Source organism: Embleya sp. NPDC008237, assembly GCF_042956465.1.
Taxonomy (GTDB): Bacteria; Actinomycetota; Actinomycetes; order Streptomycetales; family Streptomycetaceae; genus Embleya.
Map to the genome: position 1 here is coordinate 57,672 of NZ_JBIBGL010000019.1, position 115,343 is coordinate 173,014.

88 protein-coding genes, 1 pseudogene and 1 CRISPR repeat array (2 of these 90 cut by a window edge) are annotated in these 115,343 nt (G+C 71.3%); of the genes and pseudogenes, 53 read left to right on the forward strand and 36 right to left on the reverse strand.

Translation table 11 applies throughout. The annotated features are described in order from the left end of the window. The 4 genes in view from ACFZBU_RS38040 to ACFZBU_RS38055 are tightly spaced (at most 46 nt apart) and all read right to left on the reverse strand, a layout consistent with a single transcriptional unit that may run on beyond the window. On the reverse strand, positions 1-707 hold the 5' portion of the coding sequence (locus tag ACFZBU_RS38040; RefSeq protein ID WP_391588328.1) for a thioesterase II family protein. It extends 85 nt beyond the left edge of the window; only the first 707 of its 792 coding nucleotides appear in the window; it begins with the start codon at positions 705-707; its stop codon lies off the left edge, out of view. After that, complete coding sequence (locus ACFZBU_RS38045; protein WP_391588329.1) at positions 704-2,332, reverse strand: long-chain-fatty-acid--CoA ligase; 1,629 nt, start codon at positions 2,330-2,332, stop codon at positions 704-706. Before ACFZBU_RS38045 ends, ACFZBU_RS38040 begins: the two co-directional genes overlap by 4 nt. A 46-nt stretch (positions 2,333-2,378) precedes the next feature. Beyond that, complete coding sequence (locus ACFZBU_RS38050) at positions 2,379-8,825, reverse strand: SDR family NAD(P)-dependent oxidoreductase (protein WP_391588330.1); 6,447 nt, start codon at positions 8,823-8,825, stop codon at positions 2,379-2,381. After that, positions 8,815-9,177 carry an acyl carrier protein gene (locus ACFZBU_RS38055; RefSeq protein ID WP_391588331.1) on the reverse strand — a complete coding sequence of 121 codons (363 nt, stop codon included), beginning with the start codon at positions 9,175-9,177 and terminating at the stop codon, positions 8,815-8,817. The genes ACFZBU_RS38050 and ACFZBU_RS38055 overlap by 11 nt, the downstream gene beginning before the upstream one ends. A gap of 402 nt (positions 9,178-9,579) precedes the next feature. Here ACFZBU_RS38055 and ACFZBU_RS38060 point away from each other — a divergent pair, with 402 nt between their 5' ends. The 4 genes from ACFZBU_RS38060 (at position 9,580) to ACFZBU_RS38075 (ending at position 14,072) form a co-directional block, all read left to right on the forward strand. Then, the gene (locus tag ACFZBU_RS38060; protein ID WP_391588332.1) at positions 9,580-9,960 is read left to right on the forward strand and encodes a nuclear transport factor 2 family protein; all 381 of its coding nucleotides are present in this window, start codon (positions 9,580-9,582) and stop codon (positions 9,958-9,960) included. Between the two features lie 185 nt (positions 9,961-10,145). After that, positions 10,146-11,609 carry an MFS transporter gene (locus tag ACFZBU_RS38065; RefSeq protein WP_391588333.1) on the forward strand — a complete coding sequence of 488 codons (1,464 nt, stop codon included), beginning with the start codon at positions 10,146-10,148 and terminating at the stop codon, positions 11,607-11,609. 124 nt (positions 11,610-11,733) lie between these two features. After that, positions 11,734-12,936 carry a cytochrome P450 gene (locus tag ACFZBU_RS38070; protein ID WP_391588334.1) on the forward strand — a complete coding sequence of 401 codons (1,203 nt, stop codon included), beginning with the start codon at positions 11,734-11,736 and terminating at the stop codon, positions 12,934-12,936. Positions 12,937-13,271: 335 nt separating this feature from the next. Continuing rightward, positions 13,272-14,072, forward strand: a complete 801-nt coding sequence (locus ACFZBU_RS38075) for a helix-turn-helix domain-containing protein (protein WP_391588335.1) — start codon at positions 13,272-13,274, stop codon at positions 14,070-14,072. A 22-nt stretch (positions 14,073-14,094) separates the two neighbouring features. Here ACFZBU_RS38075 and ACFZBU_RS38080 read toward each other — a convergent pair whose 3' ends face one another. Then, positions 14,095-15,237 carry a glycosyltransferase family 4 protein gene (locus tag ACFZBU_RS38080; RefSeq protein ID WP_391588336.1) on the reverse strand — a complete coding sequence of 381 codons (1,143 nt, stop codon included), beginning with the start codon at positions 15,235-15,237 and terminating at the stop codon, positions 14,095-14,097. Positions 15,238-16,161: 924 nt separating this feature from the next. Here ACFZBU_RS38080 and ACFZBU_RS38085 point away from each other — a divergent pair. The 5 genes from ACFZBU_RS38085 to ACFZBU_RS38105 all read left to right on the forward strand — a co-directional run bounded on the left by ACFZBU_RS38085 (position 16,162) and on the right by ACFZBU_RS38105 (position 20,973). Beyond that, a complete protein-coding gene (locus tag ACFZBU_RS38085; RefSeq protein ID WP_391588337.1) occupies positions 16,162-17,139 on the forward strand; it encodes an aKG-HExxH-type peptide beta-hydroxylase in 978 nt (325 codons plus the stop codon). Further along, positions 17,139-18,371 carry a YcaO-like family protein gene (locus ACFZBU_RS38090; protein WP_391588338.1) on the forward strand — a complete coding sequence of 411 codons (1,233 nt, stop codon included), beginning with the start codon at positions 17,139-17,141 and terminating at the stop codon, positions 18,369-18,371. The genes ACFZBU_RS38085 and ACFZBU_RS38090 overlap by 1 nt, the downstream gene beginning before the upstream one ends. Positions 18,372-18,440: 69 nt before the next feature. Further along, positions 18,441-19,280: a class I SAM-dependent DNA methyltransferase gene (locus ACFZBU_RS38095; protein WP_391588339.1), complete on the forward strand. Its 840-nt coding sequence runs from the start codon at positions 18,441-18,443 to the stop codon at positions 19,278-19,280. 152 nt (positions 19,281-19,432) lie between these two features. Then, on the forward strand, positions 19,433-20,680 hold the full coding sequence (locus tag ACFZBU_RS38100) for a cytochrome P450 (protein WP_391588340.1): 1,248 nt from the start codon (positions 19,433-19,435) through the stop codon (positions 20,678-20,680). Positions 20,681-20,685: 5 nt separating this feature from the next. Beyond that, entirely contained in the window at positions 20,686-20,973 is a 288-nt protein-coding gene (locus ACFZBU_RS38105; protein ID WP_391588341.1) for a ferredoxin, read from the forward strand. A gap of 152 nt (positions 20,974-21,125) precedes the next feature. Here the strand turns inward: ACFZBU_RS38105 and ACFZBU_RS38110 are convergent, their stop codons facing one another. Next, entirely contained in the window at positions 21,126-22,070 is a 945-nt protein-coding gene (locus ACFZBU_RS38110) for a hypothetical protein (protein ID WP_391588342.1), read from the reverse strand. Between the two features lie 281 nt (positions 22,071-22,351). On the opposite strand from ACFZBU_RS38110, the gene ACFZBU_RS38115 reads away from it, so the two are divergent. Both ACFZBU_RS38115 and ACFZBU_RS38120 read left to right on the forward strand, forming a co-directional pair. Beyond that, positions 22,352-23,248: a hypothetical protein gene (locus tag ACFZBU_RS38115; protein ID WP_391588343.1), complete on the forward strand. Its 897-nt coding sequence runs from the start codon at positions 22,352-22,354 to the stop codon at positions 23,246-23,248. A 243-nt stretch (positions 23,249-23,491) separates the two neighbouring features. After that, positions 23,492-25,225 carry a DUF885 domain-containing protein gene (locus tag ACFZBU_RS38120; RefSeq protein WP_391588344.1) on the forward strand — a complete coding sequence of 578 codons (1,734 nt, stop codon included), beginning with the start codon at positions 23,492-23,494 and terminating at the stop codon, positions 25,223-25,225. 132 nt (positions 25,226-25,357) lie between these two features. On the opposite strand, the gene ACFZBU_RS38125 is transcribed toward ACFZBU_RS38120, so the two are convergent. The 5 genes from ACFZBU_RS38125 to ACFZBU_RS38145 form a co-directional block, all read right to left on the reverse strand. Beyond that, a complete protein-coding gene (locus ACFZBU_RS38125; RefSeq protein WP_391588345.1) occupies positions 25,358-26,191 on the reverse strand; it encodes an arylamine N-acetyltransferase in 834 nt (277 codons plus the stop codon). A 111-nt stretch (positions 26,192-26,302) separates the two neighbouring features. After that, positions 26,303-27,004, reverse strand: a complete 702-nt coding sequence (locus ACFZBU_RS38130) for a hypothetical protein (protein ID WP_391588346.1) — start codon at positions 27,002-27,004, stop codon at positions 26,303-26,305. 185 nt (positions 27,005-27,189) lie between these two features. Further along, positions 27,190-29,577 (reverse strand): protein kinase, encoded by a 2,388-nt coding sequence (locus tag ACFZBU_RS38135; RefSeq protein ID WP_391588347.1) that lies wholly within the window; start codon positions 29,575-29,577, stop codon positions 27,190-27,192. Positions 29,578-29,784: 207 nt separating this feature from the next. Beyond that, positions 29,785-32,061, reverse strand: coding sequence for a PQQ-binding-like beta-propeller repeat protein (locus ACFZBU_RS38140; RefSeq protein WP_391588348.1), 2,277 nt, complete (start codon positions 32,059-32,061; stop codon positions 29,785-29,787). A 179-nt stretch (positions 32,062-32,240) separates the two neighbouring features. Beyond that, on the reverse strand, positions 32,241-32,897 hold the full coding sequence (locus ACFZBU_RS38145) for a GAP family protein (RefSeq protein WP_391588349.1): 657 nt from the start codon (positions 32,895-32,897) through the stop codon (positions 32,241-32,243). Positions 32,898-33,279: 382 nt separating this feature from the next. Between ACFZBU_RS38145 and ACFZBU_RS38150 the strand changes: the two genes are divergently transcribed. Next, positions 33,280-34,896 carry an MFS transporter gene (locus ACFZBU_RS38150; protein ID WP_391588350.1) on the forward strand — a complete coding sequence of 539 codons (1,617 nt, stop codon included), beginning with the start codon at positions 33,280-33,282 and terminating at the stop codon, positions 34,894-34,896. Positions 34,897-34,935: 39 nt separating this feature from the next. On the opposite strand, the gene ACFZBU_RS38155 is transcribed toward ACFZBU_RS38150, so the two are convergent. Further along, entirely contained in the window at positions 34,936-35,379 is a 444-nt protein-coding gene (locus ACFZBU_RS38155; protein ID WP_391588351.1) for a hypothetical protein, read from the reverse strand. A gap of 392 nt (positions 35,380-35,771) precedes the next feature. Here ACFZBU_RS38155 and ACFZBU_RS38160 point away from each other — a divergent pair, with 392 nt between their 5' ends. Then, on the forward strand, positions 35,772-36,986 hold the full coding sequence (locus ACFZBU_RS38160) for a hypothetical protein (protein WP_391588352.1): 1,215 nt from the start codon (positions 35,772-35,774) through the stop codon (positions 36,984-36,986). 220 nt (positions 36,987-37,206) lie between these two features. Here the strand turns inward: ACFZBU_RS38160 and ACFZBU_RS38165 are convergent, their stop codons facing one another. The 4 genes from ACFZBU_RS38165 to ACFZBU_RS38180 form a co-directional block, all read right to left on the reverse strand. Next, a complete protein-coding gene (locus tag ACFZBU_RS38165) occupies positions 37,207-38,154 on the reverse strand; it encodes a universal stress protein (RefSeq protein ID WP_391588353.1) in 948 nt (315 codons plus the stop codon). 260 nt (positions 38,155-38,414) lie between these two features. Beyond that, entirely contained in the window at positions 38,415-38,909 is a 495-nt protein-coding gene (locus ACFZBU_RS38170) for a pyridoxamine 5'-phosphate oxidase family protein (protein ID WP_391588354.1), read from the reverse strand. A 129-nt stretch (positions 38,910-39,038) separates the two neighbouring features. Next, positions 39,039-39,176, reverse strand: coding sequence for a hypothetical protein (locus ACFZBU_RS38175; RefSeq protein ID WP_391588355.1), 138 nt, complete (start codon positions 39,174-39,176; stop codon positions 39,039-39,041). A gap of 101 nt (positions 39,177-39,277) precedes the next feature. Next, positions 39,278-39,925: a hypothetical protein gene (locus tag ACFZBU_RS38180; RefSeq protein ID WP_391588356.1), complete on the reverse strand. Its 648-nt coding sequence runs from the start codon at positions 39,923-39,925 to the stop codon at positions 39,278-39,280. A 318-nt stretch (positions 39,926-40,243) separates the two neighbouring features. Between ACFZBU_RS38180 and ACFZBU_RS38185 the strand changes: the two genes are divergently transcribed. Then, positions 40,244-40,798, forward strand: a complete 555-nt coding sequence (locus ACFZBU_RS38185; protein ID WP_391588357.1) for a cysteine hydrolase family protein — start codon at positions 40,244-40,246, stop codon at positions 40,796-40,798. A 329-nt stretch (positions 40,799-41,127) separates the two neighbouring features. Here ACFZBU_RS38185 and ACFZBU_RS38190 read toward each other — a convergent pair whose 3' ends face one another. Beyond that, on the reverse strand, positions 41,128-41,778 hold the full coding sequence (locus ACFZBU_RS38190; protein WP_391588358.1) for a hypothetical protein: 651 nt from the start codon (positions 41,776-41,778) through the stop codon (positions 41,128-41,130). A 22-nt stretch (positions 41,779-41,800) separates the two neighbouring features. On the opposite strand from ACFZBU_RS38190, the gene ACFZBU_RS38195 reads away from it, so the two are divergent. Both ACFZBU_RS38195 and ACFZBU_RS38200 read left to right on the forward strand, forming a co-directional pair. Beyond that, positions 41,801-42,112 (forward strand): hypothetical protein, encoded by a 312-nt coding sequence (locus tag ACFZBU_RS38195; protein WP_391588359.1) that lies wholly within the window; start codon positions 41,801-41,803, stop codon positions 42,110-42,112. 71 nt (positions 42,113-42,183) lie between these two features. Next, complete coding sequence (locus ACFZBU_RS38200; protein ID WP_391588360.1) at positions 42,184-42,831, forward strand: hypothetical protein; 648 nt, start codon at positions 42,184-42,186, stop codon at positions 42,829-42,831. A 218-nt stretch (positions 42,832-43,049) separates the two neighbouring features. Here the strand turns inward: ACFZBU_RS38200 and ACFZBU_RS38205 are convergent, their stop codons facing one another. Beyond that, positions 43,050-43,409, reverse strand: a complete 360-nt coding sequence (locus ACFZBU_RS38205) for a cupin domain-containing protein (RefSeq protein WP_391588361.1) — start codon at positions 43,407-43,409, stop codon at positions 43,050-43,052. Between the two features lie 490 nt (positions 43,410-43,899). On the opposite strand from ACFZBU_RS38205, the gene abc-f reads away from it, so the two are divergent. The 4 genes from abc-f to ACFZBU_RS38225 all read left to right on the forward strand — a co-directional run bounded on the left by abc-f (position 43,900) and on the right by ACFZBU_RS38225 (position 51,666). After that, on the forward strand, positions 43,900-45,534 hold the full coding sequence (gene abc-f, locus ACFZBU_RS38210) for a ribosomal protection-like ABC-F family protein (protein WP_391588362.1): 1,635 nt from the start codon (positions 43,900-43,902) through the stop codon (positions 45,532-45,534). A 180-nt stretch (positions 45,535-45,714) separates the two neighbouring features. Then, complete coding sequence (locus ACFZBU_RS38215; RefSeq protein WP_391588363.1) at positions 45,715-47,421, forward strand: ABC-F family ATP-binding cassette domain-containing protein; 1,707 nt, start codon at positions 45,715-45,717, stop codon at positions 47,419-47,421. A gap of 422 nt (positions 47,422-47,843) precedes the next feature. Further along, a complete protein-coding gene (locus ACFZBU_RS38220) occupies positions 47,844-50,180 on the forward strand; it encodes a collagenase (RefSeq protein WP_391588364.1) in 2,337 nt (778 codons plus the stop codon). A gap of 247 nt (positions 50,181-50,427) precedes the next feature. After that, the gene (locus tag ACFZBU_RS38225; protein WP_391588365.1) at positions 50,428-51,666 is read left to right on the forward strand and encodes a PP2C family protein-serine/threonine phosphatase; all 1,239 of its coding nucleotides are present in this window, start codon (positions 50,428-50,430) and stop codon (positions 51,664-51,666) included. Between the two features lie 1,770 nt (positions 51,667-53,436). On the opposite strand, the gene ACFZBU_RS38230 is transcribed toward ACFZBU_RS38225, so the two are convergent. After that, entirely contained in the window at positions 53,437-54,456 is a 1,020-nt protein-coding gene (locus ACFZBU_RS38230; RefSeq protein WP_391588366.1) for a hydroxyacid dehydrogenase, read from the reverse strand. A gap of 484 nt (positions 54,457-54,940) precedes the next feature. Between ACFZBU_RS38230 and ACFZBU_RS38235 the strand changes: the two genes are divergently transcribed. From ACFZBU_RS38235 to ACFZBU_RS38270, 8 genes are all read left to right on the forward strand, one after another. Further along, positions 54,941-56,269 (forward strand): extracellular solute-binding protein, encoded by a 1,329-nt coding sequence (locus ACFZBU_RS38235; protein WP_391588367.1) that lies wholly within the window; start codon positions 54,941-54,943, stop codon positions 56,267-56,269. Continuing rightward, the gene (locus tag ACFZBU_RS38240) at positions 56,266-57,237 is read left to right on the forward strand and encodes a carbohydrate ABC transporter permease (protein WP_391588368.1); all 972 of its coding nucleotides are present in this window, start codon (positions 56,266-56,268) and stop codon (positions 57,235-57,237) included. Before ACFZBU_RS38235 ends, ACFZBU_RS38240 begins: the two co-directional genes overlap by 4 nt. Further along, a complete protein-coding gene (locus ACFZBU_RS38245; protein WP_391588369.1) occupies positions 57,234-58,100 on the forward strand; it encodes a carbohydrate ABC transporter permease in 867 nt (288 codons plus the stop codon). Before ACFZBU_RS38240 ends, ACFZBU_RS38245 begins: the two co-directional genes overlap by 4 nt. 191 nt (positions 58,101-58,291) lie before the next feature. Next, entirely contained in the window at positions 58,292-59,647 is a 1,356-nt protein-coding gene (locus ACFZBU_RS38250) for an alpha-L-fucosidase (RefSeq protein WP_391588370.1), read from the forward strand. A gap of 51 nt (positions 59,648-59,698) precedes the next feature. Further along, complete coding sequence (locus tag ACFZBU_RS38255) at positions 59,699-61,132, forward strand: chondroitinase-B domain-containing protein (RefSeq protein ID WP_391588371.1); 1,434 nt, start codon at positions 59,699-59,701, stop codon at positions 61,130-61,132. A gap of 35 nt (positions 61,133-61,167) precedes the next feature. Beyond that, positions 61,168-62,592, forward strand: a complete 1,425-nt coding sequence (locus ACFZBU_RS38260) for a chondroitinase-B domain-containing protein (RefSeq protein WP_391588372.1) — start codon at positions 61,168-61,170, stop codon at positions 62,590-62,592. 161 nt (positions 62,593-62,753) lie between these two features. After that, a complete protein-coding gene (locus tag ACFZBU_RS38265; RefSeq protein WP_391588373.1) occupies positions 62,754-63,614 on the forward strand; it encodes a sugar phosphate isomerase/epimerase family protein in 861 nt (286 codons plus the stop codon). A gap of 65 nt (positions 63,615-63,679) precedes the next feature. Further along, complete coding sequence (locus ACFZBU_RS38270) at positions 63,680-64,327, forward strand: SGNH/GDSL hydrolase family protein (RefSeq protein WP_391588374.1); 648 nt, start codon at positions 63,680-63,682, stop codon at positions 64,325-64,327. A gap of 91 nt (positions 64,328-64,418) precedes the next feature. Here ACFZBU_RS38270 and ACFZBU_RS38275 read toward each other — a convergent pair whose 3' ends face one another. The 3 genes from ACFZBU_RS38275 to ACFZBU_RS38285 form a co-directional block, all read right to left on the reverse strand. After that, positions 64,419-65,468 carry a LacI family DNA-binding transcriptional regulator gene (locus ACFZBU_RS38275; protein WP_391588375.1) on the reverse strand — a complete coding sequence of 350 codons (1,050 nt, stop codon included), beginning with the start codon at positions 65,466-65,468 and terminating at the stop codon, positions 64,419-64,421. Positions 65,469-65,638: 170 nt separating this feature from the next. After that, positions 65,639-66,874, reverse strand: coding sequence for a nickel pincer cofactor biosynthesis protein LarC (larC, locus tag ACFZBU_RS38280; protein ID WP_391588376.1), 1,236 nt, complete (start codon positions 66,872-66,874; stop codon positions 65,639-65,641). Further along, the gene (locus tag ACFZBU_RS38285; RefSeq protein ID WP_391588377.1) at positions 66,871-68,100 is read right to left on the reverse strand and encodes a lactate racemase domain-containing protein; all 1,230 of its coding nucleotides are present in this window, start codon (positions 68,098-68,100) and stop codon (positions 66,871-66,873) included. The genes larC and ACFZBU_RS38285 overlap by 4 nt, the downstream gene beginning before the upstream one ends. 99 nt (positions 68,101-68,199) lie before the next feature. Here ACFZBU_RS38285 and ACFZBU_RS38290 point away from each other — a divergent pair, with 99 nt between their 5' ends. The 4 genes from ACFZBU_RS38290 to uxaC all read left to right on the forward strand — a co-directional run bounded on the left by ACFZBU_RS38290 (position 68,200) and on the right by uxaC (position 72,361). Beyond that, a complete protein-coding gene (locus ACFZBU_RS38290; protein ID WP_391588378.1) occupies positions 68,200-68,385 on the forward strand; it encodes a hypothetical protein in 186 nt (61 codons plus the stop codon). Then, the gene (locus ACFZBU_RS38295) at positions 68,382-69,755 is read left to right on the forward strand and encodes a mannitol dehydrogenase family protein (protein WP_391588379.1); all 1,374 of its coding nucleotides are present in this window, start codon (positions 68,382-68,384) and stop codon (positions 69,753-69,755) included. Before ACFZBU_RS38290 ends, ACFZBU_RS38295 begins: the two co-directional genes overlap by 4 nt. A gap of 270 nt (positions 69,756-70,025) precedes the next feature. Further along, positions 70,026-70,742 carry a nickel pincer cofactor biosynthesis protein LarB gene (larB, locus tag ACFZBU_RS38300; RefSeq protein ID WP_391588380.1) on the forward strand — a complete coding sequence of 239 codons (717 nt, stop codon included), beginning with the start codon at positions 70,026-70,028 and terminating at the stop codon, positions 70,740-70,742. A 215-nt stretch (positions 70,743-70,957) separates the two neighbouring features. Continuing rightward, positions 70,958-72,361 carry a glucuronate isomerase gene (gene uxaC / locus ACFZBU_RS38305; RefSeq protein WP_391588381.1) on the forward strand — a complete coding sequence of 468 codons (1,404 nt, stop codon included), beginning with the start codon at positions 70,958-70,960 and terminating at the stop codon, positions 72,359-72,361. A gap of 154 nt (positions 72,362-72,515) precedes the next feature. On the opposite strand, the gene ACFZBU_RS38310 is transcribed toward uxaC, so the two are convergent. After that, positions 72,516-74,894 (reverse strand): S8 family serine peptidase, encoded by a 2,379-nt coding sequence (locus tag ACFZBU_RS38310; RefSeq protein ID WP_391588382.1) that lies wholly within the window; start codon positions 74,892-74,894, stop codon positions 72,516-72,518. Between the two features lie 618 nt (positions 74,895-75,512). Between ACFZBU_RS38310 and ACFZBU_RS38315 the strand changes: the two are divergent. Then, positions 75,513-75,824: pseudogene (locus ACFZBU_RS38315) on the forward strand (DUF6368 family protein); the annotation flags it as partial. 126 nt (positions 75,825-75,950) lie between these two features. Here ACFZBU_RS38315 and ACFZBU_RS38320 read toward each other — a convergent pair. Beyond that, positions 75,951-76,847, reverse strand: a complete 897-nt coding sequence (locus ACFZBU_RS38320; protein WP_391588383.1) for a thiamine pyrophosphate-dependent enzyme — start codon at positions 76,845-76,847, stop codon at positions 75,951-75,953. Positions 76,848-76,954: 107 nt separating this feature from the next. After that, positions 76,955-78,373, reverse strand: a complete 1,419-nt coding sequence (locus ACFZBU_RS38325) for a hypothetical protein (protein WP_391588384.1) — start codon at positions 78,371-78,373, stop codon at positions 76,955-76,957. Between the two features lie 481 nt (positions 78,374-78,854). Here ACFZBU_RS38325 and ACFZBU_RS38330 point away from each other — a divergent pair, with 481 nt between their 5' ends. Further along, on the forward strand, positions 78,855-79,436 hold the full coding sequence (locus ACFZBU_RS38330; protein WP_391588385.1) for a GNAT family N-acetyltransferase: 582 nt from the start codon (positions 78,855-78,857) through the stop codon (positions 79,434-79,436). Positions 79,437-79,623: 187 nt separating this feature from the next. Here ACFZBU_RS38330 and ACFZBU_RS38335 read toward each other — a convergent pair whose 3' ends face one another. Both ACFZBU_RS38335 and ACFZBU_RS38340 read right to left on the reverse strand, forming a co-directional pair. Further along, complete coding sequence (locus ACFZBU_RS38335; RefSeq protein WP_391588386.1) at positions 79,624-80,820, reverse strand: serpin family protein; 1,197 nt, start codon at positions 80,818-80,820, stop codon at positions 79,624-79,626. A 291-nt stretch (positions 80,821-81,111) separates the two neighbouring features. Then, positions 81,112-81,606 carry a hypothetical protein gene (locus ACFZBU_RS38340; RefSeq protein ID WP_391588387.1) on the reverse strand — a complete coding sequence of 165 codons (495 nt, stop codon included), beginning with the start codon at positions 81,604-81,606 and terminating at the stop codon, positions 81,112-81,114. A 1,591-nt stretch (positions 81,607-83,197) separates the two neighbouring features. Here ACFZBU_RS38340 and ACFZBU_RS38345 point away from each other — a divergent pair. The 3 genes from ACFZBU_RS38345 (at position 83,198) to ACFZBU_RS38355 (ending at position 89,533) form a co-directional block, all read left to right on the forward strand. After that, on the forward strand, positions 83,198-83,401 hold the full coding sequence (locus tag ACFZBU_RS38345; RefSeq protein ID WP_391588388.1) for a hypothetical protein: 204 nt from the start codon (positions 83,198-83,200) through the stop codon (positions 83,399-83,401). A 578-nt stretch (positions 83,402-83,979) separates the two neighbouring features. After that, positions 83,980-86,756: direct repeats of the CRISPR family, unit length 29 nt; unit sequence GAAGTCCCCACGCGAGTGGGGGTGAGCCG. Positions 86,757-87,371: 615 nt separating this feature from the next. Then, positions 87,372-88,070, forward strand: coding sequence for a hypothetical protein (locus ACFZBU_RS38350; protein WP_391588389.1), 699 nt, complete (start codon positions 87,372-87,374; stop codon positions 88,068-88,070). Continuing rightward, complete coding sequence (locus tag ACFZBU_RS38355) at positions 88,067-89,533, forward strand: MinD/ParA family protein (RefSeq protein ID WP_391588390.1); 1,467 nt, start codon at positions 88,067-88,069, stop codon at positions 89,531-89,533. The genes ACFZBU_RS38350 and ACFZBU_RS38355 overlap by 4 nt, the downstream gene beginning before the upstream one ends. A gap of 180 nt (positions 89,534-89,713) precedes the next feature. Here ACFZBU_RS38355 and ACFZBU_RS38360 read toward each other — a convergent pair whose 3' ends face one another. Beyond that, complete coding sequence (locus ACFZBU_RS38360; protein WP_391588391.1) at positions 89,714-90,127, reverse strand: hypothetical protein; 414 nt, start codon at positions 90,125-90,127, stop codon at positions 89,714-89,716. On the opposite strand from ACFZBU_RS38360, the gene ACFZBU_RS38365 reads away from it, so the two are divergent. From ACFZBU_RS38365 to cas2e, 10 genes are all read left to right on the forward strand, one after another. Further along, positions 90,120-90,530 (forward strand): hypothetical protein, encoded by a 411-nt coding sequence (locus tag ACFZBU_RS38365; protein ID WP_391588392.1) that lies wholly within the window; start codon positions 90,120-90,122, stop codon positions 90,528-90,530. The genes ACFZBU_RS38360 and ACFZBU_RS38365 overlap by 8 nt on opposite strands. 5 nt (positions 90,531-90,535) lie before the next feature. Then, positions 90,536-91,462 carry a type II secretion system F family protein gene (locus ACFZBU_RS38370; protein WP_391588393.1) on the forward strand — a complete coding sequence of 309 codons (927 nt, stop codon included), beginning with the start codon at positions 90,536-90,538 and terminating at the stop codon, positions 91,460-91,462. Positions 91,463-92,277: 815 nt separating this feature from the next. Beyond that, positions 92,278-95,157: a CRISPR-associated helicase Cas3' gene (cas3, locus tag ACFZBU_RS38375; protein ID WP_391588394.1), complete on the forward strand. Its 2,880-nt coding sequence runs from the start codon at positions 92,278-92,280 to the stop codon at positions 95,155-95,157. A gap of 254 nt (positions 95,158-95,411) precedes the next feature. Then, on the forward strand, positions 95,412-96,911 hold the full coding sequence (casA, locus tag ACFZBU_RS38380) for a type I-E CRISPR-associated protein Cse1/CasA (protein WP_391588462.1): 1,500 nt from the start codon (positions 95,412-95,414) through the stop codon (positions 96,909-96,911). 107 nt (positions 96,912-97,018) lie between these two features. Beyond that, positions 97,019-97,780: a type I-E CRISPR-associated protein Cse2/CasB gene (gene casB, locus ACFZBU_RS38385; protein WP_391588395.1), complete on the forward strand. Its 762-nt coding sequence runs from the start codon at positions 97,019-97,021 to the stop codon at positions 97,778-97,780. A gap of 85 nt (positions 97,781-97,865) precedes the next feature. Further along, the gene (gene cas7e / locus ACFZBU_RS38390) at positions 97,866-99,071 is read left to right on the forward strand and encodes a type I-E CRISPR-associated protein Cas7/Cse4/CasC (RefSeq protein WP_391588396.1); all 1,206 of its coding nucleotides are present in this window, start codon (positions 97,866-97,868) and stop codon (positions 99,069-99,071) included. After that, on the forward strand, positions 99,068-99,901 hold the full coding sequence (gene cas5e / locus ACFZBU_RS38395; protein ID WP_391588397.1) for a type I-E CRISPR-associated protein Cas5/CasD: 834 nt from the start codon (positions 99,068-99,070) through the stop codon (positions 99,899-99,901). Before cas7e ends, cas5e begins: the two co-directional genes overlap by 4 nt. Then, positions 99,898-100,542 carry a type I-E CRISPR-associated protein Cas6/Cse3/CasE gene (cas6e, locus tag ACFZBU_RS38400; RefSeq protein WP_391588398.1) on the forward strand — a complete coding sequence of 215 codons (645 nt, stop codon included), beginning with the start codon at positions 99,898-99,900 and terminating at the stop codon, positions 100,540-100,542. Before cas5e ends, cas6e begins: the two co-directional genes overlap by 4 nt. 62 nt (positions 100,543-100,604) lie before the next feature. Next, positions 100,605-101,537 carry a type I-E CRISPR-associated endonuclease Cas1e gene (gene cas1e, locus ACFZBU_RS38405; RefSeq protein ID WP_391588463.1) on the forward strand — a complete coding sequence of 311 codons (933 nt, stop codon included), beginning with the start codon at positions 100,605-100,607 and terminating at the stop codon, positions 101,535-101,537. Next, positions 101,534-101,866, forward strand: a complete 333-nt coding sequence (gene cas2e, locus ACFZBU_RS38410) for a type I-E CRISPR-associated endoribonuclease Cas2e (protein WP_391588399.1) — start codon at positions 101,534-101,536, stop codon at positions 101,864-101,866. The genes cas1e and cas2e overlap by 4 nt, the downstream gene beginning before the upstream one ends. 857 nt (positions 101,867-102,723) lie before the next feature. Here the strand turns inward: cas2e and ACFZBU_RS38415 are convergent. The 3 genes from ACFZBU_RS38415 to ACFZBU_RS38425 all read right to left on the reverse strand — a co-directional run bounded on the left by ACFZBU_RS38415 (position 102,724) and on the right by ACFZBU_RS38425 (position 104,385). After that, positions 102,724-103,236, reverse strand: coding sequence for a hypothetical protein (locus tag ACFZBU_RS38415; protein ID WP_391588400.1), 513 nt, complete (start codon positions 103,234-103,236; stop codon positions 102,724-102,726). Between the two features lie 751 nt (positions 103,237-103,987). After that, positions 103,988-104,116 (reverse strand): hypothetical protein, encoded by a 129-nt coding sequence (locus ACFZBU_RS38420; protein ID WP_391588401.1) that lies wholly within the window; start codon positions 104,114-104,116, stop codon positions 103,988-103,990. Then, positions 104,113-104,385 carry a hypothetical protein gene (locus ACFZBU_RS38425; RefSeq protein WP_391588402.1) on the reverse strand — a complete coding sequence of 91 codons (273 nt, stop codon included), beginning with the start codon at positions 104,383-104,385 and terminating at the stop codon, positions 104,113-104,115. The genes ACFZBU_RS38420 and ACFZBU_RS38425 overlap by 4 nt, the downstream gene beginning before the upstream one ends. A 133-nt stretch (positions 104,386-104,518) precedes the next feature. On the opposite strand from ACFZBU_RS38425, the gene ACFZBU_RS38430 reads away from it, so the two are divergent. Both ACFZBU_RS38430 and ACFZBU_RS38435 read left to right on the forward strand, forming a co-directional pair. Beyond that, positions 104,519-105,013, forward strand: coding sequence for an N-acetyltransferase (locus tag ACFZBU_RS38430; RefSeq protein WP_391588403.1), 495 nt, complete (start codon positions 104,519-104,521; stop codon positions 105,011-105,013). A gap of 1,729 nt (positions 105,014-106,742) precedes the next feature. Then, positions 106,743-107,981 (forward strand): alpha/beta fold hydrolase, encoded by a 1,239-nt coding sequence (locus tag ACFZBU_RS38435; RefSeq protein WP_391588404.1) that lies wholly within the window; start codon positions 106,743-106,745, stop codon positions 107,979-107,981. Between the two features lie 539 nt (positions 107,982-108,520). Here ACFZBU_RS38435 and ACFZBU_RS38440 read toward each other — a convergent pair. Then, entirely contained in the window at positions 108,521-109,606 is a 1,086-nt protein-coding gene (locus tag ACFZBU_RS38440; protein ID WP_391588405.1) for a Gfo/Idh/MocA family protein, read from the reverse strand. A gap of 101 nt (positions 109,607-109,707) precedes the next feature. On the opposite strand from ACFZBU_RS38440, the gene ACFZBU_RS38445 reads away from it, so the two are divergent. Both ACFZBU_RS38445 and ACFZBU_RS38450 read left to right on the forward strand, forming a co-directional pair. Beyond that, on the forward strand, positions 109,708-110,289 hold the full coding sequence (locus ACFZBU_RS38445) for a TetR/AcrR family transcriptional regulator (protein ID WP_391588406.1): 582 nt from the start codon (positions 109,708-109,710) through the stop codon (positions 110,287-110,289). Positions 110,290-110,485: 196 nt separating this feature from the next. After that, complete coding sequence (locus tag ACFZBU_RS38450; protein WP_391588407.1) at positions 110,486-110,650, forward strand: alpha/beta fold hydrolase; 165 nt, start codon at positions 110,486-110,488, stop codon at positions 110,648-110,650. Positions 110,651-110,954: 304 nt separating this feature from the next. Here the strand turns inward: ACFZBU_RS38450 and ACFZBU_RS38455 are convergent, their stop codons facing one another. Beyond that, positions 110,955-112,115, reverse strand: a complete 1,161-nt coding sequence (locus ACFZBU_RS38455; RefSeq protein ID WP_391588408.1) for a YbfB/YjiJ family MFS transporter — start codon at positions 112,113-112,115, stop codon at positions 110,955-110,957. Further along, complete coding sequence (locus ACFZBU_RS38460) at positions 112,112-112,957, reverse strand: alpha/beta hydrolase family protein (protein ID WP_391588409.1); 846 nt, start codon at positions 112,955-112,957, stop codon at positions 112,112-112,114. Before ACFZBU_RS38460 ends, ACFZBU_RS38455 begins: the two co-directional genes overlap by 4 nt. Positions 112,958-113,049: 92 nt before the next feature. Here ACFZBU_RS38460 and ACFZBU_RS38465 point away from each other — a divergent pair, with 92 nt between their 5' ends. After that, positions 113,050-113,643, forward strand: a complete 594-nt coding sequence (locus tag ACFZBU_RS38465) for a TetR/AcrR family transcriptional regulator (protein WP_391588410.1) — start codon at positions 113,050-113,052, stop codon at positions 113,641-113,643. Positions 113,644-113,825: 182 nt separating this feature from the next. Here the strand turns inward: ACFZBU_RS38465 and ACFZBU_RS38470 are convergent, their stop codons facing one another. Next, on the reverse strand, positions 113,826-114,218 hold the full coding sequence (locus ACFZBU_RS38470) for a MerR family transcriptional regulator (protein WP_391588411.1): 393 nt from the start codon (positions 114,216-114,218) through the stop codon (positions 113,826-113,828). Between the two features lie 91 nt (positions 114,219-114,309). Between ACFZBU_RS38470 and ACFZBU_RS38475 the strand changes: the two genes are divergently transcribed. Further along, a complete protein-coding gene (locus ACFZBU_RS38475; RefSeq protein ID WP_391588412.1) occupies positions 114,310-115,050 on the forward strand; it encodes an SDR family NAD(P)-dependent oxidoreductase in 741 nt (246 codons plus the stop codon). 276 nt (positions 115,051-115,326) lie between these two features. Here ACFZBU_RS38475 and ACFZBU_RS38480 read toward each other — a convergent pair whose 3' ends face one another. Further along, positions 115,327-115,343, reverse strand: partial view of a winged helix-turn-helix transcriptional regulator gene (locus tag ACFZBU_RS38480; protein WP_391588413.1) — the 3' end only. Its footprint extends 376 nt past the window's final position; the window shows 17 of its 393 coding nt (coding positions 377-393); its start codon lies beyond the right edge, outside the window; it ends in the stop codon at positions 115,327-115,329.

The window sequence follows — 115,343 nt, forward strand, 5'->3', positions numbered from 1 at the left end:
TGACCGCCGGGGTATTCCCGGTGCCCCAGATACTGCGGGCTGCGCGGGATCCAGGACTCGAACGCGTCCGCCTCCTCCTGGAGTCCGTCGCTGCGACCGCCGTAGGACACCAGCGGACACGGCACCAACGCGCCGAGGTCGACCCGCTGGGCGGCCACCGACAGGTCGGCGCGCAGGGCGGGGATCACCATCGCCAACATCGCGGGGTTGTCGTAGATCTCGGCCGGGAACGATCCGAGTCGCTTGATCCAGGAGACCAGTTGCTCCTCGGGCATCTCGATGTGCTCGTCCGTCGGGCAGAAGAATCCGGTCGGCGCCCAGCCGGACATGCCCACCATGAGCGGTCCCGGTACCCCGTCCCGCTCCATGCGCACCGCCAACTCGTAGGCGAGTTGCGCGCCGAGGCAGTGTCCGAAGAAGGCGAACGGGCGGTGGTCGGAGGCGCCGAGCACGGCCTCGTACAGCCCTTCCACCAGGGGCTGCCACTCGGTGTACGAGGTCTCGCCGCGGCGCTCCTGGCGGCCCGGCAGGGTCACCGCCTGGGCGCCGATGTCGGCGGGCAACACTTCGGGCCAGTCCCGGTAGATGATCGCCCCGCTGCCCGCGTGCGGGAACAACAACAGGCGGATCCGGGCCTCGGGGTCGGCCTCGGCGGGCTGAAACCACTGGCCCGGCCTGGACATCTTCCTGGCTATCGCGGTGCTCACCGTGAAGTTCCTTCCATTGCCTCGGCTGTCGTCGCAGACCGGTGGCCTGCGGTGTCCGTGTCCGGCACGGTCCGTGCACTCTCCAACCGCTCCCGGACCACCCGGCGCAGGATCTTCCCGGCGGGATTGCGCGGAAGCGCGGGCATGACGTGATAGGCGGTCGGGATCTTGTAGTCGGCGACTCGACCGCGCAGGAAGAGCATCAACTCGCGCGGTGTGGCCCGCCGATCGGGCCGAAAGGCCACGCACGCGTGCACCGCCTCTCCCCAGCGGGCATCGTCGAGGCCGACCACCGCGCTTTCCGCGACGGCGGGATGCTCGGCGAGTTCCTTCTCGATCTCGGCCGGATAGATGTTCTGTCCGGCGACGATGATGGTGTCGTCGATGCGGTCGCAGACGTACAGGTAGCCGTCCTCGTCGAGGTAGCCGTTGTCGCCCATGTACAACCAACCGTCGCGCAGCGTGCGGGCGGTGGCCTCGGGGCGGTTCCAATACCCCAGCATGCGGGACGGGGTGTGGATGCAGATCTGGCCGATTTCGCCGGCCGGCAGCTCCCGCCCTTCGCCGTCAAGGATGCGCAGTTCGTTGCCCGGACACACCCGGCCGGCCGAGCGCAGCAGCGGACTGCCGGGGCGGTGGTCCGCAGGTGGCAGGCACACCGGCACGCTGGCCGTCTCGGTGCTGCCGTAGATCTGCACGAACTCGCAGCGGAACACCTCCAGGCTCCGGGTCAGCAGGTTGGTGGAGATGGGTTCGCCGCCGTAGGCGACCTTGCGCATCGACGCGAACGCCTCGGGGCTCGCCTCGCGTTCGTCGAGCATCATCCGCAACATGGCGGGCGCGGCGAAGGTGGTGGTCACGCCGAGCGTGCGGATCAGCCGGACCGCCTCCTGCGCGACGAAGGCACGCATGACCACATTGGTCAGACCGGCGTTGAAACCCTGCCAGAACCACGCGGTGCCCGCGGTGCCCAGGCCGGGCAGCGAGATCAGGTTGACGTCCTCGGGCAGCCAGTCCACCCAGTCCACACCGGCCGCACGCATCGCGGCGGGGAAGGTGAAGAAGCTGCGATGCGGCACCACGGCACCCTTGGGCAGGCCCGTGGTGCCACTGGTGTAGATCTGCACCACCGCGTCCTCGGGATCGACCGCGGTGTCGGGGTCGGTGTCCGGCGCGTCCGCCCACCACGCGTGCAGACCGCCGCCGACGTCGTCGCCGCGGTCGATCCGCACGAGCGTCCTCAGCGCGGGCAGGGTGGGTTGTACCGGCGCGATCACCGGGTCGAACTCGCCGTCGAAGAACAGGAGTTGCGCGCCCGAGTCGCGCAGGATGTGATCCGCCTCGCGCGCGGTCAGCCGCCAGTTGACGGGCACCAGCACCGCGCCGACCTTGGCGCACGCGAGCACGATCGTGTAGTAGTACTCGGACTCGCGGCCCAGCCAGGCCACCCGGGCGCCGTGCCCGATGCCGGCCGAACGCAGGGCGTGCGCCGCGCGGTTGCTCATGCGGTGCAGCTGCGCGTAGTCGACCCGGCGGTCCTGGCAGATGATCGCCGGGTGGTCGGCGCGATCGCGGGCATGTGCGGCGGACGTGGCGACCAGCGTCCATTGCCTGGCGTCGTCCATGGTCTCCTCCGAGGGTGATGCGGCCCGGGGGCCGGTCGGTCCGGGGTCAGCCGGCCGGGGGCACGAGTTGTCCGTCGAGGAACTCGGTCAGCAGTTGCGGGGACGGGAAATCGAAGGCCAGCGAGGCGGGCAGCGGGATGCGGAAGGCCGACTCCAGACCGGTCTTGAGCTCCAGCGCCATCAGCGAGTCCAGTCCCAGCGCGACGAATTCGGTACTCGGATCGATCTCCTCCTCGTCCTCGGCGTGCAGCGCGGCGGCGACACCGGCCAGCACCACTTCGGCCACGGCGGCCCGGCGCTCCGACTCGGGCTTGGCGATCAGCGCGGCCAGGTCCAGACCGGTCCGGCCACCGCCCCGCTCCTCGCCGGCATCCGGACCACCGGCGCCGACCAGCCGGGCGTACAGCGCGTTGCGCAGCGGGCTCTGGGACAGGTACCGGTCCCAGTCCCACTCGCCGGCCACGTACTGCGCGTCCGGTCCGGACCACAGGCGGTGCATCGTGCGCAGCGCACGGGCCGGCGAGAAGTAGCGCATGCCGCCGCGTTCCAACTCCCGGGCGAGGTTGTCGCCCAACCGCGCCGACATGCCCACGCGCGACCACATGCCCCAGTTCGTCGCCCGCCCCGGCAGGCCCTGCCGGGTGCGCCACGCGATCAGGCCGTCCAGGAAGGCGAACGCGGCGGCGTAGTGTGCCTGGGTCGAGCCGCCGACCACCGCGGCGATCGAGGAGTGCACGATGAAGAAGTCGAGTTCGGGGCAGTCCAGGCTCGCCTCGTGCAACAGCCAGCCGCCGTACGCCTGTGCGTGCAGCTGTTCGTCGATGGCCTCCCAGCTCAGGTTGCCGATCAGCGCGGAGCCCGCGTTGCCCGCGGCGTGCACGATGCCGGCCAGCGGGACGCCGCCGGCGCGCACGTCGGCGAAGAGCCGATCGACCTCGTCGGCATCGCCCAGGTCCGCCCGGGCCACGGTGACCCGGGCCCGCTCGCGCAGCGCGGCCAGGATCGGGACTGCCTCCGGGGTCGGCCGGCCGCTGCGGCCGACCAGGACCAGGTGCCGGGCGCCGAGGTCGACCAGCCTGGTCGCGGTGACCAGGCCCAGACCGCCCAGACCGCCGCTGATCAGGTAGGTGCGATCCGGCCGGATCGACACGGCCCGCACCGGGTCGGAACGCTCGGGTGCCACGGTCAGCACCGGTTGCCCGGCGCCCCCGTCCCGGCCCGCGGCGAGCGCCTCGTCGGCCTCGTCCAGGTCGAAGCCACGCACCCGGATCCGCGGCAGCTCACCGCGGCGCACCGACTCGACCACCGCCGGCAGCACCTCGGCGACCAAGCGGGTGCGCGCCTTTGCCGACAGCTCGGCCAGGTCGGCGGATCGATACATCGCATCGGGCCGCGCGCTCGCACCCGCGTCCGCGGCCGCCTGGGTGCCCGTGTGCGCACCGGTAGCCGCTTGCGTGTCCGCGGCCGCCCGGGTGCCCGGGTGCGCACCCGCGGCCGCGTGCGTGCCCGCTTCCGCGTCCGTGGCCGCCCGGGTGTCCGCGTGCGCACCCGTGGCCGCTTGCCCGTGCGCTTCCGTGACCGCGCCCGCGCCCGCTTTCGTGCTCGCGTCCGGGTCCGCCCGCGGACCGGGCTCGGCGCCGCCTACCACCACATATCGGCCACCCTCGACCAGGCAGCCCACGCCGACCGCCGTGCAGCCGGCGCCGAATTCGACGAACGCCGCGTCGACCCCCAGCCCGTCGGTGCGTCGCAGCACCTCGGTGGTCGGGTCGGCCAGGTCCGGCGCGAGTTCGTACCGCGCCCCCGCCGTCGACGGCCGGTCCGGGTCGTCCGGGTCGGCGAGGCCGATCACCTCGTACCCGGCCCGGACCGCCAACGCGGTCAGTGCCTGCCCGACCCCGCCGGTCACCCGGACCAGCACGACCGCCCCGGCCGGGACCCCGTCCAGGGCCCGCAGCGCGTGGTGGGCGGCGACATAGGCCGCGGGCAGCGCCGCCGCCGCGTGCGCGGGCACGTCGTCCGGGGCGAGCGCGACCGCCTCGGCCGGCACCGTCACCGTGCGGCGTACGGTGCCAGGGTGATGCGCGACCACCGGGTCGCCGACCGCGAAGCGTACGCCGGCGCCGACCGCGACGACCGTGCCGCTGCATCCGGAGCCCGGCACCGGCGCCGGATCGCCGGCCGCGGCCACCCGCAGGTCGTGCGGGTGGACCGCGGCGCTGTGCACCCGCAGTTGCACCTGGCCCGGCCCGGGCGCGAGATCCTCGGCGGGCACCGGACGCAGGTCCGCGGTTTCGCCGGACGCAGATGCGCGCAGTGCGAAACCGCCGTCCCATGAGGGGGTGCGCTCGCCGGGCAACAACCGGCGGGCGTAGCGCAGACCGTCGCGGTAGGCCACCTGGAAGTCGCCCACGTCGGCGGCCCGCCACTCGTCGGCCAGGACCGCGAGATCCGCATCGGCGGGCAGGTCGAGCAGGGTGGCCCGATGCCGCGGGTACTCGTTGAGCAGGACGTGCCCGAACCCCCACAGCGTGGCCGCCGCCAGCTGTTCGCCGGTGCCCGGTCGGTCGCCCGGCAACCACTGCGCGCGCTCGGTGACCAGCCACAGTCGCGGCGCGCCGGCGGTGCCCGAGGCGGTCAGTGCGGCCACCACGGCCGACAGGTCGCGGTAATTGCGTTCGCACTCGCGGCGCAGCCGGCCCGCGGACATCGGCCCGTCCAGCGCACGCCAGAACCAGCACACGTCGGTCACCGAGGAGTCGTCGAGCGCCCGGGCGAGCCCGTCGGGCCCCTTCGGGTGGGACAACCTGATGCCTGCCGTCGCACCGGCGGCGGCCAACCGGGCCGGGTCGGCGCCCAGGACCAGGACGTGCCGCTCGACCGATGCCGGGCCCGGCGTCGCCCGATGCCGCAACCAGCTCAGCCGGTGCAGGAACACCGGTCGCTTGTCGGGCGGTTCGGGCAGGGCGAGCCGTACGTCGCGCAGCTCGGCGACGGGCGCGTCGCCGTCCAGGAGGAGGAGGTCGACCAGTCGGCGGTCCGGACCGTCGGCGTCGACGCGGGCGACCACCCGCAGTCGCTCGCCGCGCGGCTTGCGGAACAGCCGCACGCAGCCGAACCGCACGGGGGCGAATGCCGGACTGTGCGCGTCCGCGCCGACGGCGACCTGGAGCGCGCAGTCCAACAGTTCGATGGGCAACTGCTCGACGGCACCGGCCTCGCGACCGGTCAGCTCACCGGTCAGCACGCCGTCCCGATGCCGGTCGACCCGGGTCGTCAGGCGGTAGCGCGGGCCGTGCCGGCGGCCCACCGAGGCCAGGTCGGTGTACAGGTCGTCGGCATCGACGCTCTCCCGGATCGGGCCCGGCCGATCGGCCAGGGCACGCAGCGCACGATCGGGACGATCGTCGTCCCGCGGTGCGGCCAGGAGCGCGGTGGCGTGCGTGCGCTCGTCCTCGGCCGGACCGCTGACCACCTCGACCCGGGCGCCGCCGTCCGCCGACGGGACCAGCCGGGTGCGCAATTCGACGGCGTCCTCCTCGGGCAGCGGCAGCGGTGCGCCGATCTCCAGGTCGCGTACCGCGCCGTGGCTGTCGCCGTACACGACATCGCGCAGCGCCAACAGCAGCTCGACGTACGCGGCGGCGGGCACCACCGGGCCGTCCGGACCCTGGTGGCCCGCCAGGCACGCGGGGCGCTCGGCGGTGTAGTCGGCGACGAACCGGCGGGTGCCGGCGGGGTCGTCCGCCGTTGCCGGGACCGGTCGGCCCAGCAGTGGATGCCACGCCGCTCCCGGCGCCGAGGCACCGGCACCGCTGCCGGCCTTCCCGGCCACCGGCAGCCAGTACCGCTTGCGCTCGAAGGCGTACGTGGGCAACTGCATGCGCGCCGCCGGGCGTCCCGCGTGCACGCCCGCCCAGGACACCCCGATGCCGGCCGCGTACAGCTCGGCCAGGCCGCGCAACACGGTGTCGCCGTGCGGGTCGCGGCGTCGGACACTGGCCGCCCACCGGTGCTCCTCGGCGGTGGTGCACCGCTTGGCCAGCGCGGTCAGCGCGGTCGAGGGGCCGATCTCGACGAAGGCATGCCGGCCGCGCTGCTCGACCGCCCGCACCCCGGCCATGAACAGCACCGGTTCGCCGATGTGCCGCACCCAGTAGTCGGCGGTGCCCAGTTCGGCGAACCGGCCCAGCGCGCCGGTGGTGTTGGAGATCAGCGGGATCTCCGGCGGCCGGAAGGTGATCCCGGCGATCGCCGTGTGGAACTCGTCGAACACCTCGGCCATCAGCGGCGAATGGAACGCGTGGGACACGGCCAGGGCATCCACCCGGACGCCGCGGTCACGCAACTCGACCACCAGTTCGTTGAGTTGTTCGCTGCCGCCGGAGATCGTGCACTGGTCGGGGGCGTTCACCGCGGCCAGTGCCAGATCGGTGCGCCCGGCCAGCAGCGGGCGGACCTCCTCGGCGGGCAGCGCGACCGCGGCCATCCCGCCGGGCTTGCGGACCGACTGCATCAGCCGGGCGCGCGCGGCCACCAGCGTCACCGCGTCCGGGAGCGAGAACAGGCCGGCCACCGCGGCCGCGGCGACCTCACCGATGCTGTGCCCGATCAGCACGTTGGGCTGGACACCCCAGGAGATCCACAACCGGGCGAGCGCGTACTCGAAGGCGAACAGGGCGGGTTGGGTGTACCCGGTGCGATCCAGCAGCGTGTCGTCCCGGGCCCGACCCAGGATCAGGTCCCGGATCGACTCGGCCAGGTGCGGGGCGAACCGCGACTCGCACTCGTCCAAGTACTCGCGGAACACCGGGAACCGCTCGTACAGGGCGGCGCCCATGCCCGGATACTGGGCGCCCTGGCCGCCGAACAGGAAGGCGACCTTGCGTACCGGTGCGGCGGCGGGCCGATCGTCCGGCTCGATCGCCGCGTCCAGGAGCTTGACCAGGTCGGCGCGGCTTTTGACGACGCCGGCCAGCCGGTGGCCCAGGTGGGCCCGGCCCACGTTGGCGGCGTGGCACAACCGGCCGAGGTCCGGTTCCGGGGTGCGGTCCAGGAACTCCCGGTAGCTCCGGGCCTGGCGGCGCAATCCGGCGGCGTTCTTGCCGGACAGGGTGAACACGGCCGTGGACGGGGCGGGTTCGGGGAACGGTGCGGCGGACGGCTCCGGGGCCTGTTCCAGCACGGTGGCCGCGATGGTGCCGGCGAAGCCGAAGCTGTTGACCACCGCGCGCCGGATCGGCGCCCGCCAGGGCAGGCACTCGGTGGGGACGCTGATCGGATACAGGTCCCACGGGATGCGGCGCGCGGGCTCGGTGAAGTTCAGGTGCGGGTAGATGGTGGCCGAACGCAGTTGCAGGACGGTCTTGATCACCCCGACGATGCCGGAGGCCGGCTCCAGGTGCCCGATGTTGGTCTTCGCCGAGCCGACCACCAGCGGCGCCCGCGCGCTGTGCGAGTCGGCGAACACGGCGTTGATGGCGCCCAGTTCGATCGGGTCGCCGAGCGGGGTGCCGGTGCCGTGCGCCTCCACGTACTGGATGTCGGCGGGCGTCAGTCGGGCCGCCGCCAGCGCGGTGCGGATCACCTGCTCCTGCGCGGGGCCGTGCGGCACGGTCAGACCCGCACTGTCGCCGTCCTGGCCGATCGCGGTGCCGCGAATCAGCGCGTGCACGGTGTCGTGGTCGCGCTCGGCGTCCGACAGCCGCTTGAGCACCACGATGCCGCAGCCCTCGGCCCGTGAATAGCCGTCGGCCGATTCGTCGAACGTCTTGCAGCGTCCGTCGCTCGCGAGCATCTGGCCGTGCGAGAACATCACCATGAAACTCGGGTGGTGCACCGCGTTGACCCCGCCGCTCAGCGCGATCGTGCACTCGCGATTGCGCAGCGCCTGTACCGCCATGTGCAGCGCGCTGAGCGAGGACGAGCACGCGGTGTCCACACACACGCTCGGGCCGCGCCACCCCAGGAAGTAGGACAGCCGGCCGGACATCGAGAAGATCGTGCAACCCGCCGCCAGGTGCCCGTCCAGTTCCTCGTAGGGCAACGCGCCCATGTGCAGCGCATAGTCGAACGAGCTGACACCCATGTAGACGCCGCCGTCGCCGCGCCGCAGCGGCGTGGGGTCGATACCGGCGTGTTCCAGTGCCTGCCACGCGGTCTCCAACACCATGCGCTGCTGGGGATCGATGTAGCGGGCCTCCTTGGGGGAGATGTTGAAGAACGGCGCGTCGAACAGGTCCAGGCGGTCCAGGAAACCGCCGCTGTGCGTGCCGATCTTGCCCCTCTGGTCCGGCTCCTGCGCACTGAAGGCCGCAACGTCCCAGCGGTCCTCCGGGATGGTCCGGATGCCGGACCGCCCGGCCCGCAGGAACGCGTCGAACTCGTCGGGGGACTCGGCTCCGCCGGGCAGGCGCAGGCCGATGCCGACGATCGCGATCGGCTCGTCGTCCGGTTCCCATCGGCGGTCGCTCGTGCGCGGGCTATCCGACATCACTGGTTTCCTTGGTTTCCGTGCCGGGCGGCCGCGAGTCGGCCGAGTGCATGATCGGTTCGGCGGGCGGTGCGGACAGGACGTCGGTCAGGTAGGCGACGAGCTGCTCCACCGTCGGGCGACCGAACAGGATGGTGGCGTCGATGCCGATGTCCAGTGACCGCTCCAGCCGGGACCTGACGTCGTTGAGCCGAAGAGAGGTCAGACCGAGGTCGAAGTAGCCTTGGTCGAGCGGCAGTTCCTCACTGTCGTCCATCAGCAGGATCTCCTTGAGGTATGCCACGACGAGGTCTTCCAGGGCGTCTCGGCGCTCGCGCCGACTCATCTCACGCAGGTGTCGACTGGTATTCATCGGCCTCAGGTAAACAGCCGTTGCTGACGCCGGGCTGATCCAGGGCTGATGTGATTGCCGCCGCGCTCCGCCCGGCCGAACCGGCCCGGTCGGTTCCGGGCGCGCGGATTTATTACCTCCCGGGTAGTGGACCCGGCTCTTCGCCCGCCGGCACGCTCGGATCGGCGAAGTGACGACGCGGCGGCTGCGCGGTGACGCGGAAGGCGACGCGGCGGCGGCACGCCGGAGCAAAACCCACGAGCCGACGGCCCGGTCCACGCGGATTTATTACGTCCGAGGTAATCGACCGGGCTCTCTTTCGGTACCAGGCTTGAGCCGTCGGGGCGTTTTCCGCCCCACGCGAGGCCGAACCCCCGTACGCCCTCGTATTCAAATCCCCGTGTGATCGTATGAGGAGTGCATGTGAGCGAGATCGAAGCGATCGTGGAAAGGTACGTCGCGACCTGGGCGGAGCCGGACGCCGAAATCCGGCGGAAGAACATCGCCGAACTGTGGGCCGAGGACTGTGTCTACAGCAACACCGCCACCGTGTATCGAGGCCGTGAAGGCATCGAGGAGGCGGTCACGGAAGCGTACGAGAACTTCGTCCCGAAGGGCTTCGGGTTCCGGGTCGCCAGGGTGGACGCCACCCAGGAGGCCGTGCGCTACCAGTGGGAGGTGGTCCCGGCGGCCGGCGGCGAGCCGACGATGACCGGCACGCAGGTGGTCACCTTCGACGCGAACGGCCGGATGGTCCGCGACCACCAGTTCATCGACAAGGTGCAGGCCGACCAGGCCGACTGAGCACTCGCCATCCGCCGCGCCGCGACCACCTCGCGGGATCGGGTGCGGTCGATCCTCGCGGCGCGGGTCGATTCCGGCACGGGCCCGGGTGCACCACCCGTCCCGTGCCGGACCCCGCGCCGTCGGCTCCCGGCGGCGGCGAAGCGGCCGGAAGCAACGACGACACCTCGATCGGGAGTTCGACCATGTCGACCGACGCAAACACCCGCACCGCCGCGCCCGACGCGGTACCGGCGGCCGAGCCGGAGGCGGACCGGCACGCCCTGATCCGCATGCTCATCGTGGTCTCCGGCATGTTCATGATCACGTTGGACTTCTTCGTGGTCAACGTGGCCATCCCGTCCACCCGCGCGGACCTGCACGCAAGCTCCGCAGCCGTCGAGTTCATCGTCTCCGGGTTCAGCCTCGCCTACGCCGCCTGCATGCTCACCGCCGGCCGACTCGGCGATCTGTACGGCAGGCGCCGGATGTTCGCCCTGGGCATGGTGCTGTTCACGGTCGCCTCGCTGGGCGGCGGCCTGGCACCGGACTCGGGCGTACTGATCGCCGCCCGGGTGCTCCAGGGCGTCGGCGCGGCCGTGATGACCCCGCAGATGCTGGCCATCCTGAACACCTCGTTCACCGGCCCGCAACGCGTGCGCGCGTTCACCGCGTTCGCACTGTCGATGGGCATCGGCGCCACCTTCGGTCAATTCATCGGCGGGGTGCTGATCCACCTGGACATCGGTGGCCTGGGCTGGCGCACCATCTTCCTGATCAACGTGCCGATCGGCCTGGCCTCACTGGTACTGATGCGCCGCTTCATCCCCGAGTCGCACGGCTCCGGTCGGCTCGGCCTGGACCTGCTCGGCTCACTGCTCGGCTCGCTCGGCCTCCTGGCCATCGTCTTCCCGCTGGTCGAGGGCCGCGAACAGGGCTGGCCGGCGTGGTCGTGGGCATGCCTGGCGGCCTCGGTCCCGCTGCTGGCCGGGTTCGCCGTCCGCCAGCACCGACTCGAACAGCGCGACCAGGCACCACTGATCTCGCTGACCCTGTTCCGGGAACGGGCCTTCTCCGTCGGCGTGCTGATCATCCTGGGCTTTTTCGCCGCGATGGCCTCCTTCATGCTCGTGCTCGCGCTCTACCTCCAGGACGGCCACGGCCTGTCGCCGCTGACCACCGGCGTGGTCTTCGGAGCCCTGGGCATCGGCTACGTCCCGGCCGCGTTCGCCGCACCCGTGCTGGGCGTCCGACTGGGCAAGCACGTGCTGACCCTGGGCGCACTGGTGGTCGCGGCAGGATACGGCCTGCTGCTCGCCGCCGTCGCCGGGATCGGCGTCGACGGACCCTCGGCGTGGGTGATGCCCGGACTGTGCGTGGCCGGCATGGGCATGGCGCTGTTCATCAACCCGGTGACGCCCACCGTGCTCGCCGGGGTCTCACCCAGCCACGCCGCCGCCGCGGCCGGAGTGTTGTCCACCGCGCAGGAATGCGGCAACGCGCTGGGCGTGTCCGCCATCGGTGTGGTGTTCTTCGGGGTGCTGGGCGACGGCCACTCGCTCGCCTACGCGCACGCCTTCGAATGGAGCGTGGCGGTCCTGGCCGGCTTCACCGTCGTGGTGGCGGGCCTGGCCCAACTCCTGCCCGGGCCCGCCGCACAGGAGAGCTGATCGACCTCGGCCCGGTGGCGCAGCACACCCCACCGGGCCGAGGGTTCGCCACCGCACCCGTTCGGCTCGCCCCGTTCGCACCGCAACCGTGCGATCGGCTCCACTCTCCGCGTGAGGAGGCACGATGACCGACACGACCCAGGACACGACGATCCCGACCTGGCCGATGCCCCGATCCTGCCCGCTGCTGCCCCCCGACCGGTACGCCGAGCTGCGCGAGGAACCGCCCAGGCAGGTGCGCCTGGACGACGGCACCCTGGCCTGGCTCGTGACGCGCTACGCGGACATGCGCGCGGCCATGCTCAACCCCTCGCTCAGCGTCGACATCACGCTGCCGGGATTCCCGCTGCGCCTGCCGCTCCCGCCCGACCCGCTGCTGCACTCGTTCCTGCGGCTGGACCCGCCCGAACACACCCGAGTGCGGCGCATGGTGATGCCGGAATTCAACAACACGGCCGTGGACGGATATCGGCCGGCCGTACGCGAACTCGTGCAGGGCCTGCTGGACACCGTGGCCGAACAACCGCAGCCGGTGGACCTGCTGCCCGCATTCGCCTTTCCCATTCCGGCGCTGATGATCGCCCGAATACTCGGCGTACCGGAACGCGATCTGGACGCCTTCCAGGAACAGAATCTGGCGCTGACGCGATGTGATCTACGCAATGCGGATGCGGTCGACGCGTTCGGCGCCCTTTCCGAATATCTGGAAGGGCTGGTCCGGGACAAGGAACGTGAACCATCCGACGATCTGATCAGTCGCCTGGTGCATTTGCACGTGGCCAAGGGCGAGTTCGGGCGGGACGAACTCGTGGCAATGGTGTTGCTGCTTCTGGTCGCGGGCGCGGAGACCACGGCCAGCCAGATCGCGTTGAGCGTTTTGACCCTGCTCCGGCACCCGGAACAGATCCAACCCATGCTCGAACAGCCCGGCCGGCTGGGCAAGGTGATCGACGAACTCCTGCGCTACTGGTCGATCTCGCAGGACAACCAGGTCCGGGTCGCCAAGCGGGAAACCACCCTGGGCGGCGTGCCGATCCGGCCGGGCCACGCGGTGGTCTTCGCGATCTCCGCCGCGAACCACGACGACAGCGTGTTCACCGACGCGGCCCGCTTCGACCCGGACCGGGACGCCCGTCACCACCTCGCGTTCGGACACGGCACGCACTTTTGTCCGGGCGCGGCCCTGGCCAAGATGGAGATGGAGATCGCGCTGCCGGCGCTGTTCCGCAGGTTTCCGAACCTGCGCCTGGGCGCCGACCTCGCCGATCTCTCGTTCCGTTACGACACAGTGGTCTACGGCGTCAACGAACTTCCCGTCACCTGGTGATCGACCGGTGGTGCCGCACCGCCGCACCGGACCGACGGCCCCGCCACGCGGTCGACCCCCGAGACCGCACGCCGGGGCCGTCCTCCACCCACCTCACCGGCAGCCCATGCCCCGCGCCCGTGCCTGCGCGCCCGCGCGGGACCGCGCAAGTGGGGTGGCCGGGCGGCGGAGGCCGCGCCCGTGCCCGCGCGCCCGCGCGGGACCGCGTTCCCCGCCGGCGCACACCGCGCCACCCGATACCCCGTTCACCATGCGCGCCGCCGCCCGGGTATCGACAATGGAGCCAGGCGGGCCGGAGGATGCCCGCCGGGAGGACGAGGTAGGGACCAGTGACGGTGACCACGACCCCGCGCCAAACACAGCCCATCGGCGACCTGCTGCGCCAGTGGCGCAAACGTCGTCTGCTGAGCCAACTGGAACTGGCCACCCAGGCGGAGATCTCCCCGCGCCACCTGAGCTTCATCGAGAACGGCCGCTCCGGCCCCAGCCGGGACATCGTGCTGCGCCTGGCCGAGGCCCTGGGCCTGGAACTGCGCGAACGCAACCCGTTGTTACTCGCCGCCGGTTATGCCCCCGTCTACCACGAGACCAGCCTGGAGGCCCCGCACATGGCGGCCGTGCGAGCCATGCTGCGCCAAGTGCTCGCCGCGCACGAGCCGTTCCCGGCCGTGGTCCTGGACCGATACTGGAACCGGGTGGAAGCCAACGAGCCCGCCCTGCTCTTTCGCATCGGCGTCTCGGACGAACTGCTGCGCGAGCCGGTCAACCTGCTCCGCCTGAGCCTGCACCCGCAGGGCCTGGCCCCGCTGATCGCCAACCTCGGCGAATGGCGCGCCCACCTGCTCAGCAGGTTGCGCCAGCAGGTGACGATGACCGCCGATCCGGACATCATCAAGCTCTACGACGAACTCGTCGGCTACCCCTGCGACCAGCCGGAGCCCAAGGTCGAACTCCCCGGCCCCGGCGACATCGCCATCCCGCTCCGCCTGCATCACGACGGCCGCATCCTCACCTTCTTCAGCACCATGGCCACCTTCGGCACCCCGCTGGACATCACCGTCGCCGAGCTGGCCATCGAGTCCTTCTACCCGGCCGACCCGGAAACCGCGGAGGTCCTGCGCACCACCAAGTGGTAGCCGCGGCACCGGCACCACCGCGTCATGCCGGCCCCGCGCCGCCCACCACCCGCGACGGATCCAGGCCCGCCAACACCACGTCGGCGCGCCGACGCCACGTGTAGCGGTCCAGGACCTGCCGCCGCGCCTCGTCGCCGAGCGAGCGACGCAACTCGTCGTCGCCCACCAGTTCGAGGACGGCGTCCGCCCACGCGGGCGGATCCGCGGGCGGGCGGATCAGGCAGTTCACCCGATCCGTCATCACCTCGTGCAGGACCGGCAGGTCGGAGACGACGATCGCCCGCCCGTGGGACATGTACTCGAACAACTTCATCGGAGACGTCCACCGGCCGGTCTCACCGAGCCTGCCGGTGAGATACACCTTCTCCTCGTACGGCGCCAGGACCACATCGAACTGCGGGAAATAGCCGGGTAGTTCCGCAGGCGGTCGATGCCCGTGGAAATACACGTTGGCAAGGGCACACGGCTGCTCCCATCGATCCCGGTCCTCGGGTGTGCCGCCGACCAGGTGGAAGTCCAGGCCCGGGAGCCGCTCGGCGAGGTCGAGGATCAGATCGATGCCGCGCCCGTCGTACAGATGCCCGACGTAGCCGACCCGGGGCACCCCCGCCCGGCCCGGCAGCCGCACCGGCTCGGTCGCGGGGCGGGGCGGGTCGGCGCAGTCGGGCGCGACCAGCACGGCCGCCGGATCCAGCTGCGGGTAGGTCGCACACAGATCCTGGGCGAGCGCGTGCGTGATCACCACGACGCGGGCCAACCGGGGCTCGGCGAGCAGCCGTTGCTCGGTCTCGGGCGGGGAGAGGTCCGTCCGGATCTGGTGCACCTCGTACACGAACGGCGCCACGTCGGCGGCCACGGCGAGGCAGTACGGATCGCGCCCGAAGATCAGATCCGGAACGCCGTCGCGGATGAGCGACTCCCGCACCCGCTCGGCGCGCTGCCGGTATCCGGCGGGGGAGTGGTCCGGCGCCGCGACGGTACGGATGGGGAAGCGGTGGCGGACCCCGTAGTACGCGTACGCGTCGTCGGCCGGATAGGTGCCGGGGGCGGCGTAGAGGGTGATGTCGTGCCCGGCCGAGGCGAACGCGTCGCACATGCGCATGACATGGACGTTGTTGGCCCAGTAGGAGGGGATGCTGCCGCCGTGCAGGTAGGCGATGCGCATGCCGCCCTCAGCCCTGTACCGGAGCCGGCGGGCACAACCCGCGCCGGGCATCGGGAATCGTTCGGGTCGGTGCGATGCGGGCGGGGCTCATCGGCGTCTCCTCGTCCTGGGCGGCGGTGATCCGGCGGTGCCGGCGTGCGCCCGGGGCGGCGACGCCGGGACATCATCACCGGTGATCACCGTGTTGCCAAGAGTGACGCGCGGACAACGGCGAGAACCGGTCGACACCACCCGCCCGGGGCATCTCGCGGGGCGAGCGAAGACCGGTGCCCGACCCGGACCGCGGGGCGGGACACCGGACTCGCCCGCCCCGGATGCGGGAACCCCAGAACGTCCGGATCCGGGTGTCGCGGCAGCGGACGGAACCCACCGCTCGGGCCCGACCCGCCACCCCCGAGGCGCCGAACCGTGCCGTCGTTCGTGGCTCTCCCGCGGCATTTGCCTCGCCGGGCAGAACTTGCCTCGTTGTTTCCGGCCATTGTTTGTCCGACGCACGGCACCTCGGCGGTCCGGATGAGCTGTTGACATGCCGCGGCGGATGTGGCCGGCATTCGCGCCTCCCGCCAAAACGGCTGCCGGCCCGCTCGGTTCGGGACGAAGCGGGGTCATCCGCGCGAAATACAAGGGCGTTTCCGGCTGTACCGACTCGGCTCCCCACGGAGCGCAACCGTCGGCTACTCCTTGTGCCGATCGTCGTTGCGCGCCCACGATGGCGCTTCCGGTCGTCCTCGTCGACGGCGGGGGAACCGGCGATCCGAAGGGAGTCCGATATGCACGACGACATCGAACTTGTCCCGGAAGAAGAACTGCCCGAGCTGGCCTTGATGATCGACCTTCCCAGCTGAGGCGACGTCACCGTGTACGACGGGCCGGAAGATCCGGCCCGTCGTACACCCCGCATCGGGATCACGAGAGGTACTCGCCATGCGAGTGGAACCAGATGCCGGGCAAAGCGCCGAGGAACGCGCGGTCCTGGCGCGCATGACGCAAACGATCCTGGCCCGAGCCGACCTGACCATCACGCCGCGGGAATCGACACACCCGGCCGTCATCGAGACGGCCCACGTCGCCCAGCGAGTCCTGCACGCCGAACCACCCGACCCACAACGCCTGGAAGCGCTGGGTCGCATGCTCGAACGCGCCAGAGCCGACATCGCCGACCCGCCCCCCGAACTCGCCTGGCCCGTCGACCTCGTGGCCCCGCGGGCGCATCTGCAACGCAGCGTGGCCCGGGCCCTGAAGGCCATTCCGAAGCGGGACGACGACACCACGACCGCACCCGCCTCGACCGTGGTCGCCTGGCGCGACGCGGACACCGACACGGTCCGCGAGACCACCCGCCTGCTGGCCGAGGTCTGGCCCGAGGCAAGCGCGGAACTCGGCGAAATCCTGGTGCAGATCGCGCTGTTGGACGGCGCGGCGATCGACGGCTTCACCGACTTCGGCGTGCACGGCGCGGTGTTCATCCGACGCGACCGGCTGGATCGAAGCGCCCACGGGCTGCCCGGCCCGATCCGATTGGCCGAGGCCCTCGTCCACGAGGGAACGCACACCCGCTGCAACGCCGCGACCGTCGCCGCCGAGCCCTTCCTGCGTCGCCTCGCCGAAGACGACGGCCCACTCGTCGCCACCCCGCTGCGCGCCGATCCGCGGCCGCTCACCGGCCTGTTCCAACAGGCGGTCGTGCTGGCCCGGAGCGTGCTGCTGTACCGGCGGCTGCTGGACGCGGGTCCGGCGGCGACCCCGACGGAGGCGGCCGACGCCGTGCGATCCCGGCACGACCTGCTCGCCCGCTCCGCGATCGACGCCGTGGGTACCCTGCGCGAGCACCGCTGCGCGCTCACCGAGCACGGGCTGTCCGTCCTGGAACAGGCCGCCGACGTCGCCCGGACGCACGCGTGATGCCCGCGCCCGGGTGGGACCCGCAGGTGTTCAGCCCCTACGACCGCGGGCCCGACATCGTCATCGCGCGCATCGCCGCCCGCTCGCCGCAATTCGACGCCGTCTGCGCGGCCGGCGAACGACCGGTCGTCGTCGGCAGCGCCGCGGGACATAGCCGCGAACAGGTGGTGACGAGCGCCCGCGGCGAACTCCTGGAGCGCGTCGGCAACATCCTGGCCGGCCGCGAGGCCGAGGCGAACGACGCGGCGCTGGTGGCCGGCTACGCCGAGCTGCGCCGGCGCGGCATCCCCGCACTCGACCCCGCCGCCGCGACCCCCGACGGTTTCGCGCCCACCACGCCCCCGGACATCGCCCGCAGCACCCGACGGCTGTGGGTGCTCGGGCGCCACGCGCACACCGACGCCGAGATCCATGTGCCCGCCGGCGCGGTCTTCCTGCACCATCGCCCGCCCACGGGCTGCGACCCGGGCCCGGGCGTCGGCTCGACCGGCCTCGCCGCGCACCCCGACCCACAGGCCGCCGCGGACCACGCCGCCTGGGAAGTCCTCGAACGCGACCTGATCCGCCGCAGCTGGTACGGCCTTTCGCCGGCCCCCGCCTCGCTGCCCACCGGCGAGCCACCCGACCCCCTGGCCAAGCTCCTGACCGAACTCGACGTCACCGCGAGCGTCCTGGACGTCCCGGCCACCCCCGGTACCCGCTGCGTCGTGGTCTGCCTGCACGCCCCCGACGGCACCGGCCAGACCTTCGGAGCCCGCTGCGGCCCCGACACCGCCATCCCGCCGCTGATCGAGAAGGCGGCCTACGAGGCCCTCATGGTGCGCTGGAGCATGAGCAGCCCGGTGGCCGTGGACACCTGGGCCCGCGGGTGGGGGAGTCACCCGCCACGGACGGCCGTACAACACGCCCTGTGGGCCTACCACCGTCAGGACAGCCTGACCCTGTGGACAAGCCGCACCCACGACGCCCACGGGGTCCCCACACCGCCGCAGCGGCCTGCCGGGCACGCGACCGCCGACGCCGCGACGGTGCCGGCGAATCGACCCGGGCTCACCGCACTCGCCGCCCACACCGACCGTGACGTCATCCTCGTGGACACCACGGCAGGCCCCGCCCGCACTCTCGGCAGCACCGTCATCCGGGCCATCGCCCCGGGTGCGGGCGCCCTGCCCACCGGGCCGGCGCCCGAACGGCACCCACGGAAGACGTCGGCCCCACACCCGTTCGGCTGAGCCGACGCCCACCCCGGACCTGCGATCCCCGTCCCCCGACCCCGATCCGCCGCGAGCCGAGGAGCCGCCATGCCCAGGACCGACAGTCCGCCCACCCGCCCGGCCGACGCGCCGCCCGACCCCGGCGGCGGCGCCGAGCTGCGATCCGCGGGCGCCGCGGAGCCGACCGGCCCGGGCTACGCCGACACCCATGCGGCGGACTACGACCGGTGGTTCGGCAAACCCGGGATCACCGGCGCCACCGTGCAGGCCCTTGCCGACCTCGCCGGCTCCGGACCGGTACTCGAACTCGGCATCGGCACCGGCCGCATCGCCCTACCGCTCGCCGAACGCGGCCTGCGCGTGCACGGCATCGACGCCTCCGAAGCGATGATCCGGCATCTGCGCGGCAAGCCGGGCGGAGCCGAAATCACGGTCACCACGGGCGACTTCGTCCATGTGGCCGCACCCGGCCCGTTCTCCCTGATCTACCTCGCCGGCGGCACCTTCTTCGAACTCCCCGACAGCCGAGCCCAACAGCGCTGCCTCGCCGCCGCCAGGGACCGCCTGCAACAACCGCACGGAGTCTTCGTGTTCGACGCCCACCTTCCCGAAGCCCTCGCGGTCGCCGCCGCATCCGGCATCCCCGAGGTCGTCGCCGGAACCGACGAACACCTCATCCTGTGCCACCGCCGGATCGACCCGTCCACCCAGACGTACCACTCGCACTACCTCATCCACGAGGCCGACCGCACCCGCCACCTGCGCGTCTCGTTCCACTACGCATCCCCCGGCGAACTCGACCTGCTGGCCCACCGAGCGGGCCTGCGGCTCAAGCAACGCCTGGGCTCCTGGGCGGGCGCCCCCTTCACCCGGGACAGCACCTACCACGTCTCCGTCTACGAACCCGCCACCCCGGAGCAACCGTGACCCACCCGGCCCCCGACGACCCCCGCACCCCCACCGCCACCCGCGGCGGCGACCCGACCTCGCCGACGCGAACGCGGGCGAGCGGTACCTCCGGCGGCGAGCCGAATCCCGAACGGGGAACGCGGGCGACCGCCGCCTCCGGGGACGACTCGATGTCGCCACCGCGAACGCAGTCGCCCGTCGTCTCCGGCGGCGATCCCACCTCCGAGGCACCCACCCACCCCGCCCCCGGCCAGGTCTTCCCCTTCCCACACCGCGACGGGCTCGACCCCATCCCCGAGTTCGCCGCCCTGCGCCGGGACGCCCCATGCGCCCGGATCCGACTCCCCAGCGGTGACCGGGCCTGGCTGGTCACCCGCTACGCGGACGTGCGCCTCGTTCTGGGCGACCCGCGCTTCAGCCGCACCCGCGCCACCCGGGGGAGCGGCCCGCGGATGGCCGACGTCCCCACGCTGGCCGACTCGATCCTGGCCGCCGACCCGCCCGAACACACCCGGCTGCGCAAGCTCGTGGCCGCCGCCTTCACCGCCCGCCGCGCCGAGGCCATGCGACACGACATCGCCCGCCTGGTCGACGGCCTGCTCGACACGGTCACCGCGCACGGTCGCCCGGCGGATCTGGTGCCCCTGTTCACCCGACCCCTGCCACTGGCCGTCATCTGCGACCTCCTCGGCACCCCGCGGCGCGACGGCGACCGGCTGGATGCCTGGTGCGACGCGCTGCGCAGCCTCACCGCGATCCCCGACGCCGCCGTCACCCACGCGGTCGCCGAGATGACCGGCTACATGGCCGACCTGATCGCCGACAAGCGCCGACACCCGGCCGACGACATGCTCAGCGTCCTGATCTCCGCCCGCGACGACGAGGACCGCCTCACCGAGGACGAACTGATCTCCTTCTGCGTCGTCCTGCTCGCCGGCGGCTACGGCACCACGTCCGACCGCCTGTCCGGCATGATCCACCTGCTCATGGACGCCCCCGAGCGCTACCGGCACATCCTCGACAGGCCCGAAACCATCCCCACGGCCACCGAGGAACTCCTGCGCTACGCGCAGACCAACGTCCAGGCCAATCTTCGCGTGGCGACCGAACCACTGACCCTCGCCGGCGTCGAGATCGCCGAGGGCGACGCGGTGATGGCGATCAACTCGTCCGCCAACCACGACGAATCGGTCTTCGACGCGCCCGAAAACCTGGACCTCACCCGAACCCCCAACCCCCACCTGGGCTTCGGTCACGGAGTGCACCACTGCGTGGGCGCCCAACTCGCCCGCGTGCAACTCCAGGAAGCCCTCATCGCGCTGACCCGCCGCTTCCCGACCCTGCGCCCGGCAGCACCCGTCACCTGGAAGACCGGCCTGAAGACCCGAGCCCCCCGAACCCTCCCGGTCACCTGGTGACGCCGATGCCCACCCCGATGCCCCCGGTTCCGCCCCCGAACACGCCCGCCCCGGGCCCCACCCACGGGCACATCGAGATCGACCTCGACTTGTGCATCGCCTCGGGCATCTGCGCGGCCACGGCCCCCACCCACTTCGCGCAGGGCGCCGACGGCCGGGCCCGGGTACGCTCCGACGCCCCGCCTCCGACCGCCCGGGCCGAAGACGCCGCCGCGCTGTGCCCGGTGGAAGCCATCACCCTCGCCCGCGCCGACACCCCGCGCGCCGACACGCCGCGCGCCGACACCTCGTAGCCGCCACCGAAGCCGACCCGACCGCCGCAGCGCCGGGGAACCGCACCGTCCGGGAGCCGTTTTTGCCGTATGCCCCTCTCACGCCGAACCCGCCCACGCCGAACCCGCCCACGCCGAGTGCGCGTTCGCGGCCTCCGCGTGGGCGGACCGAATCAGCGCTTGCGCTCGAACTCGTACACGGTGGCGCGCGCCGCACAATCACGCGGCGGGATCATCTCCACCCGCAGGACACCCGTACGCCGGTCGTAGTCGTCGCCCTCGGTCTCGAAGTCGGCCGGAGCGCCGGGACATGCGCTGAGCAGGGGCAGCGCGCCGAGCGAAGTGACATGCCCGGTCACCGTCTTGCCGTTCAGTGCCTTCTTCAACTCGATCTGCAGCAGCGGCTTGGCCACGGGGAACAACTTCGCGTCGGAGTCGTCCGACGCACACACCAACCGCTTCGCGTCCAGAAACGTGCAGCCCTGGATGTCCTTGACCGGCCGGTCCAGCTCGATGGTCGCGGCAAGCGGGAGGGTGCCGCCGGTCTGCGGCGTGGCCCCGTTCAGCATCGGCGTGGGGAAGACGAGCAGCCGATTCATCGTGTCCCACTCGCCGGAGACGAGCCAACGAGAGTCGGGGGAAACCGCAGCGAAGGAGTTGTTCATCGCCTCACCCGCAGCCAACGGGTGTACGTACTCGTAGGCGTCGCCCGCCGGTGTGGTCACCCGGAACATCTTCGCGGTCGCGTCCCCACCGCCCTGATAGGCATCGAACACGTAGCCGCGCGAGGAGTCCGGGTCACCGATGTGCCCCCAGCCACGCGCCCGCACGTCCGCCGGAATCGAGGTGTTCCCGGCGTAGTACGTGTAGGGCTTCCCGCCGTGCGGTCGCACGCCGGCCAACCCCTGGGCCTGGGACTGTGCGTCGATCTCGTACTTTCCGACCGGCTTCCACCCGGCGACCGCGGACGGGAACGCCGCCCCCGCGCCCTCGGCACCCGCAGTCTCCGCCGCGTGCGCGGTACCCGCGAGTCCGCCGCCGGCACACAGCGCGACACAGACCGCGCCGACCGACGCTCCTCGCCATACCGCCCGCAAACCCTTCGCGACCAGCCTCATACCCACCGAACTCCTCAACCGCGCCGATCCTGAACCGATGTGTCCGAACGCCAAGACCATGACGCAGAACTGTGTCCGCCAGACGCCCCCCACCTGAACACCCACGAACCAGTTCCCAACGTTCCGAAATGCACCCGACCGGCCGGTGCGGGGTGTGCGCGTGCGGCCGAGGGCTCACCGATCATGGGGAGGGTCGGTCGCCCAGTCGCCCAGTCGCCCAGTCGCCCAGTCGTCCGCCCGTCCGCCCGTCCGCCCGTCCGTCGTGCCGAGGGAGAGAGCCCATGACGCGCAGGGGTTCACATACGAGTTCCCAGAAGGGTCATCCCTTCGGTCGTCGGCCCTCGGGTGGGTGGGCCGACGTGGTGTGGGACTGGTCCAAGTCCGGCACCCGCCATGCGGCCCGGAACCGGTTGATTCGGCGGCTGCCCGGTGTCGGGTCGGCGACGGCATACCGGTTCGGGCTGGTGGAACGAGCCCACTACGCCTACGGCGTGCGCCGGGCCACCGAATCGGCCGCGCGCCTGGGGCATCGCGGCGTGACGGTGGTGGAGTTCGGGGTGGCCGGCGGCAACGGGCTGCTGGCGCTGGCCGAGCACGCCCGCTACTACGCCGCCGCGACGGGCGTCACGGTGCGGGTGGTCGGCTTCGACGGCGGAGTGGGCATGCCGCCGGCCAGGGATCCCCGGGATCTGCCCTACCTGTTCGGCCCCGGCTTCTACGCCATGGACCACGACCGCCTGCGCGCCCGGCTGGGCGAGGCGGAGCTGGTGATCGGCGACCTCGCCCACACACTGCCCGACCACCTCGACACCCATGCGAACGAACTGCGCGATCACCCGGTCGGGTTCGTCGCCCTGGACCTGGACCACTACACCTCGACGACAACCGCACTGGAACTCTTCCGCCGCCCCGGCCACGAACACCTGCTGCCCCGGGTCACCTGCTACCTCGACGACCTCCCGGGCACCGTCGAGCACATCGGCGAGGCCGCCGCGATCGCCGACTTCAACACCGCCCATCCGGACCGAGCGATCGGCCGAGTCCTGGGCCTGCGCGCCTTCACCCCCTTCGACCCACCCTGGGCCGACCAGATCTACGTCCACCACCGCCTGAACCACCCCGACTACGCAACGCTGGAAGCCGGCGCCACCGGCGACCAACTCCCACTCGCACCCTGACAATCGGAAGAATTCGGCACGCCATCGCCGCGACACCACCACTGCGCCTGCTCGTTCCGAAAGTCGCAAAACGCCCCCGAGAACGCCCCGAGAACGCCCCCGATAACCCGAACCGGTCAGCGAACGGCCCGGCCCCGGGGCACACCCCGCGGGACCGATCGAGCAAGGCTCCCGCGTGACGAGGAAGGACGTGAGGCGCCAACCCGAGTGACGCCGACACCGTCGTCGTACGAGGATGTCCACATGTCAGACACGAACGCCCCGCTGCCCCGTCGGCTAGCCGACCTGTACGTCGACGAGCTCATCGCCCTCGACCCGATCATCGGAACCTACCTCGGCGTCCCGGAGAGCTCCGCCAAGCTGCCCGACCTCTCCCCGGCCGGACGGGAGGCGCGCGCCGACCTCGCGCGGGCCACCCTCGCCGAGCTTGCCCGAGCCGAGCAGCAGCCGGGCGCGGACGGCGACATCGAGCGGCGCTGCGCCCGACTGCTCCGCGAGCGGTTGACCGCGGAACTCGCGGTGCACGATGCCGACGAGGGCCTGCGTGCCGTCGGCAATCTCGGCACGCCGCTGCACGACGTCCGCGAGGTGTTCTCCGTGACGCCCGCGGAGACCGTCGAGGACTGGGCTGCGATCGCGGAGCGGCTGCGTGCGGTGCCGGACGCGCTCGACGGCTATCGCGCGTCGCTCGCCCTCGGCCTGGAGCGCAAGTTGTACGCGGGGCCGCGCCCGACCGCGACATGCATCACCCAGCTCGGCGAGTGGGCCGACACCGGCAACGGCCGCGGCTGGTTCGAGGACTTCGCCGCCGACGGCCCGGACACCCTGCGTACCGAACTCGACGAGGCCGGACGCGCCGCCACCGCCGCCGTCGCGGCACTGCGCGACTGGATGCGCGACGTGTACGCCCCCGCCGTCGCGGACGCCCCCGACACCGTCGGGCGCGAGCGGTACGCGTGCTGGTCGCGCTTCTTCAACGGCACGGACTTCGACCTGGACGAGGCGTACGCGTACGGCTGGGCGGAGTTCCACCGCATCCTCGGCGAGATGCGCGAGGAGGCCGAGAAGATCCTCCCCGGCGCCGAGACGCCCTGGGTCGCACTCGCCCACCTCGACGAACACGGCACCCACATCGAGGGCGTCGACGAGGTACGGGCATGGCTGCAAACCCTGATGGACCAGGCGATCGACCACCTCGACGGCACCCACTTCGAACTCGCCGAGCGGGTACGCAGGGTCGAGTCGTGCATCGCCCCGCCCGGGAGCGCCGCCGCGCCGTACTACACGCAGCCGTCGGAGGACTTCACCCGTCCGGGCCGCACGTGGCTGCCGACGATGGGCCGCACCCGCTTCCCGGTCTACGACCTGGTGTCGACCTGGTACCACGAGGGCGTCCCCGGCCACCACCTCCAGCTCGCGCAGTGGACCCACATCGCCGGCGACCTGTCCCGCTACCAGGCCACGGTCGGTGTGGTGAGCGCCAATGCCGAGGGCTGGGCCCTGTACGCCGAACGCCTGATGGACGAACTCGGCTTCCTCACCGACGCCGAGCAGCGCCTGGGCTACCTGGATGCCCAGATGATGCGGGCCACCCGTGTCATCGTCGACATCGGCATGCACCTGGAGCTGGAGATCCCCGCGGACTCCCCGTTCCATCCCGGCGAGCGCTGGACCCCCGACCTGGCACAGGAGTTCTTCGCCGCGCACAGCAGCCGCCCCGCCGACTTCGTCGAGAGCGAGCTCACCCGCTATCTGACCATCCCCGGCCAGGCCATCGGCTACAAGCTCGGCGAACGCGCCTGGCTGCTGGGCCGCGAGAACGCCCGCCGCGCCCAGGGTGCCGCCTTCGACCTGAAGTCCTGGCACATGGCAGCCCTGTCCCAGGGCTCGCTGGGCCTGGACGACCTCACCGACGAACTCTCCTCGATCCCGGCCTCACCGACCCCACCATCGGCATCCCCCCGGTCCACCCGGTAACACCGCGGCCGGGGCGTTGCCGGGGTAACCCCTACACCGGCAACGCCCCGGCGCCCGCGGGGACTCCGGCGCCGGCCGTGATCCGCCGAACGCTGCCCGGAGGCGGGCCGGGCATCGGGGCATGCGGTGCGTTCACGCCTGTGCCGTGGCTGCCTCGGCGGCTCGTTCGAGGAGGCGTTGTTCCTCGTCCGGCGTGAGCGGGACCTCCAGGACGCGCAGCCAGTGGGCGAGTTCGCCGTCGCGGAGGAGGCGGTGCTCGGTGGGCGCATCGGCCCGGCGGATCGTGAGTGCGGCGTGCGTGACGGTGACGTGCCGGTCGGGCAGGTGGCGGGTGACCATCAGCGTGCGCTTGAAGTGGGACGTCGGGTGGGTGCTCGTGTAGTGGTGACCGATCTCCACGTCGACGGGCAGCACGCCCAGTTCGTCGGTGGTGTGCATCATCAGCCAGCCGTTGTCGCGCCAACGACGCATCTGCCAACCGTCGTCGGTGTGGTCGATCCGGTAGCGCCAACCGAGGTGGTCGTCCTGGGTGCCGTGCGTCAACGGGATCGGGCGCAGCACGCTCATCCCGAATCCCGGGTCGCACAGCAGCCGCTGCCCGTCCAGCACGACCTCGACGACCATGTGGGTCCGGCCCTGGAGGCTGCCGTCCGCCGGATCGCCGACGCGCCCGAGACGGCGACGGACGTCGTAGCCCAGCCGCTCCAACACGGCCGCGAAGAGCGTCGAGTGCTCGAAGCAGTAGCCGCCCCGACCCCGGCCCACGAACTTCTCCTGCACGGCCGCCAGGTCCACTCCGCCGGGCTGCCCGAGGAACACGTCGATGTTGTCGAACGTGAACGTCCGGACGTGCGCCTCGTGCAACTCGTCCAGCGCCTTCCGCGCCGGTGCCCGCGCCGGAACGCCGAGCCGCGCGAGGTAGCCGTCGAGGTCGACTCCGCCCACCTGCCAAAGGTCAGTTCTCACGCATTCAGTCAACCAGTGCCCGGCTCGCGCCCGCATCGAGGGTGCCGGCGAGTGCCTCGGCGGCGTTTCGCGTTTCGGGTCGCGGCCGGTGTGGAGGGCACAACGTCCTTGTCACGGGCGGGGGTTCGCGGTCGGGATGGCCGGCGGGCTGCCGTCGAGGACCGGTCGGGGCGGCATCGATGTGCGCGGCACCTCGAAGCGGGCGAGCCGGGTGTAGGGAGCGAGGCATTCCGGCGGGGCACTGCGGTCGGGGAGGCGCACGTCGAGGGTGAGCCGGCTCCCGTGTGCGTACAGCCGGGCGCCCTCGGGGTCGAGACAGCCCGCGTCGACGGTCACGGTGACCACCACGTTGCGGGCGAAGTCGGTTGCGGGGGCGGGTTCCGCGGGGCGCTTGGTCGGGTTGCCGGCGAACACGCCGGCCAGGACGTCCGCGTCCTGTTTCGCCGATTCGGCGACGGCGAACACCTTGGGGAGGCCGCGGGCGTCGGCGAAGGAGACGGTCCGCGTGTCGAGGCGGCCGTCGGTGGGGGAGGCGGGGGCGCCGGTGCCCGGTGGTGTGGTGTTCGGGGTGGTCGGCATCCCGGTGGGGGTGGCGGCGGGTGGGGTGACGGTCGGGACGACGGGAGTGGTGACCGGTGGGGTGATCGGTGTCTCGGACGCCGTCCGGATCGGTTCTCCCGCCGTCGGCTCGTCGTCGTCACCGCGTGCGAGCAGGAACCACAGCCCGACCCCGATGCAGACGGCGGCGATCAGCGCGGCGATGACGACGTAGGTCGTCCGTGCGGTGGGTGGTCGCTCATTCGACTCGGCCATGGTGATGTGACGCCGGCGCCCGACGTTCGGTTCCCGCGTCGACACGCTCGCCGTGAAACATAACGGGGCACCGCACCGGCCGGTGGTGGACGGCGGCCCTCATCGCTCCCCGGGGGACGCCGGGTGGGCCGGCGGCGGGAGATCGCCCCCGGCAGGGCGGGCCCGACGCGGGTGCTCATCGGCGATCACCCGCCCGCGTCGATCGCGGTGAGCTGGAATCCGTGTGCGACGAACACCGTGCCCGCGCCCGCCGCCAGGACCGGGGTGACACCGGCTCCGGTCAGGACCGGGAACGGGTGCTTCCACCGGGTCGTGCCGGTGGCCGCGTCGACCGCCCACAGTGTTCCGGTGCCGGCCGCGACGTACACGTTGCCGAAATCGTGGCGAACCCAGACCTCTCCCGTCCCCGACTCCGGGGGCCTCGTCGACCCGCCGGGTATCGAGCTGCGCCAGCGCAGTCCTCCCGTCTTTGCATCGAGGCAATAGAGCGTGGCGTGGGTGGTGGCGAAGACCGCCGTGCCGTCGGTGTCCGAGGTGACGTCCGTGAAGGTCTCGCCGGCGGCCGCGGTGGCGGGGAAGGCCCACACCTGCCTTCCGCTGTCCGGTTCGACGAGGTGGACCCGATCCGCGCAGTAGACGAAGCCGCCGCCCGCCCAGCAGACGGGGACCCGTTGCCGGGAGGGGGCGACGTACCCCGGCGTCGACACCGGCGGCAGCGGCTTGGTCCAGCCGCGTGCGCCCCGGCGCGCCGAGTCGAGCATCATGAGCCGCCCGTCGGGGCCCTGCTCGCCGTCGCCGTGCAGGAGCAGATTCGGGCCGCGCGGGGGGACGAACAACCCGGCGATGTCCGCGCCGACGGTCTCCCACACACCGGTCCGGGTCCGGAGGTCCACGGCCCACACGAACCTGGAGTACGGCGCCTCGGAACCGCCGCCCGCCGAGCCGGTGACGAAGGCGATGCCGTCGACGACGCCGGACACGCCGAGGGGGACCCACTCGCGACGCGGGATCGGGAGAGTCCACAACTCCGTTCCGGTGCCGGGTCGGACAGCGCTCAGCACGTACCGCCGGGAGGTGGTTCCGGTGCCGGTGAGGTAGACCACCTGGTCGTCTCCGGCAGCGAAACCGTGGCCGGTCCAATCCACGACCAGGGGCAGAGTCCACCGCGGTCTGCCCGCGAGGGTGTCGAACGCGTCCCGGCCGTTCTTGCCGGTGGCGATGACCGCACCCCCGTACACGGCCAGGTCGGATATCGGGCCACCCGCCTTGGCCGTCCACTTGGTGGCGGCCACAGGCCCGTCGAGGACGCCCTTCCGGCCGGTCGGCGCCGGCAGCGGCGGGTGCGGGACGACCGGGGGCGGTGCCGGGACGGCGGGCGGCGACGCGGAACCGGAGGCGGAGTCGGTCGGCGTCGCGACCACCTCTTTGCCCGAACCGTCGTTCCCGGACAGCAGGACGGCCGCCGTACCGCCGGAGACCGCCACCGCCGCGCTCGCGGCGAGGCCGCGGACCAGCCACCTGCGCGAGGGCTCTCGCCGGACCGGTGCCGGCGGGCTGTGCGGCGGGGGCATCCCGGGCGGCGCGGGAGCGGACGGCGCGGGCTGTTCGGCCGGCGCCGTGGTCGACCGGGTGACCGTGGATACGGCCTGGTGCCCGGTCGTCCGCTCGCTCGTCGGGCCGTACGAAGCCGGCAGCCCGGTCAGCACGTCGGCCGCGCGGCCGACGTCGCGCGTCACCGCGTCCGGCAACCAACTCCGGGTGTGCTGATGGCCCCCTTCCCGGCTGACGAAGTCGATGAGCGCGTGCGGCGTCGGACGCCGCGCGGGGTCCTTGTCCAGGCAGGCCGCCACCATCTCCCGGAGGGAGGGCGGCAGCGCGGCGGCGTCGGCCTGATCGCCGACGACGCGCCTGAGCACGGCGGCGGGCGGGCCGCTGCCGAACGGTCGCTGCCCGGACGCCGCGTACAACATCGTCGCGCCCACCGAGAACAGATCGCTCGCGGTCGTCACCGGCCGTCCCAGGGACTGTTCGGGCGACATGTAGCCCGGCGATCCCACGACGGTGCCTTCCCGGGTGAAGGAGGTGCCGTCCAGTGCGCGGGCGATGCCGAAGTCGATGACATGCGGGCCGTCGAGCGCCAGCAGGACATTGCCCGGCTTGAGGTCGCGGTGCACCACGCCCGCCGCGTGGATGCCGACCAGCGCCTCGGACAGCCCGGCCAGCAGCATGCGCAGCGACGGCTCGGGCAGCGGGCCGTGGCGGTGGACGGCTTCGTGCAGCGACAGGCCCGAGACGAACGCCGTCGCCATCCAGGGCGGGTCGCCGTCCGGGTCGGCGTCCACGACCGGCGCGGTGAAGGCACCGGACACCCGCCGCGCGGCGGCCACTTCGGCGCGGAAGCGGTCCCGGAAGTGGTCGTCGGCGGCGAAGTCGGCGCGGATGACCTTCACCGCGACGGCGCGTCCCGCGGCGGAGCGGCCCAGATAGACCTTGCCCATCCCGCCCGAACCGAGCGGGAGGAGCAGGACATACGGGCCGACCCGCTTCGGGTCCGAGGCGTCGAGCTGTTCCATGGACGGCCGCCATCACCTTCGTGTTCGTGAACTCCCGGGCACCGGCGGAGGTTCCGGTGTCGGGCTGGGCCCGCGCAGGTCGCACGGCCTGCGCGGTCGAGGTCGGCCCAGGGTCCGTCTTCGCTCCCGCGTCGTGGTGCTCGGCGCGGGAGCGAAGACGGACCCTGGTGCCGCGCCCGGCAACGGCAAACGTTGCCGGGCGCGGCACTAGGCTCCACTCGCGGCGACGACGACCAGCGAGGTGCCGTTGGCGCCCCACACGCGGCCACCGCCGACCGCCGTCAACGGGACGGTGACCGCGTTCTGGACGGGGTCGCTGTACTTCCACCGGCCCACGCCGGTCTCGGCGTCCACGGCCCAGAGGTTCGCCCGGTCGTCGGCGACGTACACGTTGCCGTCCGCGACCCGGATCCCGGCCGAAGCCGGGCCGCTCTCCGTGAACGAACCGTCCCGCGGGGCGGTGGCCCACTTCGGTTCGCCGGTCGCCGCGTCGAGGGCGACGAGGCCGATGGCGCACGTGACGTACACCGTTTTCTCGTCCGGGCTCGCGACCGGTGCGCCGAAGGCGTCGTACCCGTTGCGGGTGGCCTTGAAGGTCCACCGCGGCCTGCCGCCGAGCGGGTCGACGGCGGTGATCGAGGTTCCCGCGTACACGTAGGCGCCGCCGACGAAACACGCCGTCGAGTCCGTCAAGGTGCCGAACGAGCCGCCCGGCACCGGGTTTCGCCAGCCGCGCCTGCCGGTCGCCGGGTCGACCGCGACCACCTCGCCGTCGAGACCACCGCGGCCGCCGGTGCCGCCCGCCAGGATCATCGTCTCGGTCGTGGGAGGTACCAGCAGCACCGCCGTCACATCCTCGCCCGATTCCTGCCACCGCGTGCCGCGGGTTCGCGTGTCGACGGCCCACACGAAACCTTGGGGCTTGCCGCCGTCGGGGCGGAAGAAGCCGGAGACGAACACGGTGTCGCCGAGGATTCCGGCGACGGTCCGCGGGAGCCAGTCGGCGGACGGGACCCCCGCCGACCACAGGAGTTTTCCGGTCGCGACGTCCACGGCGTGCAGGCCCGTGACGCTCGGGGATCCGGCGTACCCGCAGGAGTAGAGGATGCCGTTGCGGACGACGCCGGGCCGGTGCTTGGACCCGCCGGCGAGCGTCGCCCTGATCGGCGACCAGCGGGCTTTGGCGTTCAGGTCCAAGCCGACCACGTCGAGCATGCCGAAGCCGACCAGGACGTCGCCGCTCAGGAGGAGGCCCGTGCACTCGGTGGCGAGGTTCGGCATCTTGCGGACGACGGCGTCGGGTGCGGTGAGCGGCGTGGTCCGGATGGCGGCCGGTGTACCTGTCGGACCGGGCCGGGATGCGGTGTCGCGGCCGGTGGGTTCGCCGCCGCCGTTCGGTCTCAGCAGGACGGCCGCGGCGACACCCCCGGCCACCGCGACGGTGCCCGCGGCGCCGACGAGCAGTGCGCGGCGACCGATCGTCCGGGCACCCCGAGTCGAGGGCTGCGCCGGCAGTGCGGGCGGGGGCCAAGGGAACGGCGGTGCGGGAGGTATCCGCACGGGCGTGACCGGCGAGGTCGGTGGTATGTGCCCGGAGGCGGTGAGGATCGACGCGCGGACCGCCAGGATGTCGGCGGTCGGCGACTCGGGCAGCCAACTCCCGGCGGACACCTCGACGCCCTGCCGTTCGATGTCCGCGACCACCCGGGCCGGATCGGGCCGCGCCGCGGGGTCCTTGGCCAGGCAGCGCAGGATCAGCGCGCGAAGCGGCTCGCCGAGTCCGGCCAGGGGCGCGTGGTCCGGCTCGGTGCCGGCGACGCGGAACATCAGCGCGGCGGCGTTGCCGCTTCCGAACGGCGGCAGACCGGTCGCGGCGAAATACGCGGTGGCGCCCAGCGAGAAGACGTCGCTGATCGGGGTGAGCGGCCGGTCCAGCGCCTGCTCCGGCGACATGTACCCGGGCGAGCCGACCACCGCGCCGCTGCGGGTGTGCGAGGTTCCCTCCACCGCCCGGGAGATGCCGAAGTCGATGACGTGCGGTCCGTCCAGCGCGAGCAGGACGTTCGACGGTTTGAGATCGCGGTGGATCAGGCCGGCGGCGTGCACGTTCCCGAGCGCTTCCGCAAGCCCGGCGACCAGCATGCGCAGCGACGCCTCCGGCAGCGCCCCGTGCCGGGTGACCGCGGTGTGCAGGGGTATGCCGGGCACGAACGCCGTGGCCATCCAGGGGACCGGAGCGTCCGGGTCGGCGTCCACGACCGGGGCGGTGAAGGCGCCGGAGACCCGCCGGGCGGCGGCGATTTCCTGTCCGAAGCGGGCCCGGAACACCGGGTCGTCGGCGAGTTCGGGACGGACCACCTTCACCGCGACTGTGCGCCCGCCGGGCGAACGCCCCAGGTACACCTTGCCCATGCCCCCGGCGCCGAGCCGGCCGAGCACGGCGTACGGTCCGACCCGCCGCGGATCGGCGCCCGACAACTCCATGGTTCCCCTCTTCTGCGGCGGGTCGCCACAATACCTACTCGATGATCATCGTGCGCCGTCCCCACCCGGGAGCCCGACCGACCCGGGGATGTCGGGTGGAGCGCGAGATGGCGGGGTCGGCGCACGGCCGTGCCGCGGCCGCGCTCGCGGAGCTTGCGGGCCGTGACGGCGGCCGTGACCTACGCGGCGAGTGTGACGAGTTCGTACGTGCTCTTCCCGGCCAGCCACAGGCCCAGAAGCAGCGACAGGACGACGATCGCCTGGTCCTGATGGGTGTCGATCGCCGTGCGCAGCCACTCCAGTCGTTCGTGTGCCCTGTCCGGTGCGAACGTCGCGTACAGCTCCATCGCGAGCACACTGGCCGTGGCGAGCAGGAAGAAGCCCATCAGGGCCAGGAACGAGGCGGCCGAAGACAGGTCCGCGTTCATCGCGGTGGCGCCCCCGGCGGCGACCATCGCCCACGGTTGCAGCAGGACGGCGAGGCCGGCGGCGGTCCAGGCGGACACCCGATCCAGCCGTGCCATCCACTTGGGAGTTCCCCGGGAGCGCGTGGCTCCTCGACGTCGTTTGTGCCGGCCGTAGACGACGAGCGCGAGGCCCAGGACCAGCTTGACCACCAGACCCGCTACCGAGGGCGAGCTGTGGCGCGCCGGCGGCTCGCCCCCGGTCAACAGCGTCACCACGGCGACGACCAGGACGAGTTCCGCGAGCCAGGTGAGGATGAAGACGAGTCCCTTCAGCAGCCCTCGGGGTGCCGACAGCAGCAGGATGAACGCGGAGTTGTGCAACGGTCCCAAGGTGATGGCCGTGCCGATGAGGACGAGATCGAGGACCATGGCTGCCCTTTACGGGGGTGACGCGGACTCGTCGAGCAGGCTTCTCGGCGCAGTCCGTCCGGGGGCTGACGAAGCGTGTTCTTCACTCAGGACCCGGACGGAGGATCCGGGTGGTCGTCGAGTGTGCCCCCTCCGGTCTCGTCCCAGACCTCGTTTGCGAACCCGGGGCCCATCGTGTCGCGTGCCGCGAAGCCCATCGCCGCCCGTGGCGTGATGGGCGTGGGGCCTCGTGCGGGCAACCGGGCGCCCGGGCGACCTCGGTGCACCGCTGTGGTGTATTCGGTGGGTGCCCGGCCCGTTCCGGCGGCGGCGATACTGCCATCCGGCTGACATCGCGGCGGGTCGGGCCGGCGCTTCCCCGGGTCGCCGGCACGATGCGTGCATGGCTACTGGCACAGGAAAGCCGGGGCATTCCGCCGGGGTGGGCCTGGTCCTGTTGCCGCTTGTGGCGGGGCAGTTCCTGATGGCGCTGGACAGCTCCGTCATGAACGTCTCGATCGCGACGGTGGCCGAGGACGTGGGCACGACGGTAACCGGGATCCAGGGCGCGATCACGGCGTACACGCTCGTGATGGCGATGCTCATGATCCCCGGCGGCAAGCTCGGCGGCCTCATCGGCCGCAAACGCGCGTTCATGATCGGTTGCGGCGTCTACGGCTGTGGATCGCTGACGACGGCGCTCGCCCCGAACCTGCCGGTGCTGCTGCTCGGGTGGGCGTTCCTGGAGGGAGTGGGGGCGGCACTGATCCTGCCGGCGATCGTGGCGCTGGTGGCCGGCAACTTTGCGGTGGAGCGCCGTCCCTCCGCGTACGGGCTCGTCGCGGCCGCGGGGGCCGCGGCGATCGCGGTGGGGCCGCTGATCGGTGGCGTGGCCACGACGTACTTCTCCTGGCGCTGGGTCTTCGCCGGAGAAGTGGTCCTCGTGCTGGTGATCCTGGTGCTCGCCGGCCGGATCACCGACGCGCCGACCGGGGCGCGCTCGCGCATGGACCTCGTCGGGGCGGTGCTGTCCGCCGGTGGGCTCGGGATGTTCGTCTTCGGCGTGCTCCGGTCGGCCGAATGGGGGTGGTTCCGGCCCAAGCCGGACGCGCCGGCCTGGCTCGGGGTCTCACTGGTCGTCTGGCTGATGCTGGCCGGCCTGGCCCTCATCCGGCTCTTCCTGTCCTGGGAGGCCCGCATGTCCGCACGGGGCAGGGAGCCGCTGGTGGACCCGTCCATGCTGCGCAATCGGCAGCTCACCGGCGGCTTGACGATGTTCTTCTTCCAATACCTGGTGCAGATGGGCGTGTTCTTCGTCGTACCGCTCTACCTGTCGGTCGCCCTGGGCCTGTCGGCGCTGGCGACCGGCGCACGCATCCTGCCGCTGTCGCTCACGCTGCTGGCCGCCGCGATCCTGATCCCGCGGCTCCTCCCGGACGTCTCGCCGCGGCGCGTGGTACGGATCGGCATCCTGGCACTGCTCGCGGGCGCGGTGGCCTTGATGGCCGCGCTCGACGCGGACGCGGGCGCCGAGATCGTCACCGTGCCCCTGCTGCTGATCGGACTGGGCATGGGCGCCCTGGCGTCGCAGCTGGGATCGGTCACCGTGTCCGCGGTGCCGGACGAGCAGAGCACGGAGGTCGGCGGCGTCCAGAACGCCGTCACCAACCTCGGCGCCTCCATCGGCACGGCACTCGCCGGATCGATCCTGATCGCCGCCATGACGACGTCGTTCCTGACCAACATCGAGAACAACCCGGCGGTCCCGGCCGCGGTCACGAGTCGGGCGAACATCGAACTCGAGGGCGGCGTGCCGTTTCTGTCGGACGACCAGCTCACCTCCGCCCTCACCAAGGCCGGCACGGCACCGGAGGTGGCGCAGGCCGCCGTCGACGCGAACACCTCGGCCAGGCTCGACGGGCTGCGTGCCGCACTCGCCGTGCTGGCCCTCACCGCGCTGCTCGCCATGTTCTTCACCGGGAGGATCCCCAGGGTTCAGCCCGGTTCGGCGAAGCAGTGAGGCGGGCCGGACCCGGCACGCGTTCCGACGCCGTGGTGGTCAGTGCCCCAGCGCCGCCTTGGCGGCGACGATGATCAGGCCGAGCACGAGGTTCACCGCGCCCTCGACCGCCACCTGACTGCGGTCGGCGCCGGCCGCGGCGGCTCCCAGGGACGCCCACAGGACCTGTTGGGCCACGGCGACGCCGAGGGCGAGCCATGCGGTGGTGCTCAGGCCCAGCCCGAAGAGGGGGCTGACGGCCACGGCCAGGGCGGGCAGGGCGGCGGCTTCGACGATGGACCACTCGTGGGCCGCGACGCGGCGTACCTCCGCCCGGGTCCAGCGTTGGCCGAGCGTGCGTTCACCCACCAGGTGGGCGTAGACGTGCGCGGCCCAGAACACCAGGCCGGTGACGAGGAGCAGGAGGACGAGTTGGAGTCGTGGGTAGTCGCCCAGGGTTCCGGCGGTGGCCACCACGGAGGCCGCGAGCAGGGACCCGTACACGGCACCGGCGTAGTCGGTCCGGGGCGTGCGAGGCGCGCCGCGCTTCCGTGATCTCTCGGACGATCCGGGGGGACGGGACACCTTTCCACGGTAGGAGGCCGGGGCGCCTGCGCCTGTCGACGACGCGCCGCGGCCGACCGGCTCACCCGTTCGCCGAGTGCCCGGCACCGACGACGCGGGGATCGGGACGGGATCGACGGCTCGCCCGGAGGGCGTAACCCCGGGTGCGCGCCGGTCACGGGGAGTACCCAATGGAGGGATGCGGCAGTTCGCCGCACCGTCCCCGGGAGCGCCATATGAGTACGCCGTCCGAGCCGCCCACCGGTGCGGCACCGGCCTCGGCCCGGCGAGAGCCCGGGCACCGAGGCGCTCGGCGTGCGGGGCGGATCGTGATGAGCACCCTGTCCGCGGTGCTGATCACGCTCACCTGCGTCCTCGTGCCGGTCTCGCTGATCACCGTGTGGGTACACGACATCGTGCTCGACACCGACCGGTACGTCTCGACGGTGAAGCCGCTCGCGTCGAACCCGGCGATCGAGGACGCCGCCGCCCACCGCATCACCGAAGCGGTCGACGTGCGGGTGGACGGCGCCCAGGTCACCGCGGACATCGCGGCCTGGCTGGAGGCCCAGGGACTCCCGCCGAGGGTTGGCACCGCGGTGAAGGGGCTGGGCCCACAACTGAACGACGCCGTCGACCAGGTGGCCCAGCGGGCGGCCACCCGCTTCGTGGAGAGCGACCGGTTCGAGAAGGTCTGGACGAATGCCAACCGCACCGCCCACTCCGACGTCGTCAAGGTGCTCACCGGCGAGGGCCGCGGCTCGGTGGATGTCGAGGACGGCACCGTGACGCTCGACGTCGGCGCCGCCGTGGACACGGTCAAACAGGACCTCGTCGCGGCCGGGGTCACCCCGGCCGAGCAGATCCCCGACGTCGACAAGAAGATGGTGCTGGTCAAGTCGGACAAGTTGAAGAAGATCCAGGACGCCGCGCACGCACTCGACGTGCTGGGCAATTGGCTTCCGGTGCTCACCGTGCTGCTCGGCGCGATCGGGGTCCTCCTGGCCCGTCGGCGCCGCCGCGCCCTGGTGACCACCGCCCTGGGCGCCGCCTTCGCGTGCCTGATCCTGGCCATCGGCCTGGCGATCGCGCGCCGCTACTACCTCGACCACCTGCCCGCGACGGTGCAGTCCCCGGCGGCGGCCGGAGCGATCTTCGACACGCTGCTGCGCTTTTTGAAGAACAGCGTCCGCACCGCGCTCGTCCTGGGCGTGGTGGTGGGCATCGGCGCCTACCTCTCGGGTACGGGACGCCTGCCGCGCGCCCTGCGCGCCACCGCCGACCGCGGCGCCGACGCGGTCGCCCGCTCCGGCCACAAGCACGGAATGGGCACCGGCAAGGTCGGTACCTGGGTGGCCGCGCAACGCCGGTGGCTCACCCTCGGCGCGCTGCTCCTGGTCACCCTCGGCTTCGCCCTGTGGAATCACCCGACGGCATTGGTCATCCTGCTGTGGGTGGTCGTCCTGTTGGTCCTGCTCGCGGTGATCGCCCTGCTGGCCGCCACCGGGCGCGACCGCGAGCCGACCGGGCGAGCCGACGCGCGATAGCGGGCGGCCCGACCTTCCACGCGGGTGAGTTCCTCGCGTTCACGAGCGCGACAGAGGGCCGTTCGACGTGGACGAGCTCGCGCTGCTGCGCGAAGGGCGGGTCGGCCGACCGCAGGGCCTCCGCGCGCTTCGCGGGGGCGACGCGCGGACGGGAGGGCGTGCCCCGGCCAAGTACCGGTGCGAGAGCGGTACCGCCGTCGTCCGGGGGCCCACCCGGGCGTCAGTCGTCGGCCCGATCCTTCTCGGCTCGGCCGTGCACCGGGACGAGGAGGACGGGGGACCTGGCGTGGTGGAGGACGGTGTGGGTGACGCGGCCCAGGTTGGGGCCGAAGCGGCCGGTGTTGCGGTGCGCGGCGAGCACGACCAGGTCGGCATCGGCGCTCGCGGTGATCAAGGCGTGCGAAGGCGTGTCCAGGACGACGTCCTCGGTGACGGTGACGTACGGGTACTTGCTGCCGAAGGGTGCGAGTGCGGCGGCCGCGCCGGCCTGCGCCGCGGCCCGCCAGTCGTCCATGAGCCACATGGCCGGGGCGAACCCGACGCCGCCGGCCGTCATCGCGGGGTAGCGCCACGCATGGATGGCCCGCAGGGGCAGGTGTCGGGCCTGGGCCTGGGCGAAGGCGGCCTCCAGGGCGGGGGCGCAGTCGTCGTCGGAGACGCCCACCACGATCGACTTCGGGATGCGGTCGGCGGTGGTCTCGTGGTCGGGGTGGACGACCAGCAGCGGGCATCGGGCCGTCGCCGCGACGGTGAGGCCGACCGAGCCGATCAGGAGGGCGGCGAAGCCGCCCAGTCCCCGGCTGCCGACGACCAGGAGCGCGGCCCGGTCGGCCGCGGTTGCCAACGCGTCGATGGCGTCGGCGAGTTCGATCGTGGCGAGCACCGACAGGTCGCCGTGACGGGCACGGGCGCGGGCGGCGCCCCGGTCGACGATGGCCCGGGCGTTCTCGCGCAGTTGTCGACCGAAGCGGTCGTTCCCACCGGCGACTTCGACCCCTTCCAGCGCGTGCAGCACTTCGAGGGTGGTGTGCCGGCGTACGGCTTCGTCCGCGGCCAGGTCCACGGCACGTTCGGCACCGGGTGAGCCGTCGAATCCGACGACGACGTGGCCGCGGGGCGGCGTCGATGGCGCGGGCGATCCGGTGGTGGGGTTCGATGCCTGGTTCATGGCGGTCTCCTGTCGGACGGTGATCGTCGGGTCGGACGCCGATCCTTTCCTCGGGTGCCCGGCTCGGCCCACGCTCAGTCGCGTTCGGCCGATTCCGCGTGGTGCGTGGCCGGGACGATCACCAGCGGGCAGCGGGCGTGCTCCTCACGCATCCGCAGCCGAGGATCGCCACGAGGTCGCGGGCCTCGGCTCCGAGGTCCCCGGGCCGGGGGAGGAGGGTGTAACCCGTGTCGCGGGCGGGTGGTGCGGATGCCGCCGCTTCACCCCGGGGGCGTCGTTCGCGACCTCGGGACGTCGGGTTCGAGGACGGAGCCATCGCCCGCTCGTTGCACCAGGTGGCCCGTGACGAGTTCGGAGGTGACCCGGAACCACACATGTCCCGCACCGTCACCGTCGGCCTCGGGAAGCAGATGGTCCAGATGCGCGACGGCGGCGGGGTCCCGGACGCGCGAGGCGTGGCCGGTGACGGTGCCCGTCCAGCCCGTCCATCCCGTTCGGGCGGATCGGTCGACGTGGTCGACGTGGTCGACTTGATCGGCCTGGAACGCGACCACCGTCTCGAGCGCGGCCTTCGCGAGAGCGGAGTCGGCGGAGGCACGGAAAACCACGCATTCCCGGTCGAGGGCGAACGTCACCAGGTACACGGCGGGGAGAGCGCCCTCGCTGACGACGACGCGTCCCACCTGCGCGCCCGCCATCAGTTCCAACGTCTCCCGGCGGTCGAGAGGACGTTTCGTCACGGGGTAGTCGCTCATCCCCCCACCATCGAACCCCCGACCGGTCCCCGACCAGGGCCGAAAGGCCCTGTGTCCACGGGCCGGGACGCACTCCTGTTCGGAGGTCGCCGGGAGGAACCCCCGTCGCGGTTGTTTCCGACGGTCTTCTCAGTGGAAGTCGGCGGCGTCGATGTCGTGGCGGATGCAGTCGCCGATGCTCTCCCACCCGGCGCGGATGCCGGCGGGCGATCGTGCCGCGGATCGACGGGAGGTGGGTTCCTCGGGCTGTGGTCGCGGTGCGCGCATGGCTGCCGGCTCCTGTTCCTTCGGGTCGGATCGGGTGGCCCGACGCACCAGGCTCGGCCGGGCCCGTCACGGGGACGATGCCCGGCCGAGCGTGGTGGTGATCAGAGCAGCCAGCGGTGGTCCCGAACGAATGGCAGGCGGGCCCACCGGGCGCCCAGGCCCAGCCGGCTGCCGACGGCGACCGCGGCGAGGACGATCAGGGAGATCGCGTAGATGACGTGGTAGTCGGTGAACGGGTTGGTGGAGGCGGTGGGTTTGCCGCTGTCGAGGTGCTTGGCGGGCGGCCATTCGGCGATCCACATCAGCGCCATCATCGCGGTGCCGGCGCCGGCCGCGAGACGCAGACCGATGCCCAGGATCAGCGCGACGCCGACGGCCGACAGGCCGAGCATGAACAGCCAGTCGGCCCAGGGTTCGCCGGCCCAGCCGCGCAGGGTGCCGGCCATCGGGCCGACGTCCACGTGGGAGAGGAAGCCCTTCGTGGGGGAGCCGCCGTCGATCCAACCCTTGCCGCTCGCGGTGGCGTAACCGAGGCCGAAGGTCTTGTCCAGGAACGCCCACAGGAAGACGAAGCCCAGCAGGACGCGCAGGCCGGTCACGGCGATGTCGGTGGTGCGGACCGCGGCGATGGCCGGCGGGCCGGCCGCGGTGTCGGACGCGGTCCGCTCGACCCTGGTTCGGGGCGCCGAGCCGGCGCGGTGCGGCAGGTGCAGGCGCGGGGACAGCCGGTGGTCGTGCGACGTTGCCATGTCGATTCCCTCTCTGCGGGCGCCGGGCCCGGTGCTCGGCGCTCGGCCACGAACGTGCTCTCCCGGGCCTCGGCTTCAGGTTGTCGTGGGCCCGTTGCCCGCCCCAGGGCCGATCGGCCCGACTCGGCGGGCCCAACAGCCGGTTGCCGCAAGCGCGTTGCGAGCGCGTCGCCGGAGGCCGCGTCGCCGGGGCCACCTGCGGTCGAGCGCAGACGGTCTCCTCCGCGGACGGTCGGCCATCGGCACTACCATGGCCGCCGCAATGGCCGCCTTGCCGAACCCAGGGCGCCGCATGGAAAGACCGGACGGGAGCGTGTCGTGAGCACCGCACTGATCATCGGTGACATCCAGCAGGGCATCACGAGCAACTACCCCTTCACCAGACGTGTCGTGCCGCCGCTCACCGAACTGCTGCCGCGTGCCCGCGCGGCCGGGGCCCTCGTGGTGTTCGTGCACTTCGCCTTGCGGCCCAACGGGGCCGACCTGCCCCCGGGCAACGCACTCTTCAGGACGTTCCACGAAGCCGGGGACGCCTTTCACGAGGGATCGTCCGGCACCGAGATCGCCCTGCCGGTAGCCGACGAGGACGTCGTCGTGACGAAACGGCGCGGCAGCGCGTTCGCCGGCACGGATCTCGACATCGTGCTCCGCGCGAAGGGCGTCGGCACTCTCGCGATCGCCGGAGTCGCGACCAGCGCCATGGTGGCCGCGACGTGCTACGACGCGGCGGACCGGGACTACCGCGTGACCGTTCTGCGGGACGGTTGCGCCGACGGTGATACGGCAATGCACGACTTCTTCATGGACGCCGTCTTCCCGAGCCGCGGATTCGAGGTCGTGACCTGCGCCGATTGGCACGCGGAACAAAGTTGATCCCGGTCACGGCCATGTGCGGACTGCGGCGACGGTGAGACGGTGCCGATGCCGGTGGCCTCGAATCGCACGGCGCACCCGTCATACCCGATCGCCGCGGCAACGTTCCCTGCGGACGGTCGATACCCGCATTCGACCGCGTGACGGTTTTGGTAGTCCCGTCCTCGCGGTCGAATGCGGTTGGTCGGACACCCCTGCGGCCACGGTTGCCTCGGCGGCGCGGGCTCCCGGCCAAGTCGACCTTCGTGCTGCACGGACGAACACCCCACATCGCCGCCCTCGATGCCCTGCGCCGCGACGCCGCCGGAGGGCTACCGGGCCGTGCACGATCAGGCCCAGGCGCTCGAACGGCGGGCCCGCGAGCAGGGCGCGGTCGGCACCCTGCCCATGCTGCTGCTCCGCCTCGCCCGTTGCCGCCTGTTCCTCGGCCGCCACCACCACGCCCACAGCACCGCCGTCGAGGGCCTGACATCGCCCGAAGCACCGCCAATCACCACCACGAGGCGATGCTCCACGGCGTCCTCGCCGTCCTCGCGGCCATCGACGGCGACGAGAGGGCACACCACGCCGCCGTCCGGCACGCCGTCGTCCACCAGGCCGGCGCAGCCGGTGTGCCCCGCCGTCCGGAGCGCCTGCGCGGAAGCCCTCCTCGACCTCGGCCGAGGCCGCCACGAAAACGCGCCGACCCGTCTCACCGAGATAGCCGACGGCCCCGCGCCCATGTCGTCGTCGCCATCCACAGCCTCGCCGACCACGTCGACTCCGTCGCCACCCCGGCACTCGCCGCCACCGACCTGGCAGCGGGCGGTGTCGGCCGCGCCGAACCCTGGCCGCTCGAACAGGCCGCCGAAACCCTCGGCCTCCCGTTCGCCCAGGCCCTCGCGCTCGACCAGACCGTCTCCGGCGACCGCGCCGTGCGCCTGCTCGGCCGGCAGCCCGCCCAGGCCCACCCGACCACCGACCTCATCGCTGGCTCCCATGCCTGACACCGAAGGCGCACCCATGTCCGCACCCGGGCCGGCCCGGCGCACCTATCCCGGCGCCCACCTCCCGATCTGTGCCACCTGCGGCACCCAGTACGCCGGCCCCCGCCCCGACTGCCCGGTCTGCCAGGACGAACGCCGGTACGTCCCCGACGCCGGCCGGCAGTGGACCACGCTCGCCGAGCTGCAAGCCGCAGGCCATACCGCGAAGTTTGCCGAACACGGCCGCGACGTCCTCGGTATCGGCACCACGGGACCGACCACTCGCCCACTCGCCACGGCGGAGCCGCTCGCACCCTCGCCCCTGCTCGCCGCGACGGGCATAGCCTGATGCCGCGACCGGGACGCGGAACCATTCCCGGTCACGGCATCGGCGGTTCGGGAACAGACCAGGGGGAGCACATGGATCTGGCCGCGCAGTATCGAGGCTTGTACCAGGCCGCCCTGTTCACCGCGGAGTGCGCCGAGGACGCGTACCCTCTCGGCGCGCTGGACTCCACGCTCAAGCCGTGGTTTCGCCGGCGGCTGGAATCCCGTGAGCACAGCCTGGATCATTGCGACAGCCGGATGGACCTGGCCTCCGCGGTCGAGGACCTGGCCGGCATCGCGCCCCACTACGTGGAACTCCGCCGCGACCTGTTCGGGGATCTGCACCACATCGGTCGGCCCGCGCCGACCTGGCGCGCGGTCGACTCGACGCTCGCCGTGTGGGCCCCGCTCCAGGTGTGGCGGCAACCGCCGGCCTGCGCACTGCTGCTGCGCGACTCGGGGGTGGCCTCGGGCGGCGCCCAGACCTGGGACTTCATCGTCTTCGGCCGCTCCGGCGATCCCCGCGACCAAGGCAAGGTTTACACCGCGATGCTCTTTCCGGACGCCGATGCCGGTGCCGGTACCGGGGGACGCACCGTACAGGTTGCCGGGCACCTCGAGGATCAACGCGAGCTCTACGAGCAACTCACGTACGCGTTCCAGTCCTTGTGGCACAACGTGCGCTTCGCCGCCCTGCACGACCCCGACCGGGGCCGGAACCTGCCACCGGCCGATGCGTGACGCCTCGGAGCGTGTTCGCCCAAGCCTCCGGAACCGCCGCCGACCAGGGCGCGAGGCCGGTGTCGCCGGCCGAGGGCGGCGCCGGGTCGGTGGTCGCGTGGACGCCGGGCGGTGCGGCGGACGGCTCCGGTTGCGGGGGTCTCCGCCCGAGCGGTGATGCGGGTAGACGCGGGTCGCCGTCCGCGCGTGCAAGGCGCGGTCCTGCGATCCGGGTTCGATTATTCGGACTGCACGGCGTACTCGTGGATGTTGCCGGCGAAGTCGAAGACCACCGCGGTCTCGTCGCCGACAACCCACGCGTCGTGGCCGGGATCGCAGACGAAGACATCGCCTGCGCCGAGGTCCCTCTCCTCACCGTCGTCCATGCGGATGTGCAGGTGCCCTTGGGCGACATAGCCGTTGTGGTGGAACTGACAACTTTCGGTTCCCGCGATCGGCGCGACGTCCTGAGACCATCGCCAACCCGCCTCGAAGCGGGCAACGCCGAAATCGACGCCTTCCAAGCTGACCACGTCGAGGTGGCCGTGCGGCATGTCGCGACTCTCGTCGGCTTCGTTGATCGAACGCACAGCGAGCATTGTGGATCATCTCCTTCGGAGGTCACCACTTCCATCCTGCGCTCGACGGGGCGGGATCGCCAATGAAGTCCCGGATCCGCAACTCGGCGCGGCCACAGGAGTGAATGCGGGAGGGCGACGCGGACCGGATGGGCCCGGAATGCTCGGGCCGGAGCGGGCCCGGGCGTGACGGTTCGGAGCCGGTCGCGCAGCCGAGCCCGGCGTCCTCGGGCGCTGCCCGAGCCGTCGGTCCTCGGCGGGCCCGACCGGCTCGGCCGAGGGGCCGACACGCCGCGCCGCGCGGCTGATATGTTGCCGGGCAGTGATTCGGAAGACCTGGGAGAGCGGCGTGGGAACAGAAGACGACATCTCCGGCTGATACCGGAAGAGCCCGACCGAAGGCAGGCGCGCGGGACGCGCAGCAGCCTCGGTCATGTCGTCGTTCCACGATTCCCACTTCCCCGCCGGGGCGCCCCCGCGCACCCGCATCACTTTCACGAGGCTCGTTCGCATGCCCGACGCATCCGTCATCTGCACCCGCATGTCCTTTTCCTGGCCCGACGACACCCCCGTCTTCCGGGACCTCTCGTTCACCGTGGGCCCGGGCCGAACCGGCCTGGTCGCGCCCAACGGCGCCGGCAAGAGCACGCTGCTCAAGCTGATCGCCGGCGAGTACCGACCCACCGGTGGCACCGTCTCGGTCGACGGTCTGCTGGGATACCTCCCGCAGACACTGCCCCTGACCGGCGACCTGACCGTGGCCGAAGTGCTCGGCGTCGCCGAGGTGATCGCCGCGCTGAACGCCATCGAGTCCGGGGACACCGCCGAGGAGCACTTCACCACCATCGGCGACGACTGGGACATCGAGGAGCGCACCGCCGCCCAACTGGACCGCCTCGCGCTCGGTGACCTCCCGCTCACCCGCGAACTGCACACGCTCAGCGGCGGCCAGGTCGTCTCCCTCGGCCTGGCCGCGCAACTGCTCAAGCGGCCGGACGTGTTGCTCCTCGACGAGCCGACCAACAACCTCGACCTCGACGCGCGGCGCCGGCTCTACGACCTGCTGGAGAACTGGAACGGCGTCCTCCTGCTGGTCAGCCACGACCGGGCGCTGCTGGACCGGATGGACCGCATCGCGGAACTCGACCGGGGCGAACTGCGGTTCCACGGAGGCAACTTCACCCGGTACGAGGCAGCGGTCGCCGCGGCGCGCGAGGTCGCCGAGAAGAACATCCGCAACGCAGAACAGGAGGTCAAACGCGAGAAGCGGGAACTCCAGCAGGCTCGCGAGCGAGCCGCACGGCGAGCGAGCAACGCCGCCCGCAACCTCGGCAACGCGGGCCTGCCGAAGATCTTCGCGGGCACGATGAAGCGCAACGCCCAGGAGTCGGCGGGCAAAGCCAACGAGACGCACACCGCGCGCGTCGGCGAGGCCAAGGCTCGGCTGGACGAGGCCGAACGCGCCGTGCGCGACGAACAGCGGATCAGCCTGGAACTGCCCGGGACCAAGGTCCCGGCCGGGCGTACCGTCTTCCACGGCGAGGCGATGCAGGTCCGCTACGGACAGCGGGCGCTGTTCGAGGAAGGCGGCGTCGCGCTGACCATCCGCGGGCCCGAACGGATTGCGCTGACCGGCCCCAACGGCGTGGGGAAGTCCTCCCTGTTGCGGATGATCGGCCGGGACGTGCCGCCGGAGGGCGCCGAGATCAGGCGAGCCGACGGCCGGGTGGCCTACCTGTCCCAGCGACTGGACCTGCTGGACCCGGACCGCACGGTGATTCGGAATCTCGCGGCGTTCGCCCCGGCGATGCCCGAGGCGCAGCGGATGAACCTGCTGGCCCGCTTCCTGTTCCGAGGCGCGCGGATCCACCTTCCGGTCGGAGCGCTGTCCGGGGGAGAGCGGCTGCGGGCCACCCTGGCGTGCATCCTGTTCGCGGAACCGGCACCGCAGTTGCTCCTGCTCGACGAGCCGACCAACAACCTCGACCTGGTCAGCGTCGGCCAGTTGGAGAGCGCGCTGAACGCCTACGAGGGCGCCTTCGTCGTGGTCAGCCACGACGAGCGCTTCCTGACCGAGATCAAGGTGGACCGCCGGCTGCTCCTGCGTGACGGACGACTGCGCGACATCGGCCCGGACGGGGACTGACCCGCCGCGCCTCAGCGGCTCCGCGCCCCACCGGCTTCGAGGAGTTCCACCGGCTCCGCGCACCACCCGAGCGCCGGTAGCGGGGCAGGCACACGTCTGTCCCGCACCGGCCCGCGTACCCCCCTCCACGCCCCGGTCGGGCCGCCCCGACCGGGAAACCCTTCCTCTCGGCGGTGACTCATGCCCCCAGCACCCCTGCTCGCGCACGACCTCGTCCGAGTCCTCGGCACCCGTCGGGTACTCGACGGGGTCTCCCTCATCGCCGCCCCCGGACAGCGGATCGCACTGATCGGCGAGAACGGCGTGGGCAAGTCCACCCTGCTGCGCCTGCTCGCCGGAATCGACCAACCCGACGCGGGTACGGTCGTCCGCCCCGCGGACCTCGGATTCCTGCACCAGCAAATGCCGTTCGAGCCTGCGGCGACGATCGCCGACGTGCTCGACGACGCACTGCGCGCAGCCCGGGAAACCCTGGCCCGCCTCGACGGGCTCACCGGCGCCCTCGGCGACGCCCCACCGGACTCGCCCGGGTACGCCGGACTGCTCGCCGAGTACGGCCGAGAACTCGACCACGCCCGGGACCACGAGGTCTGGGACGCCGACCGACGCGCGGACGTGATGCTCGCCGGCCTCGGCCTGGAGCACCTGCCGCACGATCGCACGCTCGCCTCGCTGTCCGGCGGGCAGCGCGGCCGACTCGCGCTCGCCGCGCTGCTCGCCCGGCGTCCGACGGCACTGCTCCTGGACGAGCCCACCAACCACCTCGACGACCCGGCTGCCGCCTTCCTGGAGGAGCAACTGCGCATGCTGCCCGGGATCGTCGTCGCGGCAAGCCACGACCGGGCGTTCCTGGACGCGGTCTGCACGGACCTGATCGACCTCGACCCTTCCGTACACGGCCCCACCCGCTTCGGCGGCGACTACACCCGCTACCAGGCCCACAAGCGGGCGGAACGCGAGCGGTGGCAGCAGCGTTTCGCCGACGAGCAGAAGGAACTCGCCGAGTTGCGTACGGCGGTCGAGTCGACGGCGCACCGCGTCGCGCGCGGCGGCGTCAAGCGCGACAACGAGAAGATGGGCTACGGACACGCCGGCGGCCGGGTGCAGAACCAGATCGCCCGGAGGGTGCGCAACGCGTCGCGGCGCCTGGACGAGTTGACCCGCGCCCAGGTACCCGAGCCGCCACAGCCGTTGCGCTTCCGGCCCGGCGCGCTCGCGGGCCATCCGGCGCAGAGCGCCGAGTCCGGCGTGTCCACCGAGTTCACCGACTCCGCCGACACGACCGACACGACCGACACGATCGAGGCCGGCGAACTCGCGGAAGGCGCGCCGGAGATGCTGTTGTCGTTGCGGCGGGTCACCGTGCCCGACCGGCTGCGCGTCGACCGCCTCGACGTGCCGGCGACCGACCGCCTGCTGGTCACCGGAGCCAACGGCGCCGGCAAGTCGACCCTGCTGGCGGTCCTCGCCGGACAGCTGCCGGCGCTCGGCGACGTCCGCCGCCGCCCGGGGCTCACCGTCGGAATGCTGGCCCAGGACACCGTGTTCCCCCGACCGGACCGCACGGTACGCACGACCTACGCGGCGGCCCTCGGCGCCGAACGCGCCGAAGCCGTACCGCTGCTCTCGCTCGGCCTGATCGGCCCGCAGGACCTGGACCGACGCGTCGGGGAACTGTCGGTGGGCCAACGCCGCCGGCTCGCCCTTGCCCTGCTGGTGGCGAACCCGCCGACGCTGCTCCTGCTCGACGAACCCACCAACCACCTCTCACCCCGGCTGGCCGACGAACTGGAGGAGGCCCTGGGCCCCGGCCCCGGCGCGATCGTCGTGGCTAGTCACGACCGGTGGCTGCGAAACCGTTGGCAGGGAAGGGAGTTCGGCCTGTAGGCACGCCGAACGGTCGCGCCGATCGAACGCGCCCATCGAACGCGCGGAGACTCCGCGACACCCCGGAGACCCCGGCCATCGTCGCGGGCCGAATCGGCTACGGCAGCCCCGTACGCGGCATGCCTTCGAGCGGGAGTTCGGCGCGACCCCGGGGCGGTATCGAGCGAAAGCCGCAGGTCGATCGGCTCCCACCGCAGGGCCTCAACGGGCTTCGAAACAAACGGACATCGGATAACTCGGCCGGTCGGCGACTCCGCAGTCACCGCGAACCGGCGTCCGCAGTCGGGCGCGGAGTCGGGCGCACGGAAACTCGTTCGAAGCTCGCTCTTCCGGCGTGATGCGACATGTGCAATGTTACATGTCGCATATCGGAAGGCCGCGTCCCGGTACGCGGCCGACAACGGCTCCGGAGGCCCCCACAGATGAGTCCCTCCCGGATAGCGAAGGCCAATGCGCGCAGACTCCCTGCGCTCGGCGTGGCCTTCTTCATAGCCCTCGGCCTGTTCGCGCCGCAGAGTCAGGCTGCCCCGATCGGCGCCACGGCCCCGGCCGGCGCCACGGCCGGTGTCAGCGCCGGCAGAACCGCGGCCCCGGTGCCGCGGTCGATCCCGCTCCCCAAGTCGCCCGACGCCCGGACGGACAGTTTCGGCGCCAAGATCTCCTCGCAGGAAGGCACCACCGAGGAGTCCGCCCCGCAGGCCGCCCCGACCGCCGAACCCGCCGACGCGGAAAGGCGGTTCTCGGCCGCCGGGGACGAGTGCGGCGACCTGTCCGGAGTGATCAACGCCTCGGGCGGCGCGCTGATCCAACAACTCAAGGCCCTCCCCAGGGTCACCTGCACCTACCCGCTGTTCGACCTCACCGGGGAGGCCGCGGGGACGGCCTTCCGCGAAGCCAAGATGGTGACCGTCGCCGACGCGCTGCGCGACACCTCCGCGACATACCCGGGCACCAACACCACCTCCATCGGACAACTGGTGATGTTCCTGCGCGCCGGCTACTACGTACAGGACAACCACGCGGACGCCGTCGGCGACTACGGCCCGGCATTGGACACGGCGGCCCGCAGCGCCCTGGACGCCTTCTTCGCCTCCCCGCGCAGCAAGGACGTCACCGACGCCAACGGCGAAACCCTCAACGAAGTCGTCACGTTGATCGACAGCACCCACACGGCCGGCCGCTACGCCGGCGTCGTCAAGTGGCTGCTCGCCGGCTACGACTCCACCTGGCCCAGCCGGATGACCCTTGCCGTGGAGCACGTCGAGTGGGTCGTCGAGAACGGCTTCAAGGCCAAGAACGACAGCCGCGGTTGGCGGGCCGCGCTCAAGGCCGACCCCGCGTTCCTCGACACCTGGGCCGATTTCATCACCCGCAACAACGCCCAGCTGAATCGCCTGGACGTGGTCAGCAACGTCGGCCGCTACCTCGGCTACGCGCTCGACGTCCCCGAACTCAAGGACCGGGTCCGGCCGCTGCTGAAGGACCTGATCAACCGCTACCCGAACGTCGGCCCCACCGCACCGATCACCATGAACCTGGCCTGGTACACACGCCGGTTCGACCGGAACAACTGTGCGGCCTACGCCATCTGCGACCTCGCCGACCGGGTGCTTCCGGTGGTCCTGCCGATCCGGCACACCTGTAACCCGAACCTGAAGTTCCGTGCCCAGGACATGTCTCCCGGGCAACTGGCCACCACCTGCAACAGTCTGGTCAACCAGGACGCCTATTTCCATCGGGTGATCGGCGACAAGGGCGCCATCCCCGGTGACGTGAACACCGACCTCGAGGTCGTCGCCTTCGACGACTACGTCCAGTACGCGCTGTACGCCTGGGCCATCTACAACATCGACGTCGACAACGGCGGCATGTACGAGGAGGGCAACCCGACCCAGGCCGGCAACCAGGCCCGCTTCATCGCGCACGAGGCCGACTGGCTGCGTCCGTCCTTCGAGATCTGGAACCTCAACCACGAATACACCCACTACCTCGACGGCCGCTACAACATGTACGGCGACTTCGAGGCCAGTCTGACCACGCCGACCATCTGGTGGGTCGAGGGCATCGCCGAGAACATCTCGTTCGGCTACCGCCACGAGCGCAACGCCGATGCCATCGCCGCGGCCGGCGCGAAGACCTACACGCTCAGCGAACTGTTCGACACCGTCTACGACCAGGACGAGGACCCCGACGTCAACTCGGCCCGGGTCTACCGCTGGGGCTTCCTGGCCGTCCGCTACATGCTGCAGGCGCACCCCGCGGACGTCGAGACCGTGCTCGGCATGTACCGCACCGGCGACTGGAACGGCGCCCGCACCTTCCTGAAGCAGACCATCGGCACCCGCTACGACGCCGGCTTCGCCACCTGGCTGACGTCCACCTGCGCCACCGACGACTGCGGCCCGCTGCCGGAGGCATCGTCCGTCCCGCCGTGCACCCTCGCCGACCCCCGTCAGTTCGACAAGAACTGCCGCCGGGACAACCTCGCGGCCACCACCGGCAACAACAGCTATCACTTCCTCTACCTGCCGGCCGGTGCCAAGGACCTGACCATCACCAGTAGCGGCGGCACCGGGAACGCCGACCTGTACTACGGCGGCAACAACTGGGCCACCACCGGCAACTACCAGGCCAAGTCGACCAATACCGGCAACGGTGAGACCTTGACGATCGCCGACCCGCCATCCGGCTGGGTCTACTTCACCCTCGCCGCGTCGCAGACCTTCGGCGGCGTGAGCGTCACCACGCAGTACAGGTGACCCGGTGCGGCGGTGGGCACGCCGCACCCGGTGAACCCGGCGCACCCCGACGAGCCGGGATTCGCTGAGCAGGGATCTGCTCGGCAATGCGGGTCCCGGCGGTGTGGCACTGCCGGGAAACGGGCCCGCGCGTGACGGCGGTCCTTGCCGCGGCCGGTGACGGCCGGCAAGGACCGCCGTTCGTGCCGAGGGTTCCGGTGCCGGTGATCGGCTCGGGCGGGCTGACGTGAGAGAGAACAGGATCGGTGTGAAACTGGGTACGGAAGGGGTGATCTTCGTGTCGGATACATCGCGCGTGTCCTCCGGCCCCGACACCGCCGTCGACGAGAATCGGCTGGAAGAGCTGATCGTCGAGGCGCAGACCGCCCTACCGGTCGAATTGCCCGCCCTGGCGAACCGGTGCGCCTCCGCCCTCGGCCTGGACGCCGCGTCGATCTATCTCGTCGACCTGCAACAACAACTGCTCATCCCACTCGACGAGGCCTCGGAGCCGCTGCCGGTGGACAGCTCGTCGGCCGGCTGTGCCTATCGCACGGTCTCCCCGCGGGTGGCCCAGGCCGACGACGGCTCGACCCTCTGGATGCCTCTGGTCGACGGTGCGGAGCGGCTGGGCGTGCTGGCGGTGCGGACCAGCTCGCTCGACGGGGCGCGGATACGCCGCAGCCGGATGCTGGCCCATCTGTTCGCCATGCTGATCACCTCCAAGCGCGCCTACAGCGACTGGCTCGCCGCCCGTACCCGCACCGCGACCATGCGGTTGCCCGCCGAGATGTTGCGGGCCTTCCTGCCTCCCCGCACCATCGGCAGCAGCAGGTGCGTATCGACCGCCGTCCTGGAACCGGCCTACGACGTCGCGGGCGATGCCTTCGACCACTCGGTGGTCAAGAACTTCCTGCACACCATGATCCTCGACGGCATGGGTCACGATCTGACCGCCGGCCTGACCACGTCGGTCGCCATGGCGGCGGCGCGCAACGCCCGCAGGGGTGGTGCCGACCTGGCCGACGTCGTCGGCTCCGTCGACCGGGCACTCGCCCAGTGGGTGCCCGACTACTTCTGCACCGGCGTGCTGTGTCGGCTCGACGCCGACACGGGGGTGCTGCGCTGGGTCAATTGCGGTCACCCCCCACCGCTGCTGATCCGTGCCGAGCGGGTCCTCGCCGGGGCACTGGACAGCCCCCCACAGCCGCCGATCGGCCTGGCCGGTCCACTCGCCCCGGCAGCCCGGCAAGTCCACGAGGCGACCCTGGAACCGGGCGATTGCGTCCTGCTCTACACCGACGGCGTCGTGGAGGCCCGCGACGCGGACGGTGCGGAGTTCGGCCTCGACCGATTCACCGACTTCATCATCCGCTCCTCCTCCGCCGGACAACGCCCGGCCGAGGTGCTGCGACTGCTCATCCACGCCATCCTCGACTACCAGCGCAACCAACTGCGGGACGACGTGACCATCCTGCTCTTCGAATGGAGCCCGCAACGCCGATGACGCGACGGCGGCAGATCACCGGTCGGGAGTGGTTCGAGTCGACGCCGACGTGGGGCGAGGCCCGTCCCGACTGCGTGCGACACCGGCTTCGACACCCGGCCACCCCATCCGAAGCGAGGACACGCCTGTACCGGAAGTCGATTACCTCACTGTCGAACGCGCGAAAATCTGTTGTGGCTGGAGTAGACATTGGGTGCCGGTGTGGTTATGGTTTCTCTCGTAGCCAGAGAGACCGAAGGACCTGGCAGAGACGAACTGCCGGTCGCAGTATCCGTGGTCGCAGTGTGCAGTACTCGCAGTCGCAGGTTTGCAGGACGGTGCGCTTGTGGAGTCCCGAAGTCAGGGTTGTCGCAGGGCGGCGACGGGACTGACGGCCGCACCGGCCGGCCCCGGGATGATCAGGGGCCGCGAGCAGTACCGCAGTTCACGCAGTCGCAGTACCGGTAGGTGCAATTCGCAGTACCCGCAGTACCCGCAGTTCGGTAGGTGAGCAGTACCTCGGTGAAGGCGTCGGCTGCGGACGCGCGCACCGGGAGGTTCGGCAGTGGGGTTCCACGCCAAGGCAATGCGTAGGACAGGCGATCGGGGCCGGCTGCCGAAGAAGGGGTGGCGCCTTCACGGGCCACCAGGCAGTAAAGCAATACCAGGCAGTACGCAGTACCGATGGACCGCAGTACGCAAGATGGTTACCGAGGAAACAACGAAGGAGTGGAAGCGCCATCGGGATCGCCCGGGCGGAAGTCTCGAGCCCGGGTACCGCAGGACATCGATAGTGAGGTGGTCTCCGGTCGAGCAACCGCGATCCCCGCGCCCCCGACGGCAGTTCGGTCGGGTCTGCGGAAACGGAAGGCCGGCGCAGGATCAGGGCCGGCGGATGGTGTAGCAGTTCCTTCGGGGCCCTGGTGTCAACGGCACCAGGGCCCCTCCACGCGTTTCGGGGTACCGTCCCGGGTTCGTCGATCGTGGGCGGTATCCGCCATGGGACGTCCACGGACCACCGGTGATCCCCTCCACCGGTGACCCGCGCGACGAACGGGAACGGCTCCGACCGCGCGTTGCCGCGACCGGAGCCGTTCCCCGTCATCGTGCACAGCGCACAGCCCGCACAGCCGGCGCGCCGGGTCGAACGGGGAGTCGTCCACATGTCGGACTCCGGGCCCGAACTCCCGTTCGTCACGCCGGGTTCACCGGCCCTACCCTTCGGGGCATGACAACCGCGAGATCCGGGCGTTCGGGGCGAGGCGACGTCGGTCGAACGCGGCTCGGGTTCCCCGGCCCGCCGTACTCGTGGTCGCGGAGGTGCCGCCGATGACAGCGCCGGGCGACCGCCCGCGCACGGCACGGCTGCTCCGGGGGGCGCATGGGCCCTCGCTTCGGCACTTGCCGTGCTCTCGGCGGTCCTTGGGAGTCGGGGTCCGTGCGGGCTGACGGCCTTCACCCGGGTGAGCGCCGCGACCGGCTGCCACCGAAGTCGCTGTTGGTCCCGCCCGGGTTCGTGGTCGCCCCCTTCGCTCGGCGCGGCGGCCCGGTCCGAGGCGCCGCAGAGCGGATTCGGGGCCGAGGGGTGCTTGCCGCGGCCCCGAAGTCGCGCCGCCCGCGCCGACGTCTCACTCACGTTTCGATTACGTGACGTCCCTGGCTGTGAGCTGGGGGAGGCGGGTGCCGAGCAGGCTTGCCCGGACCCTGGCATGCGGTACAGCATGACCTTGCGTGACGTCGCCGATCGGAGGTTTCCGGGGGAAGAGGCTCTTGTCGGTGTGCCCGGCGGTGTCAGGCCAGCGAGGCGGCGCGGGCGGGGTCGATGGCGTGCTGGAGCGGTTGGTTCTGGGCGAGGCGGCGGAGTTCGTCGAGCACGAGCTGTCCGAGGCGGTGGCGTTCGGCGCCCAGGGCGCCGGCCAGGTGCGGTGTCAGGACGACGTTGGGAAGGGTGAACAGTGGCGAGTCGTGGGCCGGGGGTTCGGGGTGCGTTACGTCGAGCACGGCGGTGAGGTCGGGCCTGGCACGCAGGACCTGCGTGGCGGCGGTCTCGTCGATCAGTGCGCCCCGCGCGGTGTTGATCAGGGTCGTGCCCGGCCCCATGGAGTTCAGCAGTCGTGCCCCGATCGAGCCGCGGGTCTCGGGCAGAAGCGGTGCGTGCAGGCTGACGACGTGACAGGTGGCGAAGAGTTCCTCGATGGAGACCAGTCGGACCCCCGCGCGCCGGGCGGTGTCCGCGGAGGCGACGGGATCCGCGGCGAGGACCTCGACGTCGAAGCGGGCGAGGTGGGCGGCGACGAGCCGGCCGATGTGTCCGAGTCCCACCAGGCCCACCCGTGACCGGTAGGCGCCCGGGACGTCGGGATCGGTGGGGAAGCGGCGGCTCCGCGTCACCTCCCGCGCGATGTGGTGGGCCTGCTTCAGTCCGAGGAGAACATGGGCGAGGGTGAACTCCGCCACCGGAACGGCATTGGCCGCAGCGGCGGAGACGATCGGGATGCCGCGCTCCCAGAAGGCGGGTGTGGTCAGGTGCCGGACGGATCCCGCCGCGACGAGAACGGCCCGCAGCCGAGGGGCATGTGACAGGAGGGCGTCATCGAGGACGGGTGCACCCCAGCCCGTGAGCAGAAGGTCGACGGTCCGCAGCACATCGGGGTCCGCGTCGAGTTCCTGCCGGGTGAGGGGCGGTCCCTGCCATTGCACGAGCCGGCCTATCTCGGCCAGCACTGCGGGCGGGTAGACGTCGGCCCGGCGTTCTTCCTCCATGACCAACAGGGCTGTCGGTGCGGTGGCCGGTTCGTTCGTGTCGGGCATGTCGGGTTGGTCTCCTCGGCCTGTTCGGTGGTGGACCGGCAGCCGGACGGTCGGCGGTCCCTGCTCGGAAGTGGTGACGAGCGTGTGACCGAACGTCGCGGACCGGTGCGGCCGGGGCGTTGTCCGGCCCGTAGCTCGCAGGAACCATACATCGGATCATTGAAATGTCGTCGCCGTGACCTTGCATGCCCGATCTTCTTCGTTCGGGTGGCTGTCGTGGAGAGTGAGACGCGCCTCGGGGCGAAGGGTCGATCCCATCGATGCCCAAATCGCACCCGTAGGCGCCTATTTATGCGCGTCGGGTCGTCCTCCCCGTCCGCCGGATCGACTGGGAGAGGGTGCGGGAGCGCGTCGGATGGGCACTCTCATCGGTCCGCCGAAACCTTTTGTATTCATCGGACTATTGACCGTTTGAATCGGACCCGGTTACCGTCCCTGGCAAGCGCTTTCCAGGCCATGTGATGCGGCGAAACCAGGAGTTGTCATGCAGAGATCGCGATGGATCGGTGCGGGGGCCCTCGCCTCGGCACTGATCCTCACCAGCTGTACATCCGGGCCTGCGGGAGTGGATGCCAAGCAGAACTCCAAGGCGCCTCTCGAGCTCTGGACCAGGACGACGCCGGGTGGACCGGGGGAGAAGGGCGCGCTGGAACTCGCCGCCGCCTTCGAGAAGGCCACGGGCTACAAGGTCGAGGTCACGGCCATCTTCGACGACTTCGAGACCAAGCTGCAGCAGCGCGCCGCCCAGAAGAAGCTTCCCGACATCGTCATGAACGACGCGACGCAGATCGGAACCATGCACAGCCAGGGTCTGCTCCGGGAGATCGACCTGGGCAAGATCAAGGACAGCAAGCAGATCATCGGACAGGGACTGCAGTCCGGGAAGAGCCTCGACGGCAAGCAGTACGGCCTCCCGATCTCCGCGCAGGCGTCCGCGCTGCTGATCCGCAAGGACTGGCGCGAGAAGCTCAAGCTCGAGGCCCCGCGGACCTGGGACGACTTCGCCGCGATGGCCGCGGCCTTCACCACGCAGGACCCCGACGGCGACGGCAAGAACAACACCGCCGGGCTCGCCGCCCCGCTGTCCACCAAGCGCGGCTACGCCTCCTGGTACTTCTCCAACTTCCTCTGGGCCGCGGGCGGCGACTTCATCACCGAGACCGGGAAGGGCAAGTACAAGCCGGCGATGACCACCCCGGCGTCGGTGCAGGCCATGCAGTGGTTCCGCGACCTGGGGTGCAAGGCGAAGGCCATCCAGCCCGGCGCCGTGACCATGGACACCCCGCCGACGAACGAGACGTTCGAGGCGGGCAAGGCCGGCATGTACGTCGTCGGCCCGTACCTGCTGCCCCGCTTCGACAAGTCGCTCGGCGCGGACAAGTACGAGGTCGTACCGATGCCCAAGGGGCCGAAGGACGCCACCGTGCTCGCCGAGGGCAGCTCCCTCTACCTGATGGCCGGCTCCGACAACCGGGCCGGCCAGGACGCCTTCGCCGGCTTCGCGGTTTCCGTCGAAGGCCAGAAGAAGGGGATGGAGGGCACCACCGGCTACACCGTGCAGATCCCCGTCAACACCACCGTGGACATCTCCCAGATCCGCACCGACCCGCGCTGGAAGACCTACGCCCAGGTGTACCAGGACTCCGGCCGGTACGCGCCCTCCATTCCGAACTGGACGCCGGTGCGGCAGGTGACGGCGGACGCGGTGAACGCGCTGATGGCGGACTGCGGCCTCGACATCAACGCCAAGTTGCGTGAGCTCGACAAGCAGCTCGCCGACATCCTCAAGGAGCAGGGGATCGCCGCGTCATGAGCCTCGACCAGGCGGAGCAGGCCGCCAAGCCGGCGGCCGGCTCCGCCCCGCGAAAAGCGGGCCGCCTGGGCGGCGGGATCGCCGGCCGCCGGGGGCGCGGCCGCAGATCGGGCCGGTGGTGGATGCCGTGGCTGTTCCTCGCCCCGGCGCTGCTCCTCTTCCTGTTCTTCAAGTTCATCCCCATGGCCAACGCACTGACCATGTCCTTCCAGGAGGTTCAGCCCTACCTGGGGAACAGGTGGGTCGGCACCGAGAACTACACCACGGTGCTGCAGTCGCACGGATTCCGCGACGCCGTGTGGCACACGATCGTCCTCGCCGCCGGACAGACCGCCGGTTCGATGGCGCTCGGCTTCGCCCTGGCCCTGCTGATGGAGGGGCAGAGCCGTCGACTGGGATTCGTGCGCTCGGCGGCGTTCCTTCCGGTGGTGGTGCCGATGGCGGTCGTCGCCGAACTGTGGCGGATCATGTATCACCCGACCGACGACGGCATGCTCAACTCCATTCTCGGTCTGGTGGGACTGGGCCCCTCGGGGTTCATCAACGACCCGGACACCTCGATGTCGTCCATCATGCTCACCGGCATCTGGCGGGGCGCCCCCTACGACATGATGATCTTCCTCGCCGGTTTGACGAGCGTGGACCGCGGTCTGTACGAGGCGGCGAGGGTCGACGGTGCCTCCCGGTGGCAGCGGGTGCGGCACGTGACGGTACCCGGACTGCGCTCGGTGTTCTCGATCCTGTTCATCCTCGCCGCGATTCGCGGACTGCGCGTGTTCACCGAGGTGTTCCTGCTCACCAACGGAGGGCCCAACGGCTCCACCGAGGTCGTGATGACCCTCATCTACAAGCTCGGGCTCGAGCAGAACCGGCTCGGTGTCGGCGCGGCGGGAGCGGTTCTGCTCTTCGTCGCGACGCTGATCCTGACCATCATCGTCCAACTGCTGCGGCGGAGGGAGAGCAAGTGAGCGAGTCGACCGAGACCGCGCTGGGCCTGACCGAGAGCCGCAGCGTCGGCGGACGGATTCTGAAGGCCGTCGTCTACCTACTGGTCCTGACCATGTTCGCGGGTCCGCTGCTGGCCCTGCTCGTCGGAGCCTTCGGCGACATCAAGGACCCGACGCAGCTGAGCATCGTGCCCTCGGGCTTCACGTTGGACAACTTCAGGATCGCCTTCGACCAGGGGGTGCTCAAGTACCTGCTGAACTCGTTCTTCGTCGTCGGCTTCGGGCTGCTGCTCCAGGTGTCCGTCTCGGTCCTGGCCGGATACGCGCTGGCCAGGAAGGTCTTCCCGGGAATGACGCTGGCGCTCGTCGCCATCCTGGCGACGCTGATGCTGCCCGAGGAGATCCTGGCCCTGCCGCTGTCGGTCGTTCTCGCCGACCTGCCGGTCGTGCACTTCAACCTCATCGGCACCCTCGCCGGAATGATCGTTCCGCTGGGCGCCTGGGGGTTCTCCATCCTGGTGATGACCGAGTTCATGAAGGACGTGCCGCGCGAACTCGAAGAGGCCGCGCGGATCGACGGCGCCGGAGACCTGCGGATCTTCGCGCAGATCATTCTGCCGATGTGCAAGCCCGCCCTCGGAGTCATCGGGGTCTTCGGCTTCACCATGATCTGGGACCAGTACCTGCTGCCCCTGCTCGTCGCCACCGACTCCTCCTCGTACACGCTGCCGCTCGCGCTGCGGACCCTGCGGATCGACCCGGCCGTGACCCCCGGAGTGGTGATGGCCGCCTCCCTGCTGGCCCTGCTGCCCTCCGTGATCGTCTTCCTGTTCTTCCAGCGGTCCTTCGTCAGCGGTCTGTCCTCCGGGGCACTCAAGGGCTGACCCGCAGACCGACCCGCCGACCCGCGACCCGTCGACTCCGCAGCCCCCGCGCCTGCCCCGCAGTTCGCGCCGAGCCCCGGGCCCGGCGCCCCACCGCGCCCGCGCGTCGATCCGGTCCGCCCCCTCCCGTACGACCAGCCCCGACGTGCGCCGAAAACCCACCGGACGCCGACGAGAAAGAGCGATTCCCCATGACTCCGAGCGCTGACACCCCGCAGGCGCATCCGTCCGCGACCCCGAATCCCGAGGACGGCCCGGATACGAACTGGTTCACCACCGCCCGGTTCGGCATGTTCGTCCACTGGGGTCTGTACTCCCTCGCCGCACGGCACGAGTGGCTCAAGAACGTCGAGCGACTGACCGACGAGCAGTACCAGGTCTACTTCGACCACTTCGACCCCGACCGCTACGACCCCGCCGAGTGGGCCAGAGCGGCCAAGGCGGCGGGCATGCGGTACGTCGTGCTCACCACCAAGCACCACGACGGCTTCTGCCTGTGGGACAGCGCCCTCACCGAGTACAAGGTCACCAACACCCCGCACGGCCGTGACCTCGTGGGGCCGTTCGTCGAGGCGTGCCGCGCCGAGGGGCTCAAGGTCGGTCTCTACTACTCGCTGATCGACTGGCACCATCCGTCCTTCCCCGTGGACGGCACCCATCCACAGCGCGACGACGAGGCGTTCAAGGCCGCCAACGCCGAGCGGGACATCCGCGACTACCAGCGCTACCTGCACGGTCAGGTCCGCGAACTGCTGACCTCGTTCGGACGCGTGGACTACCTGTTCTTCGACTTCTCGTATGTCGGGCGCAGTTGGTGGGGCGGCAAGGGACCCGACGATTGGGACTCCGCGCAACTCCTGCGGACGATTCGCGAACTGCAGCCGCACGTCCTCGTCAACGACCGGACCGGCCTTCCCGGGGACTTCGTCACCCCCGAGCAGTACCAGCCGTCCGGTCCCATGACCCACAACGGGCAACCCGTGCTGTGGGAGGCCTGCCAGACGCTCAACGGCAGTTGGGGCTACGACCGGGACAACCTGGACCACAAGAGTCCCGACCTGCTGATCCGCATGCTCGTCGACGGCGTGTCCAAGGGTGGCAACCTGCTGCTCAACGTGGGGCCCACCGGCCGTGGCGTGCTCGACCCGCGCGACACCGCGATCCTCGACGAGATCGGCCGCTGGACGCAGCTGCACGAGCGGTCGATTCGCGGCTGTGGTCCCTCCTCGTACACCGCCCCCGCCGAATGCCGGTACACCCAGCGCGGCGACCGGCTCTACGTCCACCTGTTCGCCTGGCCGCTGCGTCACCTGCACCTGCCGGGCCTGGCCGGCCGGGTGCGCTACGCCCAACTGCTCAACGACGCGTCCGAGATCATCCCGGTCCACATCGACCCGGACCGGCCCGCGGTCAACACCGAGATGGGCGGCCAGCCCGCCGGAACGCTCACGCTCCAGCTCCCGGTCAAGCGCCCGGACACCCCCGTACCCGTCATCGAACTGTTCCTGGACGCCCAGGCGACCCGGGACACCCCGACCACCGGCTGATCGCGAGCCGGAACACCGTCCGTACCTCCACCACATCCTCACGGAGGCACCATGCAACGCCGCACGTTCCTCATGGGCACCGCGGCGGGGGTGGCGCTTGCCGCCGCCCCCGTCGGCGCAGCGTCGACCGCGAGCGCGAGCACGGCCCCGAAGGCCGTCCGCACGCTGGACGAGCTCCAGGCCGCGATCGACCGGGCACGACCCGGCGACCGGATCGTCGTGGCCGACGGGACCTACACCGTCCCGTCGGACCGCCCGCTCGCCATTCGGAACAAGCAGGGCACCGGGCGCGCGCCCATCACCATCGCCGCCCGGACGCAGGGCGGCGTCGTCCTGGAAGGCGAGCACAGCTTCGTCCTCGAAGCGTCCGGCCACATCACCCTCAGCGGGTTCTCCTTCCGGCAGCGGAACACCCTGGACATCCCCCCGGACTGCTCGCACATCAGGCTCACCCGCAACGACTTCCAACTGGCCGACATCGAGGGCGTGCACTGGGTGATGGTGCGCGCGGACGACAGCACGGTCGACCACAACCACTTCCACGGCAAGAGCACCCTCGGCATCTACCTCGGCATCGAGGGCGCGAACACCGAGGAGATGGCCCAGCGCGTCCACGTGTATCGCAACTACTTCTCCGACCACACCTTCACCGGCTCCAACGGCGGCGAACCGATCCGGCTCGGCGTCAGCCCCCGCGCCCTGTCCAGCGCCCACGCGATCGTGGAGTACAACCTGTTCGAGCGGGCCAACGGAGACCCCGAGGCGATCTCGGTGAAGAGTTCGGACAACACCATCCGGCACAACACCATCCGCAACAGTTTCGGCGGGATCGTACTGCGGCACGGCAACCGCAACCGGGTGGAGGCCAACCACTTCATCGACGGCACCGAAGGCGTGCGGATCTATGGCAACGACCATGTGATCGTCAACAACCACCTCTCCGGCCTGGCCGGGCGCGCCCTGGTGATCGGCAGCGGATCGGAGCGCGATCACCTGCCCGGCGAGACGCCCGAGGCGCGCCGCGGCAACGACGCCCCCGACCGCATCCTGATCGCCTACAACACCCTGGTGAACAACGGCGGCACGATCTCCGGCGAGAGTCAGCGCCCGCACGAGCCGCGCGACGTCACCGTCGCCGACAACCTGCTCGTCGCGGACACGGGCCAACTGGTCGCCATGGCCAACACCGTGCGCTTCACCTGGTCGGGCAACCTGCTGTGGGGCGCCGCCGCGGACGGCAACATCCCCGCCGGGGGCGGTACCCGGGTCGACCCGAAGCTGGTCAAGGACGCGTACGGCATCGCCCGCCCGGCCGCCGGCAGCCCGGCGATCGACGCCGGCACGCCGCGCCGGCCGCGCATCACGCACGACATCGACGGACAGCCCCGCACCAGGACGCCGGACGTGGGCGCGCACGAGTACTTCCGCCGGGCGCCGAGGTGCGGACCGCTGACCCCGGCCGACGTCGGTCCCCGGGCCGACTGAGCGACCCGCCCGCCCACTTCGACGCAGGAGGCATCATGCAACGACGCACGTTCCTCAAGGGCTCCGCCGTGGCCGCACTCGCCGCGGTACCTCTCACCACCTCGCTGTCGGGCAGCGCGGCGGCGGCCGACATCCCGGTCTCCTCCCTCACGGCGCTCCAGAGCGCGATCAACGGCGCCGCGCCGGGTGACCGCATCGTCGTAGCCGACGGAACCTACACGGTCCCCTCGGGTGGCTCGATCAACATCTCCGGCAAGAACGGCACCAGCGGCGCACCCATCACCATCGTGTCGAAGACGCGCGGCGGAGTGGTGTTGCGGGGCGAACGCGGCTTCGTGCTGAGCAATTCGACCAACATCGTGATCAGCGGCTTTGCCTTCCGGCAGAGCACCACGCTGGACATCCCGACGAACTGCTCGGCCATCCGGCTGACCCGCAACGACTTCCAGTTCGTGGACAGCGGCGATCCGTATTGGCTCGTCGTCCGGGCGAACGACACGAAGATCGACCGGAACCACTTCCACAACAAGACCACCACAGGCATCTTCGTCGTCGTCGACGGTCCCGACAAGGACAAGATGGCGCAGAACGTGCAGATCTTCCGCAACCACTTCTCCGACCACAGCTTCACCGGGGACAACGGCGGCGAACCCATTCGCTTCGGCGCCAGCGGCCGGGCCCTGGCCAACGCCGGCGGAAAGGTCGAGTACAACCTGTTCGAGCGCTGCAACGGCGACCCCGAGGCCATCTCGGTGAAGTCCTCGGGCAACACCATCCGATACAACACCATTCGTGACAGCAAGGGCGGCATCGTGCTTCGGCACGGCAACGGCTCGACCGTGGAGGGCAATTACCTGATCGGCGGCGTCGACGGGGTGCGGATCTACGGCAACGACCATGTGATCGTCAACAACTACCTCGGCAATCTGTCCGGCCGCGCCCTGGTGGTCGGCAGCGGCAGCACCCGCGACCACACCCCGAGCGAGACGGAGACCCAGCGGCGGGGCAACGACGCCTGCGACCGCGCGGTGATCGCACACAACTCCCTGATCAACAACGCCGGTACGCTGTCGGGCGAGACGCGCACGTACGAGCCGCAGAACGTGACCATCGCCGACAACCTGCTGGTCGGCGACTCCGGCGACCTCGTCGCCATGGGAGCCACCACCGGCTTCACCTGGCGGAGCAACCTGCTGTGGGGGGCGGCCGGCAACGGCAACATCCCCGCCGGAGGCTTCACCCGGGCCGACCCCCGGCTTGCCCAGGGCGCAGACGGTGTGCTGCGGCTGACGGCGGGCAGCCCGGCGATCGGCGCGGCCACGCTGAGCATGGCCCTGGCCGACGACATCGACGGGGACCCGCGCGGCAGCGTACGGGACATCGGCGCCGACGAGTACTCGACGACGCCCGCTCTCCGGCACCCCCTCACCGCCGCGGACGTGGGCCCGAACGCTCCCTGAGCGACCGGCGATGACGGGGCATCGCACGCCCGACCGGTCCGTCGACCCGACCTCGCCGGACCAAACGATCCGGTCCGCCCGGCCCCGTCCGGGCGGACCGCGCCGAGCCCCCGCGGGACCACCGCAGACCATCCGCAGGCCGACCGCAGGAAGGCAGGGCCATGACCGAGGAGAGCACACGGAGCGCGGCGGACCGCCCCCCGGTCCGCCCGCCCGCCGGGGCGACGGACACAGCGGGGGGCGGGCGGACCCGTTTGGGCCTGTGCTCGGTCACCTTCCGCCGGCTGCCCGCCGCCGAGGTCGCGCGACGCGCGATCGACGCGGGCCTGGAGGTGATCGAGTGGGGTGCGGACGTGCACGCGCCCGCGGGGGAGCCCGACACGGTCCGCGCGGTCCGTGAGGTCTCCGACCGCCACGGGCTGGTCTGTTGCTCGTACGGTTCGTACTTTCGCGCCACCCCCGACGAACTGGCCGGGTTCCCCGCCGTCGTGCGGGCCGCCGTTCTGCTCGGAGCGCCCCGGGTACGGGTCTGGGCGGGCGGAATCGGATCGCGGTCCGCCGCCCCGGAGGAGCGGCAGGAAACCGTGCGCTGCCTGCGCGAGGCGGCCCGGATCGCCGCGGACCACGGCCTGGAACTCGCGACGGAGTTCCACGGCAAAACGCTCACCGACACCGTCGCCTCGGCCGTCCGGCTGCTGGACGAGGTGGGCGCGGACAACGTCCGCACGTACTGGCAGCCGCCGCTCGACGTCCCCGACGAGCAGGCGGCGGCCGGGCTCGTCGAACTCGGCGACCGGGTCACCGCCGTGCACGTCTTCTCGTGGTGGCCGGCCAACAACCGGCTGCCGCTGGCGGATCGCCGGGACCTGTGGGTCGCCGCCCTCGGCCGCCTGGCGGGCCGGGGTCTCGACGCGCTGCTGGAGTTCGTCCCCGGCGACGACCCCGCCGTGCTGACGCGCGAGGCCGAGACCCTGCGGCGCGCCGTGGACCAAGCCTCCTCGATCCGACATGATCGACCGTGATCCGGCGTGTCGCCGGTGAGGTGCCCGGTCGCCAGCCCACCAACCCACACGCCAGGACGGCAGGTATGCATCCCAAGGACGACGACACGCTCCTTTTCATCGGCGACTCCATCACCGACGCGGGCCGCGACCGTGCGGATCCCGCGTCGCTCGGCGGGGGATACGTGCACGAGATCGCGCGGACCCTGCGCGAGCGGGCGCACGACGGACCCGGCCCCCGCATCGTCAACAGGGGGATCAACGGCCACCGCGTGTACGACCTCGAATCCCGCTGGAACACCGACGTCCTGGACCACCGGCCCACCGTCGTCACGGTCAAGATCGGCATCAACGACACCTGGCGCCGCTACGACCGAAACCTGCTCAGCCCGGTCGACGAGTTCGAGGCGTGCCTCGACCGGCTGCTCGCGATCACCGCGCGGAAGCTGTCCGCACGGCTGGTGGTGATCACCCCGTTCCTGCTTCCGATCGGGCCGGACCAGGAGCGCTGGTTCGAGGACCTGTCGCCGCGCACCGACGCCGTCCTGCGGGCAGCGGGGCACAACGGAGCCCGAGTGGTTCGCGCGGACCTCGTGCTGCCCCGCGCGGCGCAGGACCGGGAGCCGGGGGAACTGGCCCCGGACGGCGTGCACCCGAGCCCGCTGGGGCATCGGCTGATCGCCGACGCCTGGCTCGCCGAGGTCGTTCCCACGGCCCCGGACGCGGAGCGGTAGCAGCGGGGCAGCCGCGCCGTGCCGGCGCGGAACAGGGCCTGCTGTTCCGTGTCGGTGCGGGCACCGCCGCGATCCGCGGCCCCGTAGCGCCCTACGAGCTCGGACGCCGGGTGCGCCGAGCCGGTCCCGTCGAGTCACGGACGACCAGCTTCACCGGCAGGGTCATGGGCTTGCCGGTGCGCGGTGCCGGGTTGCCGCGCGAGGACAGCAGCGCGTCGACGGCAGCCTTTCCCTGGGCGCGCAGCGGGGCGGCGACGGTGGTCAGCCCGGGGCGGACGATGCGCGTGGGGAAGATGTCGTCGAAGCCGACCATGCTGACGTCCTCGGGAACTCGGACGCCGCGTGCCTGGAGGGCGAGCATGGTCCCGATCGCCAGTTGGTCGTTGTAGGCCACGACGGCGGTCGGCAGGTCCTCGGGGAGCGCGTCGGCAGCTTCGCGACCGCCGGCGACCGTGGGCGCGAACGGGCCCACGCGCTGCACCCGCATGTCCAGCCCGGCCGCCGCCTCGCGCAGGCTCCGCAAGCGCATGCCGTCCGCCCACGAGGCCTCCGGACCGGCCACATAGGTCACCGTGCGATGACCCAACCGGGCCAGATGCTCCGCGGTCACGAGCATGCCGTGCGGGTTGTCGAGGGTGATGCTGGGGACATCGGCGACATCGCGGTTGAGGACGATCACCGGCCGCTGCTTGGCAGTCATCCGGATGGCCGAGTCCGACAACCGGGTACCCGCCAGTACGAGTCCCTCGACGGCGGGCAACGCCCTTTCCAGACTGGCGCGTTCCACCCGGTCGGACTCCTGGGCGTCGATCAGCAGGAGGACGAAGCCGGCCTCGGCGGCGGCGGACTCGGCTCCCCGGATGATCTCGGCGTAGAACGGGTTGGTCACGTCGGAAACCACCAACGCGAGCATCGACGTGCGGCCGGTGGGCAACCCCGACGCCAACGGATTGACGCGGTAACCGAGCTCCGCGGCAACCCGCCGGATGCGTTCCGCGGTCGCCGCGTTCACCCGACCCGGCCTGGCGAACGCCCGGGACACGGTGGACGCGGCCACCCCCGCGGCCCGGGCGACGTCGTAGATCGTCGGCGCCTTGCTCTCGCCGGTTGCCGCGGTCGGTGCGCCGTCACGCTCGCTCACCCGATCTCACTTCCATTCGCGGGGAAAGCCGCAGGTCCGGGGCGGCGACACCGGGTATCGCACGACCCCATGGCTGCCCATGGCATGGGCGGGAGCGCACTGTACCCCGTTTCGACACCGCCACCCGGCGCGCGGTCGCCCGGGTGGACGCCCGCGCCGGCGCCGCGGATTCAGGCGGGTTCGGGGGCGAGCGTTTGCGGGACGGGGGCGCTGGAGGTCAGGCCTGCCTGGTGGGCGGCGGTGGTGGTGGCGGCAAGGACGGTGTGGACGGGAAGGCCGAGACGGGCGGCGAGGGCGGCGGCGGGGGCGAACTCGGGCGTTGCCTGGAGGATCCTGCCGCCATGATGGCCCACCTTGACGGGGAGGCGGCCGCCGAGGACGTCCACCTGGGTCCAGCCGCGTTGGAGTTCGGTTTTGCGGACCGGCCGTTCGCGCACGCCCAGGGTGGTGGTGAGGCGGAAGACGGCGTCCCGGAGGGGTTGCGCGCCGTGCGGTGGGCACAGGACGGAGAGCGTGTGCGCGGGGCGACCCTTCTTCATGAGAATGGGGGTCAGCCAGGCGTCCGAGGCGCCGGCCTCCATGAGGGACGCGAGGACGCTGGGCCACGCGCGCGGATCCAGGTCGTCGATGTTGGTTTCCAGGACGACGGCTTCGGCGGCGTCGAAGGCGGGGTCGAGGGTCGTGGCGGGGGCCGGGACGCCGAGGAAGACGCGGGTGACGTTGGGGCGTCCGGGGGTGTCGCGGCTGCCGGCCCCGATGCCGGTTCGCTCGAGACGCAGGTGCGGCAGGGGGGAGCACTCGCGGGCCAGGGTAGTGAGCAGCGCCATGCCGGTGGGAGTGGCGAGTTCGCCCTCGCCGCCCGCGAACACCTGCCACTCGGCGGCGAGTTCGGCCACCGCGGGGACGGGGATGGGCAGTTCGCCGTGGGCGGTGGTGACGCGGCCGATGCCCAACGCCACGGGACCTGCCGTCAGATCGGTCACGGCGAGGTCGTGCAGCGCGGCACACACGCCCACGACGTCGGCGATGGAGTCCCAGGCGCCCACCTCGTGGAAGTGCACCTCATCCGTTTCGGTGCCGTGTACGCGTGCCTCGGCGACGGCGAGGCGGGCGAAGGCGGCGAGTGCCGACGCGCGGACCGGATCGGGCAGGGGCGCCTGCTCGATGAGGCGGCGAACGTCACGCCACGTCCGGTGTGCGTGGTCGTGCTCGCTCGGCGTCACCTGGATCCGCGTCGCTCGCATGCCGGCGCGGATGACCTGTGTCCGCGCGAGGCGCACCTCGCCGGGAACCACCGCCTCCACCGCGGCACGCACCGTGCTCAACGCGGCCCCGGCGTCGACGAGGGCGGCGAGCAGCATGTCCCCGGCGATGCCGGCGGACGCATCGACCCACGCGGCCCTCATCGGCGCAACCGATGCAGGACCTCGCCGGCTTGCGGCACGACGAGGGTGTCCGGGTCGGCGGCGAGCGCCGCGAAGTCCACCGCCGAGGGGTCCAGATGGCCGAGGTTCGCCCCGCGGACGACGTCCTCGGGAATGCCGGTCGCGAGGGTGACGGTCAACCGGCAGCGCTCGCCGTGCTCTTCGTCGTACGTACCCGCCCCGCGCAGGTGTGTGGAGTGCGCCAGGACGCCCCAGTGCAGGTGCTTGAAGCGGTCCCACTGCTTGGTGAAGTAGTCGCGGCAGTGGTAGCCGATCTCCTCGATCTCCGGGTGCATCGCGGAGATCGTCCGCACGTGCGGCGCGTACAGGACGACCTCGCCGCCGTCCGCGACGACCGGTTCGAGCTTGTAGAAGCCTTTCGCCGCGGTCCAGATGTCCTCGTACTTCTCCGGGATCACGGACACCACACGCCGCACCGGGGCGTCGAGGTAGCGCACGTGGACCTGCGCGGACACGTCGGCAGCCGCCGACCAGGCCGCCTCCGGGGTCCCGTACGCCATCGAGTGCAGCGCCCCGGTGCCGGATTCGACCACCACGCACAGCGCGCGCCTGCGGCTCGGGATCAGCGCGGCCGCCTCGTGGATCAGCGCGCGGACCGGGGTGATGCCGCGCGTTCCGATGATCTCCGCGCTGGTGATCAGGGCCCCGAGCCAGTGCGACAGGTCGATGATGTCGGCGCCCGCGACGCCGGGGAAGAAGTACTTGTCACCGCCGGAGAAGCCGACCACTTCGTGCGGGAAGACCGGGCCGACGACCAACGCCACGTCGTGGTCCACGACGGCCCGGTTGAGGCGCACGTCGACCTCCTGGCGCAGCAGCCCGCCGGACAACTCGGCCACGCGCTCGGCGCCGATCGTGCCGACCGAGGCGAACGTCGACGGCTCCCACCACTCGTGGTTGAGCACGGTCATGCCCGGCAGCGGCGGGACATGGGCGGCCAACTCGGCCTCGCCCATCGGCGCGTGCGTACCCAACGCGACGAGCACCGTCAACCGGGAGACCCGGCCGTACAGCGCCTCGTGCACCGCGGCGAGCAGCAGCGGAAGCGGACAACTGCGAGTGGCGTCGGGTACCACCAGGCATACGCTCCGGCCGTCGAGATCCTCGTCGGCCAGTTGTTCGGCGACGAAGGCTCGCACCCGGGCCTCGGGGAGGACGGTGTCCGGCCCACCGATCTGTGCTGTCATGGCGGCCAGAGGACCATGGCGTCCGACGCGGTGCAAGTGCCCAGGGCAACACATGGCAACCGGTTGCCGCGCCGGGCCGACGGCAGCGAACATGCCGTCATGCCAAGCCCCCACTCCGACCGACTACTTCCCGTCGCCCCCGGTGTGCGGGCTCTCGCCCGGCGCCGCGACGAGACGGTGCGCGACCTGCCGATCCCGTCACCGCACCGGCTCGACCGGGACCAGGCATTCGAGGCGGCGGCGGAACCGGTGCGCGTCAACCCGCGAAAGGTCTTCGAACTGTGACCGCCCAACCCGCGACCCGGCCCCTGTCCCGCGCGGTGGACGGACGCCCCGCCGCGCCGGTGCGCATGCTCCACCTCGGCCTGGGCGGCTTCTTCCGGGCCCATCAGGCTTGGTACACCGAGCACGCCGGCGACGCCGACCGGTGGGGGATCGCGGCGTTCACCGGGCGCAGCACCGCGATCGCCGAGCGGCTGACCGCCCAGGACGGGCTCTACACGTTGGTCACCCGTGCTCCCGACCGCGACCGCTTCGAGGTGATCGGTTCGCTCACCTCGGCGCACTCCGGCGGCGACCACGCCGCGTGGCTGGACCACTGGCGGCGACCGGAACTCGCGGTGGTCACCCTGACGGTCACCGAGGCGGCGTACACCCGCGCCCCCGGAGGCGGCCTGGACACCCGACGCGCCGACGTGAGTGCCGATGTCGCCGCACTCCGCGCCGATTCGAACGCCCCGGTGTCGACCGTCGCCGCGCGGCTGCTGGCCGGGCTGGCCGCCAGGCGGCTCGCGGGCGGCGACCCCGTGGCCGTCGTGCCGTGCGACAACCTGCCGGGAAACGGCGAGGTCACCGCACGGGTGATCGGTGAACTGGCGGACGCGATCGGGCGCCCCGGATGGCGCGAGGCGGCCGCGCACGCCTCGTACGTCGGCACCATGGTCGACCGGATCACCCCGTGGACCACCGCGGACGACGTGGCCGCCGCCACCGACGCCACCGGGCGCCGCGACGAAGTCCCCGTCGTCACCGAGCCGTTCACCGAATGGGTGCTGAGCGGCGAGTTTCCGGCCGGGCGGCCCCGCTGGGAGGACGCCGGTGCCCGCTTCGTCGCCGACGTCACGCCGTACGAGGAACGCAAACTGTCGCTGCTCAACGGCGCCCACTCGCTGTTGGCGTACGCGGCGCCGCTTCGCGGGCACGCCACCGTCGCCGAGGCCGTGGCCGATCCGGTCTGCCGGGTCTGGGTGCGCGAATGGTGGGACGAGGCCTCGGCCCACCTGGACTTCCCGGAAACCGCGCTGGCCGGCTACCGGGACGCGCTGACGGCCCGCTTCGCGAACCCGCGCATCCGGCACACCCTCGCCAAGATCGCCGAGGACGGAGCCCAGAAGATCCCGGTGCGCGTGCTTCCGACGCTCTACGCCGAGCGGACGTCCGGGGCGATGCCGCCCGGCGCGCTCCGCGTCATCGCCGCGTGGCTGCTGCACCTGCTCGGAAGCAACGGGGTCCCGGTACGAGACGCCGCAGCCCCGGTCCTCACCGGATCACCGTCCGACGCCGCGCACGCGGTGCTGGCCTTCCTCGATCCCGCCCTCGCCGGAGACATCGAACTGGTCGAGGCGCTCACCGCCCGCGCCTGGGAACTCACCTGACCGAGGACATCGAGGCGCCCGGCGCCGAGAACGCGGCACCGGCGCAGCGCGAAACCTCCGAGTACTCCAGTACGAGAACGTTCCGGCGGCACGCCGATGCACCGCACCGAACACCGCGACGGGGCAAACGTTGCCGGGCGCGGCACAAGCGGGTGACTTGCGCGAGGCGGCTCCGGCGGTGGTCCGTGCCGCCGGGGTCCGGAGGGTCGCCGTCGATTTTCGCAGGCATGCTCTCGGGCGCCTGCACGCATTCCCTGATCGGAGTTCGCCATGGCTGAATCGTTCGCACGTCTCGATCACGACCGGATCGACCGGAGAGGATATCCGGAGGCGATCTTCTGCGAGGGCAAGACCCCGGAGCAGGTGGGCGCGATCGCCGCCGAGCTGCGCGAGCGCGGCCGGGCGGTGGCCCTGTTCACCCGCGCCGATCCCGAGCACGCGCGGGCGGTCCTCGCCGAACTGCCCGACGCCCGGCACGAGTCGCACGCCAGGTTGTTGGTGTGGCCGCCCGAACCGCCCGCTCCGGAGGGAGGTCTCGTGGTCGTGTTGGCGGCGGGCACCTCCGACCTCCCGGTGGCGCTCGAGGCCGAACTGACCGCCCGCTATCTGGGACGGCGCTGTGAGATGGTCGTGGACGTGGGCGTCGCCGGACTCCATCGCGTGATCGGCATGCTCGACCTGCTGCGTTCCGCCCGGGTCGTGGTGGTTGCCGCGGGCATGGACGGCGCGCTGCCCAGTGTGGTGGCGGGACTGATCGCGGCGCCCGTCGTCGCGCTGCCGACCTCCGTCGGCTACGGAGCGGCCTTCGGCGGCCTGGCCCCGCTGCTGTCGATGCTCAACGCGTGCAGCCCCGGGGTCGCGGTCGTCAACATCGACAACGGCTACGGGGCCGGGCACCTCGCCGCGCAGATCGCGGCGCCATGCCCGCCGGCGCCTTCCACGCCGGCGGGCGGCGCTTGGTCGTGGGGGTCGGACGGTCGGGAATGAGCCGTGCCTTGTGGGGCCGGCTACCGCCAACGCATGTCCGAAGTCCTCGACGGGCCCTGCCGATCGGCGCCTGTACCCGCACCCGCACGCACGAGTTCCCCGTACGCGAGCCCCCGCAGACGAGCCCCCCACACGGCCCCCGCAAACACGGGCTCTCGCGGCAACACATGACAACCGATTGCCGTGGTCTCCGGCTGCGGACGACCATTCGGAGTATGCCCTCCTCACTCCATCCCGACCGGCTCCTGCCCGTCGACGCACAAGCACGCGCCGTCGCCCGCCGTCTCTACGAAGCGGTCCGCGACCTGCCGATCCTGTCGCCGCACGGTCATGTGGACCCTCGGTTGCTGGTCGAGGACGAGCCGTTCAGCGATCCGGCGAGTCTGCTGATCTCCCCCGATCACTACGTCACGCGCCTACTGCACGCCTGCGGTGTCCCGCTGGACGAACTCGGGGTAGGGCAGGGGCCGTTGCCCGAAGAGCAGGCCCGCCGGGTGTGGCGCAGGATGTGTGAGCACTGGACCGCCTTCCGAGGGACCCCCGTCCGCTATTGGATGGAGGCGGAACTCGTCGAGATCTTCGGCGTGACCGAGCGGCCCGCCGCGGCCACGGCCGACCGGATCTACGACCGGATCGCCGCGCGGCTGGCCGAACCGGCCTTCCACCCGCGGGCACTGTTCCGCCGCTTCGGCATCGAGGTACTGGCAACCACCGACGACCCCGCGGACGATCTGGCCGCGCACCGGGCACTGGCCGCCGACCCCGAGTGGACGGCGCGGGTCGTCCCCACGTTCCGACCCGACCGCTACCTGGAACCCGGTCAGGGTTGGGAAAAGGCCGTGGCGCGCCTGGGCGAGGCCGCGGACATCGACACCTCGGACTACGACGGCTACATCCGGGCGTTGGAGAACCGACGACGCCACTTCATCGCGCACGGCGCCACCTCCGCCGACCACAGCCACCCGGACGTGGGCACCGAACCGCTGACCCACGGCGAGGCCGCCCGCATTTACCGGGCCGGCTTGCAGGGCACGGCGAGCGAGGCCGAGAGCGTCGCCTTCCGTCGACACATGCTGCTCGAGATGGCCCGCATGTCCTGCGACGACGGCCTCGTGATGACCCTGCACCCCTCCGTGCGCCGCAACCATCACACGCCCACGCACCACCGGTACGGCCCCGACACCGGCCACGACATCCCGCTGCGCGCCGAGTTCACCGACGCCCTGCGTCCGCTCCTGCAACGGTACGGAACCGCCGAAGGATTCCAGCTGATCCTGTTCACCCTCGACGAGACCGTCTTCACCAGGGAGATCGCTCCGCTGGCCGGGTTCTACCCGTCGGTCTACGCGGGCGCCCCGTGGTGGTTCCTCGACGCCCCCGACGCCATCCGCCGATTCCGCCGCGCGGTCACCGAGACAGCGGGATTCTCCCGGACGTCCGGCTTCGTCGACGACACCCGGGCCTTCTGCTCCATCCCCGCCCGACACGACATGTCACGCCGGCTGGACTGCGGCTACCTCGCCGAACTGGTCGCCGAACACCGACTCGACGAGGACGAGGCGATGGAGACGGCGGTGGATCTGGTCACGGTCAATCCGCGAAGGGCATTCAAGCTGTGATCACCGCCGTGACCCGAACCCCGGGGAACGCGCACGGGAATTGCGCCCGCCCGGGGAACGCGCACGGGAATTGCGCCCGCCCGGGGAACGCGCACGGGAATCGCGCCCGCCCGGGGAACGCGCACAGGAATCGCGTCCGTCCGGGACCGGGGCATCACCGGGGCGGCTTGGCGGGCACCTCGGTACGGGTCGGGGTGGACCACACCTGCCCGCTCACCGGACCCAGGTTCCCCTTCGCGGGATCGTCGGGGACCGGAGGTTCCAGCACGGCGCCGCCGTCACGCACCGCGAGCCAGCCGGTGGCCGGGCCGGCGGGACGGCCTTCGAACGGGCGTCCGGCAGAGAGCCGCGGATCCACCTGCTCCCACCCGGCGCCGGTGAGCCGCCACAGGCCGGACGAGGAAACCGTCTTGCAGGGTTGGCCCGGCGGCATGGAGTACCCGGACATGCTCGCGTAGAGGGTGTCGCCGTTGAAGAACACCTCGTCGAACATCTGGCCGGCGGGCGGCTCGGGCTTCGCGAGTTCCTTCAGATCACCTCCGCCGAGCACGTAGACGCCGTCCGGGCGCCCGCACGTGGCCCAGCCGGTGACGACGGCGATCCGTTCCCCCGTGGCGCCGACCGCGATGTCGCCAAGCACCCGGCCGGCGACCTCGTGCGATGCGCCGACCCGGCCGGAGACCGGATCGACCAGCCACAACCGCTCGAGCGCGTGCGCGCCGCCGGAATCCATCACGACGAGCTTGCCACCGACCGCGCCCAGCAACATCTTCGAACCCACCGCGCCGGCCGGGTACGCGGGTCGCGTCGAGCCGAGTTCGTCGAGCGTGTGCGCGTCGTAGCGGGTGAGCGTGCCGTCCGGGTCGACGCGGAGTACCAGGTCGCCGCCGGGGGCACCGGTGCCGGGGTCGGTGACCGTGACGTTCTCGACGAAAGCGGGCGAGGTGGTCTTGTCGGCGCACCAGTCGCACGGCTTCTCGACCAGGCGGGTGTCGGGGCCCGCCCACGAGAACAGGGTGCGCTCGTCGGCGCCGAGGAGGAGCGTGTGATCCGCCGACCAGGTGATCCACCGCAGCGGCGCCTGCGGATCCACGCGGCGTACCGGGCGGGGCGTGCCGCCGTCGAACGCGAACAGCGTGCCGTCCTGCACGAAGGCGGCCTGCGTGCGCCCGGCCGGGCCGGCGGAGCCGGTCGGCGTGGGGGACGGCGCCGTCCGGAGTCTGTCGATCATCCCGGGGATGTTCAGGAACCCGTGGCCGGCGCCTGGCTTCGAACGGTCCTTCCAGCTCACCCGGTTGGGGTCGGCGGTGTCGATCAGCGCCCGGGCGATGTCGTCGCCCTTCGCCTGCCGGCTCACGAAGCGGCCGACGGCGGCGGCCGCCGCGACGTGCGGGGCGGCCTGCGAAGTGCCCCTCAGCCACTTGTACTTGCCGCCGGGATACGTGGATATCACCGTGCCGTCGTGTCCGACGTTCGGCGGCAGCAGGAAATTGTGCTCGCCGCCCGGGGCGACCAGGTCCACATCGCCGTTCTTCGTGGAGTACTTGGTCACTTCCGTGTCGCCTTTCACCGCGCCCACCGCGACGACGCCGTCCAAGGCGGCCGGGACCTGCCGCTGGTCGTCCTCGTCGCAATCCCCTTCACCGCTGCCGCAGTTCCCGGCACTGGAGACCAGGACGACGTCGTTGTGCCGGGCGAACTCCACCGCCGCGGCGGCGAACGCCATCGCATCGTGGTAGTCGGGTTGCCCGTAGAGCGCGAGGGGACTGCCCAGGGACATGTTGGCCACATTCGCGCCGTGGTTGACCGCCCAGGCCAGGCCGACCGACCAGGACGGCCCCCGATCGTTCGCGTGCTTGAGGCGCACGGGTACGTCCAGCACCGACACGCCCGGTGCCACGCCGACGATGCCGCCGTTGTTCCGACGCGCGGAGATGATGCCGGCCACGTGGGTGCCGTGACCGTCCGGGTCCGGCTCGCCCTCCCCCTCGTAGTGGCGTCGGCCGACGACCGCGCCCGCGAAGTCCGGGTGGGCGGCGTCGATACCGGTGTCGATCACCGCGACCACGACTCCGGTGCCGTCGGGCCACGGGAGTTCGCTGGACTTCTCCGGAACTCCGAGGGCGTCCAGGGCCCACTGGTCTTCACGCTCGTCGTCGGCCGCGTCGGCCTGTGCCGGCGGGGCCACCGCGGCGACGACGACCCCCGGATCCCGCGCCAACACGGCCTGCCGGGCGCCGACATCGGCGGCGGGCAGGTACTCGGTCGTCGTCGACAGGCACGTTCCGTCGACGCGCAACACGTCGAGGGCGACGAGGCCGGGCGCACCCGGACCCTTCCCGGGCGCGGCGGCGCAGGAGGGATCAGGCCGCGCGCCGCGGATCTGCGCGAGTTGGCGCGCGCTCAGCACGTCTTCGGCCCGGACCGCGGGACGCGCCGCACCGCCGCGCTCGTCGTCGCCGCGCAGCACGACCACCAGCACGGTCGCCACCACGGCCAGGACAAGGAAGACGGCCGCGGCGCCCAGCCCCAAGCGGCGACGTCCGCCCGGCCGCCTCACCGGCCACCCGTCGCCGGCACCGTCGTCGGGATCATCGTCACCATCACGTCGTCACCGTCATCGTCGCCCATGCCGCCCCCGACTTCGCCCGCATTCGTCGGCCGTCCCGGTTCGACCGCCGACGATATCGCGCCACGCGGGGAGTCGGGGATGATTCCGTGCCGACTTCAAGATCGGCCACGGCAACGACCATCGGCTCGTGACCCCGAAGGAGATCCGCGCCACCCTGGCCACCCTCGCGACCCGGCCACCGTCCGCGTGGGCGGAAGCCCGTGCCGCCACGCCGCGATGGGACGAACCGATCGACTTCCTGCACTGGGCGAAGGAGCACGGGGTTTCGCGTGGAGTAGCTCCGCCGGACGCTTCCCGGTTTGTGGATTCCATCGAGAAGACATGCGGTACACACGACGTTCGGCGTCCCGCGCGGGCGGCGACACGTTGGTTGGAACTCGGTCACGGTTGTCGGAACCGGAGCGCCCAGCGCTCGAATCGAACGTGGGTCGACCGTGTCTCGAAATGATCGGGCGTGCGCCACCAGCGCCTGGTAGAACCGGGTCCCGGTGGCGCAGGGCCACGAGTCCTGGGGGTGGCATGTCGGGGCCGACAGTTGGGCTGTGGCTCTTCGAACGGTGCGGGTTCGAGGACCTCCCGGCCGGTGTGGTCCCGTGGTTGGAGACCTTCTGCGAGCCGGTGGAGAGCAAGGCCGGCGGGGACGCGGACTTCCGGGTGCGGGACGGTTCCGCCCTGGGCCTGCAGGCCCTCGATCCCGCCGGCGTCGGCATGTTCTTCCTGTCCCAGGACGAGGAGGTGCCTGCGGCGGACGAAGACTACTCGGCCTTCCCGCGTCCACCGGTGCAGGGGTCGGTAGTCGGCGCCGCCTGCCCGGGCACGATGAACCACGTGCTGCTCGGTCGCCGGGGAAACACCCGCAAGAACGCCGGACTTGCTTCAGGTGCCGACCGAGACCGGACACTCGCCGGGCCGGGCGGTATCGCGGACGGACGCGGCCCCCGGGGCCGATCCGGGACCCTACGGTCGACCGGGCGGCTTCGCGAGCCGTGCCTCGAGGAGGCACGGGCCCTCGTCCCGGTAGCTGTCGGCCGGCGCGTGCCGCAGTTCCTCGCCGGTGGTGACGGACAGGGCCCGCACCCCCATGGATCGGGCCAGGGCGACGAAGTCGACGCGGGGGTGGTCGAGATCCATGGCGAGGTACTCGTGGGCGCCGGGGGAGTGGATCTGCCAATTGTCCTTCAGGACGCGGTATTCGCGGTTGTTGACGACCACGTAGGTGATCGGCAGTCGATGCCGGGCGGCGGTCCACAGTGCCTGCGGCGAGTACAGGGCGGACCCGTCGCCCACGACGCACAGCACGCGCCTTCCGTCGCGCGCGTGGGCGATGGCCGCGCCGACGGCGGCGGGCATGGCCCAGCCCAGGCCGCCGGCGACCCAGTGGTAGCGGTTGGGCCGGTGCAGGCCCAGCGCGTGGCGCAGATCGCCGGTGGTCACGGGAGCCTCGTCGAGGACGACCGCGTCGGCGGGCAATGTGGCGGCCAGGACGTGGGCGACGAAGCGCGCGTCGAGCGCCCCGTCCGCAGCGCCCGACACGGCCGTCTCCGGGTCGGCGGGCGAGGGCTGGGCACGACGCGATGGGCGGTCGGCCAGGCCGGCCAGGCCGCTCAGCAGCAGCTCGATCGTGGTCCGTACCTCCGCGCCGACTTCCTCGATCACGCCCACGTACTCGTGACCCATGGCCGTGTGGTCGACGGGCTCGATCCCGCGTAGGGCCACAGGTCCGTTCGACCCGCAGATACAGGTTGCGGCCAGCCGGACGACGAAGTCGGTGGGTTCGATGATCTCCGGGTCCTGGCGGTCCTGGCGGTCCTCCGTGCCGACGTCGCCGGGCGCGTACATGACTACTCCGCGCATGCCTCGAGCGGCGACCGGAGCGGGTGTGTGGGGTGGACGCGACGCGCACCACTCGTGCCCGGGCGTCGATGCCCCGTTTCACCGATCCCTCGCCATGGAGCGCCCGCCTACATGTGCCCGCGAACCGGGGCGGGGTCATCCAGACGAGCCCCGATCTGTGCGGCTTCGGTGGAGAGTCGATTGTGACGCAGCTGACGCTCCAACTCGCGCAAGTGTGCCCGCGGACGGACCTCGAAAAGGGCAATCACGAGCATGAGCCGCACCCTTCCCCCGAAATCCGTGACGGTTCCCTCGCGTGCGGGGATGGGGGTGTAGGGACCCAGACGCAGGATGCGGTAGAGGTCGACGAGGTACTCCACCGGCAGGGACCGCGCGGCTTCGCGCAGCCCGTCCATGGCCCACTGCGGTTTGTCCTGCATCAGGAGAGTCATCGCCGAATCGACGACGCTCCCGACGTGAGGCTTCGGAGGAACCTCGAGAGCGCGGGACCGCTCGATCTCCCGGCGGAGCCCCTCCATCTCGCGCAACGCGCCCTCCAGCGACTGCTTGGCCGCGATGGCCTCGGCACGCGTTCGGGCCACCTCGGCTTCGTCCCGGTCGGTGATGCCCGTGTCCGCCGCCTCCAGTTGGCGCTCCAGCATGTCGCATTGCCTCTCCGCCTCCAGCGTTCGGCGGTGGGCGTCGGCCAACTCGCCCTCGAGGCGACGTACCTCCCGGCGCAGCCGTTCGCATTCGGCCTCCAGCCCGGAGCGCTCCTCGGCACCGGCCTCCAGCGCCGCGTCGACGGCCGCCCGCTCGGCCGCGGCCGTCAGGCGCAGCCTGCGCATCCGGTCCTGCAGATCACTGATCCGATGTTGACGATCCCGTACGGCGTCCGTCAGGACCTCTTCGCGCAACGCGGCCTGACGAGCGTGCTCGTCCGCGAGTTCGAGCCGATCCCGAAGCAGTTGCACCTTGCACCGCTCGGGATCCTCGGCCCGCAGGACCTCGTCGTACAAACGCCGACAATGCTGCTCCGCCTCCAGCGTCAACGGCACGCCCCGATGCTCGTACGCATCGCTGAGCAGGTTGCCGACGAAGGTCATCGGAGGAATGCGAGTCCCGTTCAGATAACGCGACACCGTGGCCGGGTCCAGATGCCGTCGCGCCCCGTACCGCCTCACCGAGATCCCCAACGTCTCGAACAATCGACGCAACGCCTCGGCGAATTCCCTCCTGGGCGCGATCAGGTCGCCCGCCAACGGCCGCAACGCACCGGAAAATCCCGCACCCGTGGCCGCAACCCGTGATTCGTCCCGCACGATCCCCTCCATCAAAACCCCGCCTCCAACCCCGGGCCGGGTGTTGCCGGCAATCGGCAACACCCAAGGCGCCGTTGCCAACGCATCGGCAACGCGTAGCACCCGCGGCAACACCCTCCGAAGCTCGACGGTAGTCCCGACGAAGTCCAAGAACAGGAGAACGACGACCATGACCTCCAGGCAATCCCACAAAAGCGCACCCACGCATTGGACCCACACCGTCATCGGCGGCGCGATCTCGGGAGCGGTCCGCGCCGTCCTCGCGTGGGCACTCACACGCTGGACGAACTAGTGCCGCGCCAGGCGACGTTCACCCCGTCGCGGCGCCCGGCACGGCACCTCGCCGCCCCGCCGAAACGTCCGAGTACTCCGGTACGAGAACGTTCCGGCGGCACGCCGACGCACCGCACCGAACACCGCGACGGGGTGAACGTTGGCGGGCGCGGCACCAGCCATCCGCGTCCGGGGACTGCGCCGGAACCGTTGTGTGGTGGCCGGTGGTTGCTCGTGCCGGGTGCAACCAGTGCACCGCGGGCAGGCTCCGGCGGCGCCTGCCCGAAGCAGTGCCCGCCACGGCATCGCCCCGTACGAGCGCCTCACCCCAACTCGCCCACGCCGTCCGGTAGGCGGTGCCTTGACCATGCGGACCGGGCCGGGATCGGATATTCGGTGTCTGCCCACCTCATGAGGACGCAAGATGGTGCGCATGACTTTGGCCACCCCCATACTGCACACCGCTCGCCTGCGACTGCGCCCCTTCACCGAGGCCGACGCGGACCACCTCTTCGCGCTGCACGGCAGCACCTACGTGATGCGCTACTGGGACTCCCCGCCGTGGAACGAACGGGCCCGCGCAGAGAGGTTCATCAAGATGTGCCGGACGATGGCGGACGACGGCACCGGGGCTCGGGTGGCCATCGACCGTGCTTCCGACGGAGCATTTGTCGGCTGGTGCGGTCTGACCGCATGGGACGAGAACTATCGCAGTGCGTCCTTGGGTTACTGCCTCCGCGATGCGATGTGGGGCAACGGCTTCGCGACGGAGGCCGCGCACGCCTTGTTGGAGTGGGCGTTCGACACACTGGACCTGAATCGGGTTCAGGCCGAGACCGATACGCGCAACGCGGCATCCGCGCGGGTCCTGGAGAAGATCGGATTCGTGCGTGAAGGGACGCTGCGGGAAGACTGCGTCGTGAACGGCGAGGTATCCGACTCGTGGGTGTTCGGGTTGCTCAGGCGAGAGTGGCGGCCGTCGGCCGCGCCATCCGGTCCTGCCTCCAGGCCGTGACCATCGGTTCGATCAACACTCACCGCTCATCCGACAAGTCGGCGGCGTACGGCTCTCGCTCCATGCCCCGCGTCTCGGCATGGGCACGCCCAGAGGGCCGTCGACCTGACAATCGGTACGCCGATCGAGCGATCACGAGGCGAGGCGGCCGGCGCCCGGTTGCGCACAGATCGGACTCAACGTCCGTTCAGTAGTCGTCGGAGGCTTCCTCGAAGGTGTCGGGGTCGGTGACCCAGCCTGCGTTGAGGACGAGGCGAGAGGTGCGGTGCAGGGCGAGGAAGGCGAAGGGGCGATCGAAGCGGACGCTGATCTCGCGGGTCCGGAAGGGGTGGCGCGGGATGCCGGCAGCGATTCCGGAGAAGGCGGTGACGGCCGCGGAGCGAAAGCCGCGCGCGCCGAAGGTCGCCGTCATCGTCTGCGCGGCTTCCCGGATGGCCAGGGGTTCGGCGCTGATGCCGGGAAAGTGGTGCTGTGAGACGTCCATTGCCGTGCGCAGGCCGAACAGGTCGGCGTGGGCCCGGAGATCGTGGTGGGCCTTGACGGTGAACGCGACGGTATCCACGTGGAGGGCGGGTTCGCCGTCGACACTGGGGACGCGGGCCACGGACAGCCCGGGGCCCGGGGCGCCGTCGGGAAGGCAATCGCCGGGGACGCTTGCCCGGCGGTTGTGGAGTGTGGCCACGGCGGCAGCCAGTACCCGGCCTGCGGTGGCTTCGGGAGTTCCGAGGTACAGGTGGACGTCGATGCCGTGGGCGCCGACGACCTGAAGTTCGGTGAGCGGGCCGGCCGCCGTGTCCGCGACACCGACACGGTTCAGGAGACCTGAAGTTCGGAACAGACCGGCCAGAACCTTGCCGCGCCAGGGACCTGTCTCGGCTTCGAGTACGCCCGGGATGAAGGGCCGGACCCAGTCGGTGCGGAGGGTCAGGGCGCAGGCCGGCACCAGCCGGGTCTCGTCGTCCACCGTGATCGGCATCGCGTCGATCTGCCCGTCCGTGCACGTGGCCGCCCAGGCGTCGAGGTGCAATCGGTCGCGGGCGGGGTCGCCGGTGAGTTGCCCGTGTACTTCGGCGGGCACCTGGTCCAGCCAGGTCGGTTCGATGGGCAGGGTGTCGCGAGTGAACAGGCCCAGGGCCATGCCCAGGCCACGCATGGCCCCGAGGGTGGAGAGCAGGTCTCGTGCCGCCGTTGCGGCTTCGCCCGCCGGGACGCCGAGTGCAGCCGAGAGTTCCTGCCGGGCGGGACCTGCGGCACCGGAGGCGAGGAGACCGAGCAAGGGCCACACTCCGGCCGCGGCAAGTACCGTGCCCTTCTCGGGCCGGGTCGCGGCGGCCCAACGCGCGGTCAGTCCGTTGATGGCTTCGACCGTGCCGTGACCGACCATGGTTGCTTGCCCTTTCGTCGCTCCGGGATCCCCGCGAGAGTAGATCCGGAAGTGTCGACCGGCGAGCGCATTTACGCATTGCGCGATGCGGCCACTCGGCCACTCGGCCACTCGGTGACGCGGTGACGCGGTGACGCGGTGACGCGGCGATCGTGGGGCGGGCCGGCCTTGCACACCTGCCGACCTCTGCTGCCGCCGCCTTGCGGCGGCCTCCGAGCAGGAGTGCCCACCGACCCGGCGTACCGGCGGCCGGCCCCGGGGGCACGTTCAGCAGGCGTCCCAGCGCCACGTTCAGCAGGCGTCCCAGCGCCACGTTCCGGCCTCGAGGGTCCAGGGTTGGGCCTGGCGGTCGAGGGTGGGGACGCCGACGGCGTAGGTGACGCGGGCCTGGTCGCCGTCCATCCGGTCGATCTTGATCGTCTTGACCGTCAGTACGCCATAGACCTTCTTGGCCCGGTCGACCACCGCGTTGTACTCGGCTTCGGTGGTCCTGCCCTGGCATCGGGTCGACAGGATCGTGTAGGCGCCGGGGCCGTCGCCGGCGAACATGCGCGCGGTGTAGGCGCGAACGGCGGTCTCCAGCGGACCGGTATCCGGGGCGGCGTTGACGGGTGCGGGCTCCGCCGGTAGCGGGACCGAGGTCGTGCCGGCGGGTGGGTGGCCGTCGGGATCGGCAGAGGTGGCCCTCCTGCCGTCGTCTCCACCGTCGCAACCCGCAGCGAGCAGGAACGCCACGACCACGGCGGTGGCGGTGGCGGTGGTGGCGTGTCGGATGATGCGTCGCATTGTGCCCCCAGGTGTGGACGTCCCGGGTTAGACGGATGGCGGCGGCAGATGGTTGCACCAATCCGCAGATGGTGTACCGCATGCACAACGGTACTGGCCCGTAAGCGCGTTCGGCCACCGACGCCGCGACGGGCGGCGTTGGCCGCTGGGGAGCGCGGTCGAGGAACCCTCGCAGGGCGCGCACCGACTCACCGACGCGCGGAGCCCACGAACGCGGACCTGCCGGCGGCGTGTCCGCAGGCACCGGAGCGGTGTCGGCGAACTTCACGGGGACCGCTTAGGGCGGCCGTTGTACGAAAGGTGGGGCGTCGGTGCGGCGGACCACGGCGCGCAGGTCTCGCACGGCAGGCATAATCGGCGAGTTCGGCGCCGTCGAAGGAACGGCCTGCGGCACCGCCGAGAAGCGTCTCGCAGCCGAACCCCCCACACGTATCGCCGAGTTCGTGGCCCTACCCCCTCTCGACAGGGACGACGACCTCGCGGCTGCTTCGATCAACCGGGTACGGCGCGGCGGGGCGGCGTGCGGGGCGCGCAGTTCGCCGGGCCACACGCCGTCTGCGCGGTGAGAGGGCTGCCGATGCCGGATCATCGGGCAGACCCGCCAAGGACAGCCGTCCGCCGGCCACAGGCCGAAGCCGCCGGCCCACCCCAACCCCCGGGCGGCCGACACCCGAACCACGCGCGTTCGACGTTGCCCCGCGGTGCTCACAGCCGGCAACCGGTCCGTCATCGGCGTTCGGAGCGGTTCGGACGCGGCAGCGAAGTCGCCTCAGGAATCACGCTGTTGCTTGAAGTAGGGGGCGAGGAGGGACACGATCACGATGCTGCTCCCGTCCGGCCGGGGCGCGTTCGTGATGGCCTGGGCGTCGATGTACGCGGTCGTGCTGGTCGTGGAGCGCACGTCCGTGGGCCGCAGCCGGGAGCGGAAGTAGACGACCGGCCCATGTCCCAGAACTGCGCCCGCAGACTCACGCGGGACGGCAGGACGCGTCGATTCCGCACTCCGGTTCGTAGCCGACCGGCGTGGAGGAGGCGTCGACAGTGGTGACGCGCGCGTGGGACATGGCGGCGTATCCGGATCCGCGGCACCCGGCCCGGTCCGGAACCAGCCGCCGGCTTGCAGCGCGACGGCAACAACCGTCGCGTTCTCCGCCCGAGGACCGTCGAGCACGTGCGCGCGCGCATCACCTCGCTTTCGCAGCGGACACCGCTCCACGTCCCGCCCCCGGACCCGAAGAACGCCGGACGGTGAAACGCACTGCCACCCACGTCCGACACCGCCTCGGCACGGCGCTCGGCGCGCCCGCCCATGGTCTGTTCCAGCGTCGTGTACAACGCCTCGACGTCCCGTAGGGCCGCCCCTTGGGCCGCACGAACTCCAGGAGCGCCGGCCACGTTGTCGACGTCGGGCACATCCGGAGTTTTCCGGTTTTGCGCGAACGAGTAGAGGCCCCACGCGACGAGGCCGAGTAACAAGGAAGACCAACGCCACCGCGCCCAGGAACCACCTGATTACGCGCTTCGCCGTGGAATCCATGGCCCCATCGCGGCTCATGGCCCGGCCATCCTACTCACCGCACAACAGATCCGAATGGTCCGGCCGCCTGCCCTTCCGATCGCATTGAAGCGGGCCCCACGATTTCGGCACATCGTCGCGTCGGCGAGTGAACACAAGGCGGTCATCGAGCCGTTGGCGCATCTGCGCTTGCGCGGGTTCGAGGTCGATTTCCTGTCGCCGGGCACGAACCGTCGCGTCGAGGTGGAGGCGATCCGCGAACGGCTGCAGCCGAATTGATCATTCCCCCCGAATATCGGACCGGGAGGGTTCCGTCGGGATGTTCTATGGGTTGAAAGATTCCTCGCTGGGAGTCTTTGGGGCGCTGGGGTGATGCTCCGCCAGGTGAGGGAAGCTCTGCACGTAGATGTCGGATTATCGTGTCTTTTTTCGAACGAGTTTCGCTCTTCGGGATCTTCGAGGTTGCGCTCCGGCATTGAGTGGTGGCCGCTTTCGGAAGGTGGACGAGTCGGGGGCTGTGGCGCTGAGCGAGAGCGGGAAGGTGGCCGTCTTGTGGGAGGGGTGTCGTCGGGTGTCGCCTTCGATCCGTGGGCGAAGGAGGCCGGGTGGTCGCAGGGGTGTGCACGGGATGGCACCGGGAGTCTGCCGGTGTGAGCGGATCGAGGGCGTCCCCGAATCAGGTTTCGGAAAGGTTTGTGTGACTGAATGGGCGTATGGATCGGGATAGGTAGTGCGGGAGGGAAGTGAAGAGTGCGGAAACCTGATGGGCAAGTGCTATTCAGGAACGTTTCTTGCCTCAATGGCCCCTCTTAGATCACGACATGGCAAAGCCTGTGAGAATGTGCAGGTCAGCAAGGGAAGTCCCCACGCAGGTGGGGGTGAGCCGGATCACCCACGGAATCAGCCGGATCGCCTCGTCGAAGTCCCCACGCAGGTGGGGGTGAGCCAGTGCTTGAGATAGTCGGAGCCGGACCGGATGGGAAGTCCCCACGCAGGTGGGGGTGAGCCGTCCTGGTTCATCGGCGGGGTGTTGGTCGCCTGGAAGTCCCCACGCAGGTGGGGGTGAGCCGTCGGCTCACGAGGCCACCTCCAGGGTGTAGACGAAGTCCCCACGCAGGTGGGGGTGAGCCGGTCGAGGAAGCACTCTTTCGGCGGCTTGCGGAGAAGTCCCCACGCGAGTGGGGGTGAGCCGGAGCGGGACCTTCGCGAGTTCCTCGTCGACGAGAAGTCCCCACGCGAGTGGGGGTGAGCCGGAGCGGGACCTTCGCGAGTTCCTCGTCGACGAGAAGTCCCCACGCGAGTGGGGGTGAGCCGCACCCATGTACGAGCACGCCCACATCCACGACGAAGTCCCCACGCGAGTGGGGGTGAGCCGCCGGTCGGCTCCTCCCTCTGGCTGCGCTGGCCGAAGTCCCCACGCGAGTGGGGGTGAGCCGGGCCGGTTCCTGCACGTCAAGAACGGGGGCGGGAAGTCCCCACGCGAGTGGGGTGAGCCGTTGCCGCCGCTGCCGGGTGGTGTCGGCGGGCTGAAGTCCCCACGCGAGTGGGGGTGAGCCGTCCGAGGTCAACGAGATCCTCACCCTGGCCAGGAAGTCCCCACGCGAGTGGGGGTGAGCCGGCCCGTGCCCAGGCGGCGGCCAGCCCGCCAACGAAGTCCCCACGCGAGTGGGGGTGAGCCGAACGGCACGTCGGCCGAGAGGCAGCGGTCGCGGAAGTCCCCACGCGAGTGGGGGTGAGGCGGGTTCGGGAGGGGGGTCGCCAAGGGTTCGGGAGAAGTCCCCACGCGAGTGGGGGTGAGCCGCCGACAGGCCGAGCACGAGCAGGTCGCCGGCCGAAGTCCCCACGCGAGTGGGGGTGAGCCGCACTCGACCGGCTTTCCGTCGTGCATGTTCATGAAGTCCCCACGCGAGTGGGGGTGAGCCCGCGTCGCAGTGCATCCTGGCGCCGAGACCGTCGAAGTCCCCACGCGAGTGGGGGTGAGCCGCGCCACGTCGGCAACGGCCGGCTGATCGAGTCGAAGTCCCCACGCGAGTGGGGGTGAGCCGTCGGGCGGGGATCGAGCGGGTCAGAACCGACTGAAGTCCCCACGCGAGTGGGGGTGAGCCGCCCCGGACACCATCGCCTCCGGCGTGTACGACGAAGTCCCCACGCGAGTGGGGGTGAGCCGTACACGAGCGGTGCGCAGTGTCGGCACACGCCGAAGTCCCCACGCGAGTGGGGGTGAGCCGCCGGCTCGCCCCTTCGGGTACTGGGTGCAGACGAAGTCCCCACGCGAGTGGGGGTGAGCCGCGTCCCTTGCTGTCGGTGGTGATCGTGCCGCCGAAGTCCCCACGCGAGTGGGGGTGAGCCGACTGCTGGCCGGCGAGCTGTACACCGGCCCCTAGAAGTCCCCACGCGAGTGGGGGTGAGCCGACCGCAGCCAAAGCCGACCGCATGCGCGCCAAGAAGTCCCCACGCGAGTGGGGGTGAGCCGACGGACACGCCGTACCGTAAGTGTGACTTTTTGAAGTCCCCACGCGAGTGGGGGTGAGCCGAGCGACGGCGAACCGGCCCGGCGGCGCCCAACTGAAGTCCCCACGCGAGTGGGGGTGAGCCGGTGCCGCACCCGCACGAGATGATCGAGACGCCGAAGTCCCCACGCGAGTGGGGGTGAGCCGTCACGGGCGGGATCGTGCAGATCCCGCTCAAGGAAGTCCCCACGCGAGTGGGGGTGAGCCGCTCGACGAGTCGCCCGTCATCACCACCGGCGTGAAGTCCCCACGCGAGTGGGGGTGAGCCGACCCTGCTTGGTGAGGCCGGCGAGATGGTCCCTGAAGTCCCCACGCGAGTGGGGGTGAGCCGCTGATAACACCGTAATTGACGGTCTGGAACATGAAGTCCCCACGCGAGTGGGGGTGAGCCGTTCGCCACCGCGCGGTCTTCGTCAGCCACCCCGAAGTCCCCACGCGAGTGGGGGTGAGCCGTTCGCCACCGCGCGGTCTTCGTCAGCCACCCCGAAGTCCCCACGCGAGTGGGGGTGAGCCGCAGGCGGGTGAGCCGTGACTTGACGATTGAACGAAGTCCCCACGCGAGTGGGGGTGAGCCGCGCCGCATCGCCCAGGCCGACCAGGCCACGGGGAAGTCCCCACGCGAGTGGGGGTGAGCCGGCGGGCGGTGCCGGCCACCACGATGCCGGTCTGAAGTCCTCACGCGAGTGGGGGTGAGCCGGCTGCCGGCTACCCGGTCGATGCCGAACTGTGGAAGTCCCCACGCGAGTGGGGGTGAGCCGTTCAACAAACTCAGCCGCAACCTGGGCGGGTTGAAGTCCCCACGCGAGTGGGGGTGAGCCAGGAGGCGATGGACTTCATCCCGCCTCAACGCTGAAGTCCCCACGCGAGGGGGGTGAGCCGCCGATCCATGCGCCCCCGAGGAGCATGCCGCCGAAGTCCCCACGCGAGTGGGGGTGAGCCCCCAAAGCGGCCCGACCTGTAGACGAAACGAGCGAAGTCCCTACGCGAGTGGGGGTGAGCCGAGCATCGAGATCGGGAAACGCTCCACCCCGTTGAAGTCCCCACGCGAGTGGGGGTGAGCCCACCGCGATGCCGGAGCCGAAGTCGATCAGCGAGGAAGTCCTCACGCGAGTGGGGTGAGTCGACGGAGTCCCCACACGGGTGGGTGGACCGCGCTGGGAGGGGAGGCCTCGTGGTGTCGGTCGAGCCTCCCGCGTGGGCGCCGGGGGTCGTGGTGCTTCGGGTGGGTCGGGGTGTGGTCGTCGTGTGTCGGATTTGCTTCCGTGGGTTGATTTCGGCATTCGGTGTGGTATCGGGGCATTGTTTCGTGTCGGTTGGCTCGCGCATATCGGACTGTTTCTTCGAGGGCGTCTCGGGGGGGGTGTGACTTTGGTTCTCCGTCGATAATTTGCCCGGATCCATGATCGTTGTTCCGGGTGGGTCCGGGTGGGTGTTCCGCGGTGTGCGGCAGGACGGGCGCGGGTGGGGCTCGCCGCCTGTGTGGTGTGCCCTTGGGGGCCGTTCGTGTCCGGTGGGAGTGCGGGGGTTTCGGGGGTTCATGGGGGTGAGGGACCTTTGAGGGCTTTTTCCTCGTCCCTGTCACAACCCGTGCCGCACGGGCACCTACCGAGTGTGCGGATTGCGCCACAGAACAATCGCGTCCGCATGGCTGAAACAGTATGTTGGCTTGTCCGACGGGGGAATTCTTTATGCCCATTCGGTCGCCGATGTTGTGTATCGGGATATAGGGGGAGTCTGCGTTGAAATCCGCGACGGCGCGTCGGGCTCGGGATGCGGAGGACCAGGCCGCGCCGGGGGTTTCGCTGGTGACGCCGCCCAAAGGGCTGGGGCAGCGGCGGCGGCCCGGGGTGATGGCGCCGGCGGTGGCGCTGGTCGCGGTCGGCGGAGTCGGCGGGGCGGCGTTGTTCACCGCGAAGGACAAGCGGGTCGAGGTGCTGGCCGTGGCGCGGACCGTGCCCTACCGCGCGGCGGTCGCCGACGCCGACGTGCGGACCGTGATGGTGTCGGTCGGTGGTGGGGTGCAGACGGTCTCGGCCAAGGACAAGCGGGCGGTGGTGGGCAAGCGCGCCGCGGTGGAGTTGCGGCCGGACACGCTGATCGCGCGCGGACAGGTCACCGACGCCCTGGTGTTGCAGCCGGACGAGATCCTGGTGGGGATGGCCCTGACGCCGGGGCGGTTGCCGACCACGCTGCTGCAGCCGGGGCGCAAGGTCTTGATCGTGTCGACGCCGGGCAAGGTGTCGGACGCGGCCAAGGGGCAGACGCTGGTGCCGCCCGCGACCGTCGCCGCCACGGTGTTCGCCGTCGGTACGCCCGACCAGTCCGGGCGCGTGGTGGTCGACGTCGCCGGTGCCCAAGGGCGACGCCGCGACGGTCGCCGCGCGCGCCTCGACCGAGCTCGTCGCGCTGGTGGTCCTGCAGTCGGGGCCAGGCCATGACGGTGGTGGCCGTGGTCGGGGGAGTGGGCGCGCCCGGTGCCACCACCACCGCGCTGGGTCTGACCCTGGCGTGGCCGCTGCGCGAGGGCCTGCGGGTGGTGCTGGTGGAGGCCGATCCGGACGGCGGTGCGGTCCTGGCCGGCGCGCTGCGCGGGCGCGTGTCGGCGCAGTACGGCCTGCACCAGCTCGGACTGGCCCACCGCCAGGGCAAGTTGGACGAGTTCTTCTTCCAGCAGCTGATCGACCTCACCGGCGGCGAACGCAACCGGCTGCTCCTGCCGGGCCTCGCCGACTTCGCCCAGGCGGCCTCGCTCGCGCACACCTGGGAGCCGCTGGCGCGTTTGCTCGCCTGGCTGGAGGGCCCGGATATCCCGCACGACGTGGTGGTGGACCTGGGCCGCTCGGGCACGTTGGGCTCCTCCGCCGTCCTGGCCCGCAAGGCCGACGTGGTTCTGGTGGTCGCGCGCGGGACGCTGCGTTCGGCCACCGCCGCCCGGGTTCGCGTCGAGGCGCTGCGCCGGGACCTGGACGCGAACGGCACCGGCACGGACGCGATGGGACTGGCCGTCGTGGAGGGCCCGGACTACCCGGCGGGCGAGGTCGCGAAGCTGTTGGGTCTGTCGTTGTTGATGCCGCTGCCGTGCGACACGCGTACCGCGGAGGCGTTGTCCGACGGTCGCGGCGAGGTGGACAAACGGGCCATGCGTTCGCGGCTGATGCGCCAGATCGCCTCGGGGCGGACGAGATCCTGTCGCAAGCCCGGGCCCGCAAGGTGCGTCTGTGGCTGCCCGGCGGCAGGTCCGAACCGGGCTTCGGCTCGGGATCGGGGGAGCAGTCCCGTGTTGGGTAACGCCTCGCCCCTGCATCACCGTCCCAATCCCGACGACACGCCGCAGCCGCCCGCGCCCGCCGCACCGTCGGCGCCGGCGCCGGCCAAGGCCCCGTCCCGTCGCCGGCCCCGATCACCGCCGCCGCGTGGACGACCGCGCTTCTCACCGGACCCGTCTCGACTCCTCGTGCCGGCCCCGCGAGCGCCGCCGGGAGTGGCACCGCGAGCGGCGACGCCGGTGCGGCGGCCATCGGCCCGCCCTCGGCGCCAACGCCCCTCAATTGGTGGACCTGGCCGCCGTCCGCGTCCTGCGCGAACGCGCCGCCGAACGCCTCCACGAACAGGACCGCGCCCGGCCGGGTCTGCCCGAGGCGGACCGCGAACAACGCGGACGCGCGCTGATCGCGCAGGCCGTCGCCGAATGGGCGGACGTGACCGCGCGCGAACGGGACACCGCCACCACCCCCGTCGAGGACCGCGCCTACACCCGCGCCGTCTTCGACTGGATCTTCCGCGCCGGGCCGCTGGAGCCCTACCTCAACGACGACGCGGTCGAGAACATCCTGATCAACGGCTACGACACGGTGTGGGTGGACTACGCCGACCGTCCCCGCCGCAGGGTCGCGCCGCCTGACCGCCTCGGACGACGAACTGCGCGAGCTGCTGCGCAATCTCGCCCGTCGCAGCGGCGCGGGCGAGCGCACGCTGTCCACGTCCTCGCCGTTCCTGGCGCTGCGCCTGCCCGACGGTTCGCGGCTGCAGGCGGTCATCGAGGTCACCCAGCACACCTGCGTGACCATCCGCCGGCACCGGGTCAAGGACCGTCACCCTCGACGATCTGGTCGCGTGGGGCACCCTCGAACCCGTCCTGGCGCGGTTCCTGGGCGCGTTGATTCGCGCCAAGAAGAACGTGATCATCTGCGGCACCCAGGGTGTCGGCAAGACCTCCCTCCTGCGCGCGCCGGCCCGTGAGATCCCCGCGAGCGAGCGGGTGGGCACCTTGGAGAGCGAGTATGAGCTGTTCCTGCACGAACTCGGCCATCTCGAACAGGTGATCGCGTTCGAGGCCCGCGAGGGCAACGGCGAACGCGGCAACGACGGCCGTTCCGCCGGCGAGATCACCATCGGCGACATGATTCCCGCCTGCCCTGCGGATGACGCTCTCCCGGATGATCGTCGGCGAGGTCCACTCCAGCGAGATCGTTCCGATGTTGCGGGTGATGACCAACGGCGAGGGCGGCTCGATGTGCACCCTCCACGTCCGCGAACCGCACATGATCTTCGACCGGATCGCCGAACTCTGCCTGGAGTACGGCCAACACATGAGCGACCGCCTCGCCTACCGGCTGGCCGCGAACGCCGTCGACTACCTCGTGTTCGTCCGCATGATCGACGAGAGCGGGATCGGCGGACGCCGGCACCGCTTCGTCTCGCACGTCCTGCAGATGGCCGGCATGGGGGAGAACGGCCGCCCGGCCACCAACACGGTGTTCGGTCCGCGCGGCGAGGACCCTCGGGCGGTACCGCTCACCGCGCCCACCGACGCGGCGGCCCTGCGCCGGGCGGGCTTCGACCCGCTGTGGCTCAATGCCGCCCCGCAATGGGCGCCGATGCACCTCGTGGGGGGTTGACCGACATGGACGCACAGGCCCTGTGGGCGGGGGTGTGCACGGCGGTGGTCACCGCCGGACTGGTCCTGCTGTGGTGGGGGTGGCGCGGCACCGAGGGCGAACGCCCGCCGCGGCCCGGTCGTGCCCGCCGGGTACGGGCGCCGCTGTCGCCCGCGGCCGTTCGCGCCCGCAACGTGCGCCGCGTTGCCGCGGGTGTGGCCGGCATCGCGGCGTGGCTGCTCACCGGCTGGCTGGTCGCGGTCGCCCTGGTGCCCGTCGCGGTACTGGGCCGGCCCTGGTTGATGGCCCCCACCCGTGCCGACTACACCGGCATCGACCGGCTCGACGCCCTCGCCGAGTGGACCAGGCGCCTGGCCGACCTCGTCGAGCTCGGCGCCGGTCTGGAGAACGCCATCCTCACCTCGCGCGGCACCTGTCCGGCTCCGATCGAGTCGGAGGTCGGCGACCTCGTCTCGCGCCTGCAGGCCCAATGGCGGCCCGCCGACGCCCTGTATCGCTTCGCCGACGCCTTTCAGGACGCCACCGCCGACAAGATCGCCGCCGCGCTGATCCTGCGTGCCGACGACCGCGGTCCCGGACTGGCCCTGGCGCTGCGGGACTTCGCCACGACCGTGCGCGAGGAGGTACGCCAGCGTCGCTCGATCGAGGCCGACCGCGCGAGCGCCCGTGCCACGGTCCGCTGGATCACCTACCTCACCGTCGCGATGGGTGGCCTGATGGCGTTCAACCGCGACTACGCGGAGCCGTACGCCAGTGCCGTCGGTCAGACCTCCCTGGTCGTGCTGATGGCGTGCTTCACCGGCGTCCTGTTGTGGATGCGGTCGGTGACCGCGTACAAGCCCGCGCCGCGGATCCTGGTCCACGACGACCGCAGCGTCGTCACCGTCGTCCCCCCGGCCGACACGGTCGCCGTGCCGGAGGTCGTCCGATGATCTCCACCTGGTCTCTGATTCCGGGTGCCCTGGTCGGCGCGGGCATCGCCCTCGCTCGTCGCGTTCGACGTAGCCAGGGCAACAGCGATCTTGTCCCACGGGCGTCCTGCTCCAGCGCGCCCGGCCGCATCCGCCGACGCGTCGCGTCTGGTGGCGCGCAGACGGGCAGCCCACACACCGGGAGGACTTGCGGGCCTGGTGGTGTTCGACCCGATGGATGCCGACGGGCGATCTGCGTTCCCCATGCATGAACGAACCTCGGCACAGAGATGTAGTCGCCTCGTACGAGTCGTGTGCTGCGCGATCGTTCCACCGTGGCCTGTGTGTACGGTGGTTCGTCACTGCTGGATCAAGCGCACGAGGCCATAGCGGCCGAATGTTCGAAGAGGCTCGCCATGAGCGGGCGAGGCGAGCACATCCCGGGCTCCCACCGAGGCTCCGGGACCCCTGCGGTCCCGACTTCCGCTCCGGGTGTCGGATCGGACCTCACTCAGTCGGCCGTGGTATCGCCCAGTGACGAGGTTCCCCCATGGTGTGGTTCAGCCCCGGATGGCATCGATCGACTGCATCTTCGAACATGGTTATGACATACGGACGTTGAACCAGCGCCGACTGCCGTTCCCCTACGGCCTTTCGGGACCGAACGCGTCCTTCGGGGCGATCGCGCCACGTATCATCCACGTGCCGAGTCGGTGGCTGTAGGACCCCCGACCTTCCCGGGTCGCCGCTCGTGGACAGATAGCTGGACGCCTTTGACTCTGCGGTTCAGGCGTTGGCGGGGGCGGTGGGGGAGATGGGCCTTCGACTACGGGAATGTGGGGCTTGTGCTTGTGGAGAATTGCGCCCTCGATCACCGCATCTGGGGCAAGGAAAAAGGGCTCGCGTCGCCCGGGAACCCGCACGCGTACTACCCGCTCGTCTGTCATCTCGTCGACACCGCGGCCATCGCGCAGGCGCTGTTCGACGCGTTGTTCACGGACGAGACGCGGCTGCGTCTGGCGGCGGAGGTCGGGGTGTCGCCAGCGGAACTGCGGTGCCTGGTGGGCTTTTGGGCCGGGCTGCACGACATCGGCAAGATCAGTCCGCCGTTCCAGGGCAAGGTGGGCCGGCTGTCGGACGCCCTCGATCGGGATCCCGCCTACCGAGGCGGGGCCAACGCCCGACGGGACGACCTGCACCACAGTCAGGCGAGCCACTGGATCCTCGTCGAGGTGCTGGCCGCGCTCGGCTATCCGCAGACCGACCGGCCCCGTACCGACGTCGGCCACCAGATTGCGCAACTTCTTGGTGGGCACCACGGCACGTTCTGGGACGCGCTGAACAGGGCTGCACGGCAGGCGCCGCGTTCCGAGCGGGCCGGACTGGGCGACGGGGCGTGGGCGAGCCAGAGCCACGCGCATGCCCGGGTGCTGCGGACGCTGACCGGTGCGCACGCGGTGCCGCCGGGGCGGTTGCCGGTGGTGCCTACGGTCGTCCTGGCGGCCCTGGTGATGGTCGCGGACTGGCTGGCGAGTCAAGACGACTTCATCCGCGAGCGCATTCCCTACCTCGGCTGGACGGCTACCGATGACGAGGTGGACGCGCACTGGGAATGCGCCGTCGCCGACGCCCCCGGTCTGGTGGTCCGCGCGGGGTTGGGGCGGGCCGAGTTCCACGAGATGGCGTTCGAGGAGCAGTTCGAGTTCGAGCCGGGTCGTGCCGTGACGCCGAATCCGTTGCAGCGCTCGCTGATCGACGACCTACCCGACCTGGTGACCGGGCCGGGGCTGCTGTTGGTGACGGCGCCGCCGGGGGAGGGCAAGACCGAGGCGGCGCTGTACGCGTCGCGGATCCTGGCGCGCGCCTCGGGGGCGCGCGGCATGGTGTTCGCGCTGCCGACCATGGCGACCACCGACGCGATGCACACGCGCGTGGCCGCGTACGCCGACCGGACGCTGCTCGGGCCGACCCCGCTGACCAAGGTGCACAGCACCGCGTGGCTGAGCACCCCCGACCCGGGCGAGACCGACGTCGCCCTGACGAGCGGCTCCGCGCACGAGCCCACCCAGTGGCTGCTCGGCGCGCGACGGGGGCTGCTCGCGCCGTTGTCCGTGGTCACCATCGACCAACTCCTCACCGGGGTACTGCCGGTGAAGTACAACGTGATGCGGTTGTTCGGCGCCTCGGACAAGGTCGTCGTGATCGACGAGGCGCACGCCTACGGGGCGTGGATGAACGAGCTCCTGCTGCGTCTGGTCGAGTGGCTGGGCGCGTTCCGGACACCGGTGATCCTGTTGTCCGCCACGCTCGCCGGGCCCGCCGCGCGGGCGATGGTCGAGGCGTATCGACTCGGCTGCGGGCACAAGCCGTCCAAGGCCGAGGAGTGGTCGCCCGTTTATCCCGGGTGGACGTACGTGGACGCCGGGACGGGTACCGTTGCCGAGCCGCGCGCGGTCGACAGCAAGCGATCACGAAAGCTCCGCTTCACGCTGGTGCCGGTACAGCGGGATCAGGCGCGCGAAGGTCATCCGCCCCATCGATTCGCCGCGATTCGCGAGCAGCTCAGGCCGATCGTGGAGCAGGGCGGCAACGTTCTCGTCTGCTGTACGACCGTCGCGGAGGCCCAAGCCACCCACGACGACCTACAGGCCTGGCTGTCCGCCCTGCCCGCCGATCGCGAGCGGCCCGTACTGCGACTGCTGCACTCGCGCTTTCGCATGCGGGACCGGGCCCGGATCACCGCGTACGTCGAGACCGCCTTTGGAAAGTCGGGCCCGCGCCCCGACTCCGCCATCGTCGTAGCCACTCAGATCGTCGAGCAGTCCCTCGACCTCGACTTCGACCTCGTGGTCAGCGACCTGGCCCCGGCTGCGCAACTGCTCCAACGGAGCGGCCGATGCCGTCGGCACGAGAAGGGCTCGGCTGACGGCAAGGATCTGCACGCGGACCGGCGACCACCGTGGCTGAAGCAAGAACCAGCCGAGTCGACCGGGGAAGCCAAGCCGATCGTGATGGTGGTACTGGACCCAGTCAACAAGGACCACGCGTTCACGATGCCGAAGGAGTGGGGGGACAAGATCTATGAGGAAGTGCTCCTGCGCGGCACCCGGAAACGGTTCGACGAGCACCCGACTGTCAACATCCCCCAAGACGTGCAGGAAGTGATCGACGACGTCTACACGGATGCATTCAAGGCTTCCGACACAGCAATGCACAAAGCCGCAGTACGAAGCAGCGCCGGCAGGGCCGCCGAACGCGAACTCGCGAACATGGTGGCTATCAAACCCCCATACGAGCCCCGCGACGACCTGCAGCAGCGCTTCAGTCCGGGCACCGGACTCATCGACGAGGCCCTGATCACCACCCGCCTGGGCGCGGATTCGGGGCAGTTGGTGTGCGTGTACGAGCAGGACCACGGCCGCTGGAGCCTGGACGAGGCCGGCGAGGTCCCGGTCCCCGGCTGGGGCTCGGCCCGTCCGTTGACCCGCGCGCAGCAGAAGGAGATCGCCGCGTTCATGATCCCCACGCCGGGGTCGTGGCTGGCCGCCGGCGCGAATCTGGCCGAACTGCCGCGGTCGTGGCAGCGCAGCGCCGTCGCCCGGTACTGGCTGGTGCTTCCGATGCGCCGCACCGCCCGAGGAACCTGGCGGGGAGTCTTGGCGCGCGGGCCGGTTGCCTACGACGGCGAGCGCGGGCTGCGCGAGGTGGAGGAGTAGGCGCGGGGCCGGACGCGAAGACGAGCCGGCCCCGGGTGGCAACAGCCCGTGTTTCCGGGGGAATCGCGAATCGGGTCCGCGTTGTCGGTGGGCTTCTGTAGCGTGACGTGACGTCGCCTTTGGGTGTCGCAGCCGTGTTTATGGCCGAGCTGCGGCATGCCCGGGGAACGTCGACGGCGCGCCACCGTTCGCCGGGGTCGCGACCCACCACGCGCACACATCCGAGGAACTCGGAGAGGGGACCACCGTTGTCGATGGCCACCGAGGCGAGTTTCGATCTCGTCACGCGGAACTGGATTCCGGTGCGATGGGTGGCGGGGAGTACCAACACGGACACCGTGCTGGGTCTGCGCAACGTCCTGCACCACGCGCACGAGATCGAGACACTCAAGTTCGGCCCGCCGCCCGCGCTCTCCGCCCTCTACCGCGTCCTGTACGCGCTCGCCGCCCGCGTCACCGGGCTGGACGGCTCCGGCGAGGACGACTGGGACGACCTGCGCGACAAGTGGCTGGACGAGGGTCGCCTCGACAAGGACGAGGTGGACCGATACTTCGCCGAACACCCCCGCCGCTTCGACCTGTTCGGCGAACGCCCCTTCCTCCAGGACCCCCGGCTGCGCGCGCAGTGCCCGAAGCCCTCCGGCCTGAACAAACTCGTGTTCGGCAGGCCCGCCGGAAATAATCACGTGTGGTTCGGTCACCATCGCGACGCCGACCCGCGTCCGCTGGACGCCGAGGAGGCCGTCGCGCATCTACTGATGTGGATCTACTACGGACCCTCCGGCCGGTGCTCCAGCCGTACCGCGGGTGCCATCACGGCTGCGGACGTATCCGCAGGCCCGCTGCGTGGCGCGCTGTCCTATCACCCCGAGGGCGCGACGCTCTTTCACACCCTCATGGCGGGTCTGATCCCCCCGGCCCGCTTCCTGGAGGTCGAGACCGACCAGTGCCCCTGGGAGAAGGAGCACCTGACCGACCCCGAAATGCCCCCGCCGGCCACACCGGGCCCCTGTTCGCGCTGGACCGACGTCGGCCAACACGCCCTCCTCCTCGTACCCGACGCGACCGGCACCCGGGTCGTCGACGCATATGCCACCTGGGCGTTCCGCGACAAGCGCCCCCGGACCGACCCGTACCTGATCTGGCAGATCAGTCAGGCGGGCAACCCGTACGCGCGCCCCGCCGACTCCGGTCGCGCGCTGTGGCGGGACATCGACGCGCTCCTGCTGAAGGATCCGCTCGGGTCGAACCAGGCTCGCCGACCGGCGGTGTTCGACACCGTGTACGAGGCCGACGACACCGAGGCGTTGCGCGTGCGCGCGCTCGGGTTCGAGCAGGATGGCAAGACCAAGGACGTGCAGTACGTGTCCGGAACCACCCCGGCGATCCTCGACCTGCTCAAACCGGGCGAGCGCCACCGCGCCCGCGAGATCGGCACGCTCCGCGTGGCCGGCGAGGCGTACGGCTTCCGCGTCACCCTCGCCGTCAAACGAGCCTGGGCCACCATCCTCAACGAGAAGATCGGCCCCTGCGCGTGGGCCGAGGAGGCCGCAGCCCTGTACTGGCCCGAGGCCGAACGCGAGTTCTGGTCCCGGATGCACGAAAGAAGCTACGAGGGCGCCTGGCGGTCCTTCCGGGTCCACGCCGAAACCGTGTACGACCGGGTCACCGCCCGCGCGCCGCGCACCGCCGCGGCCGCCCGCGCGATCGAACGGGCCCGCAGCACCCTGTACGGCGGCAAACGCGCCGCATAGGGCCGCGCGGCGACCACCCCCGCGCCATCCCCCGCAGGCCGCGCACACCGGCCTTCGAACACCACTCGCATGTCCGAAAGGACCACATCCGTGAACCACGGTGCGCCATGAGCAGCCCTGCCACTCCCACCGCCCCAACGACCGCCCGCAAGCCCGAAGGCGCCCCGTGGGCAAAGAAGTTCGTCGACCGCATCCACCGCGCCTGCGAGTTCCCCGGGCAACGCGCCGCGCTGCGCAGCGGCCTGCGGCGCGAGGTGGACGACAGTCCGCGCATGCACGCGATCGTCGCCACGTTGGTGCCGCAGGTCGACCGCGGCAACGAATCCCGCGAACGCGCCTGGTACGCCGTCGCCGCCATGATCGCCTCGCTGCCCCGAGCCGCCCGCCGCACCCGCGCCGAGGAGCCGGACGACGCGGAGACCGCAGAGGACACCGGCGGCGCACAGCCCCCGGAGGTCGGCGACGGCGCGACTGCGGCGCCACAGCTCCGCCGCCGCCGTCGCGACCTCGGCGTCTGCCTCGCCGAGGCGGTCGGCCGCAGGACGATCCGGGACACCACCGCCGAGACGCGCCTGGACCTCCTGTGCCGCCAGAGCGTCGACGGCCTGCATCGGCATCTGCCCGCTACCGTGCGGCAGTTGGCCGTCACCCCCGACGCGGTCGACTGGGTGACCCTGCTCCGCGACCTGCGTGCCTGGGAGGACCACCGCGAGGAGATCGCGCGCCGCTGGCTCCAGTCGTACTACCGCGTGCGCTTCACGGCCGAACGCGAACGGGCCCGCAAGGACGACGATCAGGAGAACCAGGACGCGACCGGAAGCGCGCCCGAACCCGGTCCGGCCACCGACGACGATCGGGACCCCGCCTGACCGCCCGCGCCACCCACCGACACCCCCGAGGCCGGTCTCGGCCCCGTTCCCCGTACGCCCGCCCCATCACCTCACGGAGCAAGCGATGACCCCCATCCGCGGACGTTTCATCGAAGCGCACGTCATCCAGACCATCCCGTACTCCAACCTCAACCGCGACGACACCAACTCGGTCAAGACCGTGCAGTTCGGCGGCGTCAACCGCACCCGCATCTCCAGCCAGTCGTGGAAGCGCGCCATGCGGCTGCGCCTGCAGCAGACCCTCGGCGAGGAGGCCCTGCGCACCCGCCGTCTGGGCGAGCGCGTGGCCAAGGTGCTCCGCGAGGAACACGAGTGGCCCGCCTCGCTCGCCGACCGCGCCGGCCTGCACACCGTGTTGGCGTGCAGCGTCGGCGCGGAGAAGCCCAAGGACCCCAAGGATGCCAAGAATCCCAAGGACCCGAACGAGCCGTGGGACACCAACGCCATGGTGTACGTCCCCGACACCGCCATCGGTGAACTCGCCGCCATCGCCGCCGAGTTCCGCACCGAACTCGAAGGCGCCAAGGACGGCAGCAGCATCAAGCCCAAGGACAAGGGCGTGCTGCCCGCCGACCGCATCGACGCCGTGCTGCGCTCGCGCAACGGTGTGATCAACCTCTTCGGGCGCATGCTCGCCGAGATCGACGACGCCAAGGTCGACGGCGCCGCCCAGGTCGCCCACGCGTTCACCACACACGCGACCGACACCGAGATCGACTACTTCTCCGCCGTCGACGACGTCACCGCCGGCTGGGGCGACGAGACCGGCAGCGCGCACATGGGCCACGCCGAGCACACCGCCGGCACCCTGTACCGCTACCACGTCCTGGACCTGGCCGACCTCTCGCGCAACCTCGGCGACGACTCCGTCGAGGACGCCCACCGCATCGGCCGGGCCTTCCTCGAGGCGGCCGTGATGTCGTTGCCCGCCGCCAAGAAGAACTCCACCGCGGCGCACAGCATCCCCGAACTCGTACACCTGACCGTACGCGCCGACCGCCCCGTCTCGTACGCGGGCGCGTTCGAGGAGCCCGTGGTCCGCCCGCGCGGTGGCGGCTACGCCAAGCCGTCCATCGCAGCCCTGGACGAGTACGCCGGTGCCGTCACCCGCCTCCTGGGCAGCGCGAAAGCCGAGTACAGCGCGTACGCGTCGTCGATGACCAAGGACCCGACCCACCTGGGCGCGCGCGCCGACTCCTACGAGGACCTGGTCCGGGCCGCGGTCGACGCCGCGCTCGCCCCCGCCGACGCCCCCGAGGCGAGCGCGTGAGCGTCGGGTTCCTGCTGCACCTGGCCGCGCCGCTCCAGGCGTGGGGCGAGCGCTCGCAGTTCCCGCACCAGCGCGACACCTCCGCCGAACCCACCCGTTCGGGTCTGATCGGCATGATCGCCGCCGCGCAGGGCCGCACCCGCGAGACGCCGATCGACGATCTGGCCGCGTTGCGCTTCGTCGTCCGCGTCGATCGCGCCGGCAGCCGTCTGCGCGACCTGCACACCGTGGGCGGCGGCATGCCCCGCCGACTCACCGTGGCCACAGCCGAAGGCAAACGCCGCTCCGGCGAGACCACGACGGTGCTCGGACACCGCTTCTACCTCCAGGACGCCGCCTTCACCGTCGCGATCACCGCCCCGGACGAGGATCTGGTGCACGCGTGCGCACAGGCGCTCCGGACGCCGCACTGGCCGCCATATCTCGGCCGCCGCTCGTGTCCGCCCAACGCCCCGATGGTCCTGGGCGACGTCGGCCCGGACCCGGTCGCCCGCCTGCTGGAACTGCCCCTCGCCCGCCGCCGTCCCGGACGCGCCGACGACCCGGACGCCACCGTCGCGGTGGACGTGGTCTCCGATCACGCCCTGCCGGAATTGGGCGGCACCACGACGGTCGCCTCCGAAATCCAGGACGAGCCACGCTCGTTCGACCCACTCGCCCGCCGCTACGGCGTGCGCGCGCTGCACCGCACGACGGTGAGGCTGCCCGCCGCTCGCTGCGCGGGCGTGGGCCTCGCCCATCTGTCGGCGGTGATCGCGTACCTGAACCCCGAACCCGCCGACGCTCTCGCCGATTCCGCCGCGCCGACCGCCCCCCGAGGACCGCGATGACACCCCTGTGGCTGACCCGCATCATCCCCGACCCCCGCAACCGCGACGCCCGCCGCGACACGGACGACGCCGTCGCACTGCACCACCGGGTCATGCAACTGTTCCCGGACGACCTGGACGCCAACGCCCGACACGAGGCCGGCGTCCTGTTCCGCGTCGACGACACCCCGCGCGGCAGCGTCATCCTGGTGCAGAGCGTCCTCGAACCGGACCTCTCCCGTCTCCCGCAGGGCTACGGCTCGACGGCCGGGCGCCACCTGACCCCGCTCCTGGAGAAGCTTCGCGCGGGCAACAGCGTGCACTACCGAATCACCGCCAACGCCACCCGCAAACTCGGCGCCAACACCACCGCGGGCCGCCCCCGGCAGATCCTGCCGCTGCACGGCGAGGAAGCGGTCGCCTGGTGGCACGACCGCGCCACCGCGGCGGGCCTGACCCTGCACACCGTGTACGGCTTCGAACTCGACGACGCGGCCGGCCGGCGGCGCCCCACCAAGACGCTGATCCGGCACGCCCGTACCCGCTTCGACGGCATCGCCACCGTCACCGATCCCACCCTGCTCACCGAGCGCATGGCTGCGGGCTTCGGCCGCGGCAAGTCCTACGGCTGCGGTCTGCTCACCCTGGCGCCCGCCGCGTGAGCACCACCACCCCGCGGACAAAGGCCACCGCCCGCCAACGCTGGAACAAGCCGACCGCGGTCATGCTCCCCAGGTTCGGCGATTCGCTGTCCTTCCTCTACCTCGACATCATGCGCGTGGTCCAGGACGACACCGGCGTCGACGCCGTCGTCGAGGCCCCCGGCGGCGGCGAACAACGCGTCGCCATTCCCACCGCCGCGCTCAGCTGCCTGCTCCTGGGCCCCGGCACGTCCATCACCGCCCGCGCCCTGGGCACCCTCGCCCACCACGGCACCACCGTGCTGTGCGTGGGCGTCGGCGGAGTGCGCTGCTACGCCGCGATCGCCCCCAAGGACACCACCAGCCGCTGGCTCGAACTCCAGGCCCGCGCCTGGGCCGACGACGCGAGCCGTACAGCGGTCGCCCACCGCATGTACGCGCTGCGCTTCGGCACCGCGCCCGCCGACGCCACGATCGACCAACTGCGCGGCTACGAGGGCGACCGGATGAAGGCGCTGTACAAGACCCTCGCCGAGGCGCACCACGTCCCAGCCTTCCGCCGCTCGTACGACCCGAACGACTGGGACACGCAATCCCCGGTCAACCGCGCCCTGTCCGCCGGCAACTCCTGCCTGTACGGCATCGCCCACGCCGCGATCAACGCCCTCGGCTGCTCACCCGGCCTCGGCTTCGTACACACCGGCACCACCATGTCCTTCGTCCGCGACATCGCCGACCTGTACAAGGCCGAACACACCCTCCCGCTCGCGTTCTCCCTGCACACCTCGGACGACCCCGAGGGCCAGGCACGCCGCTCGTTCCGCGAGAAGCTGCGCCTGGTCAAGTTGCTGCCACAGATCGTCGCGGACGTGCAGAACCTCCTGGATCCCGACGCGGACACTCGCGAACGCCTGGAGGACGCCGAGGACTCGGTCGCCGAGATGGCCAACCTGTGGGACCCCGAGCGTGGTTGGGTCGCGGGTGGCGTCAACTACGGCGGGACGGAGCAGCCGTGACCTCCCTCGTCGTCCTCAACACCACCGCCGTTCCCGACCACGTGCGAGGCGGTGTCAGCCGCTGGATGATCGAGACCGCCCCGGGCATGTACGTGGGCATGCTCAGCGCCCGCATCCGTGACAAGGTCTGGAAGCTGGTCAGTGAGTCGGTGGGCGAGGGAGCCGCCGTGCTCATCCACCCGGCGCAGACCGAACAGGGTTTCACCATCATCACGGCGGGCGAACGCCGCCGTGTTCCGGTCGACTTCGACGGCCTGACTCTGATGGCTTTCAACCCGCTGGAGAACCGGGGTGGGGCCGACCCGGGAGAGGCCGCCGGGGAATCCTAGTCCGTTCACGGCCTGCCGGCGCACCCGACACCGCACGAGGTTCGGCCGATCTCGCGATGTGTCGCCGCCCGCGCGCGTGCGCCGGATCGTCGTGCGTGGGCGCGACCGGACCGGTTGTCTCCGGACGTGCGGTCCGGCCTTGCCCCTGGTCAGGGGATCGCATACGTGCGGCGCTCACTCGGCGCCCGGGTGGTCGACTGTCCCCCCGCGGGGATGTGACCTCGTATTTCGCTGTGGCCGATAGATATTTGCCCTGTGGCAGCAAGGGTCGAGAAGGCCTCGGCGAGGGTTGACCGGGTGCTGCCATGAGGGATCTCGAACCCGGCGCAAGCCGAAACTCCTGCCCGTGCGCGAGGCCGCGACTCTGGTCACGCTGACGCCCCGGGACGTTCTGCACAACCTGGCTCGGGGCACGGCTTGGCACGACAGGGGAGCGGGCAAAGGCCTCGGCGAGCACTGGGGCTGCGGCAGCCAGGGCGCGGAAGGCGCCGATTCGGGGTCGCCGGGCAGCGACGAACCCGCCGGCTCGGCCAGGAAGTCCGCTACCGCCTCGACCGGCGAGGCGTGCTTGGTGGCGGTGAAGAACAGGTACGGTACGCCTGCCGCGTTGCAGAACTCCTGCCCTAGGCGGGACTTGCCGACGTGCCTCCGACCGCACAACGCGAGCGCGACCCCGGCACCCGGGTCGGCGACGCGCTCGTGACGTTTGGCCGGCAGCGCCGGCTCCGTCTGTCGATCGACGAACCCCTACCGTCTCATCGGCTCGGTTGGGCCTTGGTCGAGCGGGCCCGGGGGCACCCGGGTGTTCGACGACGAGCGGTGGAGTGGAGCGCGGCGATCGTGGTCCTGCTCTGCCGTCAGGATCCGCTGTAGAGGCGTTCCAGGTCGACGAGTTGGAGTTCGGGGTTGTCGGTGGCGGCGGTGCGCAGGTCGTCGGTGAAGCCGTCGCCGCTGAAGCAGAGCAGCCGGGTGTGGGTGGCGTCGCCGCCGGCGCGGGTGGCGAGGAGTTCGCGGATGCGTTCGAGGCGGGCCAGGTGGGCTCGGCCCATGCGTGCCTTCCATTTGGCCTCGCCGATGGCCAGGAGGGTTTCGCGGCCGTGGTCGTCGCGGCCGAAGACGGCGACGTCGACCTCGAGGCCGGTTCTGGCGGCGGGGTCGGGGATGGTGCCCGATTGCACGCGGACGCGGTGGCCGCCGAGGGTTTCGGGCGAGGCGTACCAGCGGGTCCAGGCGCGGCAGACCTGTTCGAAGTGTGGGCCGACGACCTTGCTGAGGAAGGTGGCCTGGGAACGGGCCCAGACGTCCGCGGCGTGTCCGGGGCGCTCGAGCTCGCTCCATTCCGGGCGCATGACCGCGTGGTAGAAGGACATGATGGGAGTGGGGCAGTCGCGGCACGGCGGCCGATGCGGCGGGTGCGGTTCGGGAGCGAAGTCTCGAGCGGCACATGTTCGTCCCGCCGGGCGACGGGTCAAGCGCCTCGGCCGCCGGGACGTACGGTCGCCGACGCGGAACCAACCCTCGGACGCGGACGGGGATCGGTGGCGTGAACGCCGTTCAAGGGGTCCCCACCGGATAGATGTGGACGTTCCCTCTGTGGCCACCAGCGCCCAGCGGTCGCCGATCGCGGTGATCGTGACATCGGGTGGCATCGGGGACAGCACCTGCTTGGTGCGTATTTCCAGCGCGAGAGGCGTGGTCGGGGCGCCGGCGCCCCGGTCCTTCCGCACCCCGTACACGACGGTGCCGACCACTTCGCGCGGGACGAAGGAGAGTTCGTCCCGGCCCTGCCGCCACAGTGTGCGGCCGGTCGCCGGCTCCCACGCCGCGCACCGATCGCCGCAGACGAGGGCCAGAGTGCCGGCTGCGTCGGTTCGAAATCCCGAGATCCCGTCGGGAATGCGGGGCCCGGTCGCGATCGATGCCCCGGTGACGAGGTCGTGCAGACCCAGCACCACGGCCAGGCCGCGTGGCCCCGTCCGCCACGCGATCGCGACCGCGCCCGTGCCGACCCGTCCCACCACGGAGGGACGCATGCCGTGCGCGTACGCGGCCGGGTCGGCGCCCGAAGGCCGGGTGATCCCGTCGGTGGACCATCGTCGGAAGCCGAGATGTCGTAGGCCGTCACGTTGCCCGGCGCGTCGGCCTGGGGCCGCTCTGCTCGGCGACCAGGACCGTGTCGCCGAGCAGGAAGGGCGATCCACTGTAGGCGTCGGTGGGATCGCAGCCACCGGTGGCGCACGTCAGCGTCACGCCCGTGTCGGTGCCTCCCGCCCGGCCGCCACGTGGACGGCGCGGCTTCCGCGGTCGCGGGCGGGGGTGACCAGCCACCCGTCCACGACCGCGGCATCGGGCGACGCGCCTTCGACCGGGGGCAGGTCCACCCCGCCGATCCACGCTCCCCGTTCGTCATAGGCGTCCACACGCCAGTCGCGCTTCTCTGGCGTGAGCCCCTCGGCCGGGGTGACGCGTCGGCCGCGCACGACGATCGCCGGACGTCCTCGCCAGGTCGCGGCCGTCACCGCGCCGTATACCCAGGGTTCTTGCCGGGCACCGGGAAGTCATCCCTGGTGTGGGAGATCGTCCGGGAGGTGCAGGCTTGGGATTGAACCGGGTGCGGGGGCGGCGGCCCCGCCGGCTGTTAGCCTGCGGCCCATGACTTGGCTGCCTGCCGATTTCGTACATCCGGTCCGCGTGGCACTGCCCGGCCATCACCACCTGCGACCGATCAGCGGCGCCGACACCGAGCTCGACTACCCGGCCGTGATGGGCTCGCGGGAACGCCTGTGGTCCATCTACGGCGAGGCCTGGGGTTGGCCGGTGGCCACGATGACGGTCGAGCAGGACCGGGCGGACCTGGTCCGGCACGCGGACGAGATCGCGGCCCACAAGTCGTTCAACCATGCGCTGTTCGACGACGCGGGCACGGCCCTGCTCGGCTGCGTCTACATCGACCCGCCGGAGAAGATCGGCGCCGACGCCGAGATCTCCTGGTGGGTGGTGGACGACCGGGTCGGCACCGAACTCGAGCAGGCACTGGACGCCCTCGTCCCGCAGTGGATCGCGGAGGCATGGCCTTTCGAATGCCCGCGGTACGTCGGACGCGACCTCTCCTGGCAGGACTGGCCGGCCCTTCCCGACCTCGCCTGACCCCGGCAGCCCCGGACGCCGCAGAAGCCGCCGCGGACCCGCGCAGCCGACTCCTGGGCCTCCAGCTCCTCGAACGGCGACCCCATCGGTTGTCGGGGCCGGGTGTCGAGGCTGCCGGGTCAAGCGCGTGTCGCGGGCGAGGCGGGCTGACGATCAAGCCGAGTCGGCCTCGTCCGGATCGGCGCAGTCACCCTCGCCCGGTACGCCGACCGGATCCGACCCGGCCGGACCGAACGCCTGACAGGTGCGATGCGCCCCTGCCGGGCCGAGCCGGACCCTGTCCGATGCCCGTGTTCCGGACCTGGGGGAGCGAACCCTGTGGACGGAGTGGACAGGCTCCCACCCGCAAGAGGCGGGCGGCCCCGGTCGTCCAACGGCCTGCCCCCTGGGGAACAAGATCGAGCAGGTATGGGGAAACGGGTGAGTCTCATCATGGCCGCAACGCGTACGCCCGCGGCGGCCCGATGGGGGCTGCCGGGGATGCCGGCCGCCCGTCGTCTGCTCGGGTAGCCGGGGGAGGGCCGCGCGGGTTGTCGGGGCGCGAGTTGGCAAATGCGCTGCGGGGGAGGGTGGAGAACGCTTCCCGCGTCGCGGGTGGTCCGGCCCTGGGCGATCAGAGGCCCGGCGTCCATTCGGTGACCGAGGGCAGGAAGAACAGCGTGAGTTCAACGCGAGCTGTTTCACCGGGTCAATAGCCGGCCCGGTTGACCCGTTAGCTTATTCGGTCGCACGTGCGACCGAATAAACGTCACGGGAAATGACGGAACCCACTGTCACCACAGCGAGGCCGGTCGTTCTCGGCTTCGAGAATTAGCCACGGGCCTCGGGCCCTCGGCTTTGGGGGAAATGCCGAGGTCACGGCGTCTGCGGTGTACGCCCATCACTCAGCCCATAAAACCGGATCGAGCCCTGTTGATCAAGGCGCCGCCATTACGCACTTTCATGTCAGTAACGGTCGTACGGGGAACCGCCATGCGTTCGGGTATCCGTTTGCGGAGGCCGTCGCGCCGAATTCCGAAGCCGATACGAATCGCGTTGACATTGCCGTTTATGCTGGCGGGACGCCAAGAAAGGCAGGTTCCCCATGGCGCATCTCCGTGTTTCGCGACGTTCGGTGCCGGCGGGCGCTCTGGGCGCCGCCGGGCCCGCTGCATTGCCGAGGACGGCCCGGGTTGCCGCAGCCGTCGCCAAGGTTTGGACCGCGGCGGAAACCCGGCCGTCGAGCGCCGGGCCCTGCCATGCGGCCTACGCGGCGCGGTCGACCTCGACAGGGTCGGGCGCGTTCGGCCACTCGCGCGGGCCGCCGACTCGGGTTCGCTGATGTAACGCCGACCTGGCCTGTGCCACCCCCCGGACCGGTCGCGCCCGCTGGAAGGCGCCGACCCGGCGTAACCGGAGATCAGCCGGATGGGGTGGGGTGAGGTGAGACGCGAAGAGACTCAAGCGTGGCCACCACGGCGGCTCGAGGTGGCACGCGCACACGGCTCCCATCGTGTGGGGATCCACAGCAAACTTCGTGCGGTCGCTCGTGCGCGGCCGGCAACGACGGCATCAACGCAGGCGCCGGCGCAGACTCCGTGCGGTCGCTCGTGCGTGTTGGCCCCGGCAGCACGCCGGCTTGCCGGGGCTGATCTTCAGTCCTGCGCCGCCTTCCCGTCGCGCAATGCGGCAACGCGGCAATGCGGGCAACGCGGCAACGCGGCAACGTACCCGACAATCAAGAGGTGGCATGACTTCCCGGATTTCCGACGTTGATCTGGCCCGTTCGCTGAAGGGTGGCTTCGTCAGCGGCCACGCCGAGGTGGATGGGGTCCGGCTGCACTACGTGGCGGGCGGCTCCGGCGATCCGCTGTTGCTGCTGGGCGGTTGGCCGCAGACGTGGTGGCAGTTCCACAAGGTGATGCCCGCGCTTGCCGAGCACTTCCGCGTCGTCGCCGTCGACCTGCGCGGCATGGGGGCGTCGGACAAGCCGTGCGGTGGGTTCGACAAGAAGACCATGGCCGCGGATATCCGCGGGCTCGTGCGCCATCTCGGCTACGACGCCGTCCACCTCGTCGGCCACGACATCGGCGGCATGGTTGCGTACGCCTTCGCCGCCAACCATCCCGACGCGACCCGCCGCATTGCGCTGCTGGACATCGCGCCCCCGGACGACCGGTTCTTTGGGTATTCCCTGCTGCCGGTGCCCGGACGACACCAGGTCGACGGGGACATCAACGCCGCGCCCGGCAGGTTCTTGTGGTGGTTCGCCTTCAATCAGGTGCCCGGACTGCCCGAACGCCTCATCGCCGGCCGCTCCCGCTTCCTGATCGACTGGATGATCGATTATCTCGCCGCCGATGCCGCCGCCGTCACCGACTACGACCGGGACGTGTACGCCCGTGCGTACGCCGACGGGGACGCGATTCGCGCCGCCAATGGCTGGTACCGCACGCTGGCCGCCGACATCGAGCACGGCAAGACCTACGCCCCGCTGACCGTTCCCGTACTGGCCCTCGGTGGCGGCGCGGGTACGCGTGCCATCCTGGAGCCGGTGCTCGTGCCGCGTGCCGTCGATCTTGAGATCGTCGAAGTGGCGGACAGTGGCCATTACCTTGCCGAGGAACAACCCGCTGCGGTCGTGGCCCACTTGCTCCGATTCCTGCGACGACCGCGCCTGGGCACTGCCCGGGAAGAGGTCGGCCCGCGGTCGCGCCAAGGGTCAGTCGGATGCCGAGTCCGCGGTAGTGGTGAGGGTACGGGGCACGGCGTTGGTGGCGAAGCATCCGTGCCGGCCACCAGCATCAATCCCGTCGACGACAAGACGCGGGCGGGTGCCATTGGTGAGGGCACTCCACCCTTGCCGACGGTCCTCGGCCGGGACTTGGCCGGCGTCGTGGTCGACGGGGGCGACAGCGGGTGGCGGGTTCGGGGAGCGCGTGATTGCCATGTCGCACCAACTCGGCTCGGGGCGGGGGACTTGGGCTGATCTGGTGGCGCTTCCTGTTTGGTCTCCACGAAATCAAAGCCGCACACGAGCGTTTCCTCGAGGGCGGCTTGTCCGGAAAGATCGTCGCGACGTTCCGAGGCGTGTGCCCTTGATCCTGGTGCCCCGCTCGTCCCGGCAGCCACCGCCGGGGACCGTGTGCGGTCACAACGACAGCGTTTCCGCGGCACGGCGGTCGGCCGACCCACCGATTGCGGGAGCGATCCAGCATCGCGCCGGCATGCCGACGTCGACGAACATTGTCGCCGTCAACAGGGGGAGAGAGGTCGGTGGGCGCCTCATCGGACTCCGACCGCGGTCGCGGATACGTCGCCCCGGCGAAACGACGCCATGACAATGCGGGCCTCGTGGGCAGCGACGGGTGCGCGGCCTCGGCACGCGGCGGCAACTGCCGCGTTCGCGGCTGTTTCCAGCGAGGCGCCGCCTGAACCCCGCCCCTGAACCCCGTCCTTGAAACCCGCCCCTGAACCCCGTCCCTGAACCCCGTCCCTGAACCCCGCCCCCGGGGCCTGGTCCCGGACCTACTCCACGGCAATCCGCTCAAGCGTCCCGTTCGCCGCCGATCGCTGGATCGCAGCAAGCACGCAGTGCCCGCGCACGGCGTCGGCGAAGTCCGGTCGGGGGCGTCGCTGTTCTGCCAGGGCTCGGGCGAAGTCCCGGTACAGGGCGGCGATCCTGGCCGCGGGGCCGCGCGGGATCCTGGGAGGGACCGTGTGGTAAGCGTCCGGAACGGCGACGCGGTCGCCATCGATCTCGATATCCCAGTCGGTCCAGTGCATGTACTCGCCACGCTGCCGCGGGGCGACCGTCAGTGCTCCTCTCGAGCCGACGAGCCGGATCGAGAACCCTACCCGGCCCGGCCGATCCCCGCCGAGGACGGTGACGGAAGCCTCCGCGCCGCCGACGAGTCGCCCCTGCAGGAGCACGTGGCGGGAGTGCGGGTTGACGACATCCTCGGCGGTGCCTGCGATGCGCACCGGCCGGCCCATGCCGGGCAGCCGCGCGGAGAGTTCGACGAGTGGCCCCGCGATCCGCTCCAGTGTCGCAAGGAAGTGCCCTGCCATGATCGGCAGAATCGATGTGCCGGCGGCCGGGTCCAGCGTCCAGGCCAGGTCCGCGGGTATCGTCGGCCCGCCGAACGGATCGCCGTCGGCGACCATGACCGCCGCTTCGAGCCTGCCGATCCGTCCCTCCTCGATCAGGTCGGCCACGAATCGCACATCCGGTGAATGGTGGCCCTGCAGGACGACCGCGTGACGTACCCCCGCCCGGTTCGCCGCGTCCGCCAACTCGCGCGCCTGGCCGAGGTCCACGCCCAGCGGCCATTCCGAGACCACGTGCTTGCCGTGCGCCAGCGCGGCGGAGATGACCCCGGCGTGCGCGGGCGTCTTCACGGAGGCCACGACAAGGTCGACCTCCGGATGTTCGGCCAGCGCACCCGCGTCGGTGAGGGCGTGCGGCACGCCGTACTCGGCGGCGACGCGGTCCGCACTGGCCCGGCTGGTCGTGGCTACGGCGGTGATCTGGAACTCCGGCAACTGCGTGAGCGCGGGCAGATGCGTGCCGGACGCCCATCCGCTCGCTCCAACGACGCCGACCCTGATCATGACTGCCTCCCTGTTTTGTACCTTTCGGTATTCAACTGAATGCCGGGCATCCGCGCAAGCGGTAAGGTACCGACTGGTACAAAAAAGCGAGGGAGGATGCGATGCCAGGCGGACGCCCGCGGTCCTTCGATCCGGAGACGGCGCTCGACTGCGCGCTGGAGCTGTTCTGGCGTCAAGGCTACGAAGGCACGTCGCTCACCGAACTCACCGCCGCGATGGGCATCAACAAGCCCAGCCTGTACGCCGTCTTCGGCAACAAGGAACAACTCTTCGCCAAAGCGCTCGACCGCTACTTCGCGGGCCCCGGCGCCTTCGCCGCCGACGCGCTCGACGAGCCCACCGTCCGCGCCGTCGTCGAACGCCTCGTGTTCGGCAACATCGACCTCACGGTCGGCACGAGCACGCCGCACGGGTGCCTCACCGTCAAAGGCGTCCACGCGGGCGGCGCCGACGCCCTGTCGGTGCGCGACGACGCCATCCGCCGTCGCAAGGCCGGCGAGGCCGCGCTGCGCCGGCGCCTGGAGAAGGCGCCGAGCCTACCCGGCGGCACGGACGCCGCGACGCTCGCTCGGTTCGTTCACACGCTCACCGACGGAATCGCCGTGCAAGCGGCTGCGGGGCGCAGCCGCGAGGAGTTGCGCGCGGTTGCGGAACTCGCCCTGAGGGCACTGGACGACGACTGAGCGAGCCCGGCCGTGAAGGGCCGGCCGCCCGGCGTCACCCCGCCGGACGTCCGGGCGTCGTACCTGGCCGCCGCCCGCACGCCGGAAGCAATCCACGCGATCCGCCAGGACAGGACTACCGCGCGAGCGCGTTCATCGACGGCACGACCGAGCAGACCGCGACGCCGGCCGCCGGCTTGCCATGCCGGTCCTTGCGATGTGGCAGGACCCCGGAAGCGTCGTCCTGCCCTTCGACCCGCGACAGGTCTGGGCCGACTGGGCGCCTGATCTGCGCACCCGGATCCTGACCTGCGGACACTTCCTCCCCGAGGAACGCCCCGACGAGGTCACAGCGGCCATTCGCGACCTCCTCGCCAGGTGAACGGGCGAAGGCGAATCCCTTTGCCGAACACCCCACGCGTTGCCGTGACCACGCCTGGCACGTACTGACCGTGGCCCTTCGTGGTTGCTGCTCCCGGCCACGGGGAAGGCCTCGACGGGGCGGCTGTGCGCCGAGGCCGTCAGCCCCCACGCAGCTGCGTGGTTCGATCGCATCGTCCTGCGCGCGGACCCCGTGCGGCGGTAAGGCAGTTGGCCGATACCGCGTTTCGGTTGGATCAGTCGTTGCCCTGGCCGGGGCCACCTCCCCGGTTCCGGGCGGTGCCATCCGTGGGGGCCACGGACCCTCAGTCGCGCTCGGCGAGGGCCGGCCGATCCGCGCCGCTGCCGGCCGCGACGAGGGCGCCGAGCGCGCACAACGCCGCCGTCCAAACCAGCGGCGCGTTCGGCCCGGTCCGGTCGGCGATCGCTCCGGCCACCCACGGACCCGCGGTCTGCCCGACCGCGAAGAGGACTGTGAAACTCCCCAGTGCCCGGGACCAGTCCTCGGGCGGGGTAGCCGAGCGAACCAGGGCTGTCACGGTTGCGGGTACCGCCATGAAGGCCGCACCGTACGCCGTCGCGGATGCCAGGGCGACGGCAGGACCGCCCGAATTCACCAGCGCGAGGCAGCTCGCTGCCGTGATCACGGCCAACAACATGGCCAGCACCCGTCCCGGCGGCGACGCCACCGAGACTCCCCGCCACATCCAGGGGGCTGCGACGACCGCCGCACCCAACAGCGCCCAGGTGAACGCGACTTCGACACTCCCGGCGCCCCGTCCGACGAGCGTGGTGGACAGGAAGGTGATGTAGGCGATGTATCCGGCCGCAAAGAGCAGGTATGCCACGGCCGGCCGCCACAGCGGCGCGAGGGAGCGCCGAGTCCTTTTCCCTCGCGGGGCGGGCAACGGATCGGTGGTCCGCGCCGCGCCCCAACTCGCCGCGGTGGCCAGTGCCGATGCCGCAGCCAGTGCGAGCCACGCGAGCGGCCACCGCCCGGGCGCTCCGGCGAGCAACGCAGGGATGAGGATGCCGCTGACCGCGATGCCGACGCCGGTCCCGGCGAAGTACACCGCTATCGGCAACGTCGATCCCGTGCGCTCCGCATCCCGGGCAGCGATCACCCCGCCGGTGACGAACACCAGCGCGCCGCCGAACCCGGCAACCACCCGTGCGGCCGCCACTACGCCGAATCCGCCGCCGATCGCGGTCGCGGCGAGGGACAGCGAACACACGGCCATGCCGGAGCGGAACGTGAAGGTACTGCCCCAGCGGCGCACGGCGGTTGCGGCGGTCGCGGCGCCGAGCAGGTATCCGAGGCCGTTCGCCGTGGTGAGCAGCCCGGCTTCGGCCAGGTTCCAGCCCAGCTCGACGCGCATCGCCGGCAGCACGAGGCCGTAGCCGAACCGCGCGAACCCGAGAGCCACTGTCGTGCCCAGGGCCAGGCGCAGTGATGCGGCGATCACCTCGCCGCCCGCATGTGCCGGTTCAGGAAAGCCAGGACTGTGCGGGCCAGCGCCACGCGGTGGTCGGAGAACGCATGGTCGGTCGGAAAGATGGCGTGCTCCAAGGCAGCCACCGAGTGCATCGGATAGGCGGCGACCAGGGGTTCGTGATGCAGCGCCGTCGGAGCGACATCGTCGCGCGAGCCCGCGACCAGCAGGACGGGGCGGTCGGCCAACGGCTCCGCCAGCCGGGCCAACGCCCAGTCGTCCCCGGCCGCTTCCATCTCGGCGACCAGCGCCTCGCCGCTCGTCCCGGTCAGCGGCAGCAGTGAGTCCGCGAACGCCGCCACGTAGCCGGCACGCGCCTCGGGGTCGACTGCCGCGGCGCCGGCCGCGGCGCCCAAGTCGAATCCGGCGATCGATCCGACGGCCGCGATGTCCCGGTCGGCGGCCGCGATGCGCAGCGCGGCGAATCCGCCGAGGCTGTGCCCCACGACGGCGACACGGTCCGGGGCAAGCCGGTGGCGGGCGACGAAGTCGGCGGCTCGAACAGCGTCCACGACCCGTTTCGCATCCTCCAGGACGTGGCTCCACGTCCATGTGCCCCCGATTCCCCAGGAACCCCGGTAATGGAAGACCACTGCCGCGTATCCGGCGCGACTCAGCACCTGTGCCAGGTCGAAGTTGCGTTCGTTGCCCGGGAAGCCATGCAGGAGGACGACGATCGGATGCGGTCCCGGGCCGGCCGGGGTGTGGAGGACTCCCAGGAGCAGCTGCCCTGAACTGTCGAACGCTACGGGGACGTTGACGGCGTGCGGCACGAGTGACGAAGACGGGTCGTTCACGAGCGGATCCGACGGCATGGTGCCTCCTCGACGACTGATGGAACCGAGCGGTTCGATCTCACGCGGACGGACGCTAGCACGCCATCGAACCGATCGGTACCATGAATGCCATGCCCGTCCCCAAAGGCGCCTCACTCGACCCGGTACGCACCCGCGAGATGATCACCGAGTCCGCGGCCCAACTGCTTTACGAGCGTGGTTTGGACGGCGTCGGCGTAGCCGAGCTGTGCGCGTCGGCAGGAATCTCCAAGGAAACCCTCTACCGCCATTTCGGCTCCAAGGACGGCCTCATCGAGGCGGTCCTGGAAAAGCGATCGAGAGGCGTCCTCGCCTGGATCACCGACGCCGCCGCGGCAGCCGGACCCGACCCGAAGGCCCGGATCACTGCCGTCTTCCACGCCCTGGGCATGTGGTACGCAACCCCCGGCTTCCGCGGTTGCGCCATCGTCAACGCCGCGACGCAGCGCCACACCGCCCCCGCGGACCGGATCGCCGCACGACACCTGACCGGCTACCGCGACCTGCTCAACGGCATTGCCCGCGCCTCCGGTGCTTGCGACCCCGACGCCCTCGGCCTGCAACTCCTGGTCATCCTGGAAGGCGCAACCGTGGTTGCCGACCACCTCGGTATCCCGGACGCATCCGCCACCGCCCTGTCCGCATCGCTCACTCTCCTCGATGCCGCGGCATCGCCACGTGCCTGACGCCTCGGCTCGGCGTCGGGTGGGTGCCCAGGCGGCCGCGCTTCCGGAGCCGGTGATGGCTGCGGCGTACCAGGCGGTCGACCCTGTGACCGCCGCGACCCGCCGCTTCGCGGGTTCGATGGCACCGGAGATGGCACCGGAGACGTTGTCGAGGCATCCAACGGGCAGCGGCTGCCGATCGCTCAGCGTCGATGTGCGCTCGAGGACGGGGCGGCGGTGCTGTCGGCGGCCGCGGCGATCACTTCGTCAAGGACGTCGCGGGAGCGGACGAGGTCGGTGATCACGCGGTCGATGCGGTGGCGCTGGGCGGCGAGTTCATCGAGAAGCTCGGAAGTGGCGGCGTCGTTCGGACGGCCGTCCGCGTCGTGGATGCAGGGCAGGAGTTTGGCGATCGTCTTGCTGCCGAGTCCGGCGGCGTAGAGGGTCTGGATGCGTATGACGCGGTCGACGGCCCAATCGCCGTACTCCCGTTGACCGCCGGGCGTGCGTTCGGCGTGCAGCAGCTTCTGTGCCTCGTAGTAGCGCAGGGAACGCTCGCTGACGCCGCTGCGCTTGGACAACTCGCCGATTCGCATCCTCGACCTCGCCTGACGACTTGAACTTGACACTGGTGTCAGGTTCTACCTTGCCGGGACATCGGGCGCATTGTCCATGGAGGAGGTACTCATGCATGAGCTGAGCGGCAAGGTGGCGCTCGTGACCGGCGGCAGCCGCGGGATCGGCGCGGCGATCGCGAAGCGGCTGGCCGGTGCGGGAGCCGGGGTGGCGTTGACGTACGTCAACGCGGCAGACCGGGCGCACGAGGTCGCCGAACGGATCGAGGCGGGGGGTGGCAGGGCCGCCGTCATCCAGGCCGACCTGGCCGCTCCGGACGCGGCGGCCGATGCGGTCGAACGGACGGTGCGGGAACTGGGGCGCATCGACGTCCTGGTGAACAATGCGGGCTTCCTCACGCACGGTCCTCTCGCCGACGTGTCCGCCGACGAGTTGGACCGGGTGCTCGCCGTGGACATCCGGTCGGTCTTCCTGGCCGCGCAGGCCGCAGCTCGGCACATGGGCTACGGCGGCCGCATCATCAGCATAGGGTCGTGCTTCAACGGGCGGGTCCCCGGCGAGCACTTCGTGCTCCAGGCGACCGCCAAGTCCGCACTCGTCGGGTTGACCAACGGGCTTGCCCGGGAGCTGGGCCCGCGAGGCATCACCGCCACCGTCGTGGACCCGGGGCCCATCGACACCGACATGAACCCGGCCGACGGCGAGACGTCCGGATTCCAACGCTCCCTCACCGCCCTGGGCCACTACGGCCACGCCGAGGACATCGCTGCCGCCGTGGCCTATCTGGCCGGCCCCGGGGGCCGCTTCATCACCGGCACCTCGCTCGCCGTCGACGGCGGGTACACCACCTGACGGCACCGGCCGGGCCTCGCCTGCTCCCCACGCGAACAGGAGGGCCGGCGAGGCCCGTTCGGTCGGCGTACGACGTAGAACCCGACAACCGCAGAGCAGGAACGCGAGTGTGCGAGTGATCCGGCGTGCCGATCCGCCGGCGACACCGGCAACCCTCCGCACCTGTCGGTCACATCCGGTGGCACCACCAACAACCATTGCCGGGGACGACGCGGTCCGAAGGGGGCCGACTCCCGCCGGTCATATGGCGCTACCCGTGGACGTCGGTGGGCTTTGTCAAGACGCGTCGAACG

Excerpts from the sequence above, each read along its gene's own strand:
- ACFZBU_RS38165 (WP_391588353.1), bottom strand. The coding sequence starts at position 38,154 with ATGAACCAGGCATCGAACCCCACCACCGGATCGCCCGCGCCATCGACG.
- cas7e (WP_391588396.1), top strand. The coding sequence starts at position 97,866 with ATGACCCCCATCCGCGGACGTTTCATCGAAGCGCACGTCATCCAGACC.
- ACFZBU_RS38105 (WP_391588341.1), top strand. The coding sequence starts at position 20,686 with ATGCCCACCCCGATGCCCCCGGTTCCGCCCCCGAACACGCCCGCCCCG.
- ACFZBU_RS38355 (WP_391588390.1), top strand. The coding sequence starts at position 88,067 with ATGACGGTGGTGGCCGTGGTCGGGGGAGTGGGCGCGCCCGGTGCCACC.
- ACFZBU_RS38325 (WP_391588384.1), bottom strand. The coding sequence starts at position 78,373 with ATGACGGTGTGGGTCCAATGCGTGGGTGCGCTTTTGTGGGATTGCCTG.
- ACFZBU_RS38460 (WP_391588409.1), bottom strand. The coding sequence starts at position 112,957 with ATGCCGTCGGATCCGCTCGTGAACGACCCGTCTTCGTCACTCGTGCCG.
- casB (WP_391588395.1), top strand. The coding sequence starts at position 97,019 with ATGAGCAGCCCTGCCACTCCCACCGCCCCAACGACCGCCCGCAAGCCC.
- ACFZBU_RS38470 (WP_391588411.1), bottom strand. The coding sequence starts at position 114,218 with ATGCGAATCGGCGAGTTGTCCAAGCGCAGCGGCGTCAGCGAGCGTTCC.
- ACFZBU_RS38320 (WP_391588383.1), bottom strand. The coding sequence starts at position 76,847 with ATGCGCGGAGTAGTCATGTACGCGCCCGGCGACGTCGGCACGGAGGAC.
- ACFZBU_RS38050 (WP_391588330.1), bottom strand. The coding sequence starts at position 8,825 with ATGTCGGATAGCCCGCGCACGAGCGACCGCCGATGGGAACCGGACGAC.
- casA (WP_391588462.1), top strand. The coding sequence starts at position 95,412 with ATGGCCACCGAGGCGAGTTTCGATCTCGTCACGCGGAACTGGATTCCG.
- ACFZBU_RS38145 (WP_391588349.1), bottom strand. The coding sequence starts at position 32,897 with ATGGTCCTCGATCTCGTCCTCATCGGCACGGCCATCACCTTGGGACCG.
- ACFZBU_RS38435 (WP_391588404.1), top strand. The coding sequence starts at position 106,743 with ATGACTTCCCGGATTTCCGACGTTGATCTGGCCCGTTCGCTGAAGGGT.
- ACFZBU_RS38095 (WP_391588339.1), top strand. The coding sequence starts at position 18,441 with ATGCCCAGGACCGACAGTCCGCCCACCCGCCCGGCCGACGCGCCGCCC.
- ACFZBU_RS38230 (WP_391588366.1), bottom strand. The coding sequence starts at position 54,456 with ATGCCCGACACGAACGAACCGGCCACCGCACCGACAGCCCTGTTGGTC.
- ACFZBU_RS38370 (WP_391588393.1), top strand. The coding sequence starts at position 90,536 with ATGGACGCACAGGCCCTGTGGGCGGGGGTGTGCACGGCGGTGGTCACC.
- ACFZBU_RS38345 (WP_391588388.1), top strand. The coding sequence starts at position 83,198 with ATGGTCCGGCCGCCTGCCCTTCCGATCGCATTGAAGCGGGCCCCACGA.
- ACFZBU_RS38130 (WP_391588346.1), bottom strand. The coding sequence starts at position 27,004 with ATGGCCGAGTCGAATGAGCGACCACCCACCGCACGGACGACCTACGTC.
- cas1e (WP_391588463.1), top strand. The coding sequence starts at position 100,605 with ATGCTCCCCAGGTTCGGCGATTCGCTGTCCTTCCTCTACCTCGACATC.
- ACFZBU_RS38265 (WP_391588373.1), top strand. The coding sequence starts at position 62,754 with ATGACCGAGGAGAGCACACGGAGCGCGGCGGACCGCCCCCCGGTCCGC.
- abc-f (WP_391588362.1), top strand. The coding sequence starts at position 43,900 with ATGCCCGACGCATCCGTCATCTGCACCCGCATGTCCTTTTCCTGGCCC.
- ACFZBU_RS38205 (WP_391588361.1), bottom strand. The coding sequence starts at position 43,409 with ATGCTCGCTGTGCGTTCGATCAACGAAGCCGACGAGAGTCGCGACATG.
- ACFZBU_RS38045 (WP_391588329.1), bottom strand. The coding sequence starts at position 2,332 with ATGGACGACGCCAGGCAATGGACGCTGGTCGCCACGTCCGCCGCACAT.
- ACFZBU_RS38450 (WP_391588407.1), top strand. The coding sequence starts at position 110,486 with ATGTGGCAGGACCCCGGAAGCGTCGTCCTGCCCTTCGACCCGCGACAG.
- larC (WP_391588376.1), bottom strand. The coding sequence starts at position 66,874 with ATGAGGGCCGCGTGGGTCGATGCGTCCGCCGGCATCGCCGGGGACATG.
- ACFZBU_RS38120 (WP_391588344.1), top strand. The coding sequence starts at position 23,492 with ATGTCAGACACGAACGCCCCGCTGCCCCGTCGGCTAGCCGACCTGTAC.
- cas6e (WP_391588398.1), top strand. The coding sequence starts at position 99,898 with ATGACACCCCTGTGGCTGACCCGCATCATCCCCGACCCCCGCAACCGC.
- ACFZBU_RS38160 (WP_391588352.1), top strand. The coding sequence starts at position 35,772 with ATGAGCACCCTGTCCGCGGTGCTGATCACGCTCACCTGCGTCCTCGTG.
- ACFZBU_RS38415 (WP_391588400.1), bottom strand. The coding sequence starts at position 103,236 with ATGTCCTTCTACCACGCGGTCATGCGCCCGGAATGGAGCGAGCTCGAG.
- larB (WP_391588380.1), top strand. The coding sequence starts at position 70,026 with ATGGCTGAATCGTTCGCACGTCTCGATCACGACCGGATCGACCGGAGA.
- ACFZBU_RS38475 (WP_391588412.1), top strand. The coding sequence starts at position 114,310 with ATGCATGAGCTGAGCGGCAAGGTGGCGCTCGTGACCGGCGGCAGCCGC.
- ACFZBU_RS38065 (WP_391588333.1), top strand. The coding sequence starts at position 10,146 with ATGTCGACCGACGCAAACACCCGCACCGCCGCGCCCGACGCGGTACCG.
- ACFZBU_RS38175 (WP_391588355.1), bottom strand. The coding sequence starts at position 39,176 with ATGCGCGCACCGCGACCACAGCCCGAGGAACCCACCTCCCGTCGATCC.
- ACFZBU_RS38445 (WP_391588406.1), top strand. The coding sequence starts at position 109,708 with ATGCCAGGCGGACGCCCGCGGTCCTTCGATCCGGAGACGGCGCTCGAC.
- ACFZBU_RS38330 (WP_391588385.1), top strand. The coding sequence starts at position 78,855 with ATGACTTTGGCCACCCCCATACTGCACACCGCTCGCCTGCGACTGCGC.
- ACFZBU_RS38195 (WP_391588359.1), top strand. The coding sequence starts at position 41,801 with ATGTCCGCACCCGGGCCGGCCCGGCGCACCTATCCCGGCGCCCACCTC.
- ACFZBU_RS38285 (WP_391588377.1), bottom strand. The coding sequence starts at position 68,100 with ATGACAGCACAGATCGGTGGGCCGGACACCGTCCTCCCCGAGGCCCGG.
- ACFZBU_RS38465 (WP_391588410.1), top strand. The coding sequence starts at position 113,050 with ATGCCCGTCCCCAAAGGCGCCTCACTCGACCCGGTACGCACCCGCGAG.
- uxaC (WP_391588381.1), top strand. The coding sequence starts at position 70,958 with ATGCCCTCCTCACTCCATCCCGACCGGCTCCTGCCCGTCGACGCACAA.
- ACFZBU_RS38170 (WP_391588354.1), bottom strand. The coding sequence starts at position 38,909 with ATGAGCGACTACCCCGTGACGAAACGTCCTCTCGACCGCCGGGAGACG.
- ACFZBU_RS38140 (WP_391588348.1), bottom strand. The coding sequence starts at position 32,061 with ATGGAGTTGTCGGGCGCCGATCCGCGGCGGGTCGGACCGTACGCCGTG.
- ACFZBU_RS38070 (WP_391588334.1), top strand. The coding sequence starts at position 11,734 with ATGACCGACACGACCCAGGACACGACGATCCCGACCTGGCCGATGCCC.
- ACFZBU_RS38200 (WP_391588360.1), top strand. The coding sequence starts at position 42,184 with ATGGATCTGGCCGCGCAGTATCGAGGCTTGTACCAGGCCGCCCTGTTC.
- ACFZBU_RS38150 (WP_391588350.1), top strand. The coding sequence starts at position 33,280 with ATGGCTACTGGCACAGGAAAGCCGGGGCATTCCGCCGGGGTGGGCCTG.
- ACFZBU_RS38090 (WP_391588338.1), top strand. The coding sequence starts at position 17,139 with ATGCCCGCGCCCGGGTGGGACCCGCAGGTGTTCAGCCCCTACGACCGC.
- ACFZBU_RS38240 (WP_391588368.1), top strand. The coding sequence starts at position 56,266 with ATGAGCCTCGACCAGGCGGAGCAGGCCGCCAAGCCGGCGGCCGGCTCC.
- ACFZBU_RS38220 (WP_391588364.1), top strand. The coding sequence starts at position 47,844 with ATGAGTCCCTCCCGGATAGCGAAGGCCAATGCGCGCAGACTCCCTGCG.
- ACFZBU_RS38270 (WP_391588374.1), top strand. The coding sequence starts at position 63,680 with ATGCATCCCAAGGACGACGACACGCTCCTTTTCATCGGCGACTCCATC.
- ACFZBU_RS38085 (WP_391588337.1), top strand. The coding sequence starts at position 16,162 with ATGCGAGTGGAACCAGATGCCGGGCAAAGCGCCGAGGAACGCGCGGTC.
- ACFZBU_RS38110 (WP_391588342.1), bottom strand. The coding sequence starts at position 22,070 with ATGAGGCTGGTCGCGAAGGGTTTGCGGGCGGTATGGCGAGGAGCGTCG.
- ACFZBU_RS38115 (WP_391588343.1), top strand. The coding sequence starts at position 22,352 with ATGACGCGCAGGGGTTCACATACGAGTTCCCAGAAGGGTCATCCCTTC.
- ACFZBU_RS38190 (WP_391588358.1), bottom strand. The coding sequence starts at position 41,778 with ATGGGAGCCAGCGATGAGGTCGGTGGTCGGGTGGGCCTGGGCGGGCTG.
- ACFZBU_RS38055 (WP_391588331.1), bottom strand. The coding sequence starts at position 9,177 with ATGAATACCAGTCGACACCTGCGTGAGATGAGTCGGCGCGAGCGCCGA.
- ACFZBU_RS38235 (WP_391588367.1), top strand. The coding sequence starts at position 54,941 with ATGCAGAGATCGCGATGGATCGGTGCGGGGGCCCTCGCCTCGGCACTG.
- ACFZBU_RS38135 (WP_391588347.1), bottom strand. The coding sequence starts at position 29,577 with ATGGAACAGCTCGACGCCTCGGACCCGAAGCGGGTCGGCCCGTATGTC.
- ACFZBU_RS38340 (WP_391588387.1), bottom strand. The coding sequence starts at position 81,606 with ATGCGACGCATCATCCGACACGCCACCACCGCCACCGCCACCGCCGTG.
- ACFZBU_RS38440 (WP_391588405.1), bottom strand. The coding sequence starts at position 109,606 with ATGATCAGGGTCGGCGTCGTTGGAGCGAGCGGATGGGCGTCCGGCACG.
- ACFZBU_RS38180 (WP_391588356.1), bottom strand. The coding sequence starts at position 39,925 with ATGGCAACGTCGCACGACCACCGGCTGTCCCCGCGCCTGCACCTGCCG.
- ACFZBU_RS38255 (WP_391588371.1), top strand. The coding sequence starts at position 59,699 with ATGCAACGCCGCACGTTCCTCATGGGCACCGCGGCGGGGGTGGCGCTT.
- ACFZBU_RS38260 (WP_391588372.1), top strand. The coding sequence starts at position 61,168 with ATGCAACGACGCACGTTCCTCAAGGGCTCCGCCGTGGCCGCACTCGCC.
- ACFZBU_RS38080 (WP_391588336.1), bottom strand. The coding sequence starts at position 15,237 with ATGCGCATCGCCTACCTGCACGGCGGCAGCATCCCCTCCTACTGGGCC.
- ACFZBU_RS38100 (WP_391588340.1), top strand. The coding sequence starts at position 19,433 with ATGTCGCCACCGCGAACGCAGTCGCCCGTCGTCTCCGGCGGCGATCCC.
- ACFZBU_RS38290 (WP_391588378.1), top strand. The coding sequence starts at position 68,200 with ATGCCAAGCCCCCACTCCGACCGACTACTTCCCGTCGCCCCCGGTGTG.
- ACFZBU_RS38250 (WP_391588370.1), top strand. The coding sequence starts at position 58,292 with ATGACTCCGAGCGCTGACACCCCGCAGGCGCATCCGTCCGCGACCCCG.
- ACFZBU_RS38365 (WP_391588392.1), top strand. The coding sequence starts at position 90,120 with ATGACCAACGGCGAGGGCGGCTCGATGTGCACCCTCCACGTCCGCGAA.
- ACFZBU_RS38335 (WP_391588386.1), bottom strand. The coding sequence starts at position 80,820 with ATGGTCGGTCACGGCACGGTCGAAGCCATCAACGGACTGACCGCGCGT.
- ACFZBU_RS38430 (WP_391588403.1), top strand. The coding sequence starts at position 104,519 with ATGACTTGGCTGCCTGCCGATTTCGTACATCCGGTCCGCGTGGCACTG.
- ACFZBU_RS38215 (WP_391588363.1), top strand. The coding sequence starts at position 45,715 with ATGCCCCCAGCACCCCTGCTCGCGCACGACCTCGTCCGAGTCCTCGGC.